Origin of the sequence: Agrobacterium sp. LR_9 (assembly GCF_041954855.1) — a bacterium.
Taxonomy (GTDB): domain Bacteria; phylum Pseudomonadota; class Alphaproteobacteria; order Rhizobiales; family Rhizobiaceae; genus Agrobacterium; species Agrobacterium leguminum.
The window spans coordinates 1-114,701 of sequence record NZ_JAVAYA010000001.1; the positions used below are offsets into that span (position 1 = coordinate 1).

The 114,701-nt window shown below is 59.7% G+C and carries 106 protein-coding genes, 1 tRNA gene and 1 other RNA gene (1 of these 108 running past the window's edge); 49 read left to right on the forward strand and 59 right to left on the reverse strand.

Annotated features, from left to right (window positions below):
* Positions 1-107: 107 nt before the first annotated feature.
* Complete coding sequence (locus RAC79_RS00005) at positions 108-1,373, reverse strand: lytic murein transglycosylase (protein ID WP_142844234.1); 1,266 nt, start codon at positions 1,371-1,373, stop codon at positions 108-110.
* Between the two features lie 38 nt (positions 1,374-1,411).
* Positions 1,412-2,017, reverse strand: a complete 606-nt coding sequence (gene recR, locus RAC79_RS00010; protein WP_003524309.1) for a recombination mediator RecR — start codon at positions 2,015-2,017, stop codon at positions 1,412-1,414.
* Positions 2,018-2,054: 37 nt separating this feature from the next.
* Here recR and RAC79_RS00015 point away from each other — a divergent pair, with 37 nt between their 5' ends.
* Positions 2,055-2,690: an MOSC domain-containing protein gene (locus RAC79_RS00015; RefSeq protein ID WP_161987739.1), complete on the forward strand. Its 636-nt coding sequence runs from the start codon at positions 2,055-2,057 to the stop codon at positions 2,688-2,690.
* Positions 2,691-2,747: 57 nt separating this feature from the next.
* Here RAC79_RS00015 and RAC79_RS00020 read toward each other — a convergent pair whose 3' ends face one another.
* From RAC79_RS00020 to ffs, 3 genes are all read right to left on the reverse strand, one after another.
* Positions 2,748-3,071: a YbaB/EbfC family nucleoid-associated protein gene (locus tag RAC79_RS00020; RefSeq protein ID WP_003507179.1), complete on the reverse strand. Its 324-nt coding sequence runs from the start codon at positions 3,069-3,071 to the stop codon at positions 2,748-2,750.
* 24 nt (positions 3,072-3,095) lie between these two features.
* Positions 3,096-4,970, reverse strand: coding sequence for a DNA polymerase III subunit gamma/tau (locus RAC79_RS00025; RefSeq protein WP_078051463.1), 1,875 nt, complete (start codon positions 4,968-4,970; stop codon positions 3,096-3,098).
* 79 nt (positions 4,971-5,049) lie between these two features.
* An RNA gene (gene ffs / locus RAC79_RS00030) (signal recognition particle sRNA small type) lies at positions 5,050-5,146 on the reverse strand.
* Positions 5,147-5,211: 65 nt separating this feature from the next.
* Here ffs and RAC79_RS00035 point away from each other — a divergent pair.
* Positions 5,212-5,640, forward strand: coding sequence for an HIT domain-containing protein (locus RAC79_RS00035; RefSeq protein WP_003524313.1), 429 nt, complete (start codon positions 5,212-5,214; stop codon positions 5,638-5,640).
* A complete protein-coding gene (nudC, locus tag RAC79_RS00040; protein WP_078051462.1) occupies positions 5,640-6,602 on the forward strand; it encodes an NAD(+) diphosphatase in 963 nt (320 codons plus the stop codon). The genes RAC79_RS00035 and nudC overlap by 1 nt, the downstream gene beginning before the upstream one ends.
* Positions 6,603-6,617: 15 nt before the next feature.
* Here the strand turns inward: nudC and RAC79_RS00045 are convergent, their stop codons facing one another.
* Positions 6,618-7,481 carry a prephenate dehydratase gene (locus RAC79_RS00045; RefSeq protein ID WP_003524315.1) on the reverse strand — a complete coding sequence of 288 codons (864 nt, stop codon included), beginning with the start codon at positions 7,479-7,481 and terminating at the stop codon, positions 6,618-6,620.
* Positions 7,482-7,492: 11 nt separating this feature from the next.
* A complete protein-coding gene (locus RAC79_RS00050; RefSeq protein ID WP_059758939.1) occupies positions 7,493-8,248 on the reverse strand; it encodes a 3-deoxy-manno-octulosonate cytidylyltransferase in 756 nt (251 codons plus the stop codon).
* 149 nt (positions 8,249-8,397) lie between these two features.
* On the opposite strand from RAC79_RS00050, the gene RAC79_RS00055 reads away from it, so the two are divergent.
* Positions 8,398-8,973: a cytochrome c family protein gene (locus tag RAC79_RS00055; protein ID WP_065654785.1), complete on the forward strand. Its 576-nt coding sequence runs from the start codon at positions 8,398-8,400 to the stop codon at positions 8,971-8,973.
* A gap of 96 nt (positions 8,974-9,069) precedes the next feature.
* Here the strand turns inward: RAC79_RS00055 and RAC79_RS00060 are convergent, their stop codons facing one another.
* From RAC79_RS00060 to RAC79_RS00070, 3 genes are all read right to left on the reverse strand, one after another.
* Positions 9,070-9,798, reverse strand: coding sequence for a sugar transferase (locus RAC79_RS00060; RefSeq protein WP_003524319.1), 729 nt, complete (start codon positions 9,796-9,798; stop codon positions 9,070-9,072).
* Between the two features lie 289 nt (positions 9,799-10,087).
* Positions 10,088-12,382, reverse strand: a complete 2,295-nt coding sequence (locus RAC79_RS00065; protein WP_142844233.1) for a transglycosylase domain-containing protein — start codon at positions 12,380-12,382, stop codon at positions 10,088-10,090.
* A 147-nt stretch (positions 12,383-12,529) separates the two neighbouring features.
* Positions 12,530-12,988 carry a YbaK/EbsC family protein gene (locus RAC79_RS00070; RefSeq protein WP_065654782.1) on the reverse strand — a complete coding sequence of 153 codons (459 nt, stop codon included), beginning with the start codon at positions 12,986-12,988 and terminating at the stop codon, positions 12,530-12,532.
* A 470-nt stretch (positions 12,989-13,458) separates the two neighbouring features.
* On the opposite strand from RAC79_RS00070, the gene RAC79_RS00075 reads away from it, so the two are divergent.
* Positions 13,459-13,668 (forward strand): cold-shock protein, encoded by a 210-nt coding sequence (locus RAC79_RS00075; RefSeq protein ID WP_003492998.1) that lies wholly within the window; start codon positions 13,459-13,461, stop codon positions 13,666-13,668.
* 402 nt (positions 13,669-14,070) lie between these two features.
* Here the strand turns inward: RAC79_RS00075 and RAC79_RS00080 are convergent, their stop codons facing one another.
* The gene (locus RAC79_RS00080; RefSeq protein ID WP_078051457.1) at positions 14,071-15,462 is read right to left on the reverse strand and encodes a dipeptidase; all 1,392 of its coding nucleotides are present in this window, start codon (positions 15,460-15,462) and stop codon (positions 14,071-14,073) included.
* Positions 15,463-15,628: 166 nt separating this feature from the next.
* Positions 15,629-16,063 (reverse strand): MarR family winged helix-turn-helix transcriptional regulator, encoded by a 435-nt coding sequence (locus tag RAC79_RS00085; protein WP_065654780.1) that lies wholly within the window; start codon positions 16,061-16,063, stop codon positions 15,629-15,631.
* Between the two features lie 414 nt (positions 16,064-16,477).
* Between RAC79_RS00085 and polA the strand changes: the two genes are divergently transcribed.
* From polA to RAC79_RS00130, 9 genes are all read left to right on the forward strand, one after another.
* Positions 16,478-19,477: a DNA polymerase I gene (gene polA, locus RAC79_RS00090; protein WP_174038692.1), complete on the forward strand. Its 3,000-nt coding sequence runs from the start codon at positions 16,478-16,480 to the stop codon at positions 19,475-19,477.
* A 266-nt stretch (positions 19,478-19,743) separates the two neighbouring features.
* Positions 19,744-19,929 carry a 50S ribosomal protein L32 gene (rpmF, locus tag RAC79_RS00095; protein WP_003507205.1) on the forward strand — a complete coding sequence of 62 codons (186 nt, stop codon included), beginning with the start codon at positions 19,744-19,746 and terminating at the stop codon, positions 19,927-19,929.
* A gap of 187 nt (positions 19,930-20,116) precedes the next feature.
* A complete protein-coding gene (locus RAC79_RS00100) occupies positions 20,117-21,919 on the forward strand; it encodes a sensor histidine kinase (RefSeq protein ID WP_174038995.1) in 1,803 nt (600 codons plus the stop codon).
* Positions 21,916-23,262, forward strand: a complete 1,347-nt coding sequence (locus RAC79_RS00105; RefSeq protein WP_078051453.1) for a sigma-54 dependent transcriptional regulator — start codon at positions 21,916-21,918, stop codon at positions 23,260-23,262. Before RAC79_RS00100 ends, RAC79_RS00105 begins: the two co-directional genes overlap by 4 nt.
* A 198-nt stretch (positions 23,263-23,460) precedes the next feature.
* The gene (locus tag RAC79_RS00110) at positions 23,461-24,444 is read left to right on the forward strand and encodes a tripartite tricarboxylate transporter substrate-binding protein (RefSeq protein WP_065654776.1); all 984 of its coding nucleotides are present in this window, start codon (positions 23,461-23,463) and stop codon (positions 24,442-24,444) included.
* A 101-nt stretch (positions 24,445-24,545) separates the two neighbouring features.
* On the forward strand, positions 24,546-25,007 hold the full coding sequence (locus RAC79_RS00115; protein WP_174043766.1) for a tripartite tricarboxylate transporter TctB family protein: 462 nt from the start codon (positions 24,546-24,548) through the stop codon (positions 25,005-25,007).
* A gap of 9 nt (positions 25,008-25,016) precedes the next feature.
* Positions 25,017-26,522: a tripartite tricarboxylate transporter permease gene (locus RAC79_RS00120; protein ID WP_065654774.1), complete on the forward strand. Its 1,506-nt coding sequence runs from the start codon at positions 25,017-25,019 to the stop codon at positions 26,520-26,522.
* Positions 26,523-26,670: 148 nt separating this feature from the next.
* Entirely contained in the window at positions 26,671-26,883 is a 213-nt protein-coding gene (locus RAC79_RS00125) for a SlyX family protein (RefSeq protein ID WP_059759493.1), read from the forward strand.
* Positions 26,884-26,896: 13 nt separating this feature from the next.
* Positions 26,897-27,448: a DUF924 family protein gene (locus RAC79_RS00130; RefSeq protein ID WP_174043768.1), complete on the forward strand. Its 552-nt coding sequence runs from the start codon at positions 26,897-26,899 to the stop codon at positions 27,446-27,448.
* 66 nt (positions 27,449-27,514) lie between these two features.
* Here RAC79_RS00130 and dnaJ read toward each other — a convergent pair whose 3' ends face one another.
* The 3 genes from dnaJ to RAC79_RS00145 all read right to left on the reverse strand — a co-directional run bounded on the left by dnaJ (position 27,515) and on the right by RAC79_RS00145 (position 31,042).
* The gene (gene dnaJ / locus RAC79_RS00135) at positions 27,515-28,651 is read right to left on the reverse strand and encodes a molecular chaperone DnaJ (protein WP_004439156.1); all 1,137 of its coding nucleotides are present in this window, start codon (positions 28,649-28,651) and stop codon (positions 27,515-27,517) included.
* Positions 28,652-28,741: 90 nt separating this feature from the next.
* Positions 28,742-30,643: a molecular chaperone DnaK gene (gene dnaK / locus RAC79_RS00140; RefSeq protein ID WP_003524342.1), complete on the reverse strand. Its 1,902-nt coding sequence runs from the start codon at positions 30,641-30,643 to the stop codon at positions 28,742-28,744.
* Between the two features lie 309 nt (positions 30,644-30,952).
* Positions 30,953-31,042: transfer RNA gene (locus tag RAC79_RS00145), tRNA-Ser, on the reverse strand.
* 220 nt (positions 31,043-31,262) lie between these two features.
* Between RAC79_RS00145 and RAC79_RS00150 the strand changes: the two genes are divergently transcribed.
* The 10 genes from RAC79_RS00150 (at position 31,263) to deoA (ending at position 40,486) form a co-directional block, all read left to right on the forward strand.
* Complete coding sequence (locus RAC79_RS00150) at positions 31,263-31,580, forward strand: hypothetical protein (RefSeq protein WP_003524345.1); 318 nt, start codon at positions 31,263-31,265, stop codon at positions 31,578-31,580.
* Positions 31,581-31,654: 74 nt separating this feature from the next.
* Entirely contained in the window at positions 31,655-32,305 is a 651-nt protein-coding gene (gene msrA, locus RAC79_RS00155; protein ID WP_142844305.1) for a peptide-methionine (S)-S-oxide reductase MsrA, read from the forward strand.
* A 214-nt stretch (positions 32,306-32,519) separates the two neighbouring features.
* A complete protein-coding gene (locus RAC79_RS00160; RefSeq protein ID WP_003524348.1) occupies positions 32,520-33,512 on the forward strand; it encodes a BMP family protein in 993 nt (330 codons plus the stop codon).
* A gap of 81 nt (positions 33,513-33,593) precedes the next feature.
* A complete protein-coding gene (locus RAC79_RS00165; protein ID WP_374996851.1) occupies positions 33,594-35,099 on the forward strand; it encodes an ABC transporter ATP-binding protein in 1,506 nt (501 codons plus the stop codon).
* Positions 35,100-35,106: 7 nt separating this feature from the next.
* A complete protein-coding gene (locus RAC79_RS00170; protein ID WP_003524352.1) occupies positions 35,107-36,210 on the forward strand; it encodes an ABC transporter permease in 1,104 nt (367 codons plus the stop codon).
* A gap of 6 nt (positions 36,211-36,216) precedes the next feature.
* Entirely contained in the window at positions 36,217-37,188 is a 972-nt protein-coding gene (locus tag RAC79_RS00175; RefSeq protein ID WP_003493080.1) for an ABC transporter permease, read from the forward strand.
* A gap of 19 nt (positions 37,189-37,207) precedes the next feature.
* Positions 37,208-37,597 carry a cytidine deaminase gene (locus RAC79_RS00180; RefSeq protein WP_003524353.1) on the forward strand — a complete coding sequence of 130 codons (390 nt, stop codon included), beginning with the start codon at positions 37,208-37,210 and terminating at the stop codon, positions 37,595-37,597.
* Complete coding sequence (locus RAC79_RS00185) at positions 37,597-38,397, forward strand: purine-nucleoside phosphorylase (protein WP_127756659.1); 801 nt, start codon at positions 37,597-37,599, stop codon at positions 38,395-38,397. Before RAC79_RS00180 ends, RAC79_RS00185 begins: the two co-directional genes overlap by 1 nt.
* Positions 38,398-38,399: 2 nt before the next feature.
* On the forward strand, positions 38,400-39,173 hold the full coding sequence (gene deoC, locus RAC79_RS00190; protein ID WP_003524355.1) for a deoxyribose-phosphate aldolase: 774 nt from the start codon (positions 38,400-38,402) through the stop codon (positions 39,171-39,173).
* Positions 39,170-40,486, forward strand: a complete 1,317-nt coding sequence (gene deoA, locus RAC79_RS00195; protein WP_080855763.1) for a thymidine phosphorylase — start codon at positions 39,170-39,172, stop codon at positions 40,484-40,486. Before deoC ends, deoA begins: the two co-directional genes overlap by 4 nt.
* On the opposite strand, the gene RAC79_RS00200 is transcribed toward deoA, so the two are convergent.
* From RAC79_RS00200 to cyoA, 9 genes are all read right to left on the reverse strand, one after another.
* Positions 40,479-41,000, reverse strand: a complete 522-nt coding sequence (locus tag RAC79_RS00200; protein ID WP_080855764.1) for a TIGR02281 family clan AA aspartic protease — start codon at positions 40,998-41,000, stop codon at positions 40,479-40,481. The two genes, deoA and RAC79_RS00200, sit on opposite strands and share 8 nt — an antisense overlap.
* 134 nt (positions 41,001-41,134) lie before the next feature.
* Positions 41,135-41,764, reverse strand: coding sequence for a uracil phosphoribosyltransferase (gene upp, locus RAC79_RS00205; RefSeq protein WP_003524359.1), 630 nt, complete (start codon positions 41,762-41,764; stop codon positions 41,135-41,137).
* 95 nt (positions 41,765-41,859) lie between these two features.
* A complete protein-coding gene (locus RAC79_RS00210) occupies positions 41,860-42,837 on the reverse strand; it encodes an adenosine deaminase (protein WP_080855765.1) in 978 nt (325 codons plus the stop codon).
* Entirely contained in the window at positions 42,834-44,054 is a 1,221-nt protein-coding gene (locus RAC79_RS00215; RefSeq protein ID WP_065654760.1) for a phosphopentomutase, read from the reverse strand. The genes RAC79_RS00210 and RAC79_RS00215 overlap by 4 nt, the downstream gene beginning before the upstream one ends.
* 113 nt (positions 44,055-44,167) lie before the next feature.
* A complete protein-coding gene (locus tag RAC79_RS00220) occupies positions 44,168-44,929 on the reverse strand; it encodes an SURF1 family protein (protein ID WP_174038693.1) in 762 nt (253 codons plus the stop codon).
* A 277-nt stretch (positions 44,930-45,206) separates the two neighbouring features.
* Entirely contained in the window at positions 45,207-45,602 is a 396-nt protein-coding gene (gene cyoD / locus RAC79_RS00225) for a cytochrome o ubiquinol oxidase subunit IV (RefSeq protein ID WP_003514416.1), read from the reverse strand.
* On the reverse strand, positions 45,602-46,228 hold the full coding sequence (cyoC, locus tag RAC79_RS00230; RefSeq protein WP_003524364.1) for a cytochrome o ubiquinol oxidase subunit III: 627 nt from the start codon (positions 46,226-46,228) through the stop codon (positions 45,602-45,604). Before cyoC ends, cyoD begins: the two co-directional genes overlap by 1 nt.
* A gap of 6 nt (positions 46,229-46,234) precedes the next feature.
* A complete protein-coding gene (gene cyoB, locus RAC79_RS00235; RefSeq protein ID WP_125145102.1) occupies positions 46,235-48,238 on the reverse strand; it encodes a cytochrome o ubiquinol oxidase subunit I in 2,004 nt (667 codons plus the stop codon).
* 76 nt (positions 48,239-48,314) lie between these two features.
* Entirely contained in the window at positions 48,315-49,445 is a 1,131-nt protein-coding gene (gene cyoA, locus RAC79_RS00240) for a ubiquinol oxidase subunit II (protein WP_065654756.1), read from the reverse strand.
* A gap of 249 nt (positions 49,446-49,694) precedes the next feature.
* Between cyoA and RAC79_RS00245 the strand changes: the two genes are divergently transcribed.
* The 3 genes from RAC79_RS00245 to RAC79_RS00255 all read left to right on the forward strand — a co-directional run bounded on the left by RAC79_RS00245 (position 49,695) and on the right by RAC79_RS00255 (position 58,697).
* Positions 49,695-51,023 (forward strand): MFS transporter, encoded by a 1,329-nt coding sequence (locus RAC79_RS00245; RefSeq protein ID WP_065654755.1) that lies wholly within the window; start codon positions 49,695-49,697, stop codon positions 51,021-51,023.
* 406 nt (positions 51,024-51,429) lie between these two features.
* Positions 51,430-56,931 carry a glutamate synthase-related protein gene (locus RAC79_RS00250; RefSeq protein WP_174043784.1) on the forward strand — a complete coding sequence of 1,834 codons (5,502 nt, stop codon included), beginning with the start codon at positions 51,430-51,432 and terminating at the stop codon, positions 56,929-56,931.
* Positions 56,928-58,697, forward strand: a complete 1,770-nt coding sequence (locus tag RAC79_RS00255; RefSeq protein WP_174038695.1) for a sulfite reductase subunit alpha — start codon at positions 56,928-56,930, stop codon at positions 58,695-58,697. The genes RAC79_RS00250 and RAC79_RS00255 overlap by 4 nt, the downstream gene beginning before the upstream one ends.
* Before the next feature lie 38 nt (positions 58,698-58,735).
* Here the strand turns inward: RAC79_RS00255 and RAC79_RS00260 are convergent, their stop codons facing one another.
* The 5 genes from RAC79_RS00260 to fabA all read right to left on the reverse strand — a co-directional run bounded on the left by RAC79_RS00260 (position 58,736) and on the right by fabA (position 62,736).
* The gene (locus tag RAC79_RS00260) at positions 58,736-59,329 is read right to left on the reverse strand and encodes a TadE/TadG family type IV pilus assembly protein (RefSeq protein WP_003524372.1); all 594 of its coding nucleotides are present in this window, start codon (positions 59,327-59,329) and stop codon (positions 58,736-58,738) included.
* On the reverse strand, positions 59,326-59,922 hold the full coding sequence (locus tag RAC79_RS00265; protein WP_003524373.1) for a TadE/TadG family type IV pilus assembly protein: 597 nt from the start codon (positions 59,920-59,922) through the stop codon (positions 59,326-59,328). Before RAC79_RS00265 ends, RAC79_RS00260 begins: the two co-directional genes overlap by 4 nt.
* Before the next feature lie 186 nt (positions 59,923-60,108).
* A complete protein-coding gene (gene fabI, locus RAC79_RS00270; protein ID WP_020812529.1) occupies positions 60,109-60,915 on the reverse strand; it encodes an enoyl-ACP reductase FabI in 807 nt (268 codons plus the stop codon).
* Between the two features lie 6 nt (positions 60,916-60,921).
* Positions 60,922-62,145 (reverse strand): beta-ketoacyl-ACP synthase I, encoded by a 1,224-nt coding sequence (gene fabB / locus RAC79_RS00275; protein WP_065654750.1) that lies wholly within the window; start codon positions 62,143-62,145, stop codon positions 60,922-60,924.
* Positions 62,146-62,220: 75 nt separating this feature from the next.
* Positions 62,221-62,736, reverse strand: coding sequence for a 3-hydroxyacyl-[acyl-carrier-protein] dehydratase FabA (gene fabA, locus RAC79_RS00280; RefSeq protein WP_174038696.1), 516 nt, complete (start codon positions 62,734-62,736; stop codon positions 62,221-62,223).
* 317 nt (positions 62,737-63,053) lie between these two features.
* On the opposite strand from fabA, the gene irrA reads away from it, so the two are divergent.
* Positions 63,054-63,473 (forward strand): iron response transcriptional regulator IrrA, encoded by a 420-nt coding sequence (gene irrA, locus RAC79_RS00285; protein ID WP_003507276.1) that lies wholly within the window; start codon positions 63,054-63,056, stop codon positions 63,471-63,473.
* A gap of 76 nt (positions 63,474-63,549) precedes the next feature.
* On the opposite strand, the gene RAC79_RS00290 is transcribed toward irrA, so the two are convergent.
* On the reverse strand, positions 63,550-64,188 hold the full coding sequence (locus RAC79_RS00290) for a trimeric intracellular cation channel family protein (RefSeq protein WP_003524379.1): 639 nt from the start codon (positions 64,186-64,188) through the stop codon (positions 63,550-63,552).
* 78 nt (positions 64,189-64,266) lie between these two features.
* Between RAC79_RS00290 and RAC79_RS00295 the strand changes: the two genes are divergently transcribed.
* Positions 64,267-64,785: a hypothetical protein gene (locus tag RAC79_RS00295; protein ID WP_003524381.1), complete on the forward strand. Its 519-nt coding sequence runs from the start codon at positions 64,267-64,269 to the stop codon at positions 64,783-64,785.
* A gap of 12 nt (positions 64,786-64,797) precedes the next feature.
* On the opposite strand, the gene RAC79_RS00300 is transcribed toward RAC79_RS00295, so the two are convergent.
* Positions 64,798-65,508 carry a YoaK family protein gene (locus RAC79_RS00300; protein WP_125145106.1) on the reverse strand — a complete coding sequence of 237 codons (711 nt, stop codon included), beginning with the start codon at positions 65,506-65,508 and terminating at the stop codon, positions 64,798-64,800.
* 206 nt (positions 65,509-65,714) lie between these two features.
* On the opposite strand from RAC79_RS00300, the gene RAC79_RS00305 reads away from it, so the two are divergent.
* The 8 genes from RAC79_RS00305 to RAC79_RS00340 all read left to right on the forward strand — a co-directional run bounded on the left by RAC79_RS00305 (position 65,715) and on the right by RAC79_RS00340 (position 73,066).
* Positions 65,715-66,656 carry an ABC transporter substrate-binding protein gene (locus tag RAC79_RS00305; protein WP_065654746.1) on the forward strand — a complete coding sequence of 314 codons (942 nt, stop codon included), beginning with the start codon at positions 65,715-65,717 and terminating at the stop codon, positions 66,654-66,656.
* 137 nt (positions 66,657-66,793) lie between these two features.
* Positions 66,794-67,567, forward strand: coding sequence for an ABC transporter permease (locus tag RAC79_RS00310; protein ID WP_174038697.1), 774 nt, complete (start codon positions 66,794-66,796; stop codon positions 67,565-67,567).
* Complete coding sequence (locus tag RAC79_RS00315; RefSeq protein ID WP_174038698.1) at positions 67,567-68,352, forward strand: ABC transporter ATP-binding protein; 786 nt, start codon at positions 67,567-67,569, stop codon at positions 68,350-68,352. Before RAC79_RS00310 ends, RAC79_RS00315 begins: the two co-directional genes overlap by 1 nt.
* 34 nt (positions 68,353-68,386) lie before the next feature.
* The gene (hutC, locus tag RAC79_RS00320; protein WP_125145108.1) at positions 68,387-69,124 is read left to right on the forward strand and encodes a histidine utilization repressor; all 738 of its coding nucleotides are present in this window, start codon (positions 68,387-68,389) and stop codon (positions 69,122-69,124) included.
* A 193-nt stretch (positions 69,125-69,317) separates the two neighbouring features.
* Positions 69,318-70,520 (forward strand): tonB-system energizer ExbB, encoded by a 1,203-nt coding sequence (gene exbB, locus RAC79_RS00325; RefSeq protein ID WP_174038699.1) that lies wholly within the window; start codon positions 69,318-69,320, stop codon positions 70,518-70,520.
* Between the two features lie 6 nt (positions 70,521-70,526).
* On the forward strand, positions 70,527-71,003 hold the full coding sequence (gene exbD, locus RAC79_RS00330) for a TonB system transport protein ExbD (RefSeq protein WP_065654742.1): 477 nt from the start codon (positions 70,527-70,529) through the stop codon (positions 71,001-71,003).
* The gene (locus RAC79_RS00335) at positions 71,000-71,926 is read left to right on the forward strand and encodes an energy transducer TonB (protein ID WP_173999421.1); all 927 of its coding nucleotides are present in this window, start codon (positions 71,000-71,002) and stop codon (positions 71,924-71,926) included. The genes exbD and RAC79_RS00335 overlap by 4 nt, the downstream gene beginning before the upstream one ends.
* Positions 71,927-72,076: 150 nt before the next feature.
* The gene (locus RAC79_RS00340) at positions 72,077-73,066 is read left to right on the forward strand and encodes an Ldh family oxidoreductase (protein WP_174038700.1); all 990 of its coding nucleotides are present in this window, start codon (positions 72,077-72,079) and stop codon (positions 73,064-73,066) included.
* Between the two features lie 220 nt (positions 73,067-73,286).
* Here the strand turns inward: RAC79_RS00340 and RAC79_RS00345 are convergent, their stop codons facing one another.
* The 16 genes from RAC79_RS00345 to phnG form a co-directional block, all read right to left on the reverse strand.
* Complete coding sequence (locus tag RAC79_RS00345) at positions 73,287-73,532, reverse strand: LuxR C-terminal-related transcriptional regulator (protein ID WP_065654739.1); 246 nt, start codon at positions 73,530-73,532, stop codon at positions 73,287-73,289.
* Between the two features lie 463 nt (positions 73,533-73,995).
* Positions 73,996-75,036, reverse strand: a complete 1,041-nt coding sequence (locus RAC79_RS00350; RefSeq protein ID WP_174038701.1) for an AraC family transcriptional regulator — start codon at positions 75,034-75,036, stop codon at positions 73,996-73,998.
* 87 nt (positions 75,037-75,123) lie between these two features.
* Positions 75,124-75,723, reverse strand: coding sequence for a phosphonate metabolism protein/1,5-bisphosphokinase (PRPP-forming) PhnN (phnN, locus tag RAC79_RS00355; protein ID WP_174038702.1), 600 nt, complete (start codon positions 75,721-75,723; stop codon positions 75,124-75,126).
* Positions 75,720-76,856 carry an alpha-D-ribose 1-methylphosphonate 5-triphosphate diphosphatase gene (locus RAC79_RS00360; protein WP_065654736.1) on the reverse strand — a complete coding sequence of 379 codons (1,137 nt, stop codon included), beginning with the start codon at positions 76,854-76,856 and terminating at the stop codon, positions 75,720-75,722. Before RAC79_RS00360 ends, phnN begins: the two co-directional genes overlap by 4 nt.
* Positions 76,853-77,551, reverse strand: a complete 699-nt coding sequence (locus RAC79_RS00365) for a DUF1045 domain-containing protein (RefSeq protein ID WP_174035429.1) — start codon at positions 77,549-77,551, stop codon at positions 76,853-76,855. Before RAC79_RS00365 ends, RAC79_RS00360 begins: the two co-directional genes overlap by 4 nt.
* 271 nt (positions 77,552-77,822) lie before the next feature.
* Positions 77,823-79,172, reverse strand: coding sequence for a phosphonate ABC transporter, permease protein PhnE (phnE, locus tag RAC79_RS00370; RefSeq protein ID WP_174038703.1), 1,350 nt, complete (start codon positions 79,170-79,172; stop codon positions 77,823-77,825).
* Complete coding sequence (gene phnE / locus RAC79_RS00375) at positions 79,172-80,158, reverse strand: phosphonate ABC transporter, permease protein PhnE (RefSeq protein WP_174038704.1); 987 nt, start codon at positions 80,156-80,158, stop codon at positions 79,172-79,174. Before phnE (RAC79_RS00375) ends, phnE (RAC79_RS00370) begins: the two co-directional genes overlap by 1 nt.
* Positions 80,159-80,227: 69 nt before the next feature.
* Complete coding sequence (phnD, locus tag RAC79_RS00380; protein ID WP_078051428.1) at positions 80,228-81,133, reverse strand: phosphonate ABC transporter substrate-binding protein; 906 nt, start codon at positions 81,131-81,133, stop codon at positions 80,228-80,230.
* A gap of 85 nt (positions 81,134-81,218) precedes the next feature.
* Positions 81,219-82,079, reverse strand: coding sequence for a phosphonate ABC transporter ATP-binding protein (phnC, locus tag RAC79_RS00385; protein ID WP_003524414.1), 861 nt, complete (start codon positions 82,077-82,079; stop codon positions 81,219-81,221).
* A gap of 235 nt (positions 82,080-82,314) precedes the next feature.
* Positions 82,315-82,932 carry a DapH/DapD/GlmU-related protein gene (locus RAC79_RS00390; RefSeq protein WP_142844200.1) on the reverse strand — a complete coding sequence of 206 codons (618 nt, stop codon included), beginning with the start codon at positions 82,930-82,932 and terminating at the stop codon, positions 82,315-82,317.
* Entirely contained in the window at positions 82,929-83,636 is a 708-nt protein-coding gene (gene phnL, locus RAC79_RS00395; protein WP_003524417.1) for a phosphonate C-P lyase system protein PhnL, read from the reverse strand. Before phnL ends, RAC79_RS00390 begins: the two co-directional genes overlap by 4 nt.
* A 4-nt stretch (positions 83,637-83,640) precedes the next feature.
* The gene (gene phnK / locus RAC79_RS00400) at positions 83,641-84,417 is read right to left on the reverse strand and encodes a phosphonate C-P lyase system protein PhnK (RefSeq protein WP_003524419.1); all 777 of its coding nucleotides are present in this window, start codon (positions 84,415-84,417) and stop codon (positions 83,641-83,643) included.
* A complete protein-coding gene (locus RAC79_RS00405) occupies positions 84,414-85,316 on the reverse strand; it encodes an alpha-D-ribose 1-methylphosphonate 5-phosphate C-P-lyase PhnJ (RefSeq protein ID WP_065654731.1) in 903 nt (300 codons plus the stop codon). The genes phnK and RAC79_RS00405 overlap by 4 nt, the downstream gene beginning before the upstream one ends.
* Positions 85,317-85,449: 133 nt before the next feature.
* Positions 85,450-86,559: a carbon-phosphorus lyase complex subunit PhnI gene (locus RAC79_RS00410; RefSeq protein ID WP_142844198.1), complete on the reverse strand. Its 1,110-nt coding sequence runs from the start codon at positions 86,557-86,559 to the stop codon at positions 85,450-85,452.
* Position 86,560: 1 nt separating this feature from the next.
* On the reverse strand, positions 86,561-87,169 hold the full coding sequence (phnH, locus tag RAC79_RS00415) for a phosphonate C-P lyase system protein PhnH (protein ID WP_161987723.1): 609 nt from the start codon (positions 87,167-87,169) through the stop codon (positions 86,561-86,563).
* On the reverse strand, positions 87,169-87,630 hold the full coding sequence (phnG, locus tag RAC79_RS00420) for a phosphonate C-P lyase system protein PhnG (RefSeq protein ID WP_065654728.1): 462 nt from the start codon (positions 87,628-87,630) through the stop codon (positions 87,169-87,171). Before phnG ends, phnH begins: the two co-directional genes overlap by 1 nt.
* 82 nt (positions 87,631-87,712) lie before the next feature.
* On the opposite strand from phnG, the gene phnF reads away from it, so the two are divergent.
* Positions 87,713-88,450: a phosphonate metabolism transcriptional regulator PhnF gene (phnF, locus tag RAC79_RS00425; protein WP_142844195.1), complete on the forward strand. Its 738-nt coding sequence runs from the start codon at positions 87,713-87,715 to the stop codon at positions 88,448-88,450.
* Between the two features lie 9 nt (positions 88,451-88,459).
* Here the strand turns inward: phnF and dapB are convergent, their stop codons facing one another.
* The 4 genes from dapB to mepA all read right to left on the reverse strand — a co-directional run bounded on the left by dapB (position 88,460) and on the right by mepA (position 91,992).
* Entirely contained in the window at positions 88,460-89,287 is an 828-nt protein-coding gene (gene dapB, locus RAC79_RS00430; RefSeq protein ID WP_142844295.1) for a 4-hydroxy-tetrahydrodipicolinate reductase, read from the reverse strand.
* A 126-nt stretch (positions 89,288-89,413) separates the two neighbouring features.
* A complete protein-coding gene (locus RAC79_RS00435) occupies positions 89,414-90,436 on the reverse strand; it encodes a glucokinase (protein ID WP_142844193.1) in 1,023 nt (340 codons plus the stop codon).
* 22 nt (positions 90,437-90,458) lie between these two features.
* Positions 90,459-90,842 carry a methylglyoxal synthase gene (locus RAC79_RS00440; RefSeq protein ID WP_003524431.1) on the reverse strand — a complete coding sequence of 128 codons (384 nt, stop codon included), beginning with the start codon at positions 90,840-90,842 and terminating at the stop codon, positions 90,459-90,461.
* A 100-nt stretch (positions 90,843-90,942) separates the two neighbouring features.
* Complete coding sequence (gene mepA / locus RAC79_RS00445) at positions 90,943-91,992, reverse strand: penicillin-insensitive murein endopeptidase (protein ID WP_142844191.1); 1,050 nt, start codon at positions 91,990-91,992, stop codon at positions 90,943-90,945.
* Between the two features lie 205 nt (positions 91,993-92,197).
* On the opposite strand from mepA, the gene RAC79_RS00450 reads away from it, so the two are divergent.
* The 7 genes from RAC79_RS00450 to RAC79_RS00480 all read left to right on the forward strand — a co-directional run bounded on the left by RAC79_RS00450 (position 92,198) and on the right by RAC79_RS00480 (position 102,336).
* Complete coding sequence (locus RAC79_RS00450) at positions 92,198-94,042, forward strand: extracellular solute-binding protein (RefSeq protein ID WP_174038707.1); 1,845 nt, start codon at positions 92,198-92,200, stop codon at positions 94,040-94,042.
* Between the two features lie 140 nt (positions 94,043-94,182).
* Positions 94,183-95,277 (forward strand): microcin C ABC transporter permease YejB, encoded by a 1,095-nt coding sequence (locus RAC79_RS00455; protein WP_174038708.1) that lies wholly within the window; start codon positions 94,183-94,185, stop codon positions 95,275-95,277.
* Positions 95,277-96,422: an ABC transporter permease gene (locus RAC79_RS00460; RefSeq protein WP_142844188.1), complete on the forward strand. Its 1,146-nt coding sequence runs from the start codon at positions 95,277-95,279 to the stop codon at positions 96,420-96,422. The genes RAC79_RS00455 and RAC79_RS00460 overlap by 1 nt, the downstream gene beginning before the upstream one ends.
* 5 nt (positions 96,423-96,427) lie before the next feature.
* Positions 96,428-98,068 (forward strand): ABC transporter ATP-binding protein, encoded by a 1,641-nt coding sequence (locus RAC79_RS00465; RefSeq protein ID WP_174038709.1) that lies wholly within the window; start codon positions 96,428-96,430, stop codon positions 98,066-98,068.
* 101 nt (positions 98,069-98,169) lie between these two features.
* On the forward strand, positions 98,170-99,417 hold the full coding sequence (locus RAC79_RS00470; RefSeq protein ID WP_174038710.1) for an FAD-binding oxidoreductase: 1,248 nt from the start codon (positions 98,170-98,172) through the stop codon (positions 99,415-99,417).
* A 254-nt stretch (positions 99,418-99,671) separates the two neighbouring features.
* Positions 99,672-101,033 carry a glutamine synthetase family protein gene (locus tag RAC79_RS00475; protein WP_003524441.1) on the forward strand — a complete coding sequence of 454 codons (1,362 nt, stop codon included), beginning with the start codon at positions 99,672-99,674 and terminating at the stop codon, positions 101,031-101,033.
* 1 nt (position 101,034) lies between these two features.
* Positions 101,035-102,336, forward strand: coding sequence for an FAD-binding oxidoreductase (locus RAC79_RS00480; protein WP_161987718.1), 1,302 nt, complete (start codon positions 101,035-101,037; stop codon positions 102,334-102,336).
* Here RAC79_RS00480 and RAC79_RS00485 read toward each other — a convergent pair.
* The 7 genes from RAC79_RS00485 to rirA all read right to left on the reverse strand — a co-directional run bounded on the left by RAC79_RS00485 (position 102,333) and on the right by rirA (position 108,602).
* Entirely contained in the window at positions 102,333-102,821 is a 489-nt protein-coding gene (locus tag RAC79_RS00485; RefSeq protein ID WP_161987754.1) for a gluconokinase, read from the reverse strand. The genes RAC79_RS00480 and RAC79_RS00485 overlap by 4 nt on opposite strands.
* A 108-nt stretch (positions 102,822-102,929) precedes the next feature.
* Positions 102,930-103,670, reverse strand: a complete 741-nt coding sequence (locus tag RAC79_RS00490) for an ABC transporter permease (protein ID WP_142844182.1) — start codon at positions 103,668-103,670, stop codon at positions 102,930-102,932.
* Positions 103,667-104,605 carry an ABC transporter ATP-binding protein gene (locus tag RAC79_RS00495; RefSeq protein ID WP_142844180.1) on the reverse strand — a complete coding sequence of 313 codons (939 nt, stop codon included), beginning with the start codon at positions 104,603-104,605 and terminating at the stop codon, positions 103,667-103,669. Before RAC79_RS00495 ends, RAC79_RS00490 begins: the two co-directional genes overlap by 4 nt.
* A complete protein-coding gene (locus RAC79_RS00500; RefSeq protein WP_174038711.1) occupies positions 104,602-105,768 on the reverse strand; it encodes an ABC transporter permease in 1,167 nt (388 codons plus the stop codon). The genes RAC79_RS00495 and RAC79_RS00500 overlap by 4 nt, the downstream gene beginning before the upstream one ends.
* A gap of 93 nt (positions 105,769-105,861) precedes the next feature.
* Positions 105,862-106,773 carry an ABC transporter substrate-binding protein gene (locus RAC79_RS00505; RefSeq protein WP_003524447.1) on the reverse strand — a complete coding sequence of 304 codons (912 nt, stop codon included), beginning with the start codon at positions 106,771-106,773 and terminating at the stop codon, positions 105,862-105,864.
* A gap of 141 nt (positions 106,774-106,914) precedes the next feature.
* Complete coding sequence (locus RAC79_RS00510; RefSeq protein WP_078051540.1) at positions 106,915-107,961, reverse strand: AbrB family transcriptional regulator; 1,047 nt, start codon at positions 107,959-107,961, stop codon at positions 106,915-106,917.
* Positions 107,962-108,131: 170 nt separating this feature from the next.
* Positions 108,132-108,602 (reverse strand): iron-responsive transcriptional regulator RirA, encoded by a 471-nt coding sequence (gene rirA / locus RAC79_RS00515; RefSeq protein WP_059759126.1) that lies wholly within the window; start codon positions 108,600-108,602, stop codon positions 108,132-108,134.
* Positions 108,603-108,775: 173 nt separating this feature from the next.
* Between rirA and RAC79_RS00520 the strand changes: the two genes are divergently transcribed.
* Positions 108,776-109,825 carry a Fe(3+) ABC transporter substrate-binding protein gene (locus tag RAC79_RS00520; RefSeq protein ID WP_223215597.1) on the forward strand — a complete coding sequence of 350 codons (1,050 nt, stop codon included), beginning with the start codon at positions 108,776-108,778 and terminating at the stop codon, positions 109,823-109,825.
* Positions 109,826-109,917: 92 nt separating this feature from the next.
* On the opposite strand, the gene RAC79_RS00525 is transcribed toward RAC79_RS00520, so the two are convergent.
* Positions 109,918-111,414: a CoA-acylating methylmalonate-semialdehyde dehydrogenase gene (locus RAC79_RS00525; protein ID WP_003524451.1), complete on the reverse strand. Its 1,497-nt coding sequence runs from the start codon at positions 111,412-111,414 to the stop codon at positions 109,918-109,920.
* Positions 111,415-111,520: 106 nt separating this feature from the next.
* Here RAC79_RS00525 and RAC79_RS00530 point away from each other — a divergent pair, with 106 nt between their 5' ends.
* From RAC79_RS00530 to RAC79_RS00540, 3 genes are all read left to right on the forward strand, one after another.
* Complete coding sequence (locus tag RAC79_RS00530; protein ID WP_065654870.1) at positions 111,521-112,402, forward strand: LysR family transcriptional regulator; 882 nt, start codon at positions 111,521-111,523, stop codon at positions 112,400-112,402.
* 123 nt (positions 112,403-112,525) lie between these two features.
* Entirely contained in the window at positions 112,526-113,443 is a 918-nt protein-coding gene (locus RAC79_RS00535) for a DMT family transporter (RefSeq protein ID WP_174038996.1), read from the forward strand.
* A gap of 291 nt (positions 113,444-113,734) precedes the next feature.
* On the forward strand, positions 113,735-114,701 hold the 5' portion of the coding sequence (locus tag RAC79_RS00540) for a DUF475 domain-containing protein (RefSeq protein ID WP_065654712.1). Its footprint extends 140 nt past the window's final position; the window shows 967 of its 1,107 coding nt (coding positions 1-967); it begins with the start codon at positions 113,735-113,737; the stop codon falls past the right edge of the window.

Sequence of the window (114,701 nt, forward strand, 5' to 3'; positions counted from 1 at the left end):
GCCTGTCCCGAGGATCCAAACACCTATCGTTAAATCAATCGGTTGCAGATGCTCGGGACAGGCCCGAGCATGACGGAGGAGAGGTTTTCACACGTCGCCAGCAACCGCTACTTCAGCTTCGTCTTCAGCGTGGCGTCTGGAAAACACGTTGGGGCCAAGCCGTTTTTAGCCTGCCAATCGCCGAGTGAGCGACGCGTCTTGAAACCGGCCAGCCCGTCCGCCTTGCCGACATCGTAGCCCTTGGCCACGAGCGCCTTCTGCATGGCGAGAACATCGGAGCGCAGCATCGACCCGACATTGCCCCATTCACCCTTGAACGGGCCCGCCCCATGGGCGATGCGGTCGGCGAGATTGCCAATGAAGAGCGCGTAGAGATCGGAATTATTATATTCCTTGATGACGTAGAAATTGGGCGTCACCACAAATTCCGGCCCGTGCCGCCCGGCCGGCACCAGCATCATGCCATCGGCGGATAGGTCATTGGCCGGGAAAGCTTTTCCGGAAATGCGGGTAATGCCCATCTTCGCCCAGTCGGCCACCGGCCGGGCAAGATCAGGGCCTTCCTGCGCGCAGGAGACGTTGGCCGGGATCGCAACTTCGAAACCCCAGTCGCGATTGCGCTGCCAGCCGCGCTGGGAAAGATAGTTCGCTATGGATGCCAGCGCATCCGGCACGGAGTTCCAGATATCGCGATGGCCGTCGCCGTCGAAATCCACGGCATATTTGAGATAGCTCGACGGCATGAATTGCGGCTGGCCGAGCGCGCCGGCCCAGGAGCCCATCATGCGCGAGGCTGCGATATCGCCGCTTTCTACGATCTTCAGCGCATCGATCAGCTCGGTGCGAAACATCTCCTTGCGGGTCGACATATAGGCTTTCGTGGCCAGAACATCGACCACGGAATGCGGCAGTTTTGCCCGGCCGAAGCCGGATTCGCGGCCCCAGATCGCAACGACGATATCACCGGGAACGCCGTATTTCGCCTCGATCCTGCGCAGCGTCGCCGCATGGGTGGCTGCAAGCGAACGGCCGGTGCCGGCCAGCCCCTGCAGCCGCTTTTCGGAGAAGTAGGCGCCGGGCGAGGAAAATTCCGCCTGACTCTGGCTCTGTTCCTTCGGCGGCTTCTGCCCGGGAATGACGAGATCGGGCAGGTTCCAGCTGATGGAGAGACCGCTGAGCGTGGCCTCAAGTGTTTTCTGCGATATGCCGGCCTTGCGGGCTTCCGGCCAGATTTCCTTTTTCAGCCAGACGTTAAATTCGGCGTCGTATCGGGCTGCGGCTGCACCTGTCGGTGCCGATTGCGCCAAGGCCGTCGTTGCTGAAAAAACGGAAAGAAGTGCAGCCAGTGCCTTCGGGGCAAAATGGTTTCGCATTCGGTCTCCTCTTTGAATAACGGGGAGGGAGGGTGGCTTCAGATCGTCGTGCGCGCCCGAAGCGCCGCCGTCAATGTGCCTTCGTCGAGATAATCGAGCTCACCACCCACCGGCACGCCATGCGCAAGCCGGGTGATCTTGATGTCGAGACCGGAAAGGCGGTCGGTGATGTAGTGGGCGGTTGCCTGCCCCTCCACCGTCGCATTGACGGCGATGATAAGCTCGCGGATACCGCCGGCGCTGACACGGTCGATCAGGCCCTTGATATTCAAATCCTCCGGCCCGACGCCGTCGAGCGGCGACAGCGTGCCGCCCAGCACGTGATAGGCGGTGTTCATCGCACCCGTCCGCTCCAGCGCCCAAAGATCCGACACGTCTTCCACCACGATGATGACCGACTGGTCGCGCCGGTCGTCAGTGCAGACGGTGCAGGGATCGATCGTATCGACATTGCCGCAGCAGGAGCAGATCTTCACCTTGTCATAGGCCTCGCCCATGGCATGACCCAGCGGCCCGAGAAGCTGTTCCTTCTTCTTGATCAGATGCAACGCCGCCCGCCGCGCCGAACGGGGCCCAAGCCCCGGCACTTTTGCCAGAAGCTGGATCAGTTTTTCGATTTCGGGACCGGTGACTCGTTTTGCCATGAGCGCTTTCTACTGCATAAATCGGGAAACGGGAATCATGAAGCGCAAAGGGCAGTCCATGAAAATCAGGGCGGTATGCCGGGGCGAGGCAAAAAGCCTGCCGGGAAAGACGGCGAAGACCGGAATCTTCAAACATGCCGTGCAGGGCCCGGTCATGGTGGATGCCGAAGGTATCGTCAGCGACGCCGTCTGCAATCGCAAACATCACGGCGGTCCGGATCAGGCGATTTACGCTATGGGGTCCGTCGATCTCGATTTCTGGTCACGCACGCTGGGTTTTGTCGTCGAACCCGGATTTTTCGGCGAAAACCTCGTGCTGGAGGGGGTGGACAGCGCGAAACTCCATGTCGGCGACAGGTTCTCGGCCAGCGAAGTCGTGCTGGAGGTAACCGCCGCCCGCATTCCCTGCGCCACCCTGTCGGCCCGCATCGGCGATCCGGACTTCGCACCGCGCTTCCGGCAGGCGGGCCAGCCGGGTTTTTATTGCCGGGTGCTGAAAGGTGGAATGCTCGCCGCCGGGGAGGATATCGCCTTCGCACCCTATCAGGGAACGAAACTGGCCATACCGACTGTTCTCCAGCGCTTCCGCCCCATGCAGCTCGATATGACTGAACGCGCAGCCTATCTCGAAACGCCGCTTGCAACCCGGTTCCGCGCGATGCTGGAAGCCTAGACCCTTTCCAGACGCGAGGACGGCGTGCATCACGCCATCCTCTTCGATCGGATTATATCAGAACGGGAATTTCATGCCGGGCGGCAGCGGCAGACCGGCGGTCAGGCCGGCCATCTTTTCCTGCGCCTGCGCTTCGCCCTTTTCCTTGGCGTCCTTGTGAGCAGCCACGATCAGGTCTTCGAGGATTTCCACCTCGTCTTCCTTGAACAGCGAAGGATCGATTTTCAGGCCGCGCATTTCGCCCTTGCCGTTGAGAATGACGGTCACGAGACCGCCGCCAGCCCTGCCTTCGACTTCAAGGGCAGCGATTTCTTCCTGCACCTTCTCCATCTTGGACTGCATTTCCTTGACCTTGCCCATCATGCCCATGATGTCACGCATGTGCCAATCTCCTGTTCTTTTTGTTTAAAACTCGATGTCGTCGCCGGGAAGGATGTCGCCTTCGCTCGATTCGGCAACCGATGGCGGCGCGATTTCTTCCGCCTCATCCTGTGCGGCGGCGCGGATGCGCACATCGGTGATCTTTGCGCCGGGAAACTGCGCCAGAATGGCGGCAACGTCAGGATCCTGACGCGCATCGACAAGACGGGCATCCCGGGCGTTGCCTTCGGCCTCGACAAGGGTCGGCTCGCCCTGTTCCTTGCTGAGGCTGATGATCCAGTGGATACCGGTCCATTCCTTGAGCTTGACGCCGAGTTCGCCGGGAAGCGATCCGGGCGCGCCTTCGCCGAGGCGCATATCAAGCCGGCCGGGCTCCAGCCGCACCAGCCGCACAAAGTTGCGCACCTTCGCCCGCATGACGGGATCGCGGTTCTTCTGGCACAGATCGGCAATATCCTGCACCGAAGTAACGGGAACCTTCGGCTCCGGCCGTTCTTCGGTTTTCGGTGCCGCGACCTGCATCTCCTGCGGGCGGCTATCCGGAACGGCGCGCAGCACGGCGGAGGTCTGCGGCGTCGCCTGGCGCTGGGCGGGAAGATCGACAGGTCTTCCCGCGGCCACGGCCTGTCCCGACGAATAGGCGCGCGCACCGCCGCCATTGCCGCCACCCGAAGGTCCGCCATTGGCGTAACCGCCGTCACCGTTCGAAAGCTCCGCCAAGCGCCGGGCAGCGTCTTCCGGAGCCGGCAGATTGGCGGCGTGCGAAAGCCGGATCAGCACCATTTCGGCCGCACCCGCCGGGCGCGAGGCGTTTTCCGTTTCCGGAATGCCCTTCAGCAACATCTGCCAGATGCGCGACAGCGCCGTTACCGCAATCGTCTCGGCAAATTCCGCACCCCGCACGCGCTCGATCTCGGAAAGCGAGGGATCTTCCGCCGCGTCAGGCACATATTTCATGCGGGTGACGAGATGGGTGAAATCGGCAAGATCGTTCAATACGACAACGGGGTTTGCACCCGCCTCATATTGCCCGTTGAATTCCGAAAGGGCGGCTGCGACATCGCCTTTGACGACATGCTGGAAGAGATCGACGATACGTGCACGGTCGGCAAGGCCGAGCATGCCCCGCACCGCTTCGGCTTCCACGCGCCCGCCGCCATGGGCAATGGCCTGATCGAGCAGGGAAAGGCCGTCACGCGCGGAACCTTCGGCAGCGCGGGCGATCATCGAAAGCGCCTGCGGGTCGGCCTCGAAACCTTCCTTGCCGGCAATGGCGGTGAACAGGCCGACCAGATCGGCGGCGCTGATGCGACGCAGATCGAAGCGCTGGCACCGCGACAGAACGGTGATAGGAACCTTGCGGATTTCGGTGGTTGCGAAGATGAATTTCACATGCTCCGGCGGCTCTTCCAAGGTCTTCAGAAGACCGTTGAAAGCCTGCGTCGAGAGCATGTGCACTTCGTCGATGATATAGACCTTGTAGCGCGCCGAAACCGGGCGGTAACGCACCTGTTCGATGATCTCGCGAATATCGTCGATACCGGTATGGGAGGCGGCGTCCATCTCGATCACGTCGACATGCCGGCCTTCCATGATCGCCTGGCAATGTTCACCGGGAATGCGCAGGTCGATGGTCGGCTTGTCGATGGTGTCGGTCTTGTAGTTCAGCGCGCGGGCGAGAATGCGGGCCGTGGTCGTCTTGCCCACGCCGCGAACGCCGGTCAGCATATAGGCCTGCGCGATACGCCCCGTCTCGAAGGCATTGGTCAGCGTGCGGACCATCGGCTCCTGGCCGACCATCAGATCGGAAAAATCCTTGGGGCGATATTTGCGCGCCAGTACCCGGTAGCCGGTCCCGACCTGGGATTCGCTTGATGTGGTGGGTACGGTGTCGCTCATTGCCTCGCCAGTTTGTTTTGCCAGTTGTCTTGGGGCGCTGAACTGGCCCGGCGAAAGCTGAGCACGTCTTTTAAAAAAGGTGGGAGGCTGGCACGGCGACCCGTGCCGGGCTCGTTAGGGCTGCTTCCTTCCGGACCTGACCCGGTTGGCGAGTGGCTCGTCCACCACCAACCTCCCGGGGCCACATATCGGCAATATCGAAAGCAAATGCAAGCCAAGCCTTCAAAAAACTGCTATCACAATGAAAACAAACATGGAGGACACCTTGGAGACATTCCGGCTGGACGACAGACTGGCGCGCGACAGCGTGCTTGTGACGCGTTTGGGACTATGTGAACTGCGTTTGCAAAACGACAACCGCTGGCCCTGGCTGGTGCTGGTGCCGCAGCGAGACGGTGTCAGTGAACTATTCGATCTCACCCCGCTTGATCAGGCCGTGCTGACATTCGAGACCAATCTCGTCGCGTCTGCCTTGAAAGAAATCACCGGAGCCACCAAGATCAATGTCGGTGCTTTGGGCAATATCGTCCGGCAGCTTCATGTCCATATAATCGCCCGCAATGAAGGCGACACCTGCTGGCCGGGTCCTATCTGGGGTCACGGAACGCCTGTGCCCTATGCCGCGGGCGAAAAGGAAACTTTGATGAAAAAAATCTCCGGCGCGCTCTGATGATTTCCACGAAAATTTTTGAAACCACTGCCCCCCATCCCGAAGCAAGCCTGCTGACAGCCTTTTCCAAGAACGCCCTCGACCGTTTCGCTGAAAAGCGGACGGAAGAGTGCGTTGCCGATGCGCTGAAAGTAGACGGCACCCATATTTTTGCCTTTTCGGGCAACCGACTTGTCCTGAAGCATGACGAACAGGTCATCGACCCCCTGTTTTCCGCCTATGAGCTGGCCGAATTGCAGCCGGATTTCGACAATGCCGTGCTTCTCGGATATCGCGAAACCGGCGAGCCGAGAATTGCGGTGCCGGTTGCTGTTGCCGAAGACCAACTGGCGAGCCACTACAAGCTTGCCGACGCCCGCACGCTTTATCGCGACCATCTTCTCGATGAGGAATTGCTGAGCGAGGTTGCCCAGGCCGTCAGCCTTACCCACTGGAACGCCGACAATCGGTTTTGTGGAAAGTGCGGCGGCACCATGGAGCCGCGTATCGGCGGCTACAAGCGTATCTGCGCCGCCTGCAATCACACCATTTTTCCCCGCACCGATCCCGTCGTCATCATGATGACGATCGATATCGAGCGTGATCTTTGCCTGCTTGGTCGTGGCGCTCATTTTGCACCGGGCATGTATTCGTGCCTTGCCGGTTTTGTGGAGCCGGGGGAAACCATCGAGCAGGCCGTACGCCGCGAAACGCATGAGGAATCCGGCGTCGAAATCGGCCGCGTGCGTTACCACGCGTCGCAGCCATGGCCGATGCCGCATACGCTGATGATCGGCTGTTATGCCGAGGCACTGTCTTTCGATATTGCCCGCGATGAGATCGAACTGGAGGATTGCCGCTGGTTCACACGGGCGGAAGTCGCCAAGATGCTGGAGACGGCGACGGGTGAGGGCTTTTCCGCGCCTCCCGGTGGCGCCATCGCGCACCGGCTGATGCGCGATTGGGTGGAATGGGAGAAATAATCGCGTTAGGCAGGCTCAACCCTGGTTGAGCTTGCCGCGCATCGCATGGCCCTTGTAGACGCCGAGAATGCGAACTTTTTCGGAGAAGAAGCGCAGCTCGTCCAGCGCATGCCGCACCGGCTCGTCATCGGGATGGCCTTCAATATCGGCATAAAACTGCGTCGCCACGAATTTGCCGCCAAGCTGGTAGCTTTCGAGCTTCGTCATGTTGATGCCGTTCGTCGCAAAGCCGCCCATGGCCTTGTAGAGCGCGGCCGGAATGTTACGGACGTTGAAGACAAAGGTGGTGACGACAATTTCGTCGCTCGACTGACGCTTGGCCCAGTTTTCATCGCGGGAAAGCACCACGAAACGCGTGACGTTGTTTTCCGAATCCTCGACGTTTTCAGCGAGAATATCGAGGCCGTAGAGATTGGCGGCAAGGCGCGGCGCAAGTGCCGCCATGCTGCGGTCGCCCTTTTCGGACACCAGTCTTGCGGATCCCGCCGTATCGCCGGCGATGACGGGCTTCCAGCCGTTCGAACGGATGATTTTCCGGCACTGGCCAAGCGCGTGAATGTGGCTGTGGACGGTGCGGATCTCGTCCTTCTTCACGCCCGGCATCACCATCAACTGGAAGCGGATCGGCATGAAATATTCGCCGATGATGTGCAGGCGCGATTCCGGCAGCAGGTGATGAATATCCGCAACGCGGCCGGCCAGCGTGTTCTCGATCGGGATCATGCCGAGATCGGCTTCGCCGTTTTCAATGGCGTTGAAGGCATCCTCGAATGTCGGGCACGGCAAAGGCTCCATATCCGGGAACATGTCGCGGCAGGCCATATCGGAATTCGCGCCGAATTCGCCCTGGAAGGCAATGCGATTTGTGCTCAAGGTCATGGGACTGTCCGTTAGAGGGTTCTGCTTGCGAGAATTTTGCGGGCTTTTTCCAGATCGTGCGGCGTGTCCACGCCGAGCGGTACGGAACTGACGATTTCGGCGTCGATGCGCATCCCCGCTTCCAGCGCGCGCAGCTGTTCCAGCCGCTCGCGTTTTTCCAGCGGCGAGGGCGGCAGGCTCACGAATGTCTCGAGTGCTGCGCGGCGATAGGTATAAAGTCCGATGTGATGATAAAGCGGGCCATCGCCATAAGGGGCGGTGGTGCGGGTAAAATAAAGCGCGCGCAATCGCGATTCGGAAAGTGGGCTGCCCACCACTTTCACCACGTTCGGATTGGTTTTTTCTTCCTCGTCGGTGATTTCGACCGTCAGTGTCGCAATATCGACGGCGGCATTTTCCAGCGGACGCAGCGAAGCGCGGATCGTCTCCGCTTCGATGGTCGGAAGATCGCCTTGGACATTGATGACATATTCCGCCTTGCCATAGGGATCGGCTTTCTGCAGCGCTTCGAAAATGCGGTCCGAGCCGGATTGATGGTCGTCGCGGGTCATCATCACGTCGAAACCGGCATTTTTGACGGCCGAAAACACCTGTTCGTCATCAACGGCCACAACGATTCGCTCTGCGCCGGCCTCGCGTGCGCGCAGCGCCACCTGCACGATCATCGGCTTGCCGCCGATGTCGGCGAGCGGCTTGCCCGGCAGGCGCGTGGATGCCATCCGCGCCGGTATGAGGACGACAGCTTTCTCGAAATCCCGATTCTTCATCCGACACCCTTCAAATCCCGCCCGAAAAGTGTCAAAACGTCACGGTGTGGGGAGCATTATTCAAGTTGCGCAGGCTGTGCAAAAGCCATAGCTTTCGAGCAATTTCAAGATGCCCGTTATATCAAGCGGATGCGAGGGAGCGCATATAGATGAATTCTTATGTAAATATGGGCGTTGGGGCGTTGCTTGGCACGGTTTTCGTCCTGATGTCGGTGTCGATTGCGTCTGAGGGCATTTTCCATGCGCCTGCGCCCGAAAAGGAAGGTTACGCCATTGCTGCGGCAGAGGGTGGCGGCGAAGCAGCCGGCGGAGAAACCGCTGCCGCGGCGACGCCGATTGCGCAATTGCTTGCGAGCGCCGATGCCGCCAAGGGCGAGACGGTCTTCAAGAAGTGTACGAGCTGTCATACCGGAGAGAGTGGTGGTGCAAACAAGGTCGGCCCCAATCTCTTCGATATCGTCAACCGGCCGATCGCCAGCCATGAAGGTTTCAGCTACTCCGCAGGGATGAAGGATTTCTCCAAGGGCGGTTCCGTGCATTGGGATTACGATCATCTCAGCTTCTTCCTCGAAGCTCCCAAGAAACACGTTCCCGGCACGGCCATGGGCTTTGCGGGCGTGAAGAAGGAGACGGAACGCGCCGATCTCATCGCTTATCTGCGGACGCTGTCGGCAAACCCGGCACCGCTTCCGGACCCCGCTGCGGCTCCCGCGCCGACAAACTGATCGTTAAGATGGTTTCATGAAAAAAGCCCGGCATCGCTGCCGGGCTTTTTATTTTTGCAGCAGCCGATTGCGGCTGCGGCAATGGCGCCTGAAAAATCAGAACCCCTTGCCGCCGCGCAACTCGGAAATCACCGTTCCGACCATGATCTTGATATCCAGCCAGAGCGAAAAATTGTCGACGTAATAAAGATCGGAGACGATTCGGGCGCGCGCCTTGTCGCTGCGATCCGTCGGGCCACGCAATCCCCGCATCTGGGCAAGGCCGGTAATGCCCGGCCGCACCCGGTGCCGCATATGGTAGTGCGGCACCAGCTCCTCATAAAGACGGCCGGCCGCCAGCATGCCGATGGCATGGCAGCGGGGCCCGACCAGCGACATATCGCCTTTCAGCACGTTCAGAAGCTGCGGTAGTTCGTCGATATTCGTGCGGCGAAGAACCGCGCCGATCCGGGTTATTCTGGGGTCGTTCTTCACCGTTTGCGCCACGCCGGTGGCATCGCAAAGATCGGTCCTCATGGAGCGGAATTTATAGACACGGATTTTCCGCCCGTTCATGCCCCAGCGGACCTGCGAAAACAGGACCGGTCCCTTGCTGTCGAGTTTGACCATCACTGCCACGGTGAGCAGCACCGGTGCGAGTGCGACAAGGGCGATGGACGCCCCTGCAATGTCAATCGTTCTTTTGAGCGCGAACTGGCCGCGCAGGAATGCGGAGACGGTTTTTTCCGAAGAGGAAGGTTGCGTTTCCGGCGATTCGAAAGTTGTGGCTGCGGAATAGGAGGCACCGTAAAAAACGGCATGCGATGAGCCTTTAGTACCCAGCATAATATAAAGCCCTGAAAAGTTTTTTTGATAGAAGAAAATTAATTTATATGAACGATTAATAATTCATTTACCGTAAAAAGTCATCCGAAATGTAACCGCTCCGGTGCAAATGGCAATCTACGGTTAATGCGACTGCACGCGGTTGTTGCAGTGCCGACACCCTCTCCGCCCGTGGCTGCGGAGAAGGCCGGTCCCATGGAACCAAAACCTGCAAAATCGGGAATTTTCGTGCCGCGCTGGCGAAACGCCAGCGGCCCTGAGACAAGCGCCTTTCGGCCACTCTAAGCCGTCAGTTTCCCATCAGAATATCGAGCAGGGTCGTCTGCTTCGGTCCGGATGGCGCCTGACGGCCGATATCGGCGGGCGGTACAGGCCCGTTGCCGGCTGAATAGCCGGGTTCGATATCGCGCGAAGGGATATTTGCCGGCGGCATCGGTGCAACGGGCTGATTCGGATTCGGCGCAACCGGGGCTTCGGGATAGGCGCGCGTATCCACCGTTCCGCCGCCGAGCGCATTGGAAATGATATCGCCGATGGAGGAGGGCGCGCTTTCCGGTGCCGGCTGCTGCATTTCCCCAAGCGGCGGCACGCCGCCTGCGCCAAGCCCGAAGAGCGGTGAGGGCGAAAGCCCTGAATGGGCGGCGGTCATGAAATCTTTCCAGGCCTTTGCGGGAAGCCCGCCACCGGTGACCTTTTTCATCGATGTGCCGTCGTCATTGCCGAACCAGACGCCGGTAGTCAGGTTGCTTGTGTAGCCGACAAAAAGGGCGTCGCGGAACGATTGCGTCGTGCCGGATTTTCCTGCCGCCTGCCAGCCCTGTAGCCGTGCCGCCTTGCCGGTGCCTTCGGTAATGACGCGCGACAGCATGCTGTTCATGGTCGCGGCGATCTCTTCGCTCAGGACGCGCGGCGGGTTGTCGTATTTGTTTTCGTAAAGCACCTTGCCATCCGCATCGGTGATGCGTTTGACGATATGCGGCGTCGCCTTGTAGCCGCCATTCATGAAGGGGGCGTAGGAGGCGGTCAGCTCCATCAGCGACACTTCCGAGGTGCCGAGCGCGATGGAGGCATTGTTCTGCAGCTCGGATTCGATGCCCATGCGATGCGCCACCTGGGTCACACGATCCGGACCCACTTCCATCACCAGCTGCGCGGCAATGGTGTTCAGCGAATTGGCGAGCGCGGTGGCGAGCGTCACTTCGCCTCGATATTTCTTCTCGTAATTTTCCGGGGTCCAGTTGCCGATACGAACAGGCGCGTCGTTACGAACGGTATAGGGCGTGAGCCCGGATTCGAGTGCTGCGACGTAAACGAAGGGCTTGAATGCGGAGCCGGGTTGCCGTTTTGCCTTGGCGGCGCGGTTGAACTGGCTTTCGGCATAATCCGCCCCGCCCACCACGGCCCGGATCGCGCCCGTGCCATCGATGGAAACCAGCGCCGCCTGCGAAGCGCCCTGCTTCTTTCCGTCACCCTGCAGCACTTGGGTCAGCGCCTTTTCGGCGTCACGCTCGAGATTGGGGTCGATGGTCGTGTCGACGACAATGTCCTGCTTGACCTCGCCAACGAGGTTGCGCACTTCTTCCAGCACCATATCGGCGGCGTAGTGTTCGGCGCCAGACCAGAAACGTTTCGCCTTGGTCGGCGGCTGCGACATGGCGGTCTTGATTTCATCGTCGGTGATGAAGCCGACATCGCGCATGGATTGCAGCACGACCTGCGCCCGTTCTTCCGCCGCCTGCGGATCGCGCGCAGGCGAGAGGCGCGAGGGCGCTTTAAGAAGTCCGGCCAGCATCGCCGCCTCGCCCAGATTGACGTCGCGCGCGGATTTGTTGAAGTAGCGCCGCGAGGCCGCCTCGACACCATAGGCATTGGAGCCGAAATAGACGCGATTGAGATACATCGCGAGAATCTGGTCCTTGGTGAACTCATGCTCCAGCCAGAAGGACAACAGCACTTCCTGAACCTTGCGTTCGAGCGTGCGATCCGGCGAGAGGAACAGGTTTTTCGCGAGCTGCTGCGTCAGCGTCGAGCCGCCCTGCACGGTTCGCCCCGTCAGAACATTCGTGACGATGGCGCGTCCGAGACCGAGCGGGTCGACCCCGAAATGCGAATAAAACCGCCGGTCCTCAATGGCCATGACGGCCTGCGGAATATAGGGCGACATATCTTCCAGCGCGAGCGCCTCGCCGCCGGTGGTGCCGCGATTGGCCAGCACGCTGCCATTCACCGAAACGATCTTCACATTCGGCGGGCGTTCGGGAATGGACCAGCTGCTGGCGCTCGGCATGCGCGCGCCGTAATAGAGAACGAGACCTGCAACACCGATGCCGCCCCAGATGCCGAGTACGATGCACCAATAGACGAGGGAGCGAATGAAGCCCGTCACGCCGCGGCCGGAGCTGCGGGTGCGCTTTTCTTTTTTCCTGGATTTGGTGCGGCCGGATGTTCGCTTCGGTTTTCCGGCTTGCTGCTTTGTGGTTCCGCTGATGCGCTCACTGGCGTCGAGGCGCAGGTCATCACCGGACTCGTGGAAATCCCCGAAGGAGGGTTCTACCCGTTCGCGTGATTTACCCTTGCCTGCCATCCAGCCGAAGTCGCTCCTATTCGCGAAACCGCGCGCATCCCGTTCAGGTTTTCAGGCTTCTATGCCTGCGCGATCCTTAATCCAGGATGAAGAGTTTAAATGCGGCAATTTAAGGCGGGGTTAAGTCCTGTCCGGATCAAATCGGTGTCATTGGCAGACGTCGACCCATTCCGCTCCCGTCAATTCGGCCATCACCTCCGGCGAAATCTTCACCGCCGCATTGGTGGCGCCGGCCGCGGGAACCACCTCATGATAGTTTTTCAGGGAGACATCGCAAAACACCGGAAGCGGGGAGGGCAGGCCGAAAGGGCACACGCCGCCGATGGGATGGCTGGTTACCGCCACCACCTCTTCCGGTCCGAGCATGCGCGGCTTTGCGCCGAAATGATCGCGGAATTTGCGGTTGTCGAGCCGCTTCGTGCCGGCGGCGACGACGAGAAGAATGGTTTCACCCGCTTTCAGGCAAATGGTTTTCGCAATCTGGTCGGGGTCGACACCATGCGCTTCAGCGGCCAGCGCAACCGTCGCCGAACTCGTTTCGGTTTCGATCACGGCGACCTCGGGCGACTTTTCGGTGAAAAAGGCTCTGACGGATTCGATAGACATGCGTATTTATTAGGCGTTACGCGGAGAAGCTTCAAGTCACCCCGAAACAGCTATGCATTTAGCGCAATGCTGCGCTGCGATGAAACGTCTGTTTTTTAAGCGGCGATCCTGTATTTTCAAATCATCGAAGCGACGCACTCCTCCTCCCAGCGTCGCCCGATTGGACTGACAATACTCCTCCTCCCAATTGTCAGTCAGTTTCAAGAACCCGGCGCACCTCCTCCCGCGCCGGGTTTTTGCTTTTTGGCGTTCCTGTTGTCTGTCTCGCTGCTGAACCCTGACAAGATGGTCGTGTTCAAAGAAACTTGACTTTCAGCCCCTTCCAACCTAGGTACTTCGCCATCGATATTTGTTTGACGACCAGAGCTTCGGCGTCTTTTTAGACGCTCACGACGATCTTTTCCTTCAAATTCGACCCAAGTCCGCACTGCTCGCAGTGCAAATACAATTGCCAACGGAAGGAAATCGTTATGGCGACTGGTACAGTAAAGTGGTTCAACGCAACCAAGGGCTACGGCTTCATTCAGCCTGACGACGGTTCGCAGGACGTATTCGTTCACATCTCCGCTGTTGAGCGCGCTGGTCTGACCGCCCTCAACGACGGCCAGAAGCTCTCCTACGAGCTGATGCAGGATCGCCGCTCGGGCAAGATGTCCGCAGGCAACCTCGTTGCTGCCTGATAAGCGCTTTGGCCCGAAAGGGTCATTCGTATGAATGGAAAGGCCGGATTTTTCCGGCCTTTTTCTTTTGCAGGAAGGGGCTGAACCGTTGCCCTTGAAAAAGCCGGGTCACATACCAATATAGGGTTCAACAGTGCTTCGGACCGGAACTACCGGGAATGGCGCTTTTAAAAGTGCCGCTGCTGTTGTGTTAACCAAAGATTAACCAAAGCAGCCGATCCTGAGCCGGAAAGCAGCGTCGATATCTTTGACGCGCTCTGGAGCATCAGGCCGTTTGAACGCTTTGACCACGGATGTACTGGCATTGACGGAAAACGGATGGAAAGGTCGGGCTTGCCCGGCCTTTTTGTTTATGTGCCGAGGAGGTGCCGAATATTCGGCACCTCCTCCTTATTTTCAGGATTATTTCGCCGCGAGCGCGTCGAGAATACGGACCCAGGAGCGAATGCCCTTGTGGAAGGACTGCAGGTCGTATTTTTCATTCGGCGAATGAATACGGTCATCGGTAAGTCCGAAGCCGACAAGCAGCGAATCCATTCCCAGCATCTTCTGGAAATCGCCGACGATCGGGATCGAGCCACCCATACCGATGACGACGGCTGGTTTCGGCCACTCTTCCGAAAGCGCGTTTTTGGCTTTGGTCAGCACGGGCGAATCGTAGGACAGCTGGATGGCGGGTGAGCCGCCATGTTCGTGGAACTCCACGGAGCAATCGGCGGGAATCTTCGAGCGCACATAGGCCCGGAAGCTTTCACGAATGGCCGCAGGGTCCTGCTCGCCGACGAGGCGGAAAGACACCTTGGCGGAGGCCTTGGCGGCGATCACGGTCTTGAAACCATCGCCGGTATAGCCGCCGATAATGCCGTTGACTTCCGCCGTCGGCCGCGCCCAGGTCTGCTCCAGCACGGAGCGGCCCTTTTCACCCGAGGGAACCGAAAGGCCGACTTCGCCCAGGAAGGCTTCGGCCGTGCGGCCCAGCGTTTCCCAAGAGGCCTTTATGTTGGCGGGGGTTTCTTCCACGCCGTCATAAAAGCCGGAAAGCGTCACCCGGCCGGTCTCGTCATGCAGGCCGGCGAGAATGTCGGTGAGGATGTGAATGGGGTTTGCCGCCGCCCCACCGAACAGACCGGAATGCAGATCGCGGTCGGCTGCGGTGATGACGACTTCTTCGCCGACCAGGCCGCGAAGGGCTGCGGCAATGGCGGGTGTATCCCGGTCCCACATGCCGGTATCGCAGACCAGCGCATAATCGGCCTTCAGTTCTTCCGCATTGGCTTCGAGAAAAGGCTTCAGCGACGGCGAGCCGGATTCTTCTTCGCCTTCAAAGAGAATGGTGACGCGCACCGGCAGGCCGCCATTGACAGCCTTGTACGCCCGGCATGCCTCCACGAAGGTCATCAGCTGGCCCTTGTCGTCCGCCGTTCCGCGTCCGGTAATCACCTGCCGGCCGGCGCCGATATCCTTGACCGCGGGTTCGAACGGATCGTTTTCCCAAAGCTCGAGCGGATCGACTGGCTGGACGTCATAATGGCCGTAGAAAAGCACATGCGGCGCGTCCTTGGTGGCCGCATCGTGATGCGCCACGACCATGGGGTGGCCGGCGGTATCGCGCACGGAGGCCGTAAAGCCGAGCGCCGAAAGCGTTCTGACCAGCCACTCCGCCGCCTTGCGGCATTCCGCCTTGTAAGCGGGGTCCGTCGAAATCGACGGAATGCGTACGAGCTCGAACAGTCGCTCAAGGCTGGAGGTGAGATTGTTGTCGGCGGTGGAAAGAATGGGGGAAACGTCTGTCATCGCTGATCCTGTCATGTCTGTCGTGACCCGGCGATAAGACGAAACATCCGGGCATCGCGCATCGCGGGAAACAAGGGGGCCGGCGCGTCGTGAATCGGCAAACGTGCGGCCGGCGGAACGATAGAGCAGTTCAGGGAAAGTGCGAAGCGGTTTCGGGATGTAAATGCTATTTCGCTTTTTTGGCGCTTTCGATCGCCCGGCGCATATATTCCAGCAGAAGCTGCCTCTCGAAACGCCGGAAATCCTGGAGCAGCGCGTCTTCGGTGGCTTCGGAGGCGGCAATGGCGTTGGCTTCCAGATCCCTGCCGCGCTGGGTCAGTTCGATGATCTGGGCACGGCGGTCGCTGGGATGGGATTTGCGGACGATCAGCCCGTCGCGCTCCATGCGTGAGAGCGTATTGGCGAGTGTCGCCTGTTCGACATCGATTCTATCCAGCAATTGCCGCTGGGTCAGGCCGTCCTCATGCCAGAGTTCGATGAGGATGGGGAATTGTCCGGGCGAGAAACCCAGGGCGGCGGCTCTTTTCTGCAGCGCCATGGTGAATTCCCGCGCCATTTTCGAAGCGAGATAGATTGCCGATTCGTCCCGGGAAAAACCCATTTTTCCGCCCATAAAGCACCACGGCCGGCTCAGCCCGGCAAGTCGATAGCGCGATATATATCGCATGATATGTTTAGGCCAGCCTAAACAGGGCGCAAAATAAAACCGCCACGGCCGGGAGGGGTCGGCCATGGCGGTCATATTGGAGGACAAAGGCCCGGAGAGGGGGAAAGGCCTTTGTCCGGTCTGACGCGGCGGGGGACGAGCCAGCTATCAGACTACGGCGTGATCAGGCGCCGTCCCTTATGAAATGTGTCTGCAAATGCGGCTTTTCAAGGGAAGGGCGGATTACAAATCGGTAACGTTCAGGTGAATTTTGCAGGCCTGTGGCACCGCCTCATTCCCCGCTCTTTACGGTGCGTTGTGCGAAGTTTCGGTAGACGTCAAAACGGCCCCGCGCTATCCATGCTACCCATGAAAAAAGGCGATCATCTCTTCCTCGTTGACGGTTCCGGTTTCATTTTCCGGGCCTTCCATGCAATCCCGCCGCTGAACCGCAAGTCGGACGGGCTGCCGGTCAACGCCGTCTCCGGTTTCTGCAACATGTTGTGGAAGCTGCTGAAGGATGCGCGCAATACCGATGTCGGCGTGACGCCGACCCATTTTGCGGTGATTTTCGACTATTCGTCGAAGACTTTCCGTAACGAGCTTTATGATCTCTACAAGGCCAATCGCACCGCGCCGCCGGAAGATCTGGTGCCGCAATTCGGCCTGATCCGTGAGGCGACGCGCGCCTTCAACCTTCCCTGCATCGAGACCGAAGGCTTCGAGGCGGACGATATCATCGCCACCTATGCCCGACAGGCCGAGGCGATCGGCGCCGATGTTACGATCATCTCCTCCGACAAGGATCTGATGCAGCTCGTCACGGCCAATGTACATATGTACGACGCCATGAAGGACAAGCAGATCGGCATTCCGGACGTTGTCGAAAAGTGGGGCGTGGGCCCCGAAAAGATGATCGACCTGCAGGCGATGACCGGCGATTCCACCGATAATGTTCCGGGCATTCCGGGCATCGGGCCGAAGACGGCGGCGCAATTGCTGGAGGAATACGGCGATCTCGATACGCTGCTGGCGCGGGCAGGCGAAATCAAGCAGCAGAAGCGCCGGGAAAATATCATCGCCAATGCGGAGCTTGCCCGCCTTTCCAGACAGCTTGTGGCGCTCAGAACCGATGTGCCGCTGGATCAGTCTCTCGAAGGGCTGGTGCTTGAACCGCAGAACGGGCCGAAACTGATCGCCTTCCTGAAGGCGATGGAATTCACGACGCTGACACGCCGGGTTGCCGAGGCGACCGAAACCGACGCTTCCGCCATCGACCCTGCCAATGTGCCGGTACAATGGGGTGCCGATGCCCATGGCCCCGATCTCGATGCGCCGGCCGCCGCCGTTAAGGTTGGCGAAGTGGCCACTAACGCCGCTGGCGCTTCGGCTTCGCCTGCCGCTCCGGCAAGGAAAGTAACGGGGGAGGGCAGCGCGCCCGCCGATCTCGCCACCGCGCGACAGACGCTTTTTTCCGCCGCCAAGATCGATACGACCGCCTATCTGACGATCAGGGACCTTGCGACGCTCGACCGCTGGATCGCGGCCGCCCGGGAAACAGGCGTCGTCGCCTTCGATACGGAAACGACCTCCCTCGACCCGATGCAGGCGGAACTTGTCGGTTTTTCTCTGGCCATTGCCGACAACGGCAAGGATGCCACGGGCACCGATATCCGGGCCGCTTATGTTCCTTTGACGCATAAGACCGGTTCCGGCGGCGATCTCTTCAGCGATGGCATCAAATTGGCCGAAGGGCAGGTGCCCTTTGCCGAGGCGCTGGCGCGTCTGAAGGACTTGCTCGAGGATGAGGCCGTTCTGAAGGTCGCGCAGAACCTGAAATATGACTATCTGCTGATGAAACGCCACGGCGTCATCATGCAGAGCTTCGACGACACGATGCTGATTTCTTATGTCCTCGAGGCCGGCAAGGCCACGCATGGCATGGATTCGCTGTCCGAACGCTGGCTCGGCCACACGCCGATCGCCTATAAGGACGTGGCGGGATCGGGTAAGTCGAGCGTCACCTTCGATTTTGTCGATATCGACAAGGCAACCGCTTATGCTGCGGAAGATGCCGATGTCACCCTGCGGCTCTGGATGGCGTTGAAGCCGAGGCTTGTTTCGGAACGGCTGACCAAGGTTTACGAGCGGCTGGAGCGCCCCCTCGTGCCGGTTCTGGCGCATATGGAAGAGCGCGGCATCACCGTCGACCGGCAGATTCTCTCGCGTCTTTCCGGCGAACTCGCCCAGAAGGCTGCCTCCTTCGAAGAGGAAATCTACGAGCTGGCGGGCGAGCGCTTCAACATCGGATCGCCAAAGCAGCTTGGCGATATTCTGTTTGGCAAGATGGGCCTGCCGGGCGGTTCCAAAACCAAGACCGGGCAATGGTCGACATCAGCGCAGGTTCTCGAAGATCTCGCGGCGGAAGGCGTCGAACTGCCGCGCAAGATCGTCGACTGGCGGCAGCTGACGAAACTGAAATCGACCTATACGGATGCACTGCCCGGATATATCCATCCCGAGACGAAACGGGTGCATACGTCCTATGCGCTCGCCTCCACCACCACGGGGCGTCTGTCCTCCTCGGAGCCGAACCTTCAGAACATCCCGGTTCGCACCGCCGAAGGCCGCAAGATCCGCACGGCTTTCATCTCCACGCCCGGCCACAAGCTACTGTCGGCCGATTACAGCCAGATCGAACTGCGCGTGCTGGCCCATGTTGCCGATATTCCGCAGCTGCGCAACGCCTTCGAAAACGGCATCGACATTCATGCCATGACGGCATCGGAAATGTTCGGCGTGCCGGTGGAAGGCATGCCGTCGGAAGTGCGCCGCCGCGCCAAGGCCATCAACTTCGGCATCATCTACGGCATTTCCGCCTTTGGCCTCGCCAACCAGCTCAGCATCGCCCGCTCCGAAGCCGGCGACTATATCAAGAAATATTTCGAGCGTTTTCCCGGAATTCGCGACTACATGGAGGCAACCAAAGCCTTCGCCCGCGAAAACGGCTATGTCGAAACGATTTTCGGCCGCCGCGCCCATTATCCGGAAATCCGCTCTTCCAACCCTTCGGTAAAAGCCTTCAATGAGCGCGCGGCCATCAACGCGCCGATCCAGGGCTCGGCCGCCGATATCATCCGCCGTGCCATGGTTCGTATCGAGCCTGCGCTGGAGGCCGAAAAGCTTTCCGCCCGCATGCTGCTGCAGGTGCATGACGAACTTATCTTCGAAGTCGAGGAGGCGGAAATCGAAAAGACCTTGCCGGTTGTCGTCTCCGTTATGGAAAACGCTGCCATGCCCGCGATTTCCATGAAGGTGCCGCTGAAAGTGGATGCCCGCGCGGCCGACAATTGGGATGAAGCGCACTGACTGGAGAACCGGCTTTCTGTGGATTCCGGGATATGAACCACTTCAAGGGGCATGTCGTTTTCGATAAGAGGTGAGCCGTGATTTGTGATGCCTGAGGGCAGCTCGCCGCGCTGATTCCGTTGAATCGGAAAAAATGCGCGTCAGGGCTGGTCAAAGCCCGTTTGGGCATGTATAAGCGCGCCAAATTTCCGATATCGAGACATCCGACATTCGGCCTTTGGTTCTGGCCGGTTCCGTTGTTTCGCCGCTTAAGTGGAGTAACAAAAATGGCTGTACCAAAAAGAAAAACAAGCCCGTCCAAGCGCGGTATGCGCCGCTCGGCTGACGGTCTCAAGTCTGCGACCTACGTTGAAGACAAGAACTCCGGCGAACTGCGCCGTCCGCACCATATCGATCTGAAGACCGGTATGTATCGCGGCCGTCAGGTTCTGACGCCGAAGGAAAGCGCATAAGCTTTTCTGAAATCATCTTTGCAAAAAACCGGTCCTCGTGGCCGGTTTTTTGTTTTCAGGAACGTCCACCTGCCTTTTCCGCTCACTTGGAAAATTCGGCCGCTCCTCCTACACTCTTTCAGGGAGAGCAGGTTTCGGTGCCTGCAACAGGAGGGGAGCTTCGGTGAAATATCGCTGGTTTGTGTTGATGCTTCTCAGCCTTGGTCTCGGTTACGGCGCCGTGACGAGAGGTGGCGGCATCATCGCGGAAAGCTATTTCGGCGAAATGTCCGAGCAGGGCCGCACGACGCTGCGGCTGGCCGTCTCTGCTCTCGGCGGGCTTTTGAACCGTTACGAGCCGCTGCCGGCGCTGATTGCCGATCATGACGACATTGAGGAACTGGTCGCACATCCCAAGGATGCCGAACTGCGCCAGCGCGCCAATATCTACCTCAAATCCATCAACACCCTGCTGGAATCCTCCGATATCTACATCATCACGCTGGATGGGGAGACCATCGCCGCCAGCAACTATGATGGGCCGACGAGTTTCGTCGGTGAGAATTTCAGCTACCGTCCCTATTTTCAGGATGCCGCCAAGGGCTTCCAGTCACGCTTCTTCGCGCTTGGCACCACCTCGCACAAGCGCGGTTATTATTTTTCAGCGCCCATTCTCTTCAACGAGGAGATCAAGGGCGTCATCGTCTTCAAGGTTGATATTGAAGGCATAGAAGCGTCATTCGGCGATGGTGAGAACCGAATTCTGGTATCGGACCCGGAAGGCATCATCTTCATGACCGGAACGTCGCAATGGCTTTATTCCGGCCTGATGCCGCTGACACCCGAAAGGCTGGCGCGAACCGAGGCTTCCCGCCGCTACGCCAATGCCACCCTTAAGGAATTGCCCCTGAAAAACGGCAATTTCGGTTCGCATCAGCTGATGACCATCAGCCAGGATGACGGTGAAAGGGAATATATGGTCCTGTCGCAGCCGATGCCGGACGCGGGCTGGACAGTCAGCGTGCTGATGGACACGGGTTCGCTCCGAACGCAGGTGAAGACGGCTATGATAGCCATCATCCTCTGCCTCTGCCTGGCGGCCGCCCTCATCGCCGCCATGCTGCAAAGGCGTCGTCGTCTGCGGGAGCGCCTGACGCATCAGGCGGAGGCGCAGGCGGAGCTGGAACGACGGGTGGAGGAACGCACGGCCGATCTGGCGCGGGTCAATCAGGAGATCGAGCACGAAATCGCCGAACGCCGCCAGACGGAAAAGCAATTGCGCAAGATGCAGAACGATCTGGTGCAGGCGGGCAAGCTAGCAGCGCTCGGGCAGATGTCGGCGGCGCTATCGCATGAGTTCAATCAGCCGCTCGCAGCCGCCAAGAACTACGCCGAAAACGCCTCGCTTCTCGTGGAGCGGGGACGGCTGGAGGAGGTGACGGAAAACCTCAGGCGCATTTCGGGCCTTATCGATCGCATGGCTTCCATCAGCAAGCATCTCAGGAATTTCGCCCGCAAGCCCAATGAAAAAATGGCCGCGGTAAGTCTGGAAGCCGTCCTTCGCGATACGCTTGAAATCGTCGGTGCGCGGCTGAAGGCCGCCGATGCGGTGCTGGATGTGGATCTCGGCCGGGTGCCGCTTGCCGTGAAGGCCGGCCCGGTGCGGCTGCAGCAGGTGCTCGTCAACATCATCTCCAATGCTGCCGATGCGGTGGAGGGGCGAGAGGATCGCCGCATTGCGCTGCGTGCCGTGCAGCATGGCCAGTCGGTGTCGATTTTCATTCGTGATCGCGGTCCGGGCGTGCCGGCGGCGATTTCAGAACGCATTTTCGATCCCTTCTTCACCACCAAGGGCGTGGGGCGCGGCCTCGGTCTTGGCCTGTCCATCTCCTATAACATCATCAAGGATTTTGGCGGCCAGCTCCGTGTCAGAAACCATGACGAGGGCGGGGCTGAGTTCGAGATCGAATTGCCGGCCGCCGCCTGGCGCGTGGAGGCTGCTGCGGAATGACCATGTCGCGGGTTCTGTTGATCGATGATGAGGAAGAACTGCGCTTTTCCACCGCGCAGGCGCTGGAGCTTTCCGGTTTTGCCGTCACCATGCTGGCAAGCGCAGAACATGCGCTCGAACTCATCGGTTACAGCTTCGACGGTGTCGTGGTCAGCGATATCAGGATGCCCGGCATGGATGGCATGACGCTGCTGCAGAAGGTGCGGGAGCTCGATCCTGAAATACCTGTCATCCTGATGACGGGCCATGGCGATGTGCAGCTCGCGGTCAACGCCATGCGCAACGGCGCGTATGATTTCATCGAAAAGCCGTTCACGCCGCAATATCTCGCCGGTATCATCAAAAGGGCGAATGATCGGCGGGCGCTTGTACTGGAAAACCGCCGCCTCAAGGCGGTAGCGGGCAAGCATGACGATCTCGAAACGCGTCTGCCCGGCAGAACCCAGATCATGGTCGATCTGCGGTATCGTATCCGCGCCATCGGCGCGACGGACGCCGATACGCTGATCGTCGGTAACACGGGCGCCGGCAAGGAGGTCGTGGCGCGGGCGCTTCACGACATCAGCGCCAGAGCCAACCGGCCCTTCGTGGCGATCAATTGCGCCGCCCTTCCGCAGACGCTGATTGAAAGTGAACTATTCGGCCACGAGGCCGGTGCGTTTCCGGGAGCGCTGCGCCCACGCTACGGCAAGTTCGAACATGCTCGCGGCGGCACCATATTGCTGGATGAGATAGGCTCCATGCCCTTCGAATTGCAGGGCCGCTTCCTGCGTGTCTTGCAGGAACGGGTGATTACCCGTCTCGGCTCGAATGAAACGGTCGAACTCGATGTCCGTTTCATCGCCACCAGCAAGGTCGATCTGGAACAGGAAGTCGCGGCTGGCCGGTTCCGCGCCGATCTTCTTTATCGGCTCAACGTGGCGACACTTCTCGTACCATCGCTCTCGCAGCGCAGCGCAGATATACCGCTACTTTTCCTGCACCTCGTGCGGGAAGCCGCTGCCCGTTACGGGCGGGAAGACACTGACGTGCCGCAAAGTCTGCTTTCGGCCGTCTCCCTGCGTGAATGGCCGGGCAATGTGCGTGAATTGCGCAATGCCGCGGACCGCTTCGTTCTCGGTCTGGAAAGCGATGTTTCCGAAGCCTCGCTACCGTTTCAGGGTGACGGAAAAGTGGCCCTTTCCGCACGGGTCGCGGCTTACGAAAAAAGCCTGATCGCACATGCAATCGCCGCACATGGCGGAAATCTGAAATCCGTCTATGAGAATCTCGGCATTTCGCGCAAAACGCTCTACGAGAAAATGCAGAAATACGGGCTGCAGCGGCACATGACCGAGGTCTGATGGGTGGATTTCCACCCATGGATGAGCCCCTATGGGTAGAAATCCACCCATTGCCGTTCAGGGACAGCAATAAAAGCGCACCTCACGACAAGACCGCCATTGCTGAAGGGCGATCCCGGATCGCAAATATCTCACCCCGGTCGCCATGGAGGAGCATGCGCGGCTGAAGTGGCGAACATTTTCATCCGGGAGGAATCGATGAAAATACTGAAGACAGTCACCGGCCTTGCTGCCGCCGCTGCCGTTTCCCTTTTTGCGCTGTCCGCATCCGCTCAGAACTATCCGGAGCGCAACATCACCATGGTCGTGCCCTTTGCCGCGGGCGGCCCGACGGATACGGTTGCGCGCCTTGTCGCTGAATCCATGTCGAAGGACCTTGGCCAGCAGATCATCGTCGAAAATGTCGGCGGCGCAGGCGGCACGCTGGGTGCTGGCCGTGTGGCATCGTCCGATCCGGACGGCTACACCGTTCTTCTCCACCATATCGGCATGGCCACCAGCGCCACGCTCTACCGCAAGCTCGCCTACGACACGCTGAACGCCTTCGAATATGTCGGCCTCGTTACCGAAGTGCCGATGACCATCCTGTCGCGCAAGAACCTCGAGACGACGGATCTGAAAGGTCTGATCGAATACGCCAAGGCGAACAAGGACAAGGTCACCGTCGCCAATGCCGGCATCGGCGCCGCCTCGCATCTGTGCGGCATGCTGTTCATGAGCGCCATCGAAACTCCGCTCGTCACGGTCCCTTACAAGGGCACGGGCCCGGCCATGACCGATCTGCTCGGCGGCCAGGTGGACATCATGTGCGACCAGACCACCAATACCACCAAGCAGATCCAGGGCGGCACGGTGAAGGCTTATGCCGTAACCACCGCCAAGCGGCTGGATGTGTTGCCTGATGTGCCGACAGTCGTTGAAGCGGGCCTGCCGAAACTCGAGGTCGGCATCTGGCACGGCATTTACACGCCTAAGGGCACGCCTGCCGAAATCAACGAAAAGCTCTCCAAGTCGCTCCAGGCCGCGCTGAAGGACAAGAATGTCGCGGCCCGGTTCGCCGAACTCGGCACGACGCCTTCCCCTGAAAGCGATGCGACGCCTGCGGCGCTAAAGGCCAAGCTCGAAAGCGAAATCGCTCGCTGGAAGCCGGTCATCGAGTCCGCCGGCCAATACGCCGACTGATGGAGCAACGGAACGACCGGCGGCGCTACGCCGCCGGTTTTCTGCTGTCGTTTTAACGCGCGGAACGGTGTGTCGCTGGCCGCAGTGGAGGGGCATCTTTCATGAAGTCGTTTTTTATTGACCCTGCCGAAGCAGCCTGCGGGGCAATTTTCATCGGTTTTGGCGCTTTTTTCGCCTTGCAGTCCTACGGGCTTGATTTGGGAACCACATTCCGCATGGGGCCGGGTTACTTTCCGCTCGTTCTCGCCATCGTCGTGATCCTGCTTGGAAGCGTCATATTTCTTCGCGCTACCCGGGTGCAGGGAGACGCCATCGGAGCCATCGCCTGGCGGGGTATTTTTTTCATTCTGCCCGCACCCATCTTTTTCGGCCTCACGGTCCGGGGACTTGGTTTCGTACCGGCACTGTTTTTCAGCGCCCTCATCGCAGCCTTTGCCTCGCACAAGATGAGCCCGCTGATGGCCGTTGCCATTTCCGCGGCCATCACGGTCTTTTCCGTCGCAGTGTTCAACTACGGTCTCGGGCTGCCTTTCCAGCGCTTTGGCCCATGGCTTAACTTTTAAGGTGCCGTGATGGAGCTGTTCAATAATCTCGCACTCGGTTTTTCGACGGCGTCGTCGCTGGAAAACCTGTTTTTCTGCCTCATCGGTGTGCTGCTTGGCACGCTCATCGGCGTGTTGCCGGGCATCGGCGCAACGGCCACAATCGCCATGCTGCTGCCGATCACCTTCCAGCTGGAGCCGGTCTCTTCGCTGATCATGCTCGCCGGCATCTATTACGGCGCGCAATATGGCGGTTCCACCACCGCAATCCTTATCAACATGCCGGGCGAATCCTCCTCCGCCGTCACTGCCATCGATGGATATCAGATGGCGCGCAAGGGCAAGGCGGGCGCCGCACTCGCCATTGCCGCCATCGGCTCGTTCTTTGCCGGCACGGTTTCCACCTTCCTCGTGGCGATCTTCGCTCCGCCTCTGACGGCGATTGCGCTGGAATTCGGCGCGGCGGAATATTTCTCGCTGATGGTCGTCGGCCTCGTTTCATCCATTGCGCTTGCCCATGGCTCCATCGTCAAGGCGCTGGCCATGGTCGTGCTGGGCCTGCTGCTGGGTTTGGTCGGCACCGATATCTATAGCGGCACACCGCGTTTCACCCTCGGCATCCGTGAATATGCCGACGGTCTGAACTTCGTGGCCGTGGCCGTCGGCGTCTTCGGTATCGCCGAAATCCTGCGCAATCTCGAAAACGAGCGCACCCGTTCGGTGCTGATCGCCAAGGTCAGCGGGCTGATGCCGACACGCGAGGATTTCAGGAAAATGATCGCGCCGGTGCTGCGCGGCACGGTCATTGGTTCCGCTCTCGGCATTCTTCCGGGCGGCGGCGCGATCCTCGCGGCCTTCGCTTCCTATACGGTGGAAAAACGCGTCTCCAAGAACCCGGAAGAATTCGGGCATGGCGCGGTTGCCGGCGTGGCCGGTCCGGAATCCGCCAACAATGCCGGTGCCCAGACCTCCTTCATCCCGCTGCTCACGCTCGGTATTCCCGCCAATCCGGTGATGGCGCTGATGATCGGCGCGATGATCATTCAGGGTATCGTGCCGGGTCCGAACGTTGCGACAGAACAGCCGGCGCTGTTCTGGGGCATCATTGCCTCCATGTGGATCGGCAACCTGATGCTCGTCATCCTCAACCTGCCGCTGATCGGGCTATGGGTAAAGCTTCTGACGGTGCCCTATTATGTGCTGTTCCCCATCATCATGGCCTTCTGCGCCATCGGGGTCTACAGCGTCAATTCCAATGTCTTCGATCTCTATGCCGTCGCCTTCTTCGGCTTCATCGGTTACGTGCTGGTGAAACTGCGCTGCGAGCCGGCGCCGCTGCTCCTGGGCTTCGTGCTTGGGCCGCTGCTGGAGGAGAACCTGCGCCGCGCCATGATCCTGTCGCGCGGCGATCCGACCACCTTCGTCACCCGGCCGATCAGCGCCACCCTGCTTTTCATTGCTCTGGCCGTGCTGATCGTCGTCTTCCTGCCCAGCGTGAAGAAGAAGCGTGAGGAGGTTTTCGTAGAAGAAGACTGAGGAAAGCCAAGAACTCGGATGCCGGCGATGGAAACATCGCCGGCTTTTTCCGTTTCTGGATCGCCGTGACGAATTCGCTTCACCAAAGCGACATATGGTTGACTCAGGCGCTTTTAGGCCCAAGGAAGGGCTGGAAAGAGAGGTCGATATGACGTCGGAAACCGAAAAACGGATCATTGCGCTCGAGGAAACGGCCGCGCATCAGGCGAAGGTGATAGAGGAGCTGTCCGATCAGCTGGCGGAACAATGGAAGGTGGTGGAGCAGACCCGCGCCAAGCTCGACCGCCTGACGGAGAGGTTCCTGAGCCTGGAGGAGCAATCGCTGGACGCGCCCGCGATTACTCGACCGCCGCATTATTGACAGGGAAGAGCCAATGAAAAACGAAACCGCCGCGCTGGCCGCCGATATCGTCGATTTCTGGAAGAAGGCCGGACCGGACAAGTGGTTCGACAAGGACGCGGCCTTTGACAGTCATTTTCATGATCGTTTCCGCGATGCCCATTTTGCAGCAGCTCGGCGTGAGCTGGACGACTGGCTGGAGGGTGCGGAAAGCAGTCTCGCGCTGATGCTTCTGCTGGATCAGTTTCCGCGCAACTGCTTTCGCGGCACCGCTCACATGTACGCCACCGACCCGCTGGCGCGGCTCTTTGCCGACGAGGCCATCCGCCGCGGGCATGACCAGGCGGTGGGCGAGGATTTACGCGTTTTCTTCTACCTGCCCTTTTCCCATGCGGAGGATATCGCCGCCCAGCGGCGTGCCTGCGACCTGAACCAGCCACTTGGCGGGCTTTATCTTCATCATGCCGAAGAACATCGCGATATCATCGAGCGTTTCGGCCGCTTTCCGCATCGCAACGACATTTTGCTGCGGGAAACGACGCCGGAGGAACGGCAATATCTGGAAGAAGGCGGCTTTTCCGGCTGAGTCGGAAATGAAAACGCCGCCAGTCCCGAAGGATGGCGGCGTTCTTAAAGCATGGGGCGGCGACAATCAGCCGTCGAAGAATTCCTTCATCCGGGCGAAGAAGCCCGTCGATTCCGGATTGTTCTCCTTGGAGGAGAGCTGCTCGAACTCCTGCAACAGCTCGCGCTGACGCTTGCTGAGTTTCTGCGGCGTTTCGATCTGAATCTGGATATAGAGGTCGCCCGTCTGCGCCGAACGCAGAACCGGCATTCCCTTACCCTTCAGACGGAACTGTTTGCCCGGCTGGGTTCCTTCCGGAACCGTAACGCGCGATTTGGTGCCGTCGAGCGTCGTGACGTCGAAGGTGCCGCCAAGTGCTGCCGTCGTCATGGAGATCGGTACGGTGCAATAAAGGTCGGCGCCGTCGCGCTGGAAGAATTCATGCGGACGCACGGACAGGAAAATATAAAGATCACCCGCCGGGCCGCCACGCATGCCAGCCTCGCCTTCGCCCTGCAGGCGAATGCGGGTGCCGTCCTCGATGCCCGAGGGAATGTTGACGGAAAGCGAACGCTCTTCCGTTACACGGCCCTGACCGTGGCACTTGCCGCAGGGATCGGAGATCGTCTGCCCGCGACCATGGCAGGTGGGGCAGGTGCGTTCCACCGAGAAGAAGCCCTGCGCTGCGCGCACGCGACCGGAACCCTGACAGGTCGCGCAGGTCTTCGGCTGCGTGCCGGGCTTTGCACCCGAACCGGAACAGACATCGCAGGTGATCGAGGTCGGAACCCTGATCTGCGCCGTCTTGCCGGTGAAGGCCTCTTCCAGCGTGATTTCCATATTGTAGCGAAGGTCGGCGCCGCGCTCGCGTCCGCCGGAAGAGCGGCGCGCACGGCCACCGCCCATCATCTCGCCGAAGATGTCTTCGAAAATATCCGAGAAGCCGCCATTGGCAAAACCGCCGCCGCCAAAGCCGCCACCGCCGCCCATGCCGCCGTTTTCAAAGGCCGCGTGGCCGAAACGGTCATAGGCCGCGCGTTTCTGCGGGTCCTTCAACGTTTCGTATGCTTCGTTGATTTCTTTGAATTTCCGTTCGGAATCGGCATCGTCCGGGTTCTTGTCCGGATGGTACTTCATCGCGAGTTTGCGGAAGGCGCTTTTCAGCTCTTTTTCGTCCGCGGTCTTGCTGACGCCAAGTGTTTCGTAAAAGTCTGCTTTCGCCATTAAGATAACAAGCCCCGCAAATGGATTTCCGGCTGCACGTCGGCAGCCGGATGTCTTGCATATGGTGTGAGGAGTCGGGAAGTCGCGCTATTATGCGGACTTCTTATCGTCCTTGATTTCTTCATAGTCGGCATCGACGACATCATCCTTGCCTTCTGCGGAAGCATCGCCGGCCTCGGCCTGCTGTGCTTCGTAGATGGCCTGACCGAGCTTCATGGAGACTTCCATGAGGGTCTGGGTCTTGGCCTGAATGTCGTCTGCATCCGGCTCAGCGGCTTCGACGGCGGTCTTCAGGCTGGCAATGGCGTCTTCGATAGCCTTGCGGTCGGTCTCGGAAACCTTGTCGCCATATTCCTTCACCGACTTCTCGGTGGAGTGGATGAGGCTTTCGGCCTGGTTCTTGGCTTCCACACCCGCACGACGCTTCTTGTCGGCTTCGGCATTGGCTTCGGCGTCCTTCACCATCTTCTCGATGTCGGCGTCGGAGAGACCGCCGGAAGCCTGGATGCGGATCTGCTGTTCCTTGCCGGTGCCCTTGTCTTTCGCCGAAACCTGCACGATGCCGTTGGCGTCGATATCGAAGGTTACTTCGATCTGCGGAACGCCACGCGGTGCCGGCGGCAGGCCGACGAGGTCGAACTGGCCGAGCAGCTTGTTGTCCTGCGCCATTTCGCGCTCACCCTGCGAGACGCGGATGGTCACGGCCGACTGGTTGTCTTCGGCGGTCGAGAAGGTCTGGCTCTTCTTGGTCGGGATCGTCGTGTTGCGATCGATCAGACGGGTGAAGACGCCACCCAGCGTTTCGATGCCGAGCGACAGCGGGGTCACGTCGAGCAGCAGAACGTCCTTGACGTCGCCCTGCAGAACGCCGGCCTGTATGGCGGCGCCCATGGCAACCACTTCATCCGGGTTCACGCCCTTGTGCGGCTCCTTGCCGAACAGCTGCTTGACGACTTCCTGCACCTTCGGCATGCGGCTCATGCCACCGACGAGAACGACTTCATCGATCTCGGAAGCGGAAACGCCGGCATCCTTGAGTGCTGCCTTGCAGGGTGCGACGGTGCGCTGCACCAGATCGTCGACCAGGCTTTCGAACTTGGCGCGGGTCAGCTTCAGCGTCAGGTGCTTCGGACCGGAAGCATCGGCCGTGATGAACGGCAGGTTGATTTCGGTCTGCTGCGAGGACGACAGCTCGATCTTCGCCTTCTCGGCAGCTTCCTTCAGGCGCTGCAGGGCAAGCTTGTCGTTCTTCAGGTCGATGCCCTGATCCTTCTTGAACTCGCCGGCCAGATACTCGACCAGACGCATGTCGAAGTCTTCACCACCAAGGAAGGTATCGCCATTGGTGGACTTCACTTCGAAGACGCCGTCGCCGATTTCCAGCACGGAAATATCGAAGGTGCCGCCGCCAAGGTCGTAAACGGCAATCGTCTTGCCGTCCTTCTTGTCGAGGCCATAGGCGAGTGCCGCCGCAGTCGGCTCGTTGATGATGCGCAGAACATCCAGACCGGCAATGCGGCCGGCATCCTTGGTTGCCTGACGCTGGGCGTCGTTGAAGTAGGCAGGAACCGTGATAACGGCCTTCTCGACCTTTTCGCCGAGATAGGATTCAGCCGTTTCCTTCATCTTCTGAAGGATCATCGCGGAAATCTGCGAAGGGGAATAGGGCTTGTCCTGCGCCTTCACCCATGCGTCGCCATTGTCACCCTTGACGATTTCAAAGGGGACCAGAGCCTTGTCCTTTTCGACAGTCGGGTCTTCATAACGGCGGCCGATCAGGCGCTTGACCGCAAACAGGGTGTTGGTCGGGTTGGTGACCGCCTGGCGCTTGGCCGGCTGGCCGACAAGGCGTTCGCCATCGTCGGAAAATGCCACCATGGACGGCGTGGTACGCGCGCCTTCCGCGTTTTCAATAACTTTCGTGTCCTTGCCGTCCATCACTGCGACGCAGGAATTGGTCGTGCCAAGGTCGATACCGATTACTTTTGCCATGCTCTTCTCTCCTTTAAGCGAGTTGCCGGAACCCCGTGAGGCATTCTTGTGGCAACTCCTTGACTTGGATTTGCAGCCTTCGCTGCTGTTATGCGGCGTATATAAGGAGCGATTTTTCCTGCTGCAAGGCGCAAGACAGGGGGAAGCGCAGCAAAAAAGCGCAGGAAACCCCTGTCTGTGCAGAAGCATAGCCATCACGGCTTGCGGAAGCGGGAAAACGCGGCTCAGCTTATACACGGCGCTGCCGGTCGGCATCGCGGCGAGCGACCCGTTGAGACTGGCTTTTAACGGTATCGGGGTGAGGTGAAATGGCGGACAGGGTGGGATTCGAACCCACGGTACGCTTTCACGCACACACGCGTTCCAGGCGTGCGCCTTAAACCACTCGGCCACCTGTCCTTTTTCAAATCTGCATGTTTTGAAGAATGCAAATCACTGGAACGGCGCGATATATACCGATGAATTCGCAGGGATCAACACGAATCTGACAGTTTTTTGAAATGTCGGCAATTTCCTGTGTTCCGATGCGATTGCAAACCGGTTTTCCCGCCTTTATCGATGCAATATAGATTTCAAAATATGGCTGCCTGACCGGCAGATCGTAAACGAGGTGTCCCTGATGAAAGCTTTTTTGCGGTTTTTGAGCTTTCTTTTCCTCGTGGCGGCGGTTTTTCTGGGTGTGCTCGATTCGGTCCGCTCGGTTTCCACCTCCTCGGTCAACATCACCGGCATCCTGTCCGTCTGGAACTATCTGCTTCCTGCCTCGCGCACCATGGTGGAAGCGGCCATGGCTCACTATATTCACCCTGAAGCGTGGCGCTTCATTGAAAATGCCCTGTCGGCGGTGCCCGCATTTGCCGTTTCCCTGGCGCTTTCCCTGCTCTGCTGGATGGCGGGTTACAGGAAACACAAGGCGATGAGGCGTTTATCGGCCTGACTTGTATCTGTCGAAATGGGTGCCCGCAGACGTGAACCATGAGAAGCGGCGGAACTGGCCGCATGGAGGACCGAATGTTCCTGTTCGATACGCTTTCAAAAAAAACGACGATGCCGACCGAAGAAACCGCCTTGCCCGGCCGTGAAGAGGCGCTTGCGGTGCCGGAAGCCCATTTCGTCAATGGCCGGCCCTTGAAGGGGCCTTATCCGGACGGACTTGAAACCATCTATCTCGGCATGGGCTGCTTCTGGGGTGCGGAACGGTTGTTCTGGAAAACGCCAGGCGTGTGGGTGACGGCTGTGGGTTATGCCGGCGGCTTCACCCGCAACCCCACCTATCAGGAGACGACGACGGGCCAGACGGGCCACGCCGAAGTGGTCAAGGTTGTCTACGATCCGGCCGTGATCTCGCTCCCGGGCCTGCTGAAGATATTCTTCGAGGAGCATGATCCGACACAAGGGATGCGGCAGGGCAACGATGTCGGCACGACCTACCGTTCCGCCATTTACGCGACGACGGAAGGGCAGTTGCAGCAGGCGCAGAAGGCGAGCGATGCTTTTCAAGAGGCTTTGGACGAGGCCGGCCATGGCAGCGCCATCACCACCGAGATCGGGCCGCTTGAAAAGTTTTATTACGCTGAAGACTACCATCAGCAATATCTTGCCAAGAACCCGGGCGGCTACTGCGGCCTGAGGGGAACCGGCGTAAGCTGCAATATCGACTAGATTTTTTGCAGGTCGCCCCGGTGGAAAGACCAAAAAAGCGCCAGAATAAAGTTTTTCCACCGGGTCAAAAAAACCGGATGAATTTTTCATTGAGCCATGCAAGGATATGAGGCAAGCACAGCCGGGAAAACGGCTGGCGGTTCCGCAGACATTCCCGGTCAACGGGATTGCGGGAGGACCCTTATAATATCAATTGCAACAACAGGGCTGCACAATGAAAAAATCCCTTCTGACGCTTTTTGCGCTTGCCGCAATGTCGGCTTCCGCGCTCGCCGCGGATATCAAGCCGGCGCTGGTCTATGGCACGGGCGGCAAGTTCGACAAGTCGTTCAACGAGGCCGCTGCGGCCGGCGCTGAAAAGTTCAAGGCGGAAACGGGCATCGAGTTCCGCGATTTCGAACCGACCAGCGACACGCAGGGCGAACAGGCCATCCGCAACTTCGCCAGCAAGGGCTTCAATCCGGTCGTCGCCGTGTCCTTTGCCTGGACCTCGGCCATGGAAAAGGTCGCAGCAGAATTCCCTGACACCAAGTTCGTCATCGTCGATTCCGTCGTCGAACTGCCGAATGTTCGCTCCGTCGTATACAAGGAGCACGAAGGCTCCTATCTCGTCGGTCTTCTGGCCGGCATGGCCTCCAAGACCGGCAAGGTCGGCTTCATCGGCGGCATGGATATTCCGCTGATCCGTAAGTTCGCCTGTGGTTATGCGCAGGGCGCCAAGGCGGCCAACGACAAGATCGAAGTCTTCCAGAACATGACCGGCACCACGGGTGCTGCCTGGAACGATCCGGTGCGCGGCGGCGAACTCACCAAGAACCAGATCGACCAGGGTGCGGACGTGATTTACGCGGCAGCCGGTGCGACCGGTATCGGCGTGTTGCAGACCGCCGCCGACAACAAGAAGTTCTCGATCGGCGTCGATTCCAACCAGAACCACCTGCATCCGGGTTCGGTTCTGACCTCCATGGTCAAGCGCGTCGATCTGGCCGTCTACAATGCCTATAAGGATGCAAAGGACGACAAGTTCACCCCCGGCATCGTTGCGCTCGGCGTCAAGGAAGATGGCGTCGCTTACGCGGTTGACGACAACAACAAGGCTCTGATCACGCCGGAAATGACCGCCGCCGTGGACAAGGCGAAGGCCGATATCATCTCCGGCGCCGTTAAGGTTCATGACTATATGGCGGATAATTCCTGCCCGAAATGATATGATATGCACGGGGGCGCATGATGTTTTTCATCTTGCGCCCTTTTCATATCCAGCCTTCGGAGAGGTTTCGGTTTGAGTATGGACCCTGCAATCGAACTGGTGGGCATCGACAAGAAATTCGGTGCCGTTCACGCCAACAAGAATATCAATCTGACGGTCGCCAAGGGCACCATCCACGGCATCATCGGGGAAAACGGTGCCGGGAAATCGACCCTGATGTCGATCCTCTATGGCTTTTACCAAGCGGACGCCGGTGAAATCCGGGTGAATGGCACGCCCGTCGCGATCCGTGACAGCCAGACGGCCATCAATGCCGGCATCGGCATGGTGCATCAGCACTTCATGCTGGTGGAAAATTTCACCGTGCTGGAAAACGTCATGCTCGGCGCGGAAGGCGGTGCATCGCTCGCTAAGGGCCGGGCGGCGGCCCGCAAGGAGTTGCAGCGCCTAGAGGACGATTACGGTCTGGAAGTCGATCCGGATGCGGTCATCGAGGAATTGCCGGTCGGCCTGCAGCAGCGAGTCGAAATCCTCAAAGCCATGTATCGTGGCGCCGAAATCCTGATCCTCGATGAGCCGACCGGCGTTCTGACGCCGGCCGAGGCCGATCACCTTTTCAAGATACTCGGCGTCCTGCGCGAGCAGGGCAAGACCGTCATCCTCATCACCCACAAGCTGCGCGAAATCATGGCGATCACGGATTCCGTCTCCGTCATGCGCCGCGGTGAAATGGTCGCCACCCGCAAGACCTCCGAAACCAGCGTCGAGGAACTGGCCGAACTGATGGTTGGCCGCCGCGTGCTGCTCAGGGTGGAAAAGGGCGAGACGACGCCCGGCGATGTTCTGCTCTCCATCCGCAATCTGACCGTCAAGGACAGTCGCGGCGTCACCATGGTGGATGATGTCTCGCTCGATGTCCGTGCCGGTGAAATCGTCGGCATTGCCGGCGTGGCGGGCAATGGCCAGTCGGAGCTGCTCGAAGCCATCGCGGGCATCCGCAAGCCCCATTCGGGCGAGATATGGGTGGATGGCCAGAAGGTGGACCACCCCGATCCGGCAATTTTGCGCAGGCTCGGCCTCGCGCATATCCCGGAAAACCGCCACCATATGGGGCTGGTACTGAAATTCGAGGAATATGAGAACTCCATCCTCGGTTATCACCATGATGAGCGTTATGGCAAAGGGCCTTTCCTCAACCCCGAGGCCATCCGCAGGGATGCGGTCGAAAAGATCGAGAAATACGACATTCGCCCGCCGAATCCGCAGTTGAAGACCGCCAATTTTTCCGGCGGCAACCAGCAGAAGATCGTCGTCGCCCGCGAAATCGAGCGCGATCCCAAGATGCTGATCATCGGTCAGCCGACCCGCGGCGTGGATATCGGCGCCATCGAGTTCATCCATCGCCGCATCATCGAGATGCGCGATGCCGGAAAGGCGATTTTGCTGGTTTCTGTCGAACTCGATGAAATCCGTTCCCTTTCGGATCGGATCATGGTCATGTTCGCCGGTCGTGTCGTTGGAGAAAAAACGGCGGAAGCCGAAGAACAGACGCTGGGCCTGATGATGGCCGGCATCGCCGCATGAGGCATGAATGAGCACCGCTTCCGTACCCCTACCAAACTGGATCAGCTACGGCCTGCTGCCTTTGCTGAACGTTGTTACTGCCTTTCTGATTTCCGGCCTCGTTGTCTGGTCTATCGGTGAAAGCCCGCTGGCGGCGCTGCGCCTGCTCATCGAAGGTGCGCTCGGCCGTGGCGATGCCATCGGCTTCACGCTGTTCTACACGACGAGCTTCATCTTCACCGGCCTTTCGGTCGCCGTGGCCTTCCATGCCGGCCTCTTCAACATCGGTTCGGAAGGTCAGGCCTATATTGGCGGGCTGGGTGCTGCGCTGGTGGCGCTGGCGCTCGACCGTTACGTGCCGTGGTATGTGACGATGCCTTTCGCCGTCATCGGTGCCGCGCTTTTCGGCGCGGCCTGGGCCTTCATTCCGGCATGGTTGCAGGCAAAACGCGGCAGCCACGTCGTCATCACCACCATCATGTTCAACTTCATCGCAGCTGCACTGATGGTCTATCTGCTGGTGAATGTGCTGATCGTGCCGGGCAAGATGGCGCCGGAAACGCGCACCTTCCTGCCGGGCGGGCAATTGCCGAAATTGGACTGGCTGATGGCGCTGTTCGGCCTCAAGCTCGGGCCGGCGCCGTTCAACGTCTCCTTCATCATCGCGCTGGTCATGTGTTTCCTCGTCTGGGTGCTGATCTGGCGCACCAAGCTCGGTTATGAGATGCGCACGCTCGGCATCAGCCCGTCGGCCGCCATCTATGCCGGCATTCCCTATGCGCGCACGGTCATCATCGCCATGCTGATTTCCGGCGGTCTGGCGGGCATGATGGCGCTGAACCCGGTCATGGGCGCTTCCGCCCGCCTGCAGGTGGAATTTGTCGGCGGTGCTGGCTTCGTGGGCATCGCCGTGTCGCTGATGGGGCGAAGCCATCCGCTCGGCATCATCTTCGCGGCATTGCTGTTCGGTATTCTCTATCAGGGCGGTGCGGATCTTTCTTTCGAGATGCCGAACATTACCCGCGAGATGATCGTGGTCATTCAGGGTCTGGTGATCCTGTTTGCCGGCGCGCTGGAATATATGTACCGGCCGGCGGTCGTCCGCATCTACCAGCGTTTGGCAAAGGGGTGAGCTGATATGGATTTCTTCGATATGCTGGTCAGCATCCTCGGCTCGACCGTCCGTCTCACCATCCCGCTGCTCTTCACCGCACTTGCCGGGCTCTTTTCCGAACGCGCGGGCGTGTTCGATATCGGCCTTGAAGGCAAGATGCTGGCGGCGGCCTTCGCCTCCGCCTGCGTCGCCTATCTCACGGCAGATCCATGGGCCGGTCTGCTGGCGGGCATCACTGTTTCCATCCTCTTCTCGTTGATCCATGGTTTCGCCGTCATCACCAATCGCGGCAACCAGATCGTGTCGGGCGTGGCGCTGAACTTCATCGCCGCCGGCCTGACGGTGGTTCTGGGGCAAGCCTGGTTCGGGCAGGGCGGCCGCACGCCGCAATTGCCGTCCGAGGGCCGCTTTGCGCCGATCATCCTGCCGGGTGCGGATGCGATGCGCGAGGTGCCCTTCATCGGCCCGCTCTATGCCAATGTCATTTCCGGCAACAATATCCTCACCTATCTCGCCTTTCTGGCGGTGCCGCTGTCCTGGTGGGTGCTTTACCGTACCCGTTTCGGCCTTCGCTTGCGCGCCGTTGGTGAAAACCCGGGTGCGGTGGATACGGCCGGCATTTCGGTGACATGGATGCGTTTCCGCGCCGTCATCGTCGCCGGTTTCCTCTGCGGTTTTTCAGGCGCCTATCTCGCCGTTGCGCAGTCGGCGGCCTTCATCGCCAACATGTCGGCCGGCAAGGGCTATATAGCGCTTGCGGCGCTGATCTTCGCGAAATGGAAGCCGGTGCCGGTCATGTTCGCCTGCCTGCTTTTCGGTTTTCTGGATGCCTTCGCCAACTTCATGCAGGGCAAATCCGTGCCCGGTATCGGCGAGGTGCCGGTGCAGATTTTCCAGGCCATGCCCTATATTCTGACCTGCATCCTGCTTGCCGGTTTCATCGGCGTCGCCAAGCCCCCCAAGGCCGGTGGCGTTGCCTATGCGAAGGAGCGTTAAATCCATGTCCCGAGATCCGATGTCCCATGCCCTGTTCGAGGCAGCGGTGGAGGCCATGGCCTTTGCCCACGCGCCCTATTCGAAATTTCCGGTCGGTGCGGCGATCCGCGCCGAAGACGGCAAGATTTACAAGGGCGCCAACATCGAGAACCTCTCCTTCCCGCAGGGCTGGTGCGCTGAACCTTCCGCCATCAGCGCCATGATCATGGGTGGGGCAAAGAAGATCAGCGAAATCGCGGTCATCGCCGAAAAGCTTGCTCTTTGCCCACCCTGCGGCGGCTGCCGGCAGAAGATCGCCGAATTCGCGACGCCGGACACGAAAGTCTATCTCTGCGACGAAACCGGCGTGCAGAAGGTCATGACCATGGAAGAGCTTTTGCCCTTCAGCTTCAAGACAGAGCTGCCCTGATGCCGGATACGCTGATCGATATTCTGGTGGAGCGCCTGAACGGCCTGATGCCGCGCGTCGCCATTGTCCTCGGCTCGGGCCTCGGTTCGCTGGTGGAAGACGTCAGCGATCCGATCCGGGTGCCCTATGCCGAACTTCCCGGTTTTCCCGCAAGCGGCGTTTCCGGCCATGCGGGCGAGCTGGTGGCGGGATATCTTGGGGGTGAGCCGGTCATGATGCTCTCCGGCCGGGTGCATTATTACGAAAAGGGCGATCCGTCCGCCATGCGCGCGATCATCGGGGCGCTGGCCGGTCTCGGCGTGCAGTCGCTCATCCTCACCAATTCGGCAGGTTCGGTCAGACAGGATATGCCGCCCGGCTCGGTCATGCAGATCACCGATCACATCAACTATTCCGGCATGAACCCGCTGATCGGCGAGGAAAGCGACCGCCGCTTCGTCGGCATGACCACCGCTTACGATCCCGATCTGATGCTTGCCATGCGCAACGCCGCCATCCGTGCCACAGTGCCTTTGTTCGGCGGCGTCTATATGTGGTTTTCCGGCCCGAGCTTCGAAACACCGGCGGAAATCCGCATGGCGCGGCTGCTGGGGGCGGATGCCGTTGGCATGTCCACCGTGCCGGAAGTCATCCTTGCGCGCTTTTTCGGGATGCGCGTCGCCGCCGCATCGGTTATTACCAATTACGGTGCCGGCATGACCGGCGCGGAACTGAGCCATGAAGAAACCAAGGACATGGCTCCCGTGGGCGGCAAGAGGCTTGCCGCCATTCTGAAGGAAATGATCGCAGGAGGAGCGTGACCATGGAACTCCAGCGTCCGCGCGAAGCGGCTGCCCTCACCCTGTCCTTGCTGGACCTGACCAATCTCAAGGAAGACTGCACGCCCGAGCAGATTGCCGCTCTGTGCCAGCGGGCGCATACAGAGTATGGCAATACGGCCGCAATCTGCATCTGGCCGCGCTTCGTGGCGCAGGCCCGTGCGGCGTTTGGAAAAGACCACGCTATCCGCATCGCCACGGTCGTCAATTTTCCTTCGGGCGATCTCGACATCGCGACCGTGGTTGCGGAAACCGAGGCGGCGATCCGCGACGGCGCTGACGAAATCGATCTCGTCATTCCCTATCGCAAATTCATAGCCGGCGATGAAACGGCGGTGTCCACCATGGTGGCGGCCGTTCGCAAGGCCTGCGTTGCACCCGTGCTGCTCAAGGTCATTCTTGAAACCGGCGAGTTGAAGGACAAGGCGCTCATCCGTCGCGCATCGGAACTCGCCATTGCCGAAGGGGCCGATTTCATCAAGACCTCGACCGGCAAGGTTGCCATCAACGCCACGCTGGAGGCCGCCGACATCATGTTGCAGGCGATCCGCGACAGCCGGCAGAAGGTGGGCTTCAAGCCCGCCGGCGGCATCGGCACGGTGGAGGACGCCACGCTTTACCTCAGGCTTGCGGAAACCATCATGGCGCCCAACTGGGCCATGCCGTCCACCTTCCGTTTCGGCGCTTCCGGTGTTCTCGATGATGTGCTGAACGTGCTGGCCGGCGGCGAGCCCGCCAAGGCCGCCAGCGGGTATTGAGCTTGATCCCGCAGGAAATCATCCGGCGCAAACGCGATGGCCTGTCACTTGAGCCTCGGGAGATTGCCGCTTTCATAGAGGCGCTTTCGAAAGACGGCATCTCTGAAGGGCAGGCGGCTGCTTTTGCCATGGCGGTCTTCTTTCGCGGCATGAACCGGGATGAGATGGTGGCGCTGACCCTGGCGATGCGCGACAGCGGTGAGGTCCTGTCCTGGAGCGATCTCGGCAGGCCGGTGGCGGACAAGCATTCCACCGGCGGCGTCGGCGATAATGTCTCCCTGATGCTCGCCCCCATCGTGGCCGCCTGCGGTCTCGCCGTGCCGATGATTTCCGGCCGGGGCCTTGGCCATACCGGCGGCACGCTGGACAAGCTGGAAGCGATCCCCGCTTACGACGTCATGCCGGACGAGGCGTTGTTTCGCCGGACGGTAAAGACGGTCGGCTGCGCCATCATCGGCCAGACGGGCGATCTCGCCCCAGCCGATAAACGCCTCTATGCCATTCGCGATGTGACCGCGACGGTGGATTCCATACCGCTGATCACGGCCTCCATCCTGTCGAAAAAGCTTGCGGCCGGGCTACAGACGCTGGTTCTGGATGTGAAGGTCGGCAACGGTGCTTTCATGCAGAGCGTCGAGGATGCCCGCAATCTCGCCCACGCGCTGGTCGATGTGGCGAACGGCGCAGGCCTGCCGACAACGGCGCTGATAACCGACATGAACGAGCCGCTTGGCGATGCCGCCGGCAATGCGGTCGAAATCGTCAATTGTCTGGATTTTCTGGCCGGCCGCAAGGCAGGCACCCGTCTTGAAAAGGTCGTCCTGTCCTTTGCGGCGGAAATGCTGATGCAGGCGCAAAAGGCGGCCACGCTGGAGGAAGGAGAGGCGCTGGCGTCAGCTGCGCTCTCCTCCGGCCGGGCGTTGGAAATCTTTGCACGGATGGTTTCGGCACTCGGCGGCCCATCGGATTTCGTTGAGCATCCGTCCCGTTATCTGCCCTCTGCGCCGGTCATTCTCCCGGTTCTGGCGGAGCGCAGCGGGTTGCTCGCCTCCTGCGCCACGCGCGATCTTGGCATGGTTGTCGTTGAACTCGGTGGCGGCAGGAAAAAGCCATCGGACACGATCAATCCTTCCGTCGGTATCTCGGACATCCTGCCGCTCGGCGCGAAAGTGGAAAAGGGCGCGCGGATCGCTACCGTTCATGCCGCTTCGAGGGACGAAGCGCAACATGCCATGAAAAGGGTAGCTGCCTGCTACGGAATTGCTGACAGCGCGCCTGAGATCGGTGCGGCCGTTCTTGAGCGGATCACCTGACCAGCCGCATCTCGCCGCCCGATACCTTGAAGGACGATAGTTGTTTGAGGAAGCTCATGCCGATCAGCATGTTGCCGAGCGCATTGTCCTTCAGCACCATGGCGTCGACATTCTGAACCCGGATAGTGCCTATCTCCACCCGGTCCAGTTTCACATAGGCAGCCATGGTCTGACCATTCGCCGTTGAAATCGCATATTTATAATCGAGGCTGTTGACGCCGTAACCGAGCCGGCGCGCAATCGTCTCGTTGATGGCGACCATGGAAGCGCCGGTATCGACAAGCCCGTCGAAGGATTTGCCGTTGACGCGGAAGGCGGCATTGAAGTGGCCGCGCGCATCCGCTTTCAGACTGACGCCGCCAAGGGAGACGGACTCCGGCTTGGCTGCTTCGGGTCTGGCTTCCGCTTTCTCGATGCTGGCTTCCGGGCGCGGCTGAAATTTTTCCACCAGAGCCGGAATCTGCGTCGCACCGACCGAAAGCCCAACAAGCAGAAAAATCGCGCGCGTCAGCAAGTCTTTGCTCCTCCAGGGGCAGGTTATTCTTGCCCAGAATAGACGCAAAACATGCTGAATCCTTAAAAGAAAAAGCCATTCGCCGCTGGTGGAAGCGGCGAATGGCTCAAACGGTTAAGCGATGATGAACGGGTTTATTTAGTGCCGTACATGCGGTCGCCGGCATCGCCGAGACCGGGAACGATATAACCCTTCTCGTTCAGATGGCTGTCGATCGCGGCGGTGTAGATATGCACATCGGGATGCGCTTCACGGAAGTTCTTGATGCCCTCGGGCGCCGCCAGCAGACACAGGAAGCGGATGTTCTTCGCACCGCGCTCCTTCAGCTTCTCAACGGCGGCGATAGAGGAATTGCCGGTTGCCAGCATCGGATCGACAACGATGATAAGGCGCGCATCGAGGCTTTCTGGAGCCTTGAAGTAATATTCGACGGCTTCCAGCGTGTCATGATCGCGATAAACACCGATATGGGAAACACGCGCCGAAGGCACGAGCTCGAGCATGCCTTCCAAGAGGCCGTTGCCGGCGCGCAGGATGGAGGCGAAAACCAGCTTCTTGCCTTCGAGCACGGGGGCCTCGATGGTTTCGAGCGGCGTATCGATGGTTTCCATCGTCATCTCAAGGTCGCGCGTCACTTCATAGCAGAGCAGCGTCGAAATTTCCCTGAGCAGGCGGCGGAAGCCGGCGGTGGAAGTTTCCTTCTTGCGCATGATGGTAAGTTTGTGCCGCACCAGCGGATGTTCGATGACTGTGACGCCGTCCATGAAACTGGCCTTCCTTTTATCTTATGCCCTGTAATTCACCGAAAGTGCGTTTTTCGCAAGCCTTCTTCGCGGTTTTACCCCCGCGAACCGCAGCGTCAGGCGCCATCGAGTTTCGCAAGCAGTCGCGCACGTGTTGCCTCGTCCACGAAGGCGCATTCCAGTGCGGTCCGTGTCATGCGATTGATCTCGGCATCGCTGAAGCCGAACTCGTCCGCAGCCAGCGCATATTCCCGTGCAAGCGACGTGAAGAAGAACGGCGGGTCGTCGGAACTGATGCAGACGCGCACCCCGGCGTCGCTCAGAGCTTTCAGCGGGTGGCTGGCAAAATCGGGATAGACGTTGAGCGCGATGTTAGAGCCGGGGCAGACTTCCAGAACCGTTCCCGCCTCGACCAGCCGGGCGATGAGACCGGCATCTTCGATGGCGCGCACGCCATGCCCGATGCGGGACGGCTTGACGAGGTCGAGCGCATCGGCAACGCTTTCCGGTCCGCAAACCTCGCCGGCATGAATGGTCAGCCCAAGGCCGGCATCGCGGGCGATGTCGAAGGCGGGTGCATAATCGGCGACGCGGCCCATGCGCTCCTCGCCGGCCATGTTGAAGCCCGTCACCAGCGGATGTTGAGCGCGTGCCGCAAATTCCGCCGCGGCGATTACCCGTTCCGGGCCGAAATGGCGCTCGCCGGTGACAATGATGCGGGTTTCGATCCCCGTTTTTTCCCTTGCGATGCGGATGCCTTCGGCAATGCCGGCCAGATAGGCGTCGGCGCCAAGCCCGATGCGGTCGCCGTGATCGGGCGAAATGATCAGCTCGCTATAGATGGTATTGGCTTGCGCAAGTTCGGTCAGGTAGGTTTCAGTCAGGACGGCATAATCCTCATCCGTCTTGAACACCTGCGCCACCGCGTCATAACAACGGATGAATTCGGCGAAATCCGACCAGACATATTGGCCGTCCCTCAGAAAACCGCTGGTGTCGATACCGTATTTCTCCGCCTGTTTAGCGACGAGGGCGGGCGGGGCCGCACCTTCGATGTGGCAGTGAATTTCCGCCTTCAGCAAATGCGATGTCAAATGAAGCTCCTGCCGTGAGAACCGGCCTCGATGCCAAGATGGTGGGCGATGCTTTCGCCGATATCGGCGTAGCTTGAACGGATGCCGACATCGCGTGAGCGAATGCCCGGTCCGAATGCCATGATCGGCACCCTTTCCCGTGTATGGTCGGTGCCCCGCCAGGTGGGGTCGCAACCGTGATCGGCGGTCAGAAGGGCGATGTCACCCGGCGCCATCTTGCGATGGATTTCGGGGATTCGCGCATCGAAGGCCTCAAGGGCGGCGGCGTAACCGGCAACGTCCCGGCGATGGCCATAAAGCATGTCGAAATCGACGAAATTGGTGAAGACGAGATCGCCGTTTTCGGCCTCATCGATAGCCTGCAACGTCGCATCCATCAGGGCGCTGTTGCCATTTGCCTTGATGACGCGCGTCACACCCTGATGGGCGTAGATATCGCCGATCTTGCCGATGGCGTGCACTTTTCGGCCGGCCTCCACAAGCCTGTCGAGCAGGGTCGGTTCCGGTGGCAGAACGGAGAAATCGCGACGGTTGCCGGTGCGTTCGAAGGTCGCCACCGTTTCGCCGATGAAGGGGCGGGCGATGACGCGGCCGATATTCAAAGGATCGAGCAGCTTGCGCACCGTCTCGCAGAGCGAGATGAGGCGCTCCAGACCGAAATGCGTTTCGTGCGCGGCGATCTGGAAAACGGAATCGGATGAGGTGTAGCAGATCGGTTTACCGGTCCTGATATGCTCTTCGCCGAGCGCAGCGATGATCTCGGTACCGGAAGCATGGCAATTGCCGAGGATGCCGGGAATATTAGCCTCCCTGCAGATCGCCTCCACCAGTTCCGGCGAAAACGCATCGCCTTCCGTCGGGAAATATCCCCAGTCGAAGGTGACGGGCGTACCGGCGATCTCCCAGTGGCCGGACGGCGTGTCCTTGCCCTTGGAGATTTCGCTGGCGGAACCGTGCAGGCCGAAAATGCGCTCCGGCGGTTCCATGCCGGCGGGAATGTCGCCGCTTGCCTGCCGCGCAATCTCCAGCAGGCCGAGCGAACACATGTTCGGCAGTTTTAACGGACCCGAGCGAAGCCCCGCTTTGTTGGCAGCGCCTGCTGCACAGAATTCCGCGATATGGCCGAGCGTGTTTGCGCCAAGATCGCCATAGCGCTCCGCGTCGGGTGCGCCGCCGACGCCGAAGGAATCCAGAACGAGAAGAAATGCTCTTGCCATAACTCACCGAAACAAAATGCGCCGACGGGCAATGTCAGGCCGAACTGTCGTTATAGATCAGCAAAACGTGAAGAAGAAAGTGATTTTATGAACCATCCGGTAAAACCGGCTGCTCAATCCTCGTCCCGTTTCGGTTTGGGGGCGTTGAGGTTGCGCAGGACATACCAGCCCGCAGCCACCACCATCGCCGCCAGAATATACCACGTAACGGCATAGGAGAGATGGTTGTTGGGGAAGGTGAGCATGGTCTTGCCGCCGACCGGCAGGCCGCCCGGATTGGGTGTCGCATCGGCATCGACATAAAACGGCGCGACATCGGAAAGGCCGGATGCCTGCGAGATTTGCGGGATGTTGCGGGAATACCAGCGGCCATTTGCCGGATCGTTGGTGCGCAGGAAAAGCCCACCGGTTTCGGGCGCGCGCATCAGCCCGACGACCTCGACATTTCCGGCCGGTTCGCCTTCCTGGCGGGAGGACGGGTCGCGCCTGTCGGACGGCACGAAGCCGCGATTGACGATGATGCTGGAGCCATCGTCCCGCTTGAGCGGCGTCATCACCCAGTAACCGGGGCCGAGGTCCGTGACCGTATAGACCTGAACCTCCCTGTCATTGAGGAAGGTGCCGGACAGTTTCACACGGCGATATTCGTATTCCGCCGGATCGCCGAGCGCCGGCCATTCTTTGGCGGCAGGGGCGTCGACGGGATCGGCATGGGCACGGGCTTCGACCCGCTCGATAAGATCGAGCTTCCAGGAAAGGCGCTTGACCTGCCAGGTGCCGAGCGCAAGCAGCAGACCCGTCAGAACAACGGTCAGGAACAGGACGACGATGGCCGCAGGGCGGATGCGCCGGTTATGGGGTGTGGTTTCGCTCATGTCACGGTCCTTGCGAAGCGCGCCCGGCAGAGACCGGTCTGCTTTGGCGGGTGTCCCGGAGCATTTCCAGGAAAAGTGGAACCCGGTTTCCGTCCGGAAATGCGCTAAAACAAAGAGTTAGGGTGTTTTCGCGATTCGAGGAAAAGCGAAAAAACTCTAGCGCCCGCATGCGCTCCTTCCAGCAAATAACCCCATAAATCGCACCAGGATTCATGGGGTTATGTGTTGGCGCGAAGGCGGCCCGCCGGAAACCCGGCAGGCCGTAGGTCTCTGCTGCTCAGGGCAGGTTTTTCACATCCTCGATGTGCAGCGGCATCATGTTCTTGTTCATGTTGTACATGACCCAGAGCGAGCCGGAGAGCGTGATCAGGAGCACCACGACGGTGAAGATCAGCGCCATGAAGGTCCAGCCGCCTTCGGACTTGGTGTCCATGTGCAGGAAGTAGATCATGTGCACAAAAATCTGGATGACGCCGAGACCCATGATGGCGATGACCAGCAGGGTCTTGTTTTCAAGAACGTCGCCCATGACCAGCCAGAAGGGGATCGCCGTCAGGATAACCGACAGGACGAAGCCGATCATGTAGCTCTTGAAGGTGCCATGGCTCGCGCCATCATGGTGATGATGGTCGTCGCCATGCGCGTCGTGATGTGCGTGTGCTTCGGAACTCATCAAAGAACTCCCATGAGGTAAACGAAGGAGAAGACGCCGATCCAGATGACGTCAAGGAAGTGCCAGAACATCGACAGGCACATCAGGCGGCGCTTGTTTGCCGCGATCAGGCCGTGCTTGGCGACCTGGAACATGAGCGTGACGAGCCAGATGATGCCGAAGGTGACGTGCAGACCGTGCGTGCCGACCAGCGCGAAGAAGGCCGACAGGAACGCCGAACGCTGCGGACCGGCACCTTCCGCGATCAGGTGATGGAACTCGTAGAGTTCGACCGCGAGGAAGGCGAGGCCGAAGAGGCCGGTCACACCCAGCCAGACCAGCGTGGCCTTTACCTTCTGCTTTTCCATTTCCAGCATGGCGAAGCCATAGGTGATGGAGGAGAAAAGCAGGAAGCCGGTATTGATCGCCACCAGCTTCAGGTCGAACAGGTCGGCACCGGAAGGGCCGGCCGCATAGTTGCGGCCGACAACGGCATAGGTGGCAAACAGCGTCGCGAAGATAAGGCAGTCGCTCATCAGGTAGAGCCAGAAGCCCAGCGAGGTGCCGTTCTCCGGGTGATGGTCTTCCTTCAGGTAGAAGACCGGTGGTTCAGCGCCGTCGACGCTTTGTGCAGGTGTATGAGACATGTTCCGTTACGCCTGTTCCGCGAGCAGCTTGGTACGTTCCGCCTCGACCGTCGAAACGTCGGAAGCCGGAATGTAATAATCGCGATTGTAGTTGAAGGTATGGGCGATGGAGACCGCGATGATGGCGAGCATCGACAGAGCCGCAAGCCACCAGATGTGCCATACCAGGGCGAAGCCGAGAACCACGCTGATGGCGCTGATGATCACGCCCGCGCCGGTGTTCTTCGGCATATGGATCGGGATGAAGCCTTCCTTGGGACGGCTGTAACCGCGCTTCTTCATATCCGCCCAGGCGTCGACATCGTGGATGACGGGCGTGAAGGCGAAGTTGTAGGCGGGCGGCGGCGAAGACGTCGACCATTCCAGCGTACGGCCGTTATAGGGGTCGCCGGTCACGTCACGCAGCTTGTCGCGCTTCAGGAAGCTGACGATGAGCTGGATGACGAAGGAGGCGATGCCGAGCGCGATCAGGAAGGCGCCGAAGGCGGCGATCACGAACCAGATCTGCAGGGAATTGTCCTCGAACTGGCTGATACGGCGGGTAATCCCCATCAGGCCGAGAATATAAAGCGGCATGAAGGCGAAATAGAAACCGATGAACCAGAACCAGAAGGACAGCTTGCCCCAAAACGGATCGAGCCGGTATCCGAAGGCCTTCGGGAACCAGTAGACGATACCCGCAAGCACACCGAACACCACGCCACCGATGATGGTGTTGTGGAAGTGGGCGATCAGGAACAGCGAGTTGTGCAGCACGAAGTCCGCCGGCGGAACGGCGAGGAGAACGCCGGTCATGCCGCCGATGACGAAGGTGATCATGAAGCCGATCGTCCACAGCATCGGGACATCGAACTTGATGCGGCCCTTATACATGGTGAAGAGCCAGTTGAAGATCTTGGCACCCGTCGGGATCGAGATGATCATCGTGGTGATGCCGAAGAAAGCATTCACGCTTGCACCGGAACCCATGGTGAAGAAGTGGTGCAGCCACACGATATAGGCGAGGATGGTGATGACGCCCGTGGCGTAAACCATCGAGGCATAACCGAAGAGACGCTTGCGGGAGAACGTTGCAACGATTTCCGAGAAGACGCCGAATGCCGGCAGGACCAGGATGTAAACTTCGGGGTGGCCCCAGATCCAGATGAGGTTGACATACATCATCGGGTTGCCGCCGAGATCGTTGGTGAAGAAGTTGGTGCCAACGTAACGGTCGAGGGTGAGAAGTGCCAGCGTGCCGGTCAGGATCGGGAAGGAGGCCACGATCAGGATGTTCGAACACAGCGATGTCCAGACGAAGATCGGCAGGCGCATCATGGTCATGCCAGGCGCGCGCATCTTGATGATCGTCACGATCAGGTTGATGCCCGATAGCGTCGTTCCCACACCGGCGATCTGCAGACCCCAGATGTAATAATCCACCCCGACTCCCGGGCTTCCATCGATGCCGGAAAGCGGCGGATAGGCCAGCCAGCCGGTCTGCGCATATTCACCGATGAACAGCGAGATCATGGTGATGACGGCGCCGGCCGTGGTCATCCAGAAGGAGAAGTTGTTGAGGAAGGGGAACGAAACGTCGCGGGCGCCGATCTGCAGCGGCACGACGAAGTTCATCAGACCCGTGATCATCGGCATGGCCATGAAGAAGATCATGATGACGCCGTGGGCCGTGAAGATCTGGTCGTAATGGTGCGGCGGAAGGTAACCTTCCGATCCGCCCGACGCGATCGCCTGCTGGACGCGCATCATGATGGCATCGGCGAAACCGCGCAGCAGCATGACGAGCGCCAGAATGATGTACATGATACCGATCTTCTTGTGATCGATGCTCGTGAACCATTCATTCCAGAGATAGCCCCAGAGGCGGAAATAGGTGAGGGCGCCGACGACGGCGATACCGCCCAGAGCCACGGCCGCGAAGGTTGCGACAAGAATGGGCTCGTGAAGCGGGATGGACTCCCATGTCAGCTTCCCGAACAGGAACGACGTTTGATCGGAATTGACGATCATTTTTAGCCTCTTGCGATTCTAAGACATAAGATCGGCGCAGCCATTGGCCGCGCCGCATAATGCCGGGACGTATCCGTCAGCCAGCGACTTGTTTCGTTTCCGGCAGCGCCGCAGGCTCGAAAGTCTGTCCTTCGAGCGCAGCCGGAGTGGATTGGGGACCGCTGGCGACGCCAAAGGGCGCAAGCGGCGTGCAGACGACGGAATTCAGCGCCTTGGCGATATCGATGCCTTCCTTGCCGCCGCCGCCATTGGCGTCGATATGCATCATGTCGCGCATGCAGAGCTTGTTGGGCTCGACGCAGCGGTTGAGAATGGCGCTGTAGAGTTCGGGATCGACCGAAGCGAAATATTGTACCGGCTCGCGTTCGGAAGGCTTGGCGAATTCCAGATATTCCTGACGGCCGAAGCCCTTGCCGCCCTCTTTCGCCTTGGCAACCCACTGGTCGAAGCCCTGCTGGCTCAGGCCATGGAACTTGAAGCGCATGTGGGAGAAGCCGGGGCCGGAGAAGTTGGCCGAGAAGCCGTCATAAACGCCTTCCTTGTTGATGACCGCGTGCAGCTTGGTCTGCATGCCGCCCATGGCGTAGATCTGGCCGGCGAGCGCGGGCACGAAGAAGGAGTTCATTGCCGTCGTGCCGGTGATCTTGAAATTGATCGGAACATCGACCGGAGCGGCGAATTCATTGACGCTGCCAATGCCGAGTTCGGGATAGAAGAACAGCCACTTCCAGTCCATGGCCACCACTTCCACCGTGATCGGTTTGACATCGGCGGTCACCTGACGGTTCTCGTCGATACGCTCCAGCGGACGATAGGGGTCGAGACGGTGAGTGGAAATCCAGGTCACCGTGCCGAGCATCAGGATGATGGCGACCGGAGCCGACCAGATCACCATTTCAAGGCGCGTGGAGTGGTGCCATTCGGGATCGTAATCCTCGGCCTTTGCCGATTCCCGATATTTCCATGCGAAGAAAATCGTCAGGACGATGACGGGGACGATGATCAGCAGCATCAAGACCGTGGACGTGATGATAAGATCGCGCTGCTGGATGGCGACGTCGCCCGAAGGGTTCATCACCACGAGGTTACAGCCGCTGAGCAGCAGCAGAGCCGGGATTGCCAGAAGGGCGGATAGGATTTTTTTGATCGTGCGCACGTTCTTTGAACTCGTACAGTTTGGATTATGACGCGAATAATTGCCGAACATCATTTTTCAAATGAGGTATATTGTCGCGGTGCAGCGAAACCTTCGCGATGCACCATGTCTCGGGCAGAGCTGCGTTTAAGGACGGAGCGCGTGCATTATCGCATGGTCAGCTGACTGGGCAACCCTTTATTGCCAAACTTCAATTGACGTTACGTAGGGTGCGTGTGACAATCCGCCGCATCGTAACGCAACGGAAGAGGAGCCGGCGCGTTACAGGAAATGGTTCGTCCATGACGCAGGAGGGATATTATGAGTTATACGAATGCTGCTCCATCCTTTGGGCAGGCGCCGGAGGCGAACGGAAATGGGGTCGGTCCCGTCAAGGTCGATCCGGATCGCATCACGATTGCGGTCATTCTTGCGAGAATGACGGAATTCTTTGACTTTTTCATCTATGCCATCGCCTCCGCGCTCGTTTTCCCCCACGTCTTCTTTTCTTTCGTCGACCCGCTGACGGCGACGCTCTATTCCTTCGCGGTTTTCTCACTGGCCTTTATCGCAAGGCCTATCGGCTCGCTGATCTTCCTCCAGATCGACCGCAAATTCGGGCGCGCCGTGAAGCTGATGGCCGCTCTCTTCACGCTCTGTGGTTCCACCATGGCGATCAGCTTTCTTCCGTCCTATGCGGAAGCGGGCATGCTTGCCCCCTGTCTTCTGGCGGTGTTCCGCATCGGCCAGGGCCTTGGGCTCGGCGGCGCATGGGACGGTCTGGTGTCGCTGCTCGCCATGAATGCGCCGCAGAAACAGCGCGGCTGGTACGCCATGATGCCGCAGATCGGTGCGGCCATGGGCTTCGGTCTCGCCAGCGCCTTTTTCATCGTCTTCGTCACACAGCTTTCCAATGCGGAATTCCTCGCCTGGGGCTGGCGTTTCCCCTTCTTCGTGGCGCTGGCGCTGAATGTTCTCGCGCTCTTCGCCCGCTTGCGCATGATCGTGACGCCGGAATTTCAGGCCATGCTGGAACAGCACGAGCTGGAACCGCGCCCCATGTTCAAGATGCTGCGCTCGCAGTTTCCGGTGGTCCTCACGGGAGCGTTCGTGCCGCTGGCAAGCTTTGCGCTCTTCCATCTGGTCACCGTCTTCCCGCTGAGTTGGGTTTCGCTCAACACCAGCCAGCGTGTCTCGGACTTCCTGTTCGTGCAATTCGTCAGCGCCATCATCGCCGGCGGGATGATCGTGGTCTCCGGTATTCTGGCCGACAGGATCGGCCGGCGGAAGCTTCTGGCCATCGCGGCGGTGCTGATCGGCCTTTTCAGTCTGGTTGCACCGGTTCTTCTTGGTTCCGGTGATATTGGCCGTTATCTCTTTGTGCTGATCGGCTTTTCTCTGCTTGGCCTGTCCTTCGGTCAGGCAGGCGGCGCGCTTGCTTCCCGCTTCAGCCGTGAGTACCGCTATACCGGCGCGTCGCTCACCTCGGATATTTCCTGGCTGATCGGTGCTGGCTTCGCACCGCTCGTCGCGCTCGGATTTTCGTCCAAATTCGGCCTTTTCGCGGTCGGCATTTACCTGATGTCGGGTGCGCTCTGCACGCTGATTGCCCTCTGGTTCAGCCGCACGCTGGACATGCCTTCGGAGTGATCCGGGCAATTTAAAAATCTCTGCAGCCATCGCGCCGCGGAATCCTGTCGGATTTCGCGGCGTTTTTGTTTTTTTATTGCGCCGGGTCGATTTTAATCTTGACTTGGTCGATCATGAAATATTATGTAAGCAATACTGACGTAATTCAGTGTATCTCACTGCCGGAAAGCCGGCCTTCAGGGAACGCGATGCGAACGACGACGATCATTATTTGCGAAAAAGCGGCCATCGCCGCCAAGCCGTTTGACGGCCGCAAAACGACCGTTCGCGCCATTAAACGCCGCTAAGCAGAAGAATGAGGAGCAGCCAGGTCGCCTGCGGCTCCGCCCGCAGAGTGCCGGCTGACGCGCCGGGTTTCGGGAAAGAGGGCGATGCCGCGCGAAATGCGCAACGAGAGGAGAGTGCCTTGAGTGTGACGGAGCAAAAATTCGGCCTTTACGATGCGGCTTTTGAAAAAAGCAGCTGTGGTGTCGGTTTCATCACCCGCAAGGACGGCGTGCAGACGCATGATGTGCTGAAGCGCGGCCACGAGGCTCTCTGTGCCGTGCCGCATCGCGGCGGCATGTCGGCGGAAGGTGTCGGGGATGGCGCGGGCGTATCGCTGGATTTGTCGCTCTCTTTCTTTCGGGAATTGACCGGTGAGGACGGCTTGCAGGCCGGCCGGTTCGGCGTCGGCAATTTTTTCCTGCCGCAAAATCCGGCTTTCCACGGCGAGGCTGTCGGTATCATCGCAAACGCCCTCAAAGAGCAGGGCTTTTTAATCCTGCTCGTTCGCGATGTGCCGGTGAATGATGCGGCCATCCGTCCTGCCGCCATCCCTTACCAGTTGCCAATCCGCCAATGGGTCTTTTCGGCTCCGGCCGAATGCGCAACCCTCGCCGAATTCGACTGGCGCATCCACAAGGCGCTGCTGGCCATCGAGGCGCTGGCCTATACCGTGCCGGAACTCGCCGGCTTTTATCCGCTGTCGCTCAGCGCCCGCACGCAGGTTCTGAAGGGCCGCCTGAACTCCCATGAGGTCATGCCCTATTTCTGCGATCTCACAGATCCGCGCCATGAAGTGCATACGATGTATTTCCACACGCGGTTCTCCACCAATACCGATCCGCATCCTTCCATGGCGCAGCCCTTCCGTCTGATGGCGCATAATGGCGAGCTCAACACCGACAAGAAGAACCGGCTGTCGGAAGCGGCCGTGGCGCTGGCAAAGAATGCCAGCATCATCCGGCCGAAAGGCCAGTCGGACAGCTGCCGTCTGGATCAGACCCTGCAGGCACGGGTGATGGAAGACGGTCTCGACCTCGTCACCGCCGTGGTCTCGATGATGCCGCCAGCCTGGGAAAATGACGATACCCTGTCACCGGGTGTGAAGGCGATGCTGGAATATTTCTCGCTCTATGAGGAGAAGAATGACGGCCCGGCCGCGCTGATCTTCGGCGACGGCACCATAATCGGCGCGCGGCTCGATCGCCTCGGCCTGCGCCCGCTGCGCACCGTCGAGACGGAAGATTATCTCTGCGTCATGTCGGAGGCCGGGCAGATCGCCTTTCCGGCGGAAAGCGTCATCCGCCGCGGCCGCATCGAGGCGGGCGGCATGCTTTATTACGACCATGCAGAACGCCGCGCCTTTTCCACCGTCGAGGCGCTGGAGCTTCTCGCCTCACGCCGCGAATATTCATCCCTGTTGCGCGAAGCCCGTGTCATGCTGGAAGATCTGCCGGAAGTGCCGGCGGAAAAGCAGGGCTCGCCGCTGCGTTACAATGGCGATCTGGAGCGCCACCAGCGTTATGTCGCCTATTCGCATAATCAGGAAAGCTTCAAGTTCCTGATGGACCCGATGCTGGCCTCAGGCGCGGAAAAGATTTCGGCGATGGGTTACGGGAATGCCATCAATGCGCTGTCCGATCAGGAAGGCGGGGTTGCGAAGTATTTCTCACAGCGCTTCGCGCAGGTCACCAATCCTCCGCTCGACAGTATTCGTGAGGCCGACGGTATGACGTTGCGTGTCGCCCTCGGTGCGAAGCCGAACAGCGGTGCGAAGAAGGCCCGCCAGATCGTCGTGCGCTCTCCGATCCTGACCCATCTCGATATGCTGCGCATCCGCGAGCAGTCGGAGACGCCCCTTCGACGTTTTGAAATGCTTTATTCGCCGGTCTTCGATGTTGCTGAAGCCAACGAAACCGCGCTGCGGCAGGCAATCGATGATCTCTGCGATGAGGTTGTGGCTTTCGCAGCTGAGGAAGGCGGCATCGCCGTCATTACCGACCGGCATGTCTCGGCAGGCCGTGCGGCCTTGCCGATGATCATGGTCGTCTCCGCCATCAATCAGCGGCTGATCGAGGAAGGTCTACGGCTGCGCATTTCCCTGATCGTGGAAAGTGGCCAGTTTTCTTCCTCGCATCACATAGCAGCTGGCCTCGGCTTCGGCGCTTCTGCCGTCTATCCGCTTGGCGTGCAGTTCCGCGCCGAGGAGAAATTCGGAGCCGATGCCGACAAGGCATTCAAGCGTTTTGCCAAGGCGGCGGAAAAGTCGCTGATGAAGACCATGGGCAAGGTCGGCCTGTGTACGGCGGAAAGCTATATCGGCGGCGAGTTCTTCGAGCCGAACTTCCTCGATACCGACGATGCGGTACTGAAGCGCTATTTCCCGAATGTGAAGACCCCGGTTGGCGGCGTCAACTTCGCCGTCATCGCGCAGGCGGTGGCGGACTGGCACCGCAAGGCGCTGTCCGTGAAGGGCGAAAACGACATTCCGCTGCTCGGTCTCTTCAAGGAGCGTGCGGAAGGCGCCGGCCATTCCTATGGCACGACGGCGGTACGCGGTTTCGTGGATATGACGGAAGAAAAGATCGGTTTCGACAGGGGAACCGAAAACGAGGAGGCTTTGCGCCTGCTGCCGCTCAACCGGTTGGAAGATGCCTTCGGTCTCAACGATGCGGCCTATTATCACAACAGCTTCGACCGGCTGACCCCGGATGCCATCGACAAATTCGAGGTAACGCCCGGTTATCGCGCTTTCGCCCGCATGATGACGGAAGAAAGGGCGCGCCGCCCCGCCGCTCTGCGCGATGTTCTGGAATTGCCCGCCGATGTGACCTTCGCCGGTTCCGCAGAAGAATTCCGTCGGGAAATGGGCCGTTTTTCCCGGCAGGGCAATAATAGCTTCATGGTGCGCGGATTGCGTTGCGAAGAGGCGGGAGACGGCGCTTTCCGGCTGCAATTGACCGGCCCGCACGGTCATGAGCTTGCCCGGCTTGCCGCACTCGGCCAGTCGTTGCTCGACCGTTTCGGTGCGGATATTCCCGGCCACTGGCTGGAAGGTGGCGCGCTCATGGTCCAGGCGCAGGGTGAAGCATCCGCCTATCTCTCGCTTATCCGCACTGCACCGGAAAGCATTCCGCTCGATGCCGTACAGAAGGCGAGCGAGATCACCAAGACCTTGGCATCGGGCGCCATGAGCCACGGCGCGCTGGTTGCCGCCGCCCATGAGGCGGTTGCCCATGGCACCAACATGGTCGGCGGTATGTCGAATTCGGGCGAGGGCGGCGAGCATATTTCCCGTTATGGCACCATCCGTGCCTCGCGCATCAAGCAGTTCGCTTCCGGCCGCTTCGGCGTCTGGGCCGGTTATCTTGCCGATCCGATGCTGGAAGAGATAGAGATCAAGATCGGTCAGGGCGCAAAGCCAGGCGAGGGCGGGCAGTTGCCGTCTCCCAAGGTGACGGTGGAAATCGCCGCCGCGCGTGGCGGCACGCCGGGCGTCGAGCTTGTCTCGCCGCCGCCGCATCACGATACCTATTCCATCGAGGATCTGGCCCAGCTCATCCATGACGCCAAGGCGGCGCGCGTGCGCGTCATCGTCAAGCTGGTCTCGTCGGAAGGCATCGGCACGATTGCGGTCGGCGTCGCCAAGGCGGGGGCGGATGTCATCAATGTCGCAGGCAATACCGGCGGCACGGGTGCGGCGGCTGTCACCAGCCTCAAATACACCGGCCGCGCGGCGGAGATCGGCATTGCCGAGGTGCATCAGGCGCTTTGCGCCACCGGCCTGCGCGCCAAGGTGCTGCTGCGCTGCTCCGGCGCGCACCAGACGGCAAGCGACGTGGTGAAATCGGCACTCCTCGGCGGCGACAGTTTCGAATTCGGCACGACGGCGCTGATGATGCTGAAATGCGTCATGGCCAAGAACTGCAACATCAAGTGCCCGGCCGGTCTCACCACCAATCAGGAAGCCTTCAACGGCGATCCCCGCGCGCTGGCGCAATATCTCATGAACATCGCCCATGAAACGCGCGAGATTTTGGCCGGGCTTGGGGTTGCCTCGCTGCGGGAAGCACGCGGCCGTTCCGATCTTCTTCATCTCCTCGATCATCCGGCAAGCGTCGGCCAGCTTGACCTCAGGGCAATGCTCGCCGTGGTCGAAGAGGTGAAGATCGACAGCCCGGTCTATATGGAAAAGGACTTCTGCCTCGACGATGCCTTCATCGAACTCGTGCGTTCGGCGCTGGTCGACAGCAAGCGCGAGAACATCGAACTTGGCGGCAATCGTTTCCTCAACAATTGCAACAAGAGCGTCGGCGGTCAGCTCGCCGTCGATATCGAACGCATGCTGAACCATGAGCTTTCCGACGAAGAGGCGGATGCTCTGCCGGCCGTGAAGCGGGACAGCCGTGGCCGCCGGTTCCTGGAGGCGGGTTCGGTGCGCATCGATACCTCCGGTTCCGCCGGGCAGTCCTTCGGCGCTTTCTGCAATGACGGCATGGTCATGGTCCATACCGGCACCTGCAATGACGGCGTCGGCAAAAGCGCCTGCGGCGGCACCATCGTCGTGCGCTCCCCCGGCGGCGGCTCGGAAGAGGCGGGCGGCAACGTGCTGGTCGGCAATTTCGCGCTGTTCGGCGCCACCGGCGGCCGCACCTTCGTGGAGGGGCAGGCGGGCGACCGTTTCGCGGTGCGTAACTCCGGCGCCACCGCCGTCGTCGAAGGCGTGGGTGATTTCGCCTGCGAATATATGACCAACGGCGCGGTCCTGAACCTCGGCAGCTTCGGCAAGGGTTTCGGCAACGGCATGAGCGGCGGCTTCGTCTACCAGTATGATCCATACGGCGATCTGCCGAAGAAAGTCAGCCACGATTCCATCCTGCTTGGCGCGATCACCGGTGAGGATGAACAGGCTGCTATTCATAATCAGGCCGTCCACCGGCTTCTGACCTGGCATGTCGCAGAAACCGGCTCGGCCAAGGCGGCATGGCTTCTGGAAAACTGGGAAAGTGAACAGCACAACTTCGTTTACGGCATGCCGCGCGCCCTGCTGCTTTATCAGGATAGCGATGAGATCCGGAAGGCGAAGCCCCGCAAGGAACTGCTGGAGGAACTGGCATCCGCGCTTGCCGCTCATCAACTGCGCAAGTTCAAGCTCGCCTATCGCGACCGCAAGGCCGTCCTGAACGGAACGGTGCCGGGTTATGGCGAGACGGATACCGAGGAGATGTACGCGCTGCTCAACAATTATACCGTGTTGAGCATGGCGCAGGCCATCGCCCTGCAGCGGCTGCCGATGGCGTCGGGTCCTTCCGACCCGGCAATTGAAAAAGCCGTGCGCAATCTCATCCTCACGGAAGACTATGCGCTGATGCAGCGGTTGCTGAAATATGCCCGCGAGGCGCTTTCGGACCATGGCGATGAACAGCTTGCGGTGATGATCGCCGCCAAGCGTCTCGACGATTACAAGCAGGCGCTGGCCCGCAGGAACATCTGGTCGGTGGACAGCCCCGGCACCTATGGCTGGATCATTCAGCAGAACCGGAAAAACATCGAGAAGATCGGCCGTCTGCCGGGCTTCGAGGAGCTTTTCGCAGCCCGCGCCATTCCCGACCTCGCCACCGCATCCAGCCATAGGGCAGCATGATGAAGATACCTTATATTCCCGAAGACGCGCCCTTCAACGGTGATCAGCGCGCATGGCTTTCCGGTTTTCTGGCGGGGCTCCATTCCCGCGCCGCCATCGGCCTGGAGACATCGGTTGCCGCCGCTGCTCCCAGGGCAGTGGCCAGCGTGCTGAATATTCTCTTCGGCACTCAGACCGGCAATGCGGAGGCGCTGGCGATGGATATTGCCGCCGCCGCCCGCGCGCAGGGCATGCAGCCGGTGGTGACGGCACTCGATGATGTCTCGATGGACAGTCTCGGCGCCATGAAGCGGGTCATCGTCGTCACCTCGACCTATGGCGAAGGTGAAATGCCTGATAATGCCCAGCTTTTCTGGGAAGCGCTCGCCGCGGACAGCGCGCCGCGTCTGGACGAGATGAATTTTGCCGTGCTCGCGCTCGGCGATACCGGCTATGACGGCTTCTGCCAGGCGGGCAAGCTTATCGATACGCGGTTCGAACAACTCGGCGGCAAGCGTATGAAGACGCGTATCGATTGCGATATCGACTTCGAAGATGCCGCCGCCGCATGGATCGGCGAGACCCTGCCGCTCGCGCTTGCTGTCGATGGCGGCAATGCGGCATCTGTCACCATGCCTGACATCGCCGAGCCGCCCGTGCGGGCAAAACAGGGCTGGGGCCGCAGAAATCCCTATTCGGCTGAGGTAAGCGTCAATCGCCGCCTGTCCGGTCCCGGCTCATCCAAGGAAATTCGCCACTACGAATTCGATCTCGGCGAAAGTGGTCTGGACTATGAGGCGGGTGATGCTCTTGGCGTCGTGCCCCTGAACGATCCGAAACTGGCCGGCGCGCTGCTGGAACACTTCGGAGCGGCTGCGGATAGCCAAATCGCCGGGCTGGACCGGCCGGTCGGCGATGCGCTTCTCAACATGTTCGAGATATCGACGCCTTCGCGCGAACTCGTCGCCGAAATCGGCAAGCGGGCGGGGCATGACGAACTCATCCACATTCTCGCAAACGGAGACGGGGAGCAACTGGCCGCCTTTCTCTGGAGCAAGGATATTCTCGACCTCATCAATCTTGGCGGAAAGCCGCTATTCGATGTTGCTGAATTTGTGACATTCCTGAAGCCGCTGCAACATCGCGCCTATTCCATTTCTTCCAGCCCGCTCGTCGCAAAAAATACCGTGCATCTGACCATCGCCAGCGTGCGTTATCGCGCCGAGGGCCGTGAGCGTGGGGGCGTGTGCTCCACCTATCTCGCCGACCGCGTGGAGGCCGGGCAGAGTGCCGGGATTTTCGTCTCGCCGAATAAGGCGTTTCGTGTGCCGCAGGACAATGACGCGCCTATGATCATGGTGGGACCGGGTACGGGCATCGCGCCCTTCCGGGCTTTTTTGCAGGAACGGCAAGCCCGAGGCGCAAACGGCAAAAACTGGCTGTTTTTCGGCGACCAGCACCGGCAGTCGGATTTCATCTATGAAAACGAGCTTGGCGACATGAGCCGCGATGGTGTGCTCACCCGCCTCGACCTTGCTTTCTCGCGGGATCAGGCGGAGAAGATCTATGTCCAGACCCGCATGCGGCAGAACGGCAAGGCGCTCTATCAATGGCTTGAAGAGGGCGGTTATTTCTACGTCTGCGGCGACGCGACCCGCATGGCGAAGGACGTCGATGATGCCCTGCACGGCATCGTCAGCGAGGAGGCCGGCATCTCCGCTGAGGCGGCGAGCGAGTATGTGAACAGGCTGAAACGCGAAAAACGTTATCTGCGCGACGTCTACTAACTATTGCCATGACGAGACCGTTCTGGCGCACCGATTGCTCAGCAATTGGTGCAGACGGTCTCGGCGTCGCGTTGCTTAAAGAAATACTCCCGGCCGATGGTGATCGACTTCACCCCGGACGAGGCAAGATCGGGCATGAACATCAGCAATTCATGCGGGATGGAAAGTTCGACGTGGATGAGAAAGCTGTTTTCCACGAGCAGGCGCGTCGGAACGGCGACCGGTGACCCCACCGCATAGGGTCTCAGATTTTTCTCATCCCAGGACCAGGTGATTTTCGCCTGTTTTTGCGCGTCGATCTTGATGCCGCTGATCTTCAGCTGCAGACCCTTGGTGCTGTAGGGCGCAAACACGGCGGCTGCGACGTCCTGCATGCCCGCGAGATAGGTTTTATCGACGGAACCTGTTTTCGATATCAGATCGTTGATGGAGGCTGCAGCGGTGCTTGCCCGCTTGTAGGTGTTGTATCCGATCGTCAATTCGAACGAGGTCAGATAAAGCGCAAGCAATATCGGAAAGAGGATCGCGAACTCCACCGCACCCACGCCACGGCGATCTTTGGCAAAGCGTGAAACGAGCGCCATCAGACGTCGTTTGCCGTTTGCCGCAACGGACACCAGCCCTGCCATCATGAGCCCCCGCCTGTGATGTATTTCTCGTTCATGAACGCATTTGTCGCGACGATGAGGAAATGTGAGGGCATCGATCCGTCGGCCGGACGTATTTTCGTCAGGTATGGTCGGATGATATCGGCAACCACACGCCAGCGATAATAGACACGCAACATGTTGATGGTTTCCGGCCCGCCCGGCTTGAAGCCGAATTGGGCGGTGTCGAGATCGTAATATTCGCCATAGGCCTTCAGCGGTATCGTGGTCGGAATATCCTTGAAGGCGGTAAAGGAGCGAAGATCGATATAGAGCTTCTGTTCTTTTTGGATTTCATCCGCTGAGCAGGTGATCATCACCGAGACTTCATTGCAGAAGCTCTTGCGGAAATCCTCTTTCGAAATCGAGCTGCTGATCTGCCCGGTGCGCAGACGCCGCGCCATGTTTTCGGTGGCATTGGCGACGACCTGTTCCGCCATCAGGGCGATGAAGGTCTCGATGATCGCAAAGACGACGAGGAAATAGGGGATCGCGAGTATCGCGAATTCTATAGCCGCTGTCCCGTCGCGCGAGACTCCGAATTTTTCCAGCAATGGCTTCAGTCTGGCCAGTCGCATGAGGCGATATCGATCTCTAAGAATATGCGGCAAGCGCAACCGTTGAATTTGTTGCGGACCATAACCACCCGATGTTTAAATTCAGTTACTCCAACGAATTATACTTTAGTGATTTCCGAAATTGATACGGCCCAAAATATAAAAGCCCGGCACATGCCGGGCTTTTGTTGACGCTGAAACGGGCGCTTATTCGGCATCCGCTTTGGACAGAACCTCCAGCGTGGGTGTGGAAGTGATGTTATAACCACAGTCCACATAATGGCATTCGCCGGTTACGCCGCGCGACAGATTGGACAGCAGGTAAAGCGCCGATCCGCCGATATCGTCGATATCCGCGGTCCGCCGAAGCGGTGCGTTTTTCTGGTTCCATGCGTAGATCGCCCGCGCATCCGAGATGCCGGCGCCCGCCAGCGTGCGGACCGGACCGGCCGAGATGGCGTTGACGCGAATATCGCGCGGGCCGTAATCGGCAGCGAGATAGCGCACGGACGCTTCAAGAGCCGCCTTGGCGACGCCCATGACATTGTAGTTCGGAATGACGCGCTGCGAACCATTATAGGTCAGCGTCAGCATGGAGCCGCCATTGGTCATCAACTCGGCGGCGCGCTTGGCGATTTCCGTGAAGGAGAAACAGGAAATGACCATGGTGCGGCTGAAATTCTCGCGGGTCGTATCCGCGTAGAGGCCCTTCAGCTCGTTCTTGTCGGAAAAGCCGATGGCATGGACGATAAAATCCAGCGAGCCCCATTTTTCGCGGATCGTCGCGAACAGGGCGTCGACCGAGGCGATATCCTCGACATCGCATGGTACGATGAAATCGGATCCGAGCTCGGCGGCGAGCGGTTTCACACGCTTGCCGAGCGCTTCACCCTGATAGGTGAAGGCCAGTTCCGCGCCCTGTGCCGCAAGCGCCTTGGAGATACCCCAGGCGATGGAATGATTGTTTGCGACGCCCATGATGAGGCCGCGTTTACCCTGCATGATGCCGTTCATGGGCAATTATCCGTTATGACGCTGGAAGACGAGCGTGGCGTTGGTGCCGCCGAAGCCGAAGGAGTTGGAAAGGATGGTGTCGATCTTGGCGTTGTCGATGCGGCTGCGAACGATCGGAACGCCCGCAAATTCGGGATCGAGCTCGGAAATATGCGCGCTTTCGCCGATGAAGCGTTCCTGCATCATCAACAGGCCGTAGATCGATTCCTGCACGCCGGCCGCACCCAGCGAATGGCCGGTGAGCGACTTGGTCGACTGGATATGCGGAATCTTGTCGCCGAAGACTTCCCGGATCGCGCCGATTTCCTTGCTGTCGCCAACCGGCGTCGATGTGCCGTGGGTATTGATGTAGTCAATGTCACCCTTCACGGTGGAAAGCGCCTGCCGCATGCAGCGGATCGCGCCTTCGCCTGAAGGCGCCACCATGTCGTAACCGTCGGAGGTCGCGCCGTAACCGACGATCTCGGCGTAAATCTTCGCACCGCGCGCCTTGGCATGTTCCAGCTCTTCGAGAACCAGCACGCCCGCACCGCCGGCAATCACGAAACCGTCGCGGTTGACGTCATAGGCGCGCGAGGCGGCGCTCGGTGTCTCGTTATATTTGGACGACATGGCGCCCATGGCGTCGAAGAGGTTGGACATGGACCAGTCGAGATCCTCATGGCCGCCCGCAAACATCACGTCCTGCTTGCCCCACTGGATCATTTCGGCAGCGTTGCCGATGCAATGCGCCGAGGTGGAGCAGGCCGACGAGATGGAGTAGTTGACGCCATGGATCTTGAACCAGGTAGCAAGCGTCGCAGAGGCGGTGGATGACATGGCCTTCGGCACGGCAAAGGGGCCAATGCGCTTAGGGCTGTTGTTCTTCAGCGTGATATCGGCTGCCTCGACGATGGTGCGCGTGGAAGGACCGCCCGAACCCATGATGATGCCAGTGCGCTCATTGCCGCTGATGTCGCTCTCTTCGAGACCGGAATCGGCGATGGCCTGCTTCATGGCGACATGGTTCCACGCGCCGCCCTGCGACAGGAAGCGCATGGCGCGGCGGTCGACCAGATCGGTCGGGTCGAGAGACGGCTTGCCCCAGACCTGGCATTTGAAACCGTGTTCGGCAAAATCCGGCGAAAATGAAATGCCGGATTTGGCATTGCGCAGCGATGCGGTGACTTCAGCGGCATCACCGCCGATGGAAGAAACAATACCGAGGCCGGTGACAACAACTCGTCTCATGAAAGGGACCTTTTCTTAAGATTTCGGCTGGACGACCGAAGCCGCCCGGCGTTTGTCAGGACTATTCCGTCTGCCTCAGGCAGCCTTTTCCTTCGACAGGCCTACGCGCAGATCCGTCGCCTGATAAATGGTTTCGCCGTCCGCCTTGAGCCAGCCGTCGGCGGTTCCGAGCACCAGACGGCCGCGCATCACGCGCTTGAAATCAATACCATATTGAAGGAGCTTCGTGTGAGGGCGAACCATGCCCTTGAACTTCACTTCGCCGGTGGAAAGCGCCATGCCGCGACCTTCTTCGCCCAGCCAGCCGAGGAAGAAACCGGTCAGCTGCCACATGCCGTCAAGGCCGAGGCACCCCGGCATGATCGGGTTGCCCTGGAAGTGGCAGGGGAAATACCAGTCGTCCGGGCTGACATCGTATTCGGCGCGGATGAAACCCTTGTCGAAGGCGCCGCCGGCTTCGGAAATTTCGGTAATGCGATGGACCATGAGCATAGGGGGCAATGGGAGCTGTGCATTTCCCGGGCCGAACAATTCGCCGCGACCGCAGGACAGGATCTCCTCGTAATTGTAACTTGATTGCCTCGTTGCCATACCGCTTTCACTTCCCCAGTTACTGGTGTTGATCGACTTCACTAGAGCAAGTTAGGTTCAAAATGAAGCGCTGCAAGGGCGAAGGCCGCTCCGCCCCCATTCTTTGTCTTCGAACCTTCTTCGCAGAAGTCATTACCTCAATATGCCGTCCGCATACAGGAACCGTACGGCTGGAACCAGAGGAAAATTGCAGGAATGGCCGGTTTGCCGCCATTTGCCGCGCCTAAGCCACGCCGAAACTATTGAAAGCACTCGCCGCAAAAGATATATGCTAATGCAATTGGTAAGTTTCATACCTCTGTTTGGAATGGGATTGCATGGCATTTGACGCCACATTGGATATCGGAACGAGGTTGCGGCGCTCGGGGCTGCGCCCCACGCGACAGCGTGTGGCTTTGGGCGATCTGCTTTTCGCAAAGGGCGATCGCCATCTGACGGTCGAGGAACTGCACGATGAGGCGGTCACCGCCGGCGTGCCCGTTTCTCTCGCCACCGTCTACAATACGCTGCACCAGTTCACCGAAGCCGGCCTCATCCGTGTTCTCGCCGTGGAAGGCGCCCGCACCTATTTCGACACCAACGTCTCGGATCACCACCACTTCTTCGTGGAGGGCGAGAACGAGGTTCTGGATATTCCCGTCAATAACCTCCAGATCGACAATTTGCCGGAAGCGCCCGAGGGCATGGAAATCGCCCATGTGGACGTGGTCATCCGCCTTCGCCGCAAGCGTGGATAAGGCTTCAGTCCGACAACAGACGTGAAAAATGGCGCCCAGGGGCGCCATTTCTGTTTTTGGCGGTCATTTCTATATGTCACTTCATGACATCTTCCGGCCGTCTGCCGGGCTTTGCCTTGTAGGGCGGAAAAGTCCAGCCGAAGATCAGCGCACCGGACCGGACGGCGAAGGCCGTCAGGACGCCTGCGGCTGATGCGGCATAAAGCGGTGCGCCGAGGAAGTAGACGACAATGAATGTGGAGGAGCCCAGGAGCGCACAGGTGATGTAGATTTCCGGCCGCAGCAGCACGGACGGTTCGCCGGCGAGAATATCGCGCAACACACCACCGAACGTCGCCGTCAGAACGCCGGTGACGATGGCGACGGTTGCGGAGCCGCTGGCGGCAAGCCCCTTGGCTGCTCCCATGACGCAATAAGCGGAAAGGCCGAGTGCATCGAGCCAGATCAGTACGCGGTAACGGGATTCGAAAAGATGCGCGGTGAAGAACAGCAGCACCGCGACCGAGACGCAGACGAGGATATAGGTCGGGTTCACCACCCAGAATACCGGCGTCCTGCCAAGCACCAGATCGCGCACCGTGCCGCCGCCGATGCCGGTTGCGGCGGCGAAAAACAGGAAGCCGATCAGGTCGAGCTGCTTGCGCGAGGCGGCGAGCGCGCCCGTTGCGGCAAAGATGGCGACCCCGGCATAGTCGAGAAAACCCAGAAGCGTCATGAAAAGGTTCCCCCCGGAAACACGGGCTGCGAACACGTCAGTGTCGCGCAAGCACTAAACTCTAGGCTGGCCGCCCGGATGATCGCAACATCCATAACCGAAACGGATGCAAAGGAAAATGCCGTGCGAATCGCTCTCGTTGCCGCTCTTCAGGCGCTGGTTCTCTTGATGTTTCCGGTGGCGCTCTCGGCGCAGCAGCAGCTGGTGAACGACCCCGAGATCTACGAGAAGGACCATTTCCGCAACGAGTGCAAGGTGGCGGCCTTCGGCGACGATTTCGTCACGCGGCTGGATATCAACAATGACGGGCTGATGGACGCCGTCGTCAATCACGGTGTTCTCGATTGTGACGGCGAAAAGGGCCGCAGCTGCGACGACGAGGGATGCCCTTATAATTTCTATGTCCAGGTGAAAGAGGGCGGTTATCTGATGATCGCGACGGCCCGGATTTACGACTATGATTTCATCAAGCGCTTCGGCAACATGGTTTTCGTGCTGAAGATGCATCCGCGTTATTGCGAGCGTACCGACAAGGAACCCTGCCTGATGACGGTGCGGGTGCGGGGCACGAAATTCGTCACCATCTCGCGAAAGTGACGGCGATGATTTTCAGGGCGTAATCCGCCGGATTTTGACCCTTTGATTGTAGCGCTGGCGAAGCGAGCGCGGAATGATGAAAGTGGCGATGGCGACGACGAAAACCGTGGCCGCGACCACCCAAAGGGCGTTCGATTGCAGGGTGGCGGCAAGAATAGCGCCGCAGATCGCGCCGCATATCATTCCAAGCCATGGCACGATCTGAATGCCCCAGTCGAGGCTCCGTTCGCCGAGAAGAAAACGACCGATGCCGCGGCCGAAACGGGAAAGCGCGCCGGTCACATAGGTAAGCCCGATTGGCAGTCCCTCAATATGCTCAACGGCGGCGTTGACCATGCCCATGGCGAAAACGACGAGATAAAATTGCGCAAGAGCGGAAGTCTCGCCGCCGAGCAGCGCGGCAATTGTTACCAGCAATCCCACCGCCATCAGAACGGCGAAGATGCGCCGGTCGAACTTATGCGCGACCACGATGCCGCCGGCATTGCCCGCCACGAAGGCAATGATTGCGAAAAGCAGTTTCGCGGCGTGGGAATAGAGGCCAGCCTCTATCGAGACTGCGGCGCGCGTGGTGTTGCCGGTCATGAAGGATACGAAGTCGCCTGAAATATGCAGGCCCACCGCATCCGTCATGCCCGCGATGAAGGAAATGGCGGCAACCAGCGCAATTCCGGTTCCGGTTCGCCTTGCCCTGATGATATTGCGACGTCTTTGTCTGGTCATGGAAAGCTCGACATGGAAAAACGGCGGGCCTGTGCGCCGGGCCGTGTTATCCTATGTCTAGAATGCCGGATGGTGTATTTGCAATCTTTCTGGAGGCCTTCGGAAACTTCTATTTTGTCTAGACAAATATAAAATCCCTGCCTACGATGCCTCAAATAAAGCGATAAACAACATCGCACAAAAATAAATCAAAAGGGGTTCAGATCATGAAGAAAACATGGGTACTCGCCACAGTCGCCGCGCTCTTTTCATCCGCTTCCGCCTATGCCGAGACGTCGGTGACGATTGGTATGTCCGGCTGGACCGGTTTTGCACCGTTGACGCTCGCCAAACAGGCCGGCATTTTCGAAAAGAACGGTCTGAAAGTCGATATCAAGAAAATCCCGCAGGCGAGCCGCCATCTGGCCCTTGCTTCCGGTGACATCCAGTGCGCCGCCACCACGGTGGAAACATGGATCGCGTGGAATGCCAATGGCGTGAAATCCACCCAGATTTTCCAGATGGACAAGTCGCATGGCGCGGATGGCATTGCGGTGCGCAGTGATGTTGCCAAGGTCGCGGACCTGAAAGGCAAGACGGTTGCCGCCTCCGCGCCGGGCACCTCCCCTTATTTCTTCCTTGCCTGGATACTCAAGGAAAACGGCCTTACCCTGAAGGATGTCAAGGTCGTCAACCTCGAGCCGGGACCGGCCGCGCAGGCATTCGTTGCCGGTCAAAATGATGCGGCCATGACCTATGAGCCCTATCTGTCCACTGTCCGCGCCGCCCCCGATAAGGGCAAAATCCTCGCCACGACGCTGGATTATCCCGCCGTCATGGATACGTTCGGTTGCACCCCGGATTTCCTGAAGGCCAATCCGCAGGCGGCGAAAGCACTGGCGGACAGCTATTTCCAGGCGCTCGAGCTCATCAAGGCCGATCCCGAAAAGTCCTATGCGACGATGGGCGCGGATGTGAAGCAGACCGGCGAGGCCTTTGCCGCTTCGGCAAAGTTCCTCGAATGGCAGGACAAGGCCGCCAACCAGAAGTTTTTCGAGGGTGAATTCAAGACATTCTCGGAAAAATCGGCGGACCTGCTGCTGGAAATCGGCGTGATAAAGTCGAAACCCGATCTTTCGACCCTCGCGGATACGTCCTTCATTAAGTAACAGAAAAGGCGGCCGCGTTCCCTGCAGGGAATATTGCAGCCAAGACAGGTGAGTGCGTCGATTGTGCGTCACGAGACGCGCACGGCGCTCCGATGGCGCGGCGAAGGTGCCGCGCCGGTTTTCCGGACAGGCGACAGATGCAACCTCTTCAACCCATAAGGAACAGCACGAGAATTGCTCTCGGCATCCTGTTCTTCGTGCTGTTTTTTTCCGCCTGGGGCTTTGCCACGCTGGGCGGTTTCGTATCGCCGACCTTTCTGGCCGACCCCGTCACCATGCTGAAGGACGGCATCTATCTGCTGACCGATCAGGGTTTTGCCAGCGATATCGGCATGACGATCTGGCGCGTGGTCGGCGGCTTCGTGCTGGCATCGCTCATTGCCGTGCCGGTCGGCATCGCCATGGGGGCCTATAAGCCCATTGAGGCGCTGCTGGAGCCCTTCGTCTCCTTCGCGCGCTATCTGCCGGCTTCCGCCTTCGTGCCGCTCCTCATTCTCTGGGCCGGCATCGGCGAGATGCAGAAGCTGCTGGTGATCTTCATCGGCGCGGTGTTCCAGATCATCCTGATGGTGGCCGTGGCTGTCGCCGGCACAAGACGGGATCTGGTGGAGGCCGCCTATACGCTTGGTGCGAAGGACAGGGGCGTTGTTCGCCGTGTTCTCATTCCCGCCAATGCGCCCGATATTGCGGAAATCCTCCGCCTCGTTCTCGGCTGGGCCTGGACCTATGTCATCGTTGCAGAACTGATCGGCGCCTCCTCGGGCATCGGTTATATGATCATCAACAGCCAGGCGCTGATGGCGACCGGGCAGATCATCTTCGGCATCATCGTCATAGGCATTATCGGACTTATTTCGGACTTCGCGTTCAAATCGCTGAACCGGAAGCTTTTCGCCTGGAGGCTTGCCTGATGAGCGAACTCGTTATCAAGGGGGTCAGCCGCACTTTTCCGGGTGTGCAGGGCGGGCAGCCGACGCTGGCCCTTCAGCCCACCGATCTGGAAATCCCCCGCAATGATTTCGTCACCATCCTCGGCCCGTCGGGATGCGGAAAATCGACCTTGCTGCGCATCATCGCCGGTCTCGACCGCCCAACGACGGGCGAGGTGCTGCTGTCCGGCAGGGCGGTGACGGGGCCGGGGGCGGATCGCGGCATGGTGTTCCAGTCCTATACGCTGTTTCCCTGGCTGACGATCCGCGAAAATGTCGCCTTCGGCCTGCGCGAACGCGGCGTTGCCGAGAAGGAAAAATGGGAGATTGTCGATAGCTATATCGACAAGGTCGGCCTGCGCGGCTTCGAGAACCATTGGCCGAAACAGCTCTCCGGCGGCATGCAGCAGAGAACGGCCATTGCCCGCGCCCTGGCGAACGGCCCGAAAATCCTGCTGCTCGATGAGCCTTTCGGCGCTCTCGACAACCAGACGCGCGGGCTGATGCAGGAATTGCTGCTCGGTATCTGGGAGCGGGAGCAGAAGACGGTCATTTTCGTCACCCACGATATCGAAGAGGCGGTTTTCATGGCGTCGCGTGTGGTGACCATGTCTGCAAGGCCGGGTCACATCAAGTCGATCACGCCGGTCGACCTGCCGCATCCGCGTCACTACACCGTCAAGGCCAGTCCGGAATTTTCTGAGCTGCGCGCCAAGCTTACGGAGGAAATCCGCAGCGAGGCGATTGCCGCCGCTGCCCATGGATAGTTGATCGGGCAAAGGGGAGGATGAAAGCATCGGGATGAGGAGCACAGGCGCCGATCTTCAGGAAAAATCGCTGCACGAGCGCATCCGCAATGATGTCGAGCGCCACATCATGTCGGGCGAATGGCCGCCGGGTTATCGTATTCCCTTCGAGCACGAGATGACCCGGCAATATGCCTGTTCGCGCATGACGGTGAACAAGGCTCTCAGCGAACTGGTGCAGCGCGGACTCATCGAAAGACGCCGCCGTCTCGGTACCTTCGTTCGCCAGCCCCATGCGCAATCCGCCGTTCTGGAAATCCACGATATCGAGCGGGAGGTGCAGGCGCTGGGTCTGGTCTACGGTTACCGTCTCGACAAACGACGGCTGCGCCCTGCGGGTGAAGAAGACGGCGCGGCCATGGCGCTTGCCGCCGACGCCCCGGTCCTGGAACTCAACTGCACGCACTTTGCCGGCGGCGTTCCCTTTTGCCTTGAAGAGCGCATTGTCAATGTCACCGCCGTTCCGGAGGCGGAAGCCGCGGATTTTTCACAGATCGGGCCGGGGACATGGCTGCTGAAAATGGTGCCCTGGAGTGCGGCCGAACATCGTATCAGCGCCGTTTCCGCCGACCGTAAAAATGCAGCCGCGCTCGGTATTGCTTCCGGTGCTGCCTGTCTGGTCATTGATCGCCGGACCTGGCACGGGGCCGATTATATCACCCGCGTCCGTGTCACCTATCCCGGTGACCGGCACGCCCTTATTGCGCAGTTTTCGCCCTCGCAAAACGGCTGAAGGCCGTCGATCGGTCAATTTTTTGTAAAGAAGAGTTTACGGGTGGTCTTTTGACAATATAATAGTTGTCAAAAGAACTCAGGTTTATTATCGGAACGTCAAGCTTTCACGACGGTATCCGTTCATGACCCCGGTTTTCAGGAGCCGGTCAATCTGCGGATGAGTTCATCGACGGAAATCCGGGATAAAAATTATGTCAGCTGAGACCTCAACTTCTTCCGCATCCTTCAACAAGGCAAACACGACAAGGCATCTCTCCCTTGCCATGACTGTCACCTTGCTGGCCGGCCTGAGTGCTGGCTTGAGTGCCGGCGCGGTTTTCGCTCAGACGGCACCGGAAACCCAGATACAGCCGGCACCGCAAACGGAAGCGATTCAGCCAGCACAGCCGGCGGCTCCTGCAACGCCGGGCGCTCCGGCCGCCGCGCCCGTCCAGCCTTCCGCGACTGCACCGGAACAGCCGGCCGCCACCGCACCCTCGCAGCCTCAGTCAACTCAGCCCGCACCGGCCCAGCCTGCACCGGCTCAGCCCGCGACGAATACCGCACCGGCACCGCAGCCGACGCAGACCGAGCAGCCCGCACAGACGGGCCAGACGACCGCGCCGAATGAAGCCGCGACCCCGATAGAGCCTGTCAGCACCGAGCCCGCGAGCGCCGAACATCGTGCGGATATCCCGCACAACCTTTCTCCCTGGGGCATGTTCATGGCGGCCGACTGGGTCGTGAAGGGTGTCATGATCGGTCTTGCCTTCGCATCTCTGGTCACGTGGACTGTCTGGGTCGCGAAGTCTATCGAGCTTGCAGGTGCGCGGGTGCGCGCCGGCGCGACGCTCAAGGTCATTCGCAGGGCAAAAACCCTGACGGAGGCCACCGAGGCCGTCGAAAAGAAGGGCGGGCCGGCAGCACTGATGCTGCGCATGGCGACCCATGAAATGCAGCTTTCCGATGCGGTGGTCGAACATACGGATGGCGGCGGTATCAAGGAGCGTGTCTCGTCGGCGCTTTCGCGTATCGAAACCCATGCGGGTCGCCGCATGTCGCGCGGAACGGGTGTTCTGGCGACGATCGGTTCCACTGCTCCCTTCGTCGGCCTGTTCGGCACCGTCTGGGGCATCATGAACTCCTTCATCAGCATTTCGGAATCGCAGACGACCAATCTTGCCGTCGTCGCGCCGGGCATTGCCGAAGCGCTGCTCGCCACCGCCATCGGCCTTGTCGCCGCCATTCCGGCCGTGGTGATCTACAACGTCTTCGCCCGCTCCATCACCGGATACCGCCATCTGCTAGCGGATGCCGCAGCCGGCGTGGAACGCCTCGTCAGCCGCGATCTCGATTTCCGCCGTATTCCCCCGGGCAGCACCAGCAAGCCCGCGGTATCGCTGGTAGGACGGTGATCGGCCATGGCTGGCGGTATTCGCGAAAATAGCGGAGACGATCTCTCCGAAAACCACGAGATCAATGTCACGCCCTTCATCGACGTGATGCTGGTTCTGCTCATCATCTTCATGGTGGCGGCACCGCTCGCCACCGTCGATGTGAATGTCGATCTGCCCGCATCCACCGCAAAGCCGGCGGAACGCCCGGAGGAGCCGCTTTATCTGACGGTCAAGGACGACCTCTCGCTCAATCTCGGCAATGATGCGGTTGCCCGCGAAGCACTGGCCGCCGCCATCGACCGGCAGACGGGCGGCAAGAAGGATACGCGCATCTTCCTGCGGGCCGACAAGGCGGTCGATTACGGCCACTTCATGGAAATCATGAACCTGCTGAGAGATGCCGGTTATCTGAAGATCGCCCTCGTAGGACTGGAAAACGCGGCTGCCGCATCGCAGCCGGCCGCCGTTGGCCAACCCGCAGCGCCGGGAACCACGCCATGACTGAAAACGGCTACCCGCAGGCCCGGCATTCCCGTCTCGGGGAAGTAACGCTGTGGTCCGTCGCGGCGCTGCTCATGCTGGGCGTTCACGCTGGTTTTGCCTATTATCTGATGCAGGAGCCCGAGGAGCAGGAAGCCGGCGGGCCGCCGCCTGCTGCGATCATGATCGAAATGGCGGCGATACCGGAGGCCGTAAAGACCGAAGAAACGACGCCCGCGCAGGATGTTGAGGACGCCGAAGAGGTGAAGAGCGACAGCAGCGAACCGGTGGAGGAAGCTGCCCCGGAAGAGCCGCCGCCACCGGAGCCGGTTGCGGAAACGCCGCCGCCGCCAGAGCCGGTGCAGCCGCCCGAACCGCCGGTCGAGGAGATCGTCGAACCGCAGGAAATTCCCGAACCCGTGGAGCCGGTCGATCCCGTTCAGGAACAGATGATGGCGGAACTCGAAAATGTGGAGGTCCCTCTGCCTGTCATGCGTCCTCCGCCGCCGCCCGTCGAAAAGAAGGTGGAAAAGAAAGAGCCGGAAGAGAAAAAGAAGGTCGAGCGCCAGCGTCCCAAACCGCAGCAGGCATCGGAACTGCGCGAAACGGCGAAGGCTGAAGCCCAGCAGTCCGACCGGACGGCGGCATCGCGCAGCAATGCCGGCTCCTTCTCGTCCTCGTCCATGTCAAATGCCGATTGGGGTGCGAAAGTGCGCTCGGCGATGCAGCGGCGACTGGTGCGTTCGGCTGGAAAATCGGGGATGACCATTACGGTTTCATTCAAGATAGACAGCGGTGGTTCCGTCGGCGGTGCGAGGATTATTTCATCCACCGGTGACTCGGCGATGGATCAGAAGCTTCTGGCCGTCATACAAAGAGCGTCCGTCTCGCCGCCGCCGCCAGGCGCAAATACGAGTTTTACCCTGCCGATTCTTTTCAAGTAGGGTGAAGCAGCCCGACCGCATGAGGGCATCCCGACTCTGGAGAGGATGGGATGCCCGATTTATTTTCCATGTTGATTTGCGGCGACCGCATACCGCAAAGTAGGACCAATCCGTCCCATCGCATGCAAGACAACAGGAATCACGAAAATCATGAAATTCTCAATCGCAGAGGCGGAGGATCTCGTATCCTCTATCTTTGAGCGCAACGGCGTTCTGCCGCAAAACGCCCGTTCGGTGGCAAAGGCGCTCGTCGCCTCCGAGGCGGCCGGCCAGGGTGGTCACGGTTTTCGCCGCATCCCCGTTTATGTCCGGCAGGCGCGGGTTGGAAAGGTCGATGGTAAGGCGCGTCCGGTGACGACCCGCGTGAAGCCGGGCGTGCTCTCGGTTGACGCCAATCACGGCTATGCCTATCCGGCGATCGATTGCGCCCTTGAGGAATTGCCGGACATGGTTCGGCAGCAGGGCATTGCGCTTGCGGCGATCCATCGCTCCCATCATGCGGGTGTCATGGCGCTGACTGTCGAGCGCCTCGCCGAAATGGGTTTTGTCGCGCTCATGTTCGCCAACGCACCGGCATCCATGGCACCCTGGGGCGGCAGCAAACCGCTTTATGGAACCAATCCAATTGCCTTCGCCACCCCCGTCGGCGGCGCCGATCCGCTTGTCATCGATCTCGCGCTCTCCAAGGTCGCGCGCGGAAAGATCATGGCGGCCCGCCAGAAGGGTGAAACCATCCCCGGCGACTGGGCGCTCGACCGAAACGGCCGGCCGACGACCGATCCCGAAGAGGCCATAGAGGGAACCATGGTGCCCGCAGGCGAGGCCAAGGGCGCTGCGCTGGCATTGATGGTGGAGATCATGGCCGCTGCGATTACCGGCGGAAACTTCGCATTCGAGGCATCTTCCCTTCTCGATGACAAGGGAGCACCACCCTCTCTTGGCCACACGATCATTGCCATAGACCCGGTATCGTCAGGCGGTACGGCCTTTACCGAGCGGCTGGGGCTCATAGCCGGCGAGATAGAAAAGCAGGAAAATGTGCGTCTGCCCGGCCGCCGCAGCCAGGGGATTCGCAAGCAGGCGCTGGAAAGCGGCATCGTGATCGAAAGCGATATTCTGGCCGAAATTAAATCGCTCTGATGCGACAATAAAAACCCGGCGGGTCGACTATGACCCGCCGGGCAAACCGTAAATGGCATGCTTTGCATTTGCGTCGATAGGGCCGGACATCATGTCCAGCCCGCTTTGGTCCGCCATCCCTCCATTGATATGGAAGGATTTTGACGCAGAAAGCCGCTCATTCGGTTTTCAGCTTACGGGAGGGGACGTTTCGCGTAAGCTTGGATGATCAGGTTGGCGATTATGCGTCCTGCACTATCAGGCCGCGCAGCAGGGCGATGCTGACGGCATTCAGCAGATTGGTGGCGCCCAATCTGTGGCGCACCCTTTCAAGAGTATCCTTCACGTCCGCTTCGTCCGCGCCGGTTATCAGGGCGACGTGGGACGGATGCTTGCCCCGCGCGACCAGCCCCAGATAATGCCGCTCACGCTCCGAAAGGATGATTTCACGCGTCTGGCGATGTTCATGCGGCGTGTTTGAAGACATTTTCTTTCAGCCTTAAAGAGATTGGCCTTCCCGGGGCACGATCAGGCAATGATTCATTCCCCGAAACCAGCTCGTTTACCGCTCTGTCTATACGCGAACAAAAACGTTAATTTCGCCAATAGGTTTCATCGGGCATTGGTAATTATGCAATAAGGGCCGCTTTCGCAGCCAGCCGATCCTGACGCGGACGCTCTATTCTGTGCACTGAAGGGAACTGCAACACCGATATCGCCAGAGACCACAATGGGTCTGGCGTGAAATGCAGCTTCAAAGCTCTGGAATGTTTTCGTCACACCCCGAAGGATATGCGGCGCTCTAATAGGCGATGTGCCTCACCGAGAGAATAACATCTCGCGCCAAGTTTTTCGTTTTATTGTTATGTTTCGGCACACAACGCGATGAGCGCCGACATATTTCTCAAATTTAATACATCATTTCGAAATATTGATGCCGTCAACATGTATCATCCGGCGGAATGATGCGCGTGTTTCTTGCGAATGTCGGTCGGTGTTGCCCCGAACCAGCGCGAAACGGAACGCGAAAACGCACCGGGTGTCGAATAGCCAAGCCTGTAACTGATGTCGGATACCGGAAGATCGCTTTCCACGAGGAGTTTGAAACCGGCATTTTTGCGAATGGCATCCTTTATCTCGTTGAGATTGGTGCCGAGCTCTGCGAGCCGCCGTTGAAAACTCCGTTCCGACAGGTTGAAATAGGGAGCGATCTCGCCGAGCGAAAGCTCGGCATCCGAGAGCCGCATCTGCATATACCGCTTCACCTGGTCAATGAAATGGGTCGCGTCCGCCGATGTTTCCGGTCGCAACATGCGGCATTGCAGGTTCATCAGCTCGAACAGCCGCTCATCCGCATTCGGATTGACCACTTCGAGAAGCGATACCGGAAGACGCATGGTATGGATCGGCTGGGAAAAACTGACGCGCCTGGTCATTCTTTCTTTAAATAGCTGAATATTATTCGGTTTCGGCCGCTCTAGACCGATCTCGATCTGGTTGATACGATCTCCGAGAATATCGCGGAGACGCTGTACCAGGACGGCGAGCGACAAATCCACATATTGATCGCGCTTGGCAATAACCGGCGCGAAGGACCATGACAGGGTTACCTGCGTGGCATCCGTTACCATGGTGAAATTGCTGTTATTGGTCGCGTAATAAACATGGTCCTGAAGAAAACGCAGGAACGCCCTAACCGTCGGTGCACTGATCAGCCCATATCCGAACGCGCCGGATGCACCCGCTGGAAAGGTGGAAGCACATTGCAGACCGAAAGCGTCGTCGCCGGAAATCAGTGCACAGGTTTCGAGCAGCCGGGAAAATCTATCGAGGCTTATGCGTTCCGTCAGGCTGCTGAATATGGCTGGATCAATGTCCAGAGCCTTGCAGATCGGTGCGATATCGATGCCCCGTGACCGGGCATAATTGCTGACGCCGGCAGCCAGGCCGGCCACCACACTTATCTCGTCGCTGACCCTTTTCTCGGGCATCCCTCGCCTTGGCGTACCATGTTTGGAAATTGTCGCCTGATGGTAAGCCTTGAGAGAGCGTTTGTCGAGCAGCCCGGCTTCGGGATATTAAGTGCGACCGATGTCTGCGCTTTGCTCCAGCACCTGCATGATGGCTTGGCCGGCATCTTCGATAGCGCCGCTATTATCGACGGTCGTGACGTCGAAGTCTCCAGCGACTGTCAACGAACTGCGTTCCAGCCGCCGGAGAATATCGTCCCGGCTTTCCCGCCCGCGCTGCTCAAGGCGCATTGCCAAAACCTCCGGCCGAGCGACGATGTTCACGACCTTGAGACGGGAAAAGGCGGTGCCGAAATGCGGCAGGGCGGAACGCGAACCGTTGGCGATGACCACGTCTCCCTCATTGAGGTGACGATAGACAGCGGCCGGGATGCCATATTTCAGCCCATGCGCCTGCCAGGAAACCGCGAAGGCGCCCGCATCTTCCAGTCGGTTGAACTCGTGCATCGAAACGGCATCGTGGTTTTCACCCCCCGCATCGCCGCTGCGGGTAATGACGCGGCGGGTGAAGTGAAAGCCCGGCCGTCCGCACAGTCGCGCTGCGGCATAGTCCATCAGTGTGTCCTTGCCGGCCCCGCTCGGGCCGACAATCACGATCATCGTGCCGGGCGATGCCGCGCGCCGGCTATCCTGCCCATCGTCGGTCATGCCACGCGCTTGCCCTGACGCCAGACGGAACGGGCGACCGGCACACCATCCTCGCGGTGAACCCGGACCAGATCGGCCCGCAATCCCGTCGCGATACGACCGCGATCGAGAAGGCCGACGGTGCGCGCCGGTGTGGCGGTGACCATGCGCAGCGCCTCCGGCAGGGTGATGGCTTCCACCTGATCGGCGAGCAAAAATGGCGCGAAGAGCAGGCTGAAGGGCACATAGTCGGAAGAAAGAACATCCAGCACGCCGATCTCGGCGAGGTCGCGGGCGGCGATGTTGCCGGAGTGGGACTTGCCGCGAACGATGTTCGGCGCCCCCATCAGCACGCTCATGCCGGCGCTGTGCGAGGCTTTTGCGGCTTCGACGCTGGTGGGGAATTCCGCCAGTTTCACGCCGTGGCCGATAGCTTCGCCGACATGCGCCTCGGTGGCGTCGTCATGGCTTGCGACCGTAATGCCGCGCTCGGCGCAGCGGGCCGCCAGATAATCGCGGTGCTTGGCGGAATATTCCGCCGACGCCGCCTGCCGACGCCGCACGAACTCGGCGAAGGCCTCGTCGCTCAGCCCACGCTTCTTCTGGTAATAGAAGATATATTGATCCATCGACTGGAACTGGCGCTGCCCCGGGGAGTGGTCCATCAGCGAAATCAGCCGCACGCGCGGATCGGTTTCGAAGTCTTCGAAATGGTCCAGCACATCCGAGGAGGCGACTTCACAGCGCAGATGCAGCAGGTGATCCGAACGAAGGCGATTCTGATCCGCTGCGGCCTCGATGGCGTCAGCCATTTCGCGCATTTCACCCTTCTTGAAGCCGCCGTCCTCATCCGAGCCGAGCCGCAGGCAGTCGAATACGGTGGTAATGCCGGAGGCGGCCACCTGGGCGTCATGGGCCTGAATGGCGGCGATCTTGTCCCAGATCACGCCGGGGCGCGGCGAATAATGCTGCTCAAGATGGTCGGTATGCAGTTCCACCAGACCCGGGATCAAATAATCACCTTCCAGATCTTCGCCGGTTTTGGAGGCACCTTCGCTGATATCGGCGATCTTGCCGTCACGGATGAGGACGGAGCCCAGAATAATATCGTCTTCCAGAACGATACGGGCATTGGAAAGGGCGTGCTCGGTCATGGGTTCGCATCTTTCTTTGGTGGCTGGCCAAGGGGGTGCCAGCTATGAACGGTAAAGGGCGCCCCGCGTGTTTCTTCAATGAACAAGGCGAGGCCGGAAATGCTGAGAGGTCGATCGGTGAATTCGGAAAACCGCGCCGAAAGCACCTTGTGCATGGCGGGCTGCTCGCTCTCGTCGATGCGGCCGGTCAGCGTCATATGAAAACGGAAATCATCCATGACATGCGGATAACCCCAGAGCGACAGATTCTGCCGCTGGCTCTCCGTCAGCATCTGTGGCCGCCGACGGGCAATATCGGTCTCCGACAGAGGCGCGCGAAACCGGTCGAAATGATCGACGATCTCGGCGGCAAAATCCTGCAGTGGCTGATAGGTGCGGTCCGGGACCAGTGCGAAAAAGGGCCCGAGCGCACCGACGATGACACGTGGAATTTCGAAGGTGGACTGGCTGGCCGCGAAATCTTCGAAGGCCGTGAGCAGCTCCGCTTCGCTGTATTTTTCGGCAAGCTCGAAAGGAGCCTTCAGGGTCGCGTGGAAACCGTAACGGCGCGGCTCCTCCGTGATCTCGGCATAGTCGTCGTGGTCGTCATGCAGCGTGCCGGAAAATGCGTTGCGGCCCAGCCAGCGTGACGCTGCCTCAGTCAGCGGGTGATCTTTAGCCGGAGAAAAATAGATGGCATAGCGCACGGCAAGCACTCTTCAGTGTCATGGGAGACCAGGGATGAGAAGCTATTTGGCGTGACTCGCCAGCTTCCCGCAAGGTCAGGAGTGCGAGGTAATTGGTTTCCGTGACAGAATGATGATGCCGAAGGAAAAAAGCGCATTGGAAATGCGGCAAGCTTCCTAATGTGCTGAAGACACAGGCGGACATGATGACGGGATAGGGCCGGCATAAATCGGGACTGCGCGGGTGTCTGGCGGAGATGACGAACATCGTTACGAGGTTCGTCATTCCATCCCTTCAGACCTAGTGTTGTGTTTTGCCGATCAGGCGTGAACGCAGCGAATTGGAGATGTGGTCGAACAGGAAAACGACGAAGAGGATAAGCAGGACCATATAGGCGACCTTGTCCCAGTCGGCATTGGTGCCCATCGCTTCCAGCAGTTTCAGACCGATGCCGCCGGCGCCCACGGCGCCGATGATAGTGGCGGAGCGGGTATTGCTTTCCCAGAAATAGAGTGACTGCGAAATGAAGACCGGCAGGACCTGCGGCAGCACACCGAAGCGGTTGACCGCAATCGGGGAAGCACCGACCGATTTGACACCCTCGCGTTGCTTGTCGTCGACATTTTCCAGCGCCTCGGCATAGACCTTGCCGAGCGCGCCGGTATCGGTGAAGAAGATCGCGGCAATGCCGGGGATCGGTCCGGGCCCGAAGCTGCGGGTAAAGAACAGCGCCCAGATCAGCATGTCGATGGAACGCAGGAAGTCGAATAGCCGCTTCATGCCCCAGTTTGCGGCCTTGTTGGCGGTGATGTTGCGCGCGGCGATGAAGGCGAGCGGCAGGGCGACGAGCGTGCCGAACAGCGTGCCCACAAAGGCCATGACCAGCGTCTGCATCAGCTTGGAAAGAATATCGGCATGTTGCCAGACGCTGTTGTCGAGGAAATCATCCACCATGTGGCCGATATTGGAGCGCTCAGGATCGAGCCTTTCTCCCCACAGCGCGAGAGCGGCGAGTTCACCATAGCCCTTGCCCCAGAATTCCGATTTGGTGTCGAACAGGAAATTCGCCCATCCGAGGAACCGACGCTGGACATAGACCTGGCTGGTGCGGATTTCCGCCTGTCCGGCAAAACCAAAATGCACGAGAACCTTGTTGCCGTCCTGCTGGATTTCCTGCGGCACGTCGTCGGATGCCCGGGCCTGTTCTCCATTGATGATGACGGGATAATTCTTGCCGTCGACATAGACATCCACCCGGGTCGGGGTCACGTCGAGGCGGTTTTCCATGCCCGCATAAACGACGCTGTAGCCGCCACCCGGCAGGGGCTGCAGCCAGTCGATCTTTGCATCGACCGGATATTGCCCGCGGCTGGACCATTGCGGCTCAACCTTGCCGTCTTCGAAACGCAGGCGCGGCTGGGCACGCCAGGAATACCAGTCCTGAATATAGCTCGAGGCACGATCCCACCGGCCCTGCATGAAGGCCGGGCCGACATTGAAGAAGAAAAAGCAGCCGATGAGATAGACGGTGACGGCGAGAAGGCCGACGAGCAGACCATATCGCTGCATGAAACCGCGATTGAACACGTGCGGATGCGCGGCCGTCAATCTCTCGCGGTCGGCGGTGTTGAGAATGAAGCTGGACGACATCAGGCCGCTCCCCGTCCGAATTCGAAGGATTGATGGCCGATCAGCCTGCGTCGCAGCCAGCCGGAAAACTGGTCGACGGCGATGATGGTGATCAGCAGAAGGATGATGATGGCATAGGTCTTCGACGCATGATCGTTACCGATCGACAGGCGGAAGACCTCGCCGATACCGCCGCCGCCCACGGCACCGATGATGGTGGAGGCGCGCACGTTGATTTCGGCGCGCAGCAGCGCGTAAGAGACGAAATTGGGCAGAACTTGCGGCACGATGGCGAAGCGCACTCGTTCCAGCCAGTTGGCGCCGGCGGCGCGCAAGCCTTCATCCGGCTTCATGTCGGCATTTTCCACCACTTCGAAGAACAGCTTGCCCAAAGCACCGATCGTGTGGACAGAAATCGCGATAATCGCGGCGATAGGGCCGATGGATAGAATGGCGGTCAACAGCCCGGCGACGACGATTTCCGGGAAGGCGCGCAGCACTTCCATGACCCGGCGCACGACCCAGCGCACGATCCCGGCACCGACGAGATTGGTGGAGGCAAAAAAGCACAGCACGAAGGCAAAACTGGTGCCGATGATTGTCGAAACCAGCGCGATGTTGAGCGTGATGATCAGCTGATAGATGAAATGCGGGATGTAGAAGCTGTCAGTGATGTAAACACGATCTGCGACGTAATTATATTTCAGCGAACCGTCCGCATAGGGTGACGGCAGGTCAAACATCGCCCGGAAAATTTCAAGCGGGCTGTCCGGCACGAAGGTTTTCATGAAGTCGAAGAAATAGGGCAGGCGCTCGAAGAATTTACCAGAATTGGCCGCGTTGGCAAAATTCAGGGAAGCGGCGAGGATGACGAGGAAGATCACAAGCGAAATTACGGTATAGATCCGTCTTGTCGCAAGCTGCTGTTGATAATGACGCATGACCGTCTGGGACGATGCGCTCAATCCCTTGGGGGGGGGGGTGCCATGATGCAGTGTGGTCGCCATGCCGCTTTTCCTTTATTGGCAAAAGCGGCGGCGCCGCAAGGCACCGCCGCTTCCGGGTATGATCGCAGATCAGCCGCCGATAACGGACTTACGGGCGTCGATGATCGTCTGGTAGAAGGACGGATCGACCTTGATGTAGGCGGTGTTCTTGCCCTGGGTGAAACCCTGGAAGCAGGCCAGGTCCTTCTTCGGCAGTTCCATGAAGAAGTCTTCGACCTTCTGCTTCATCGCGTCGCCGAGCTTGTTCGTAACCATCAGCGGGCCGTTCGGGATCAGGGGCGACTTCCAGACTTCGACGATATCGTCCATGTCGAGGTTGCCCTTCTTGACCATCTGGTAGAGGTTGCCGGCGGTGTAGCCTTCTTCCCACTTGCCGACGCCCGAACCGAAGGTGGTGCCGACATCGAATTTCTTGTCGAGAACGGCGAGAACGAGGTTCTCATGGCCGCCGCCGAAGCCGGTTTCGGAGAAGTATTCCTTGACCGGAACACCGGTTTCCTTCGGGATAGCCACGTTCGGAACGAGGAAGCCGGAGGTGGAGTCAGGGTCGGCAAAGCCGATCTTCTTGCCCTTGGCGTCAGCCAGCGTCTTGATACCGCTGTCCTTGCGGGCAACCATGATCGTGTAATAACCGGTCGAACCGTCAGCGCCGGCCGTGGTCAGGATCGGATCGACGGCCTTCGGATCGGCAAGAGCGATCTTGGCGTAGGAGGACGCGCCCATGGAAGCGATGTCGATGGTGCCGCCGAGGAGACCCTGGATGACGCCGTTATAGTCCGGCGACGGGAAAACCTGAACTTCGGCAACGCCGGTCGCGGCCTTCAGGCCATCGGCAACGCACTTGGTGTTGCGGATCTGGTCGGCTTCGTTTTCGGAGCCGTCGAGACCGATGCGCAGAACCTTGACGTCCTGAGCCATGGCGGAACCGGCCAGAACGCCAAGCGCGACTGCCGAAAGAAGGACTTTCTTCAACATGGACTTTCTCCTGTTTCCCGGCGAGCCGGAGTTTGTTGTGAAGTATCGGCCCTTGACGCGGGCGCAAACGATGCTGAGCGGTTCCTCAGAGCCCGGCGAGAGCGAGCGGTTCGGGGCCGGCAGATTGCTGCACCGGACGCGCGGGAAGCTGCGCGCCGGGAATATTGATGCTGGTCGAGGTCATGGTCTCGTCGATGCCGGACCCTTGAGAATCGGTTCCGTAAATCTCCGTGACGGCCGCAGCCGTCAGCTCCGCCGGCGTTCCGTCGAAGACGACGCGGCCCTGAGACATGCCGATGATGCGTTCGCAATAATTGCGCGCCGTATCCAGCGTATGCAGGTTGGTGATGACCGTGATGCCTTCGCGTTCGTTGATGTCGCGCAGCGCGTCCATCACGATCTTGGCGTTCAGCGGGTCGAGGGAAGCGATCGGCTCGTCGGCCAGAACCATCTTCGGAGACTGCATAAGGGCGCGGGCGATGGCGACGCGCTGCTGCTGACCGCCGGAAAGCGTGCCGGCCGCCTGCATGGCCACATGCTCGATGCCAAGCCTTTCCAGGGCGGCGATGGCCATCAGGCGCTCGTCATTGGTGAAGATGTTGAACAGGCTGAGCGCCGTCGAGCGGTGGTTGAGGCGGCCGAGCATGACATTGGTGAGCACATCGAGACGCGGCACCAGATTAAACTGCTGGAAAATCATGGCGCAGTCGCGCTGCCAGCTGCGAAGCGCAGCACCCTTCAGCGCCGAAACTTCCGTGTCGTTGAAATGGATGGAACCCGAGGACGGATCAACGAGGCGGTTGATCATGCGCAGCAGCGTCGATTTTCCCGCACCCGAGCGTCCGATCACGCCGACCATCTGGCCCTGCGGAATTTCGACATTCACGGAATCGACCGCAGTGTGGTTGCCGAAACGGCGCGTGACTTGCTTCAGGTGAAAGCTCATTTCCCCGTCCAATCTTCTTTTTGACGGGGTTCGGCGTAACAGCGGTGCGTGAAGTGTGGATGTCAGTTTGATGAATAAAATATTACAGAATTCGCAGATACGACGCCCAGGGGTTCGCCGACAAAGCTTTCGGGAGGAATCTTGAGACCGTTCAAATCCGCGTGTCTTTTTTGATCGCATAAACAAAAATCCCGGGGGTACCCCGGGATTTGCAGGTGTTCGGCAGCAGGAGATTTCATCCGCCATATTTCGCGACGAAAACCTCGGCGTCCAGATTGCGGAAATCGTCGAGAGCGACGCGCAATGCCGCGTGATCCCAGTCCCACCACTTCAGATTATCCATTTGCCGGCCCAGTTCCGCCGGGAAGCGCTCCCTAATCAGCCGGGCGGGCACGCCGCCGACGATGGTATAGGGCGCGACATCTTTTGAGACGACTGCACCCGCCCCGATCACAGCGCCGTTTCCCACCGTGACGCCGGGCAGGATCGTCGCACCATGGCCGATCCATACATCATGGCCGATGACGACGCGCTTGGCGCGGCGGGCGGCAAAGAAGTCCGTCTCATCCTCCGCATCGTCCCAATAGTTGTTGGCACGATAGGTGAAGTGATGCAGCGTCGCCCGCTGCATCGGGTGATTGGTGGCATTGATGCGGACGGAGGCGGCGATGTTGACGAATTTGCCGATGGTGGCGCACCAGATCGCACCATCCTGCATGACATAGGAGTAGTCGCCCATCTCGACTTCCTCGATGCGGCAGCGTTCCGAAATTTCGGTATAGCGGCCGATCGTGGAGTTGCTGACACGGGCGGTCTCATGGATGACCGGTTCCAGACCCACCTTGACGCTCATGCCGCTGCTTTCCTGGGAGAAAACTGTGAGACGTCCAGAATGCGGTCGGCCACGGCCTCCCGCACCTCCTCGTCATGGAAAATGCCGAGCAGTGCCGTGCCCTTCTGTTTTTTCTCGACGATCATATCGACGACGACACGCCGGTTGAGGGCGTCCAGCGAGGCCGTCGGCTCGTCCAGAAGCAGAATCGCATGGTCGGTGATGAAGCCGCGGGCGATATTCACGCGCTGCTGCTCGCCGCCCGAGAAGGTTGCGGGCGGAAGCGACCATAGTTCCCGTGGCAGGTTGAGCTTCGAAAGCAGCATGGCTGCGTGTTCGCGGGCTTCATCGGCGGCAACCTTGCGCGCCAGAAGCGGTTCGGCGACGACATCTATGGCAGCGACACGCGGCACGGTGCGCAGGAACTGGCTGACATAACCGATGGTGCGGTGGCGGATATCGAGGATCGTGCGCGGCGAGGCGTTGCCGATATCGACGACCTGGCCCTCATGACGAACGAGAATCTGCCCGCTGTCGATGGCGTAGTTGCCATAGAGCATTTTCAGGATCGAGCTTTTGCCGATGCCGGAGGGACCGCCCAACACGACACATTCGCCGCCGCAAACGGAGAAATTGACATCGCGCACAACGGGCAATTCGATGCCGTCGCGAAGATGCATGGTGAAGCTTTTGAAGACTTCCGAAACGATAAGGGGCGTCGGCATGGCGTCAAACCTGCAGAATAGAGGAAACAAGCAATTGCGTGTAGGGCTCGCGCGGGTCGTCCAACACCCGGTCGGTCAGACCATGTTCGATGACGTCGCCGCCCTTCATCACCATCATGCGGTGGGAAAGCAGCCGCGCCACCGCAAGATCATGGGTGACGACGACGACGGCGAGACCGAGATCGTTGACGAGACCGCGGACCAGATCGAGCAGGCGCGCCTGCACGGAAACATCGAGGCCGCCAGTCGGTTCGTCCATGAAGACGAGGCGCGGCGAGGTGACGAGGTTGCGGGCGATCTGCAGGCGCTGTCGCATGCCGCCGGAAAAGGCGCGTGGTTGGTCGTCGATGCGGTCGGTGCCGATTTCCACCCGTTCCAGCCATTCGCTGGCCGATTGCCTGATATTGCCGTAATGCCGGTTACCGACGGCCATCAGCCGCTCGCCGACATTGGCGCCGGCCGAAACCGCCATGCGCAGCCCGTCCGCCGGGTTCTGGTGCACGAAACCCCAGTCGGTCCGCATCAGGAAACGCCGTTCGGCCTCGCCCATATGATAGAGGTCACGTACCGAACCGTCGCGCATGCGATACTCCACACTGCCCGCCGTCGGCATCAGCCGGGTGGAAATGCAGTTGAGAAGCGTGGTCTTGCCGGAACCGGATTCGCCGACGATGGCAAGCACCTCGCCCGGGTAAAGCTCGAAGGAGACATTGCGGCAACCGGCGCGGTCACCGTAATATTTGGAAACGTCCCGGACTTTCAGAAGCGGTGCGTCGCTCATTCTGCGGCCTCCTTCACATCCGCCAGCAGGTGGCCCTTGTGGCCATGGGCGCGGCGGTCCTCGCAATGGTCGGTATCGGAGCAGACGAACATCCGCCCGCCCTTATCATCAAGCACCACCTCGTCCAGATAGACATTCTCCGCACCGCACAGCGCGCAGGGCTTGTCGAAGCGCTGGATTTCGAAGGGATGGTCCTCGAAATCGAGGCTGACGACGTCGGTATAGGGCGGCACGGCATAGATGCGCTTTTCGCGTCCTGCGCCGAAGAGTTGCAGGGCGTCCGAGAGATGCATTTTCGGATTGTCGAATTTCGGGGTAGGCGATGGATCCATCACATAACGCCCGGCCACCTTCACCGGATAGGCGTAGGTGGTGGAGATACGGCCGTTGCGGGCGATATCCTCGTAAAGCTTGACGTGCATCAGGCCGTATTCCTCCAGCGCGTGCATGACTCGCGTTTCGGTCTCGCGCGGCTCGAGGAAGCGCAGGGGCTCGGGAATGGGAACCTGATAGACGAGGACCTGACCCGAATGCAGTTCTTCTTCGGGAATGCGATGCCGCGTCTGGATGATAGTTGCATCCTTGGTGCGGGTGGTGACGGCAACATTCGCCACCTTCTGGAAAAAGGCGCGGATGGAAACCGCATTGGTCGTGTCGTCCGCACCCTGATCGATAACCTTCAGCACATCGTCCGGGCCGAGAATGGAAGCGGTTACCTGCACACCGCCGGTGCCCCAGCCATAGGGCATGGGCATTTCGCGGGAAGCGAAGGGAACCTGATAACCGGGAATGGCGATGGCCTTCAGGATCGCCCGGCGGATCATTCGCTTGGTCTGTTCGTCCAGATAAGCGAAGTTGTAGGCAGCCAGTCCGTCGTCAAATGAAACTTCTTCAAGCATTGCGCGTTAGCCTTGTGAAAAAAGGAGTACAAGCTCATGGAGATTGGAATTCTTGCAGCCGTGTTCTTTGCTGTATTTGCAGCATCGACCGTCTTTTGCGCTTACTGGTTTGGCGAGCAGCACAGCCGCTGAGCTATTCGGCCGCATCGCCCAGCCACTCCGCGCCATTGGCGTTGATCGCCTCGAAATCGGCACGCATTTTCCTGACCAGACCGAGTTCGGCCTGAAAATCCACGTAATGCGGCAGTTTCAGATGTTCGACGAAACCTGTCGCCTGAACGTTGTCGGCGTGTGAAATGACGAATTCCTCGTCCTGCGCGGGGGCCACCACATCCTCGCCGAATTCGCCTGCCCGCAGCGCCCGGTCGACCAGCGACATGGCCATCGCCTTGCGTTCGCTCTGGCCGAACACCAGACCGTAGCCGCGTGTGAATTGCGGTGGCGCCTTGGCAGAACCCTTGAACTGGTTCACCATCTGGCATTCGGTGACCTGTATGTCGCCAAGCGAGACGGCAAAGCCGAGTTCTGGCACCTCCAGTTCCATCTCCACTTCGCCGATGCGGATTTCACCGACGAACGGATGGGTGCGGCCGTAACCGCGCTGCGTCGAATAAGCGAGCGCCAGAAGGAAACCTTCGTCACCACGTGCCAGCGATTGCAGGCGCAGGTCACGCGGCATTGGAAATTCCATCGGCTCCCGCGTTAGGTCGCCGGCAATATGGTCAGCCGGCATATCGCCGTCGGTTTCGATCAGTCCTTCTTGCGCCAGAATGTCTGAGACGCGCATGACATGTTCCGGCTCGCCTTCGCGCTGGGTGGCTGTCTCAACGGCCTCATCCTCGAGAAGCGAAGGATCGAGCAGGCGATGGGTGTAATCGAAGGTTGGCCCCAGCAATTGTCCGCCCGGCAAATCCTTATAGGTCGCGGAAACGCGCCGCTGCACCGTCATGTCAGCGGTATCGACCGGAACCGAATAACCGAAACGCGGCAGCGTCGTGCGGTAGGCGCGCAGCAGGAAGATGGCCTCAATCATGTCGCCGCGGGCCTGCTTGACGGCAAGGGCTGCCAGCGACTGATCGTAAAGAGACGCTTCCGCCATCACCCGGTCGACGGCGAGCGAAAGCTGCGAAACGATCTGCGAAACCGTCATCGCGGGCAGGTGGCGGTCTCCGCGCCGCTTGTCGGCCAGAAGCCGGTGGGCGTTGGCAATGGCGGTTTCCCCGCCTTTGACAGCAACATACATCTTACGCCTCCACGGGTTGAATGCGCGTCGTGCGCGGCAGGCAGACAAATCTGTCGGCGGATGTCAGGATGACGTCGACGCCGCGCGGAAAAATGGCGTTGTTCTCCGCCCACAGCCGCGGGAATATGTCCGGCAGGCCCGTGGGGCTGATGATGTTGACGTGACGGATACCGGGGCCGGAGAGCAGCAATTCCCGTCCTCCATCCAGATCAGGCAGCTCGATGATGAGCGTGGTGGAGCGGTCGGGATATTCCTGACTTCCCTGGGCGAAGAGACCGAAGGAGGCTATGGCGCTGCCCGCTTCGATGACGGCGAAATGCGCTGCGCTTTTTTCATCCGTCGCAACCGCGCCGGTATGAAATCCGATCCAGCCGGGGACGGTTGTTTTCCGCAGGGCGCCGCTCAGCCAGAACGGCGTATCGTGATCGCAGAGCGCCAGCAGAACCGCGCCGGTGGCGGGGGCGAGAGGCGATGGTGGGGCGACTGCGGTTTCGATTGTCTGCGGCGTGCCCGGCCGGGCCATGCCATCCATGAGTTTCTTGAAAATTCGTTGGGAATCGAAGACGGCGTCGGAAAAACCGCCCGTCAATGCTTCGGCCTTGACGCTCATCAATCTTCTCCTCGAACCATGGTGAAGAAATCGACCCGTGTTGCGGCGGTCTCTTTTGTCTTCCTGTCCTTATCCTCGGTCAGTCGTTTCTCGACCGGTGAAAGAAGCTCGGCCTCGACAAAGCCGCGGGTCGGGCTTTCCTGCCAGAGCGCATCGAAAACGGCGGCGTACCAGGCCTTCTTGCGGCCGGTGCCGAGAACATGGGCGTGACCGACGGTGCCCGAGGCAAGCTTGACGGTTGCCCGGGTCACGGTCGTCTCACCCAGATTGAAGGGCGCGCCGCCCCCGCCGATGCGGCCCTTGACCATGACGAGCCCGGTTTCCGGGCCGCGCACGTTTTCCGTCCGGGGGCTCTCATCCTGCCGGTTCCAGACGGTTTCGAGTTCCTGCACGGTGGCGCGGGCAAGAAGCGCCGCCACCCGCTTTCTGTCTGCATGCAAATCTGCAGTTTTGTGAATCATCGCTTGACCTCTAATGTCTATTGATATAGACAACTATACAATATAAGGTACATTTAACGTTAGTGAATGACAAGCGTGTGACATGGGCCCTTCGGCAGCGATGAAAAGAAAGAACGGCGTGGCGCTCTGGCGGCAGATCGCCGACAGGATCAGAGGCGAGATCGCGGCGGGCGATCACGATGAAACCGGCATGTTGCCGCCGGAAATGACGCTGGCCGAAAAATTCGGCGTCAACCGTCATACCGTCCGAAGCGCCATTGCCGCACTCGCCAGCGAAGGCATTCTCGAGCCGGTGCAGGGGCGTGGCACGATGATCGCCCGCAAGGAGCGCCTGAGTTTTCCGATTTCGCGGCGCACGCGGTTCACAGCGGGCATTGCCGATCAGGTCAAGGAAATGGAGGCCCTGCTTCTTTCCCACACAACCGAACCGGCCAATGCCGATCTGGCGGCGCGGCTGCAATTGCCGGCGGGTGCGCCGCTCATACGTCTCGAAACGCTGCGCAAGGCCGATAACCGGCCGGTGTCCCGCTCGACCACATGGTTTCCGGCGGATCGTTTCGCCGGAATAGGCGAGGCCTATCTTAAAAGTGGCTCGATTACGGCTGCCTTCAATATGCTGGGCGTGGCGGATTACGTGCGCATTTCCACCGTCATTTCCGCCAGCCATGCGGACACGCAGGATCTGGCCGATCTCGAATTGTCGCCGGGCGCGATCCTGCTTGTTACTCAAGCATTGAACGCCGACATGGATGGCGTACCAGTGCAATATGCCATCAGCCGTTTTTCGGCCGATACGGTCGAATTCACGGTGGAGAATTAAGCCGAAAGCTTACTCCGCCTGCGAAAGCCCCAGCACATCCAGCATCGAATAGAAGCCCGGCTTCTTGTCGAAGGCCCAGACGGCTGCAGCAATCGCGCCGCGTGCGAAAATGGAGCGGTCGCCAGCATAGTGCGAAAGCTCGACGCGCTCGCCCTCTCCGGCGAAGATCACAGAATGTTCGCCGATCACCGAGCCGCCACGCAGCGTGGCGAAACCGATGGTCCCGGCTTCACGCGCGCCCGTATGCCCGTCGCGCACGCGAACGGACGATGTAGTGAGGTCGACCTTGCGGCCCGCCGCCGCCGCCTCGCCGAGCAGAAGGGCGGTACCGGAGGGCGCATCCACCTTGTGCTTGTGGTGCATTTCAAGGATTTCGATATCCCAGTTCTGCGCATCCAGCGCCTGCGCTGCCTGCTGTGTGAGAACACTGAGCAGGTTGACGCCGAGGCTCATATTTCCCGACTTGACGATGCGGGCATGGCGCGACGCCGCCTTGAATTTTTCCTCGTCTTCCGCCGAGCAACCCGTGGTGCCGATGACATGCACGATGCGGGCCTGTGCGGCGAGGCCGGCAAAGGTGACGCTGGTTGCCGGCGAGGTGAAATCAATCACCCCTTCCGCATGCAGAAATGCCTGCAGCGGATCGCTGGTGATTTCGACACCGATCGGGCCAAGACCCGCAATCTCGCCCGCATCGCGGCCGACAAAGGCGGAGCCTTCGCGCGCGACGGCGGCATGCAGCTGGACGCCGGGGGTCTGGTGAATGAGGCGGATCAGCGCCTGTCCCATGCGGCCCGCCGCGCCGACCACCACCAGTTTCATGCCGCTGCTGCCCATGCTGTCACTCACTTTTCATCTCGGGCGGATCGAGATCCGCCGGTATCGGTCGATTGATGTTTTCAGCAGCGACGTTAAAGACCGCCCGCCTGCTTCGCAAGCATCACGTAAGAACAGGCCGGGCGATCAAGTCCTCCAGCGTCGTCCGTCCAGCGACAGGCCGAAATCGGACGGCGTTCTCGAATAGGTGGCAAGCCCGGAAAGCGCCGCCTGCGGATGGGTGACGACGAAGGTGGGAATGGTCCGCATCAGCGCGCTGTGCGGCGCCTTGTCTTCGAAGGCAGCCCGGAATTCCGGGCTCTTCAGCGCCGGAATGATCTTCTGCGAAATACCGCCGGCCAGATAGACACCGCCCTTCGCCATGAAGATCAGCGCGAGGTCACCGGCCACGCGGCCGAGATAGGTGCTGAAAAGGGACAGGGTCTCTTTCGCCTGCGGGTTCTCGCCCGAAAGCCCTTGAGAAGTAATGTCGGCCGGATCGGAAAAGACAGGCTCGATGCCATCGGCGGTGCAGACGGCCCGGTAAAGATTGACCAGCCCGCGCCCGCACAGGATTTGCTCCCCGGCGACACGGCCCTCGATGGTTTCGATATGCGGGAAAACCGCATAGTCACGCGCGCTTCTCGGGCCGATATCGATATGGCCGCCCTCACCAGGCACCGGGAACCACATATGACGGGCATAAACCAGCCCGGCGACGCCAAGCCCCGTGCCGGGTCCAAGAACGACGCGCGATGCCAGCACATCCTTACGGCCGGAGCCGATGGGTTCGCGGTTGTCGTCGTCAAGCGCTGCAATCGCCAGAGCCTGCGCCTCGAAGTCGTTGATGACGATGACATCCTTCAGGCCAAGATTGGCCAGCATGTCCTTTGGCTTGACGACCCAATGGCAATTGGTGAGCGGTATCTCGTCACCTTCGATCGGGCCGGCAATCGCCAGAATGGTCGAGACCGGCTGAAGCGAGGTCTTGTCCAGAACCGCCTGCTGAATGGCGTCGTCGATAGTCGGATATTCCGCCGTCTTCACGGTGGTGAGGTGCACCGGTTCGGCAAAGGAATCGATCAGAATGGAAAAGCGGGCATTGGTGCCGCCGATGTCGCCAAGAAGGATCGGAAAGGACAGATATTCGGTATCGGACGTCTTCGGCATTGCCTGTTCCATGTTGGGAGGTTCAGTTGGCGACGTGGAAGTCGATGAGATTTTCTGCGGTGGCGCGGTTGAGCGCCATGGGAATATCGTAAACCGTAGCAAGTCGCGTCAGCGCCTTCACATCCACATCATGCGGCATTGCCGTCAGCGGGTCGGTGAAGAAGATCAGCATGTCCACCTCGCCCGTGGCGATCATCGCGCCAATCTGCTGGTCGCCGCCGAGAGGACCGCTTTTGAGGCGAATGACTTCAAGACCCGGACAGGCTTCCTGTACCCGCCCGCCGGTCGTGCCGGTGGCGACGATCCTGAAACCGGCAAGCGCTTTCTGGTGATGACGGGCGAAATCCGCCATATCGTCCTTTTTCTCGTCGTGAGCGATGAGCGCGATACAGCGTTGTCCTTCCATGGTCCCAGCCCGTTCCATCAAGAATTAAATCGATTTGAAGCCTTCTATAGCAGCTTGCCGCCATTTGAAAAGGGAAGCTGTTGAATGCCTCATTTCTGTTTCAGTTCAATGTCGGGCGCTGGGTGGGAAGCGGAATATCCGAAGGCGGCTGCAGGGCGGGGGCCGCCTGAATGACCTGTTCCACGCTTTGCTGGCGCGTTGCCGGAGCAGGCGAATAGGCCTGGGCCGCAAGCCCCTCAGGATTGGCGGAAGGGGCGACAGCCACGGCGGCGCAGGCCGAGGGCAGATCGGAAACCATGACCGGGCGCGGTTTCACCGGCTTGGCATTGGGGTCCTTTTTCGGCGGCGCCCATGGTTCCTTGCTGAACCACCAGGCAAGCGACTTGTCGCAGCCGTCGCCTTTGCCCACGGCCGCCTGCGGCTTGCAGTTCGGCGCGCCGGGCGGGCATTCGAGCCGGATGTGGAAGTGCTCGTCATGGCCGTATATCGGCCTGATCTTGCCCATGAAGGTGCGGTCGCCGGTCCATGTCTGGCAGAGCTTCTGCTTGATGGCCGGGTTGACGAAGACACGCTCCACCTGCGGGTAACTTGCCGCCATCATCACCAGCCGGGCATTCAGCGGCGACCACTTGCGGTCATCGACCGTCAGGAACTTGCTCTTGTCCAGCATGGAGATGAAAGGCACGGTTTCGCGCTGCTCCACGCTCAGCCGCGGGGTCGGCATCGGTCGCCACCAGATGTCGACATCAAGGCCGATCTGGTGCGACGCATGGCCAGTCAGCATCGGTCCGCCGCGCGGCTGGGAAATATCGCCCAGCAGCAGGCCCGGCCAGCCGATCTTCTGCGCATCCTGCGAAAATTGTTCGAGGAAGGAAATCATCTGCGGCTGGCCCCAGCGCCGGTTGCGGGAAAGGCGCATGGCCTGCCAGCCGGGACCGTCCGTCGGCATGGCGATGGCGCCGGACTGGCAGCCCTTGGCATAGGAGCCGATCGGCTGCGAGCCCGTGGCGGAAGGCAGCGCCATGTGGCCGAACACCTCTTTCGCGGGCCTGTCCTCGGCCGATGCGGTTTCCATCTGCAACTGCAGCGCGGAGACGACCGAAATCGCCAGCATGGCCGCCTTGAAAACTCTCGATGATCCCGCCGTCATATCGTCGTGCCCGTCCGATCAGATGATTCTCTTCCCCTTAAGATAAACTGGAACGGGATTTTGTTGAAACCATGTTTCGCCCCGCCTGTTGCAAAGCGGGAGGATAAAGGCGCGGATAAAGAGCTTGTGAGCCAGCGCATCTGTTTTTTGCCAATCTTTGTTTTATGCTCTCTTCAACAAACGCGAAAACAGGGACATTCCCCCGATGAAATTGGCACCACTGAAATCCCGTCTCCTCATTGCTCTTGCGGCATCCGCCCTGCTGATACCGGCGGCGGCCTTCGCACAATCGGCCGATGTGTGGCGAAAGGGGATTTCGACGGTTGGGGAACTGAAACATCCCGATGGCTTCGATCATTTCGACTATGTGAACACCAAGGCGCCGAAAGGCGGCACCCTTCGCCTGTCGACGGCGGGCACTTTCGATACCCTTAATCCGCTGCTCGCCAAGGGCGAGGCGGCGACCGGCCTTTCGCTCGTTTTCGATACATTGATGAAATCGACGGAAGAGGAGCTGTCGGCTTCCTACGGTCTTCTGGCGGAGGGCGTGAGCTATCCCGACGATATTTCGAAAGCCACCTTCCGGCTGCGCGCGGAGGCCAAATGGGCCGATGGCAAGCCGGTGACGCCGGAGGATGTCGTCTTCAGCTTCGAAAAAGCCAAGGATTTGAGCCCGCAGCTTGCGACATACTACACTCATGTCACCAAGGCGGAGGTGAGCGGGGAAAGGGACATCACCTTCACTTTCGACGAAAAGAACAATCGCGAATTGCCGCAGATTGTCGGGCAATTGCTGATCGTTCCCAAGCACTGGTGGGAGGCAGCCGGCCCGGATGGCAAGCCGCGCGACATATCGCGTGGCACGCTGGAACCGGTGATGGGTTCCGGCCCCTACAAGATTGCCTCAGTCTCTCCCGGCTCGACAATCGCTTACGAACGCCGCGACGACTACTGGGGCAAGGACGTCAATGTGAATGTGGGGATGAACAATTTCAAAACCATCGCCTACACCTTCTTTGCCGATCAGGATGTGGAATTCCAGGCCTTCAAGTCCGGGACCGTCGATTTCCGGCAGGAAGCCTCCTCCAGCCGCTGGGTCACGGGTTATGATTTTCCGGCGGTCAAGGAAGGCCGCGTCAAGAAGGAAGAACTGCCGAATATCTATCGTTCCGTCGGTATCATGCAGGCCTTTGTGCCGAACATGCGCCGCGAAAAGTTCCAGAACCCGAACCTGCGCAAGGCACTCAACTACGCCTTCGATTTCGAGGAGCTGAACCGCACGCTGGCTTACGGCCAGTTCCAGCGCATCAACAGCTTCTTCATGGGCAGCGAGCTGGCCTCTTCCGGCCTGCCGACCGGTCGCGAGCTGGAAATTCTTCAGGAACTGAAGGATCAGGTTCCGCCGGAGGTTTTCACGACAGAATATCGCAACCCGGTCGCGGGTGATCCGGCCAAGCAGCGCGACAATCTGCGCGAAGCGGTGAAGCTGATGAAGGAAGCCGGTTACGAGCTGCGCGGCAACCGCATGGTCAATGCCAAAACCGGACAGCCGCTCGATATGGAGTTTCTGATCGATTCCGCCGGCATGGAAAGAACCATCCTTCCCTATGTCCAGAACCTGAAGAAGATTGGCATCAACGCGACGATCCGTACCGTCGACGCCTCGCAATATACCAACCGCACCCGCAGCTTCGATTATGACGTGATCGTCAAGCTCTGGGCGACCTCGGCGAACCCCGGGAACGAACAGGCGGATTTCTGGGGCTCGGCCGCCGCCGACCGGCAGGGTTCCAATAATATTGCCGGTATCAAGAACCCGGCGGTTGATGCTCTGGTCAGAAAAGTCATCTTTGCGCCCAACCGGGATGAGCAGGTGGCGGCGGCACGCGCTCTCGACCGCGTGCTTTTGGCAAACAGCTATGTCATCCCGCAATTCTATCGCGGTGAGATGTTCATCGCTTACTGGAACACGCTTATCCGTCCGGAAAACCTGCCCCAATATGGTGTCGGTTTTCCCGATGCATGGTGGTCCAGCCAGGCCGGAAACTGACGCCGGCCTTGCTTTCGCGGCGAAGGCTTGATTCACATAGGGCGAGACGAATCGCTTAAAGCGCAGGCAGGCGCTTTCAGGAAAGGACCGGGTTTGACAGAAACGAAAACCGCTGACGTATCGGCCGGGAGCAGAGGCTGATGGGCGCCTATATCCTCAGACGTCTGGCGCTGATGATCCCGACCATCATCGGCATTATGGGCATTTCGTTTCTCGTCATCCAGTTCGCGCCGGGCGGGCCGGTGGAACAGGTCGTCGCGCAATTGACCGGGCAGGGCGACAGCGCCTCCGACCGGCTTTCGGGCGGCGGCGATCTCATGGGCCAGTCCGGCGGTTTCGATGATAGCGGTTCGAAATATCGCGGTGCGCAGGGTCTCGATCCGGAACTGATCGCCAAGCTCGAAAAACAGTTCGGTTTCGACAAACCGCCGCTCACCCGTTTTCTCGAAATGATGTGGAATTACATCCGCTTCGATTTCGGCGAAAGCTTCTTCCGCAATTCCTCGGTGATCGATCTCATCATCGACAAGCTGCCGGTCTCGGCCTCGCTCGGCTTCTGGATCCTGATCATTTCCTACATCATCTCCATTCCGCTCGGCATCAAGAAGGCCGTGTCCGACGGTTCGACCTTCGATGTCTGGACCTCGGGCATCATCATCATCGGTTATGCCGTACCAAGCTTCCTGTTCGGCATCCTGCTCATCGTCCTCTTCGCCGGCGGATCCTTCTTCGACTGGTTCCCGCTGCGCGGTCTGGTGTCGGATAATTTTGATCAGCTGAACTGGTGGCAGAAGATCATCGACTATTTCTGGCACCTGACCCTGCCGCTCATCGCACTGTCGCTTTCGGCCTTCGCGACGACGACGCTTCTGACCAAGAATTCCTTCATCGACGAAATCAAGAAACAATATGTCATCACCGCCCGCGCCAAGGGGCTCACCGAGCGCAGGGTTCTTTATGGTCATGTCTTTCGCAATGCGATGCTGATCGTGATCGCGGGTTTTCCGGGCGCCTTCATCTCGGCCTTCTTCACCGGATCGCTGCTGATCGAGAATATCTTCTCGCTCGATGGCCTTGGCCGCCTCGGTTATCTCTCGGTCGTCAACCGCGATTACCCGATCGTGTTCGGCACGCTCTTCATCTTCTCGTTGATGGGCCTGGTCGTCGGTCTCATTTCCGACCTGATCTATACATGGATCGATCCACGTATCGATTTCGAGCGGAGGGATGTGTGATGACACTTGCCCATGCCGCCGAAACGGAAACGCTGGTAAAACCGAAGCGCCCGTGGTTTTCGCCGACCACCAAGCGCCGCTGGCAGAATTTCAAGGCAAACCGGCGCGGTTACTGGTCCTTCTGGCTGTTCCTGATCCTGTTTTTTCTGAGCCTGATTGCGGAATTCATTGCCAATGACAAACCCATTCTCGCTTCCTACAAGGGCGAGTTGTTGGTGCCGGTCATGGTCGATTATCCGGAGGAAAAATTCGGCGGGTTTCTTGCCCAGACCGATTACAAATCCTCCTTCATTCAGGATGAGATCAACGCCAATGGCTGGATGATCTGGCCGCCGATCCGCTATTCCTATCAGACGGTCAATTCCAATATTCCGCATTCGGCGCCGACCGCGCCCTTCTGGCTGATGGATAAAAAGGATCGCTGCTCGGCTTACCCGCAGGGCGATGCCGATCCCGGCTGCACGCTTGGCAATCTCAATTGGCTCGGAACCGACAATCAGGCCCGCGATGTCACGGCGCGGATGATCTATGGTTTCCGCATTTCCGTGCTGTTCGGCCTGACGCTGACCATCGCGTCGGCCCTTGTCGGCGTCACCGCCGGTGCGATCCAGGGTTATTTCGGCGGTTGGACTGACCTTTTGTTGCAGCGTTTCATCGAAATCTGGTCGTCCATGCCGGTGCTCTACATCCTGCTCATCATCGCGGCCATCCTGCCGCCGGGCTTCTTCGTGCTGCTCGGCATCATGCTGCTCTTTTCATGGGTCGGCTTCGTCGGCATTGTGCGCGCCGAATTCCTGCGGGCCAGAAACTTCGAATATGTCCGCGCCGCCCGTGCGCTTGGCGTCGGTAACTGGACGATCATGTTCCGCCACCTTCTGCCCAACGCCATGGTGGCGACACTGACCTTCCTGCCCTTCATCCTCTCCGGTTCGATCACGACGCTCACCTCGCTCGATTTCCTCGGCTTCGGCATGCCGCCGGGATCGCCGTCGCTGGGCGAGATGATCGCGCAGGGCAAGAACAACCTTCAGGCCCCCTGGCTTGGCCTCACTGCGTTTTTCACCATGTCCATCATGCTCTCACTGTTGATTTTCGTCGGTGAAGCGGTGCGCGACGCCTTCGATCCACGCAAGACGTTCCGGTGATCGCCATGACGGAAACAAAGACCCAACCGCTTCTCTCCGTCCGCGATCTCTCCGTCGCCTTTCATCAAGGCGGCGCGACGAGCATCGCTGTCGATCATGTGTCCTTCGATTTGATGCCGGGCGAAGTCGTTGCCCTCGTCGGCGAGTCCGGTTCCGGCAAGTCCGTGACGGCGAACTCCATTCTCAAATTGCTGCCCTATCCGGCGGCAAGCCATCCCTCGGGGAAAATCCTGTTCGACGGCAAGGATATGCTGACTTTGCCGGAACGCTCCCTGCGCGCGGTCCGCGGCAACGACGTCACCATGATTTTCCAGGAGCCGATGACCTCGCTCAACCCGCTCCACACCATCGAGCGGCAGATCGGCGAGATTCTGGAACTGCATCAGGCAATCACCGGAGCGCAGGCACGGGCGCGCACGCTGGAACTGCTGCTGCAGGTGGGTATCCGCGAACCGGAAAAACGCCTGAAGGCCTATCCGCATGAATTGTCCGGCGGCCAGCGGCAGCGCGTGATGATCGCCATGGCGCTTGCCAACCGGCCGAAACTGCTGATCGCCGATGAGCCGACGACGGCGCTCGACGTGACGGTTCAGGCCCAGATCCTCGAACTTCTGAGCGACCTCAAGACGAAGCACGGCATGTCCATGCTGTTCATCACCCACGATCTCGGCATTGTCCGCAAATTTGCCGACCGCGTCTGCGTCATGACCAAGGGCAAGATTGTCGAGACCGGCACAGTGGAGCAGGTTTTCAACGATCCGCAGCACGCCTATACGCGCCATCTTCTGGCGGCGGAGCCGAAGGGCGAGCCGCCGCATTCCGACGCCAGCAAACCCGTGGTCATGCAGGGTGACGATATCAAGGTCTGGTTTCCCATCAAGGCGGGGCTGATGCGCCGGGTGGTCGACCATGTGAAGGCGGTGGACGGCATCGATATTACCCTGCGCGCCGGCCAGACGGTGGGCGTGGTAGGCGAATCCGGTTCCGGCAAGACGACGCTCGGTTTGGCGCTCTCGCGGTTGATTGCGTCTGAAGGGCGCATCAGCTTCATCGGCCAGTCGATCGACCACTATTCTTACGAGATGATGAAGCCGCTCAGAAACCGGCTGCAGGTGGTGTTTCAGGATCCTTATGGGTCGCTCAGCCCGCGAATGTCGGTCGGCGAGATCGTCGCCGAGGGCTTGAAGGTGCATGAGCGGTCTCTGTCTGCCGATGAGCGCGATACGCGTGTCGCCACCGCGCTGGAAGAGGTCGGTCTCGACCCCGCGACGCGCTGGCGGTATCCGCATGAATTTTCCGGTGGCCAGCGCCAGCGCATCGCCATTGCCCGCGCCATGGTGCTTAAACCCCGTTTCGTCATGCTGGATGAGCCGACCTCCGCGCTTGACATGAGCGTGCAGGCGCAGGTGGTCGATCTGCTGCGCGATCTGCAAGCGAAGCACGAACTCGCCTATCTCTTCATCAGCCACGATCTGAAGGTGGTGAAGGCGCTCGCCAACCACCTGATCGTCATGCGCCATGGCAAGGTGGTGGAGAGCGGCCCGGCGGCGGAAATCTTCGCCGACCCGCAGCAGGACTATACCAAGGCGCTGCTGGCGGCCGCCTTCAACATCGAGGCGATGAAAACGAAGGCGATAAGCCAGTAGGCTGCATTGCTGTTTCTGTTAAGGTGATGATTTTTCTGTTGCTTCGCGGAAAATGCCGACCCATGTTGAGTGGCATGTGACGCGGAAACGGATTGATTGCCATGGCAGCGGATGTGATCGTTTTGGGGGCAGGGATCATCGGGGTCTCCATCGCCCTGCAACTGGCCCGCAGGGGTAAGTCGGTGGTGCTGGTCGACCGGCGCGGACCGGGTGAGGAGACCTCCTTCGGCAATGCCGGGCTGATCCAGAGAGAAGGCGTCGTGCCTTATGCCTTCCCGCAGGATCTCGCCCTGTTGCTGCGCTATTCCCTGAACAACAGCATCGATGCCCGCTATCATCTCTTTGCCCTGCCGAAGATCGCGCCTTTTCTCGGCCGCTACTGGTACAATTCCGCAGCCTCGCGCCACGCGGCAATTGCCCGCGCCTATGCGCCGCTGATCGAGCATTCGGTTTCGGAGCACAATATCCTGATCGAGGAGGCGAAAGCCGGTGATCTGATCGTCAAGAACGGCTGGATGGAGGCCTACAGAACCGCCGCAAGGCGGGATGCCGATTTTGCTTTCGCCGAGCGTCTGGCGCGCGACCATGGCATTTCCCATACGAAACTCGACGCCGAGGAGCTTGCCGCAGCCGAACCGCATCTGAGCCATGATTTCGTCGGCGGCCTGAAATGGAACGATCCCTGGTCGGTACGCGATCCTCATGCGCTGACGCTCGCTTATGTCCGGCTGTTCGAGAGCCTCGGCGGAAGCGTCGTTAGGGGCGACGCTTCCACCCTCAGCCAGACGGTGAGCGGGTGGACGGTGCGCACCGAAACCGGCGCGGTCGAGGCCGAACATGCCGTCGTGGCGCTTGGCCCCTGGGCGGATATCGTTACGGAACGGCTGGGTTATCGCTTTCCACTTGGCGTGAAACGCGGTTACCACATGCATTATGCGCCACAGGAGGGCACGAAGCTCAATAACTGGCTGATCGACGCCGAGCGCGGTTATTTCCTCGCGCCGATGCGAAAGGGCATCCGCCTGACGACAGGCGCGGAATTTGCCGAACGCGATGCACCGAAATTTCCCGTGCAGATCGAGCGGGCAGAGCGGGTGGCGCGCACCGTCTTTCCTCTCGGCGGCCGGCTGGATGCGGAACCGTGGATGGGTGCGCGGCCCTGCACGCCGGATATGATGCCGATCATCGGCAAAGCGCCGCGCCATAAAACATTGTGGTTTGCTTTCGGGCACGCCCACCATGGCCTTACACTTGGGCCGATCACCGGCCGTGTATTGGCGGAAACCATGCTGGGTGAAACGCCGGTTATCGCCATCGACGCCTATCGCCCTGAAAGGTTCAATCCCTGATAGCTAAATCCGCTGGCCTTCCGGGGACAGGCCACGTAACATGGTCGCATGCTGGGGCGGGATGGCGAAAAGTGTAAGCGGTTTTCGCCTGAAATCCCGTTCTAACTATATAATTTAGATCATGTAATGATCTAAAGGGGAAAAGGGGCGAAACGTCATCATGGTGGCGAGGTTTCTCATCTATCAGCAGCAGGACGACTTTCGTTAGCGCAACTCGCTGCGCATGAAACGAGATGGAAACGGCTTGCTGGTGCATGATGGATGATATTGAAAACGCAAAGAAATTTTTCGCCGATAACCCCGATATCGAAATTCTCGAAGCTTTCGTCATAGACGCGAACGGCGTGCCGCGCGGCAAATGGATTCCGCGCGAACGGGCAATCGACGTTCTTGAAAAGGGAATGGCCATTCCCCGGTCGGTCTATGCGCTGGATATCTGGGGCCGGGACGTGCATGCCGCAGGTCTCGCGGAAGGCACGGGCGATCCGGACGGGTTTTGTTTCCCCGTTCCAGGCACGCTGTCGCGGGTGACATGGCTTGGCCGCCCGACGGCGCAGGTTCTGCTGGCGATGAAAAACCCGGATGGAACCGGCTTTTATGGCGATCCGCGCCATGTGCTGGCGCAGGTTCTGGGCGCCTATAAAAAAGCCGGCCTCACCCCGGTCGTGGCGACCGAACTCGAGTTTTACCTGATCGATCCCGTCCGCTCCGCGCTCGATCCCGTTCGTCCGCCGCACAGCCGCGAGGGCCGCTGGCATACGGGCCAGACACAGGTTCTGTCGATTTCCGAACTGCAGGATTTCGAGGACGTCTTCCATGATATTGCCACGGCCTGCCGCGCACAGGGCGTGCTTGCCGATACGACGTTGCGGGAAAACGGTCCCGGCCAATATGAGATCAACCTCAATCATGTTCCGGATGCGTTGCAGGCGGCCGATTTCGCGGTCTTTCTGAAACGTATCGTCAAGGGCGTGGCGCGGCGGCATGATCTCGACGCCACCTTCATGGCCAAGCCTTATGGGTTGCAGGCCGGCAACGGCATGCACGTGCATTTTTCCGTTCTCGACAGGGACGGCAGGAACATCTACGCCGGAGAGGATGGCCCATCGGATGCTTTGATGCATTCGGTCGGCGGCCTCTTGGAAAACATGGGTGAAAGCATGGCGATCTTCGCCCCCCATGCCAATTCTTATCGACGTCTGACCCCCAGCGAACACGCACCGACCTACGCCTCCTGGGGCATTGACAACCGCTCGGCGGCTGTGCGTGTCATCGTTGCCAGCAAGGCCGCGACCCGTATCGAACACCGGGTCGCCGGCGCCGATACCAATCCCTATCTCGTTGTCGCGATGATCCTGAGCGCCGCATTGGCAGGCATGAAGGAGAAGCGCCAACCGGGAGGCGCAATTGCCGGCGACAGCCATGCGATCAATCACGAGCCGCTGCCCACCAACTGGGACTATGCGTTGCAGCGCTTCACGCGGTCGAGCTTTGCCTATGCGACGCTCGGCCAGAAGTACCGCACGCTGTTTTCCGCCTGCAAGCAGCAGGAGCTTTCCGAATTTTCCCTGCGTGTAACCGACGTCGAATATGACGCCTATATCAGGACGGTGTGAAATGGCTGAGGTAACGAACATTCCCAATCCCGGCCACACATCGTCATGGTATGCGGCCTCCGCGAATGTCAAAACCGTGCGGCCGACGCTCGAAGGCGCGCTGGACGCCGATGTCTGCATCATCGGCGGTGGCTTCACCGGCATTTCCGCCGCGCTGGAACTCAGTGAGCGCGGCTATTCCGTCATCGTTCTGGAAGGCGTCCGCGTCGGCTTCGGCGCTTCGGGTCGCAATGGCGGCCAGATCGTCAACGGCTATAGCCGCGATCTCGAGACCATCGCTGGCCGCTATGGGCATGACAAGGCGGTGAAACTCGGCGAAATGTCGCTTGAAGGCGGCGCGATCATCCGCAACCGCATTGCCAAATACGCCATCGATTGCGATCTCGTCGATGGCGGTTTCTTCGCCGCCTTCACGCCGAAACAGATTCGCGAGATGGAGGCTCACAAAACCCATTGGGCGAAACACGGCCATGGCGGGCTCGAAATGGTCTCGAAGGCGGATGTCGGCCAGTATGTGAAGACCGATCGATATGCCGGCGGCATGATCGACCGCTTCGGCGGGCATATCCACCCGCTCAATCTGGTGCAGGGCGAAGCGGCGGCGGCGGAAAGCCTCGGTGCGCGCATATTCGAAAATTCGCGGGTCATTGCGGTGGAGCAGGGCGCAAACCCCGTGGTGCGCACGGCAACAGGCAGCGTGAAGACGAAATATGTCCTCGTCTGCGGCAACGCCTATCTCGGCAAACTCTTGCCAGAAATCGGCGACCGCATGATGCCGGTCTCAAGCCAGGTCATGGCGACGGAGCCGCTCGATGCCGATCTGATCGAGGCCCTTCTGCCCGCCAATTATTGCGTCGAGGATGCCAATTACATTCTCGATTATTACCGCCGGACCTCGGATAATCGCCTGCTCTATGGCGGCGGCATCGGTTATGGCGGCAGCGATCCGGCTGACCTCACGGGCGTGATCCGCCCGAACATGCTCAAAACCTTCCCGCAACTGGAAAAAACGAAGATCGACTTTGCCTGGAGCGGCAATTTCGCGCTGACCCTGACGCGCATTCCGCATATGGGCAGGCTGTCGGACAATATCTATTTCTCGCATGGCGACAGCGGCCATGGTGTTACGACAACCCATCTGCTCGGCAAGATACTGGGCGAGGCCGTTGCCGGCCACGCCGAACGTTTCGATATCTGGAGCTCGCTGCCGAACTATCCGTTCCCCGGCGGCAAGACCTTCCGGGTGCCGCTGACCGTGCTTGGCGCGTGGTGGTACGGCCTGCGCGACAGGCTCGGATTTTAGAACGTCACCGTCTTTAAACCGGAAAGTGCGTTATTCGCAATATCCTCCGGTGTGGCATCGATGCTGACGGTCACGACCCCCGGTTCGCCAGTCGGCACTTCCAGCGTGGCAAGCTGGGTTTGAAGCAGCGAAAGCGGCATGAAATGGCCCTTGCGTTCGCCCATGCGCCGGCTGAGAAGCTCCAGGCTGCCATCCAGATAGACGAAAGCCAGCGGGCCGCCAGTGGCCTTGCGAAGCCGGTCACGATAGATTTTCTTGAGCGCCGAGCAGGAAACGACGACACCGTTGCTTTCGCTGCCCTTGCGCAGTTCCGCGCCAATCAGATCGAGCCAGGGCCAGCGGTCTTCGTCCGTCAGCGGAATACCCTCGGACATTTTATCGACGTTGGATTTCGGGTGAAGCTTGTCGCCCTCTATGAAAGGAACGCCCAGTTTCTTCGCCACTGCTTCCGCGACCGTGGACTTGCCGGAGCCGCTCACTCCCATCACGACAATTGCCTGTGTCACCCGAACCTCGAATGTTTCTGTTTCGACGGTCAGCCCCTACCATGTGCGGCAGGCATCGGGAATATAAAAATGCGGGGCTTGCCTGGGTCAGTGCCCGGTTTTGCGCGCCGCACTCTTCTCCAGGGCGGAAAAGGCAGCGTGAATCAGGATCGCCAGCGCCGCAACGATCAGCCCGCCCTGAAGAATGAAGGCCAGATTGTTGGATTGCAGGCCGGCAATGATCACTTCGCCGAGGGTGCGCGCCGCGACGGTCGAGCCGATGGTTGCGGTGGAAAGGCTGATGACCGCCGAAAGCCGGATGCCGGCGAGAATGGCTGGAAGGGCAAGCGGCAACTCCACTTTGACAAGGCGTTGCCAGCCGGTCATGCCGCTGCCTCTCGCGGCATCCATCACCGTGGCGGGCAGGGTTGTAAGACCCGTCAGCGTATTTTCGAATACCGGCAAAAGCGCATAGAGAAACAGGGCAATGAGCGTTGGTTTTTCGCCAAAACCGATCATCGGTACGGCCAGCGCCAGCACCGCTACCGGCGGAAAGGTCTGGCCGATATTGACGATGCTGCGCGACAGCGGCAGGAAATCCGCCCCGAACGGCCGGGTGACGAGAACCGCGAGCGCTCCCGCCGTGAGCGTGGCCAGCCCCGTGGCAATCGCCACAATGGTCAGATGCGACAGCGTGAGGGAAAACAGATTGGCCTGCGTGTAGATTGCCGGCGCATTCGCCTGCACGAGAGGGCGGAACACCGGCGCAAAGACCTGCGGCACGGCAAGGAAGATGATCAGCGCCAGCGTCAGGAAACCGAGGGCAAACAAGGATAAGGCGTTTTTCATGGGGCTCCGGCGGCACGCTGGAGGAGAACGTCACGCCGAACCCGGCCGGCGGGTTGCCCATTGTCCCTGACGACCGGCAAGGCATCGCAGCCCGCCCATAACATAGCCGACAGGGCGTCGCGCTGGCTTGTATGCTCGCTGAGCGGTTCGCCCTCTGCGTTTCCCGGCTCCACGACATCGGCAACGGAGAGAACGGACAGCAGTTTCAGCGCCCGTTCGTTTTCGCCGATCATGGTGCGCACGAAATCCGTCGCCGGTTTCAGCACCAGTTCGGCCGGCGGGCCGTCCTGTACGATACGGCCCTTGTCCATCACGGCGATACGATCCGCCAGATGAAAAGCCTCGTCCATATCGTGTGTGACGAGAACGACGGTCACGCCGAGCTTTTTCTGGATATCGAGAAGATCGTTCTGGGCCTTGGCGCGGATCACCGGGTCCAGCGCGCCGAATGGTTCGTCCATCAGAAGAATGTTCGGCTCGGCGGCCAGCGCACGCGCCACGCCGACACGCTGCTGCTGACCGCCTGAGAGTTCATGCGGGAAACGGTCGGCATAAAGCGCGGGATCGAGCTGGAAGAGATGCATCAGCGCATCGATCTTCGCCTCGATCCGCTTGCGATCCCAGCCGATCAGCTGCGGAACGGTCGCGATATTTTCGGCCACCGTCCGGTGCGGAAACAGGCCATGGCCCTGAATGGCGTAGCCGATCTGGCGGCGCAGCTTGAAACCGGGCATCGCGCTGACATCCTCACCATCGATACGGATCGTGCCGGAGGTGGGCTCCACCAGCCGGTTTATCATGCGCAGCAGAGTGGTCTTTCCCGAGCCGGAGGTGCCGACGATGACGGTGACGGTGCGCGGCGCGACAGTCAGCGATACCTGATCCACGACGGCGGCATCGCCATATCGTTTCGTGATGGTGTCGATTTCGATCATGCCTTTTGCCTTCCGCCTGCGCTGAAGAGATTGCTGTCGATGATGGCGTCGAGTGTTATCGCGGCGGCAAAGCCGAGAAGAACCGTCGGCACGGTGCCGAGCAGCACGAGGTCCATCGCTGTCTGCCCGATGCCCTGAAATACGAAAACGCCAAAGCCGCCGCCGCCGATCAGGGCGGCAATCGTCGCCAGGCCGATATTCTGCACCAGCACGATGCGGATACCGGTGAGGATGACCGGCATGGCCAGCGGAAATTCCACCCGCAGCAGCCGTTGCACCGAGGTCATGCCGAGCCCGCGCGCCGCTTCCCGTACCGCTTGCGAAACACCCGAAAGACCGACCACCGTGTTGGAAACCACCGGCAGCAGCGAATAAAGAAAAAGCGCCACGAAAGCGGGCGCCATGCCGATGCCGGCAATGCCGATTTTCGCGGCACCCGGCACAGTGGCCGCGATCCACCCGAGCGGGGCGATCAAAAGGCCGAAAAGGGCGATGGAGGGAATGGTCTGGACGATGTTGAGGCTGTTCAGTACGCCTGCGCGCAACCGCTCGACCTTGTAACAGAGTATCCCCAGGGGAATGCCCACCACGGTCGCTGCGATCAGCGAGCCGATGGCAAGTTCCACATGCCGCAAAGCCTCGGTCCAGAATGTATCGGCCCGGCCGGTATATTCCTTGATGATGGAGAGGTCGTTCCAGAGGCCGCTTGTCAGCACGGCCGCGAGCGCGGCGATGGCCACCAGCAGCAACAAAATCCGGGCAGCGGGCTTCGGCTCAAGACGGGCAATGCAATCCGTGGCGAGCAGAGCCAGCCCGGCAAATATCAGCCAGAAGCCGCTGGCAGGTGAAACGCGGGCAAAACCGTTACCCTCCGGCATGAGGAAAGATGCCGCTTGCCCGACGAAAACCGCCAGTGCCGCAAGACCGGTGAGCGCGAATGCGAGTTTCAATCGCGTAGGGAATCGGAAAAAGGCGATGAAGGCCGAAAGAAGAACGATGGTGACGAGAACAGTTGCAGCCGAACCCGGAAGAGCTTCAAAGACCGTTCGTGTCTCGCCCTGAACGATCCGGTTGGCACGGAATGTCATGAAAGGTGAGGCAAAAAGCGCATAAAGAAGCAGGCACGAAATCACAACGCCCACTTTGTCAGGCCATTTCGTCAAATCCTGCTCCCCTGTCTTTTGGCCCGTGTATGATTTGGGAGGGGACCACAGGAACGCACCGGTTCCCGCAACCCCCTCCGGCACCGCGAGCGGCTACTTGACGAAGCCGTTCTTTGTCAGAAAGTCGAGCGCCACGGTCTTGGCCTGTTCGCCGCCCACCTGAACGCGGGCGTTCAGATCCTGCAGCGTTGCGAGATCGAGTTTTTCGAACACCGGTTTCAGCAGCTCTTCGATATTCGGGTGCTTTTTCAGAACCTCTTCGCGAATGATCGGCGCTGGCTGATAGACCGGCTGCACATGTTTGTCGTCCTCCAGCACCACAAGACCGGAGGGCGCGATGCCGCCATCCGTGCCATAGACCATGGCGGCATTGGCATTGTTGGTCTGGTTGGCGGCGGCGGCAATCGTGGCCGCGGTGTCGCCGCCGGAAAGCGTGATCAGCTGGTCAGGCTTCATGGTGAAGCCATAGGTGGTTTGAAATGCAGGGAGCGCGGCGGCGGAGTTGACGAATTCGGAAGATGCGGCAAGCACGACTTCGCCGCCATCGGCGACATATTTGCCAAAATCGGAAAGCGTCTTCAAATTGTTCTTGTCGGCGACATCCTTGCGCAGCGCAATCGCCCAGGTGTTGTTGGCCGGCGATGGCGTCAGCCAGACGATCTTGTTGGCATCGAAGTCAAGTGTTTTCGCCTCTTCATAGCCCTTGGCCGCATCTTTCCAGAGCGGATCGTCCGCCTTGGAGAAAAAGAACGCGGCGTTGCCGGTATATTCCGGATAGATGTCGATCTCACCGGCGGTGATCGCTTTTCGCACAACCGGCGTGGCGCCAAGCTGGATGCGATCCGTCGTTTCGATCTTGTTCTGGTTAAGGACGGCGAGGATGATGTTGCCGAGAACACCGCCTTCCGTGTCGATCTTCGACGACACGACCACCTGCGCCTGAGCGATGGAAACAGAAAGGGCAAGCGCAAGTCCGGCGCCCGTCAACGTCATCAAGCGGTTCATGAATGTTCCTCCGGTGGGTCAGCCTGCCAAACAGGCAAAAGATCGCCGCCGCAATTGCGGCCGAATATAAACGGCCGGGAGGAAAAATGGTTGCATGCCATCTGCGTTTTCGCGCCGATGGCTCCGGCTACACGCCGACGGTCAGGTTTCGCCGTCCCGCTTGCGTGCGTCCTTGCCCATGACCAGCGGCATTAGAACGGAAAGAAACAGGAGCCTGATGACGTGGTGGGAGCCGACATAGGCGGTATCGGCATGCATCATCACCGCCATCGCTGCCATGGTCTCCAGGCCGCCCGGCGAATAGGCGATCATGACGGCATTGAGCGGAACGCCGGTCACCCGGGAAATCATCCAGGCAATGCTTCCGGCAATCAGCATCACGGCGATGGTGACGACGAAGCCGGCCAGAAAGCCTTTCCGCACGTCCATCAGTGAGACATTCGAAAAGCGCGTGCCGATAAGGCAGCCGATCAGCACATAGACGGGCAGGCTGAGCCAGGTGGGAACGCCGCCTTCGGTAAGGCCGGTAATGTGGGTGCCGATGGAAATGGCGACGCCGCCAAGCAGCAGCGCGGCCGGAAACTTCCAGCGCAGGAAAAGCCAGCCGGTCAGAAGCGATGCGCCGATGGTCAGCGCCAGCGTGAAAAGACCCATTGGCGGGTTGGCCACAAGCGGTTCCGTGCTGACGAGATCGAAATATTCGACGATCAGCGGCACGGAAAGCGTCAGCGCCAGGACCCGCACGCTTTGCACGATGCTGACGGTCGCAAGGTCGCTTTTCGTCTCGGCGCCGAGGCTGATGATATAGCTGAGATGACCGGGAGAGGCGCCCAGCATCGCCGTTGTCCGGTCGTAACCGAAGCCGTAATGCAGGATCCAGTAGGCGACATAGAGCATGATAACGACAGCGACGAGCACAACGACGAAGCTCACGGGCCAGGTCTTTGCGGCGTCGATCACGGAGGGCGTCACGCTCGTTCCCATAGAGATGCCGACGACGACGAAACAGGCATTGCGGATGAAGGCGGGAACGCCAAGCCTTACACCGGCCAGCCCCGTGATCGTCACGGCAAGCGCCGGGCCGGAAAGAAAAGGCGCCGGAATATCGATGAGGCTGGCGAGGAGCGCCCCTATGCTGCCGACGAGCGCGGTGAGTGCAAATGTATGGAATTCAGGCTTGATGATCATTGCGACGCTGATTGGTTGCTTGAAAAAGCTCGCGACCAAATGCGCCGCTTCCATTCGCGACGTCAACACGCAGGATCAAAAATATTACATTTCATGCGTATTCTATAAAAGAAAAGCCCGTGGACTGAAGGACACGGGCTATGGCAATTGCCGATACGGCAATGGGATGATTAGGCAGCCGGAAGGGCGGCGATCTTCGGCATTTCCGTATCGAGGCCCAGCAGGAAGTTGATCTGGGGCCGCGCCTTGACGAGATCGTCAATCGAATATTCCGCCAGAACGTCGAAAAACGCATTGAGCGCCTTGCGAAGCGCCGAGTTGAGGCCGCAGCTATCCACAAGCGGACATTCCACAGCACCGTCCTCGAAGCATTCCGCCATGGCGAAGCTGTCTTCAGTCACCTTCACCACGTCGAACAGGCTGATCTTTTCGGCGGGTTTGCCAAGACGCACGCCGCCGTTACGACCGCGCACGGTTTCCACCAGGCCCGCCTTGTTGAGCGGCTGCAGGATTTTGAACAGGAACAGCTCCGAAACGCCATAAGCCTTGGCGATCTCGGGAATGCGGCTCAGATGGCCTTCATTGGCGGCGCAATACATCAACATGCGAACGGCATAGTTGGTCTGTTTGGTCAAGCGCATGCTGGTCTCCTAACTCTCAATGTGGAGTTATATAGTCTCTTTTTCAGTTTAGAACAATTCCAGAAACTGAAAAAACTGGCACCCATCCGATATTTCTCGAACAGCCTTGTTGACCGTCCGGATGATTCATGAACAAACAAGTCAAGAATCGGAATGTAATGGAGGCATTCATAATGGCAAGCTTGAAATCATACTTTTCCGCTGCCGTTTTTTCAGGGTTGACGATCCTTGTCGCCGCGCCCGTCGCTCTGGCAGAAGGGGAGGTTAACGTCTATTCCTATCGCCAGCCTGAATTGATCCAGCCGCTGCTCGATGCTTTCACGAAGGAAACCGGGATAGAGGCGAATGTGCTTTTTCTCGATAAGGGGCTGGTGGAACGCATTCAGGCCGAGGGCGTCAATTCGCCCGCGGATGTGCTGCTGACGGTCGATATCGCCCGTCTCGTCGAGGCGAAGGAGGGCAAGGTTACCCAGCCGGTGCTCAACGATCCCGTCATCGAAAAGGATATTCCAGCCAATCTGCGCGATCCCGAGGGCGAATGGTTTGGTCTCACCACGCGCGGTCGGGTGGTCTATGCGTCGAAGGAGCGGGTGACCCAGAAGGACATTACCTATGAGGAGCTTGCCGATCCGAAATGGAAGGGCAAGATCTGCGTTCGCGACGGCCAGCATTCCTATAATATCGCGCTGATCGCCTCGATGATTGCCCATCATGGCGTCGATTATACCCGCACATGGCTGACCGGCCTGAAGAACAATCTCGCCCGCAAGCCTGACGGAACCGACCGCAGCCAGGCGAAATCGATCTTTTCCGGTGAATGCGACATCGCGCTCGGCAACACCTATTATGTCGGCCTGATGCTGACCAATGATCGCGAGCCGGAAGAAAAGGAATGGGCTGGATCGGTGCGGGTGATCTTCCCCAATGCGGGCGATCGCGGCACACATGTAAATATTTCCGGCATGGCGCTGACGAAGTACGCCCCCAACAAAGACAATGCGCTGAAGCTTATGGAATTCCTGGCCTCCCGCGAGGCGCAGGAAATCTATGCCAAGCAGGTCTTCGAATATCCGGTGCTGCCCGGCGCGGAGCCATCCGATGTCGTGAAGGGCTTCGGCCCCATCAATCCGGACAAGCTGCCGCTGACGGACATAGCCGCCCATCGCAAGCAGGCGTCCGAACTGGTGGATGAAGTGGGTTTCAACGACGGCCCGACCAACTGATCCCGGCGCAGCCCTTACCGCCCAGCCGAAATCCAATAAAAAGCCCCGCTGTTTTTCCAGCGGGGCTTTTGCTTGTGTACCGGCTTCCCGGCTTACTTCATTGTCGGCATCACGAATTCAGCGCCCGACTTGATACCCGACGGCCAGCGCGAGGTGATCGTCTTGGTCTTTGTCCAGAACTTGATCGAATCCGTCCCGTGCTGGTTGAGGTCGCCGAAGCTCGAAGCCTTCCAGCCGCCGAAGGAGTGATAGGCAAGCGGAACCGGGATCGGAACGTTGACGCCGATCATGCCGATATTGACGCGGCTTGCGAAGTCGCGGGCGGCATCGCCGTCGCGGGTATAGATGGCAACGCCGTTGCCATATTCATGCTTCATCGGCAGTTCCAGCGCGTCTTCGTAATTCTTGGCGCGAACAACGGAGAGAACGGGTCCGAAGATTTCCGTCTTGTAGATGTCCATGTCAGGGGTCACGTGGTCGAACAGGCAGCCGCCGACGAAATAGCCGTCCTCATAGCCCTGCAGCTTGAAGTCGCGGCCATCGACCAGAAGCTTCGCACCCTGTGCGACGCCGCTGTCGATCAGGCCCTTGACGCGCGTCTGCGCTTCCTTGGTGACGAGCGGACCCATATCGGCCTTGTCGTCGGTATAGGGGCCGATTCTCAGGCTTTCGATCTGCGGAATGAGCTTTTCGACGAGACGGTTTGCCGTCTCCTCACCAACCGGAACCGCAACGGAAACAGCCATGCAGCGCTCGCCGGCCGAACCGTAACCTGCGCCCATCAGCGCGTTTACCGCCTGGTCGAGATCGGCATCCGGCATGATGATCATGTGGTTCTTCGCACCGCCGAAGCACTGCGCGCGCTTGCCGTTCATGGCGGCCGTGCCATAGACATAGCGGGCGATCGGCGTCGAACCGACGAAGGAGACCGCGCCGATATCGGGATCGGTCAGGATGGCGTCGACGGCGCCCTTGTCACCGTTGACGACGTTGAGGATGCCGGCCGGAAGACCGGCTTCGATCATCAGTTCGGCAAGACGGATCGGCAGCGACGGGTCGCGCTCGGAAGGCTTAAGGATGAAGGCGTTGCCGCAGGCAATCGCCGGCGCGAACATCCACATCGGGATCATGCCGGGGAAGTTAAACGGCGTAATGCCCGCGCCGATGCCAACCGGCTGGCGGATCGAGTACATGTCGATGGCCGGGCCGGCACCCTCGGTGAATTCGCCCTTCTGCAGATGCGGAATGCCGCAGACGAATTCGCAGACTTCGAGGCCGCGGACGATATCGCCCTTGGAATCCTCAACGGTCTTGCCATGCTCGCTGGAGAGCAGCACCGCCAGTTCGTTCATGTCGCGGTTCAGAAGTTCGACGAACTTGAAGAAAACGCGGGCGCGACGCTGCGGGTTGGTGGCGGCCCATTTCGGCTGCGCAGCCTTGGCGCTCTCCACGGCGGCGCGCAGTTCGGCGTCGCTTGCAAGCGCGACAGTTGCCTGAACTTCGCCGGTGGCCGGGTTGTAGACATTCGATGTGCGGCCGCTGGTGCCCGGCACATGCTTGCCGTTAATGAAATGACCGATTTCCTTCATGGGTGTTCCTCCAGAATGTGATGGCGCAGCATTACCTTTCGATTTGCACAAATCAATCGCCTGAAATAAGCATCCATTGTGCAAAAATAGACATAAGGAGGGTGCCGTGAACTGGGATGATGTGCGTTTGTTTCTAAGCGTCGCTCGAAGCGGCCAGTTTCTTTCGGCGGCCAGAAAACTTGGCGTCAACCATGCCACCCTCAGCCGGCGCATTTCCGCACTGGAAGCGGCCATCGGCACGCAGCTCTTCCTGCGTAGCACCAATGGCTGCGAGTTGACCGAAGAGGGTCAGCGCCTTCTTGCCGGGGCCGAGCGGATGGAAACCGAAATGCTGAATGCCCAGGCAAATCTCGGCCGTGTGGATACGGCGGTGGCGGGAACGGTGCGCATCGGCGCGCCGGATGGCCTCGGCGTTTCTTTCCTCGCGCCGCGGCTCGGCCGGCTGACGGCGCGTTATCCCGATCTGAAAATCCAGCTCGTGCCGGTGCCGCGTTCTTTCTCCCTGTCGCAGCGTGAGGCCGATATAGCCATCACCATCGAAAGGCCGGAGCAGGGCAGGCTGATGTTTTCAAAGCTCACCGACTATTCGCTGGGCCTCTATGCCTCGGCGGATTATCTGGCCGATTATGGAACGCCTGATGATGTAGAGGCGCTGAAGCGCCACAGGCGGATCGGCTACGTGGAGGACCTGATCTTTTCGCCTTCACTGAACTTTACCGGTGAGATCATGCGCGACTGGGACGCCGCCTTCGAAATCTCCAGCGCCACCGGGCAGACCGAGGCGGTGCGTTCCGGTGCGGGCATCGGCATCCTGCACAATTATATCGCCGGGCAATATCCCGAACTGCTGAGGATCATGCCGCAACTCACCATCAGCCGGTCCTACTGGACGGCCTATCACGAATCCGCCCGTCAACTGGTCCGCGTCCGCACGGTGGTCGATTTTCTCCAGGAACTCGTAGCCGAAGAACGGCGAATCTTCGCCTGACATCCCACATGCCGACATTATTAGTACTATTAATTGTTTCGGCCCGGCAGTTCGGGGCTTGACAAAGGATGGCAGGCTGGACGACCAATGCAGCCATTGGGAGAGATCGGAACTGACATGTCTATGATACGTAAGCTTTCGCCGACTGGCCTCGGCGTGGCCGTCATGTTGCTTGGAATGCTGCTTTTCGCACTGAACGACGCCATGGGGAAATGGCTCGTAGCCACCTATAGCCAGGGTCAGGTGATCCTCATCCGCAGCGCGGCGGCGCTTATTATCCTCGTTCCGATCGTCTGGCGTGCCGGCCCCTCCGGCCTTGTCAGAATTGAACGTCCCGGCCTTCAGTTCGCGCGCGTTTTCTTTTCCACCGCAGAGCTTTTCTGTTTCTATTTCGCGGTCGCGGCCCTGCCGCTCGCCGATGTCATGACCTATTGGCTGGCCGCCCCCATCTATGTGGCGGCGCTCTCGCCGTTTCTGCTCGGAGAAAAGGTGGGCTGGCGTCGCTGGACGGCCATCGCCATCGGTTTTGTCGGCGTTCTCATTGCGCTCAAACCCAGTTCGGCAAGCCTCACCTCCGCAGCATTGTTTTCGATCCTTGGCAGTGCCGCTTTCGCTTTCATGATGTTATCCGGTCGTCAGCTGCGCAATACGCCGGATACGGTGCTTGCCTTCTGGCAGATCATCGGTGCGGCGCTTGCGGGCATTGTCGCGGTATTCCTCACGCCATCGGGATGGCTGCCGGTTCAGTCCAGTTTCGATCTCGCCTTCCTCGGCCTGCTCGGCGTCGTCGCCATGACGGCGCATGTGCTGGTCAACCGGGCGCTTAAACTCGCCGATGCCGCCACCGTCGCGCCGCTGCAATATACGCTGTTGCTCTGGGCGGTCATTTTCGGCTGGCTGTTCTTCGGCGATGTGCCGCAGACGAGTATCGTCGTCGGCGCGGGTCTGATCGTTCTTTCCGGCCTTTATATCTTCTTCCGCGAAAATACTCTCAAACGCCGCCGCGAAACCGCTGAAGACCTGGCAGCAGAGCAGGTTTGATCTTCCTCACAGCCTCGATCACGATCACGGGACTTGACGAAGGCGTGATCTTCAGGGAGTAAGAAAGAGCCCTGCGATGATTTGTCTCGCAACGGCAGAGGAAACAAAGGTGCCGGGCCCCTCTGGCGAGAGTTTTACGGCGCTCTCGCGATGTCGGTACCGCCTGCAAAAATTGGCCGGCGGATTAAAAACTATGAAAAACCTGAATGTGCTTCGCGCGCGTGCTTTCTGCGTGCGGCCTGACGCCCTGCGTCGGCCCCTGAACGCCCTCTTTATGGGAGGCGACCGGACATGAGCGCTGCCCAGAAAAACACGCTTACCTACTTCAAGTGGGCTTTTATCGTCACCGTGGTCGGTTTGATCCTCGGCGGTTATCTCGGTTGGGAAATGACCGGAACGGTCGGCGGTACGGCGACGATCTTCTTCATCTGCGTCGTGCTGGCGGTGCTGGAAATCTCACTTTCCTTCGACAACGCCATCGTCAACGCCAACAAGCTGAAGGATATGACACCGGTCTGGCAGCACCGCTTCCTGACCTGGGGTATCCTGATTGCCGTTTTCGGCATGCGTATCGTCTTCCCGCTGCTCATCGTGGTCGTCGCGGCCAATGTCGGCCCGTGGACGGCGATTGTCATGGCGGCCACGCAGCCGGAACGTTATGCGGAAATCATGCGTGACGCCCATCTGCCGATTGCGGCTTTCGGCGGCACCTTCCTGATGATGGTCGGTCTCAACTTCTTCTTCGACCATGAAAAGGACGTGCACTGGGTGCGCTGGATCGAGGAAAAGGCTGCAACCTATTCCTCCGTGAAGGGCATCGAGATTGCCTTCGTGCTGGTCGTCATGCTGATCTTTTCCCGCATCATCGGTGCTAGTGACAATCCGGAACTTGGTCCGGTCGCGGCCAACACCTTCTTCCATTCGGCGATCTGGGGTCTTTTGACCTTCCTGCTGGTGGAAGTGGTCGGCGGCATTCTCGACCGCAGCCAGGAAATGCTGGAAGGCGCGGCGAAAGGCGGCTTCGGTGCGTTTCTTTATCTCGAAGTGCTGGATGCCAGCTTCTCCTTCGATGGCGTTATCGGCGCTTTTGCGCTGACGCAGAATCTCTTCATCATCGCCATCGGCCTCGGTATCGGCGCCATGTATGTGCGTTCGATGACCATCATGCTGGTCGAGAAGGGAACCCTGGCCGAATATCGCTATCTGGAGCACGGCGCCTTTTATGCAATCCTCATCCTGTCCGTCATCATGTACGTGC

Bases quoted from the DNA above. Each gene is read 5' to 3' on its own strand.
- recR (WP_003524309.1), bottom strand. From the start codon at position 2,017: ATGGCAAAACGAGTCACCGGTCCCGAAATCGAAAAACTGATCCAGCTT.
- RAC79_RS00105 (WP_078051453.1), top strand. From the start codon at position 21,916: ATGACCATGTCGCGGGTTCTGTTGATCGATGATGAGGAAGAACTGCGC.
- phnE (WP_174038703.1), bottom strand. From the start codon at position 79,172: ATGTCGTCCAGCTTCATTCTCAACACCGCCGACCGCGAGAGATTGACG.
- phnN (WP_174038702.1), bottom strand. From the start codon at position 75,723: ATGACCGACGATGGGCAGGATAGCCGGCGCGCGGCATCGCCCGGCACG.
- mepA (WP_142844191.1), bottom strand. From the start codon at position 91,992: ATGACGGCGGGATCATCGAGAGTTTTCAAGGCGGCCATGCTGGCGATT.
- RAC79_RS00085 (WP_065654780.1), bottom strand. From the start codon at position 16,063: ATGGGTTTTTCCCGGGACGAATCGGCAATCTATCTCGCTTCGAAAATG.
- RAC79_RS00160 (WP_003524348.1), top strand. From the start codon at position 32,520: ATGAAAAAATCCCTTCTGACGCTTTTTGCGCTTGCCGCAATGTCGGCT.
- RAC79_RS00485 (WP_161987754.1), bottom strand. From the start codon at position 102,821: ATGGGAGTGAGCGGCTCCGGCAAGTCCACGGTCGCGGAAGCAGTGGCG.
- RAC79_RS00015 (WP_161987739.1), top strand. From the start codon at position 2,055: ATGAAGCGCAAAGGGCAGTCCATGAAAATCAGGGCGGTATGCCGGGGC.
- RAC79_RS00055 (WP_065654785.1), top strand. From the start codon at position 8,398: ATGAATTCTTATGTAAATATGGGCGTTGGGGCGTTGCTTGGCACGGTT.
- cyoD (WP_003514416.1), bottom strand. From the start codon at position 45,602: ATGAGTTCCGAAGCACACGCACATCACGACGCGCATGGCGACGACCAT.
- RAC79_RS00020 (WP_003507179.1), bottom strand. From the start codon at position 3,071: ATGCGTGACATCATGGGCATGATGGGCAAGGTCAAGGAAATGCAGTCC.
- RAC79_RS00215 (WP_065654760.1), bottom strand. From the start codon at position 44,054: ATGGCAAGAGCATTTCTTCTCGTTCTGGATTCCTTCGGCGTCGGCGGC.
- RAC79_RS00345 (WP_065654739.1), bottom strand. From the start codon at position 73,532: ATGTCTTCAAACACGCCGCATGAACATCGCCAGACGCGTGAAATCATC.
- RAC79_RS00265 (WP_003524373.1), bottom strand. From the start codon at position 59,922: ATGCGACTGGCCAGACTGAAGCCATTGCTGGAAAAATTCGGAGTCTCG.
- exbD (WP_065654742.1), top strand. From the start codon at position 70,527: ATGGCTGGCGGTATTCGCGAAAATAGCGGAGACGATCTCTCCGAAAAC.
- RAC79_RS00185 (WP_127756659.1), top strand. From the start codon at position 37,597: ATGCCGGATACGCTGATCGATATTCTGGTGGAGCGCCTGAACGGCCTG.
- RAC79_RS00490 (WP_142844182.1), bottom strand. From the start codon at position 103,670: ATGAAAAACGCCTTATCCTTGTTTGCCCTCGGTTTCCTGACGCTGGCG.
- RAC79_RS00340 (WP_174038700.1), top strand. From the start codon at position 72,077: ATGAAATTCTCAATCGCAGAGGCGGAGGATCTCGTATCCTCTATCTTT.
- phnC (WP_003524414.1), bottom strand. From the start codon at position 82,079: ATGAGCTTTCACCTGAAGCAAGTCACGCGCCGTTTCGGCAACCACACT.
- RAC79_RS00165 (WP_374996851.1), top strand. From the start codon at position 33,594: ATGGACCCTGCAATCGAACTGGTGGGCATCGACAAGAAATTCGGTGCC.
- dapB (WP_142844295.1), bottom strand. From the start codon at position 89,287: ATGGGCAGCAGCGGCATGAAACTGGTGGTGGTCGGCGCGGCGGGCCGC.
- phnG (WP_065654728.1), bottom strand. From the start codon at position 87,630: ATGATTCACAAAACTGCAGATTTGCATGCAGACAGAAAGCGGGTGGCG.
- RAC79_RS00350 (WP_174038701.1), bottom strand. From the start codon at position 75,036: ATGCCCGAGAAAAGGGTCAGCGACGAGATAAGTGTGGTGGCCGGCCTG.
- hutC (WP_125145108.1), top strand. From the start codon at position 68,387: ATGAGGAGCACAGGCGCCGATCTTCAGGAAAAATCGCTGCACGAGCGC.
- RAC79_RS00005 (WP_142844234.1), bottom strand. From the start codon at position 1,373: ATGCGAAACCATTTTGCCCCGAAGGCACTGGCTGCACTTCTTTCCGTT.
- RAC79_RS00025 (WP_078051463.1), bottom strand. From the start codon at position 4,970: ATGAGCGACACCGTACCCACCACATCAAGCGAATCCCAGGTCGGGACC.
- RAC79_RS00045 (WP_003524315.1), bottom strand. From the start codon at position 7,481: ATGACCTTGAGCACAAATCGCATTGCCTTCCAGGGCGAATTCGGCGCG.
- phnE (WP_174038704.1), bottom strand. From the start codon at position 80,158: ATGGCGACCACACTGCATCATGGCACCCCCCCCCCCAAGGGATTGAGC.
- rpmF (WP_003507205.1), top strand. From the start codon at position 19,744: ATGGCTGTACCAAAAAGAAAAACAAGCCCGTCCAAGCGCGGTATGCGC.
- exbB (WP_174038699.1), top strand. From the start codon at position 69,318: ATGTCAGCTGAGACCTCAACTTCTTCCGCATCCTTCAACAAGGCAAAC.
- RAC79_RS00245 (WP_065654755.1), top strand. From the start codon at position 49,695: ATGAGTTATACGAATGCTGCTCCATCCTTTGGGCAGGCGCCGGAGGCG.
- RAC79_RS00360 (WP_065654736.1), bottom strand. From the start codon at position 76,856: ATGACCGAGCACGCCCTTTCCAATGCCCGTATCGTTCTGGAAGACGAT.
- RAC79_RS00115 (WP_174043766.1), top strand. From the start codon at position 24,546: ATGAAGTCGTTTTTTATTGACCCTGCCGAAGCAGCCTGCGGGGCAATT.
- phnH (WP_161987723.1), bottom strand. From the start codon at position 87,169: ATGAGCGTCAAGGCCGAAGCATTGACGGGCGGTTTTTCCGACGCCGTC.
- RAC79_RS00060 (WP_003524319.1), bottom strand. From the start codon at position 9,798: ATGCTGGGTACTAAAGGCTCATCGCATGCCGTTTTTTACGGTGCCTCC.
- RAC79_RS00070 (WP_065654782.1), bottom strand. From the start codon at position 12,988: ATGTCTATCGAATCCGTCAGAGCCTTTTTCACCGAAAAGTCGCCCGAG.
- RAC79_RS00065 (WP_142844233.1), bottom strand. From the start codon at position 12,382: ATGGCAGGCAAGGGTAAATCACGCGAACGGGTAGAACCCTCCTTCGGG.
- fabI (WP_020812529.1), bottom strand. From the start codon at position 60,915: ATGAACGGCATCATGCAGGGTAAACGCGGCCTCATCATGGGCGTCGCA.
- RAC79_RS00175 (WP_003493080.1), top strand. From the start codon at position 36,217: ATGGATTTCTTCGATATGCTGGTCAGCATCCTCGGCTCGACCGTCCGT.
- RAC79_RS00130 (WP_174043768.1), top strand. From the start codon at position 26,897: ATGAAAAACGAAACCGCCGCGCTGGCCGCCGATATCGTCGATTTCTGG.
- RAC79_RS00075 (WP_003492998.1), top strand. From the start codon at position 13,459: ATGGCGACTGGTACAGTAAAGTGGTTCAACGCAACCAAGGGCTACGGC.
- RAC79_RS00535 (WP_174038996.1), top strand. From the start codon at position 112,526: ATGATACGTAAGCTTTCGCCGACTGGCCTCGGCGTGGCCGTCATGTTG.
- phnD (WP_078051428.1), bottom strand. From the start codon at position 81,133: ATGTTGAAGAAAGTCCTTCTTTCGGCAGTCGCGCTTGGCGTTCTGGCC.
- RAC79_RS00410 (WP_142844198.1), bottom strand. From the start codon at position 86,559: ATGTATGTTGCTGTCAAAGGCGGGGAAACCGCCATTGCCAACGCCCAC.
- phnK (WP_003524419.1), bottom strand. From the start codon at position 84,417: ATGAGCGACGCACCGCTTCTGAAAGTCCGGGACGTTTCCAAATATTAC.
- deoC (WP_003524355.1), top strand. From the start codon at position 38,400: ATGGAACTCCAGCGTCCGCGCGAAGCGGCTGCCCTCACCCTGTCCTTG.
- RAC79_RS00255 (WP_174038695.1), top strand. From the start codon at position 56,928: ATGATGAAGATACCTTATATTCCCGAAGACGCGCCCTTCAACGGTGAT.
- RAC79_RS00435 (WP_142844193.1), bottom strand. From the start codon at position 90,436: ATGCCGAAGACGTCCGATACCGAATATCTGTCCTTTCCGATCCTTCTT.
- RAC79_RS00080 (WP_078051457.1), bottom strand. From the start codon at position 15,462: ATGACAGACGTTTCCCCCATTCTTTCCACCGCCGACAACAATCTCACC.
- RAC79_RS00525 (WP_003524451.1), bottom strand. From the start codon at position 111,414: ATGAAGGAAATCGGTCATTTCATTAACGGCAAGCATGTGCCGGGCACC.
- fabB (WP_065654750.1), bottom strand. From the start codon at position 62,145: ATGAGACGAGTTGTTGTCACCGGCCTCGGTATTGTTTCTTCCATCGGC.
- RAC79_RS00125 (WP_059759493.1), top strand. From the start codon at position 26,671: ATGACGTCGGAAACCGAAAAACGGATCATTGCGCTCGAGGAAACGGCC.
- phnL (WP_003524417.1), bottom strand. From the start codon at position 83,636: ATGCCGACGCCCCTTATCGTTTCGGAAGTCTTCAAAAGCTTCACCATG.
- RAC79_RS00440 (WP_003524431.1), bottom strand. From the start codon at position 90,842: ATGGAAGGACAACGCTGTATCGCGCTCATCGCTCACGACGAGAAAAAG.
- irrA (WP_003507276.1), top strand. From the start codon at position 63,054: ATGGCATTTGACGCCACATTGGATATCGGAACGAGGTTGCGGCGCTCG.
- RAC79_RS00480 (WP_161987718.1), top strand. From the start codon at position 101,035: ATGGCTGAGGTAACGAACATTCCCAATCCCGGCCACACATCGTCATGG.
- dnaK (WP_003524342.1), bottom strand. From the start codon at position 30,643: ATGGCAAAAGTAATCGGTATCGACCTTGGCACGACCAATTCCTGCGTC.
- RAC79_RS00505 (WP_003524447.1), bottom strand. From the start codon at position 106,773: ATGAACCGCTTGATGACGTTGACGGGCGCCGGACTTGCGCTTGCCCTT.
- RAC79_RS00390 (WP_142844200.1), bottom strand. From the start codon at position 82,932: ATGAGCGTCAAGGTGGGTCTGGAACCGGTCATCCATGAGACCGCCCGT.
- RAC79_RS00315 (WP_174038698.1), top strand. From the start codon at position 67,567: ATGAGCGAACTCGTTATCAAGGGGGTCAGCCGCACTTTTCCGGGTGTG.
- RAC79_RS00170 (WP_003524352.1), top strand. From the start codon at position 35,107: ATGAGCACCGCTTCCGTACCCCTACCAAACTGGATCAGCTACGGCCTG.
- polA (WP_174038692.1), top strand. From the start codon at position 16,478: ATGAAAAAAGGCGATCATCTCTTCCTCGTTGACGGTTCCGGTTTCATT.
- RAC79_RS00465 (WP_174038709.1), top strand. From the start codon at position 96,428: ATGACGGAAACAAAGACCCAACCGCTTCTCTCCGTCCGCGATCTCTCC.
- RAC79_RS00405 (WP_065654731.1), bottom strand. From the start codon at position 85,316: ATGCTTGAAGAAGTTTCATTTGACGACGGACTGGCTGCCTACAACTTC.
- RAC79_RS00450 (WP_174038707.1), top strand. From the start codon at position 92,198: ATGAAATTGGCACCACTGAAATCCCGTCTCCTCATTGCTCTTGCGGCA.
- RAC79_RS00455 (WP_174038708.1), top strand. From the start codon at position 94,183: ATGGGCGCCTATATCCTCAGACGTCTGGCGCTGATGATCCCGACCATC.
- cyoA (WP_065654756.1), bottom strand. From the start codon at position 49,445: ATGTTCGGCAATTATTCGCGTCATAATCCAAACTGTACGAGTTCAAAG.
- RAC79_RS00310 (WP_174038697.1), top strand. From the start codon at position 66,794: ATGCAACCTCTTCAACCCATAAGGAACAGCACGAGAATTGCTCTCGGC.
- RAC79_RS00495 (WP_142844180.1), bottom strand. From the start codon at position 104,605: ATGATCGAAATCGACACCATCACGAAACGATATGGCGATGCCGCCGTC.
- RAC79_RS00290 (WP_003524379.1), bottom strand. From the start codon at position 64,188: ATGACGCTTCTGGGTTTTCTCGACTATGCCGGGGTCGCCATCTTTGCC.
- RAC79_RS00520 (WP_223215597.1), top strand. From the start codon at position 108,776: ATGGCAAGCTTGAAATCATACTTTTCCGCTGCCGTTTTTTCAGGGTTG.
- RAC79_RS00475 (WP_003524441.1), top strand. From the start codon at position 99,672: ATGATGGATGATATTGAAAACGCAAAGAAATTTTTCGCCGATAACCCC.
- RAC79_RS00120 (WP_065654774.1), top strand. From the start codon at position 25,017: ATGGAGCTGTTCAATAATCTCGCACTCGGTTTTTCGACGGCGTCGTCG.
- RAC79_RS00110 (WP_065654776.1), top strand. From the start codon at position 23,461: ATGAAAATACTGAAGACAGTCACCGGCCTTGCTGCCGCCGCTGCCGTT.
- rirA (WP_059759126.1), bottom strand. From the start codon at position 108,602: ATGCGCTTGACCAAACAGACCAACTATGCCGTTCGCATGTTGATGTAT.
- RAC79_RS00300 (WP_125145106.1), bottom strand. From the start codon at position 65,508: ATGACCAGACAAAGACGTCGCAATATCATCAGGGCAAGGCGAACCGGA.
- cyoC (WP_003524364.1), bottom strand. From the start codon at position 46,228: ATGTCTCATACACCTGCACAAAGCGTCGACGGCGCTGAACCACCGGTC.
- RAC79_RS00510 (WP_078051540.1), bottom strand. From the start codon at position 107,961: ATGATCATCAAGCCTGAATTCCATACATTTGCACTCACCGCGCTCGTC.
- RAC79_RS00180 (WP_003524353.1), top strand. From the start codon at position 37,208: ATGTCCCATGCCCTGTTCGAGGCAGCGGTGGAGGCCATGGCCTTTGCC.
- RAC79_RS00460 (WP_142844188.1), top strand. From the start codon at position 95,277: ATGACACTTGCCCATGCCGCCGAAACGGAAACGCTGGTAAAACCGAAG.
- phnF (WP_142844195.1), top strand. From the start codon at position 87,713: ATGGGCCCTTCGGCAGCGATGAAAAGAAAGAACGGCGTGGCGCTCTGG.
- msrA (WP_142844305.1), top strand. From the start codon at position 31,655: ATGTTCCTGTTCGATACGCTTTCAAAAAAAACGACGATGCCGACCGAA.
- RAC79_RS00295 (WP_003524381.1), top strand. From the start codon at position 64,267: ATGATCGCAACATCCATAACCGAAACGGATGCAAAGGAAAATGCCGTG.
- RAC79_RS00150 (WP_003524345.1), top strand. From the start codon at position 31,263: ATGAAAGCTTTTTTGCGGTTTTTGAGCTTTCTTTTCCTCGTGGCGGCG.
- RAC79_RS00335 (WP_173999421.1), top strand. From the start codon at position 71,000: ATGACTGAAAACGGCTACCCGCAGGCCCGGCATTCCCGTCTCGGGGAA.
- dnaJ (WP_004439156.1), bottom strand. From the start codon at position 28,651: ATGGCGAAAGCAGACTTTTACGAAACACTTGGCGTCAGCAAGACCGCG.
- RAC79_RS00305 (WP_065654746.1), top strand. From the start codon at position 65,715: ATGAAGAAAACATGGGTACTCGCCACAGTCGCCGCGCTCTTTTCATCC.
- RAC79_RS00035 (WP_003524313.1), top strand. From the start codon at position 5,212: ATGAAAACAAACATGGAGGACACCTTGGAGACATTCCGGCTGGACGAC.
- cyoB (WP_125145102.1), bottom strand. From the start codon at position 48,238: ATGATCGTCAATTCCGATCAAACGTCGTTCCTGTTCGGGAAGCTGACA.
- nudC (WP_078051462.1), top strand. From the start codon at position 5,640: ATGATTTCCACGAAAATTTTTGAAACCACTGCCCCCCATCCCGAAGCA.
- RAC79_RS00470 (WP_174038710.1), top strand. From the start codon at position 98,170: ATGGCAGCGGATGTGATCGTTTTGGGGGCAGGGATCATCGGGGTCTCC.
- RAC79_RS00050 (WP_059758939.1), bottom strand. From the start codon at position 8,248: ATGAAGAATCGGGATTTCGAGAAAGCTGTCGTCCTCATACCGGCGCGG.
- fabA (WP_174038696.1), bottom strand. From the start codon at position 62,736: ATGGCAACGAGGCAATCAAGTTACAATTACGAGGAGATCCTGTCCTGC.
- RAC79_RS00260 (WP_003524372.1), bottom strand. From the start codon at position 59,329: ATGATGGCAGGGCTGGTGTCCGTTGCGGCAAACGGCAAACGACGTCTG.
- upp (WP_003524359.1), bottom strand. From the start codon at position 41,764: ATGGACGGCGTCACAGTCATCGAACATCCGCTGGTGCGGCACAAACTT.
- RAC79_RS00100 (WP_174038995.1), top strand. From the start codon at position 20,117: ATGCTTCTCAGCCTTGGTCTCGGTTACGGCGCCGTGACGAGAGGTGGC.
- RAC79_RS00220 (WP_174038693.1), bottom strand. From the start codon at position 44,929: ATGAGCGAAACCACACCCCATAACCGGCGCATCCGCCCTGCGGCCATC.